Below are 115,343 nucleotides of genomic sequence, written 5' to 3' on the forward strand. Positions count from 1 at the left end.
CCCCGCCCCGCGATGCGGGGGCCAAACCCCCCGCCCGCGCGGAGGGCCACCCCCCCGGGGGGGGCCCACCCCCCGAGGTTCCGCAGCACCACCCCCACCGTCCGGAGCGGGCGGCGGACGTCCGGAGGAGGAACCCGTCATGGCGTGTCCGTCGTGCGGCTCGACGCAGCGGGATCCGATCGCGCCCGGCTTCTGGCAGTGCACCGGCCAGGTGCCGCGCACCGCGATGCAGATGGTCCCGGACGAGGGCGGGCCCCGCGGTCCGTACGGCGAGCCGCTGGCCATGCGGCCGCAGTACTCCCGGTGGTCGGAGCCCTGCGGCCACCGGTACGCCGAGGGTGCGCCGGGATCCCCGGGAGGTGCGCGGTGCTCCTGCGGCACCTACTCCATCGGCCGGTGCGCCGACTGCGGCCAGGACGTCTGCGGTGACGACAGCGTCCGCCGGGACGGTCGCCGGATCTGCCGGAGCTGCATCGAGGCGGCCGCGCGCCGGGCGGAAGCGGAAGAGGCGGCGCGGGCCGAAGCCGAGCGGACCGCCCGGGCACGCGAGACCGCCGAGCACGACGAGCGACGGGCGGCCCGGGAGGCGTCGTCCGAGGTGCTGGCGCAGCCGGACCTCGACGCCCGCCGGCGGCTGCTGGAGGAGCGGCTGCGCCGCATCCCGCGGAGCACCCCCTGGCCGGGAGCGGTCTTCCGGAGCACCGTGCTGTGGTTCGTCCCCGTCGCGCTGCTCGCCCACCTGGTGCCCCTGCCGTGGGACGCGGTCTTCCCCCGTGAGCTCTGGCGGCTGTGCCTGACGATCGTGCTGGCGGTGCTGGTCGTCCTCACCTGGGCCGTGCGCATGCGGCGGCTGGCGCGGCTGCGCGACTCCCGGCCGGACGTCGTCCGGCAGCTCGCCGCCCTCGACTACGAGCGGGGCTGCGGCGACCCGGCGTGTGGGCGCTGTTACACCGGCACCCTGCAGCCCGTGTGAGCGACGAGGATGGAGCCGTGAGCACCTCCACCGACGTCGGCTTCGACGCCGCGGTCACCGAGGCCGTCGCCCGGCTCGCCGGCGTCGCCGTCCGCACCCCGCTGCAGCGCAACGAGCGGCTCTCGGCCGCCACCGGCGCGCAGGTGTGGCTGAAGCGGGAGGACCTGCAGATCGGGCGGTCCTACAAGGTGCGCGGCGCCTACAACACCATCGCCGGGCTCGACGAGGCCGGCCGGGCCGCCGGCGTGGTCTGCGCCAGCGCCGGCAACCACGGCCAGGGCGTCGCGCACGCCTGCGCCGTCCTCGGGGTGCGCGGCTACGTGTTCGTCCCCGGCACCACGCCGCGGCAGAAGCGGCAGCGGATCCTCGCGCTGGGCGCCGGCATGGTGGAGCTGGTCATCTCCGGCGACACCTACGACGACGCCGCCACCGCCGCCGCCCGCCACGGGCAGGCCACCGGCGCCACGCTCGTGCCCGCCTTCGACGCGCTGTCCACCGTCGTCGGCCAGGCCACCGTCGCCGTCGAGATCCTGGAGCAGCTGCCCGAGCGGCCCGACGTCGTCGTCCTCCCGGTCGGCGGCGGCGGCCTGCTGGCCGGCGCCGGCACCTGGCTGCGGCAGCACTCCCCCGGCACCCGGCTGGTCGGCGTCGAGCCCGGCGGCGCGGCCAACATGTCCGCCGCGCTGGCCGCCGGGCACCCGGTCGAGCTGTCCGAGATCGACACCTTCGTCGACGGCGCGGCGGTCAAGCGCGCCGGCGACGTCACCTTTCCCCTGGTGCGCGACAGCGGCGCGGAGCTGGTCGCCGTCCCCGAGGGGCAGATCTGCACCGAGATGCTCGACCTCTACCAGGTGGACGGCGTCATCGCCGAGCCCGCCGGCGCCCTCGCCACGGCCGCGCTGACCGGCGGCCACGTCACCGTGGAGCCGGGGCAGACCGTCGTCTGCCTGCTGTCCGGCGGCAACAACGACGTCAGCCGCTACGCCGAGGTGGTCGAGCGGTCGCTGGTGCACCGCGGGCTCAAGCACTACTTCCTCGTCGAGTTCCCCCAGGAGCCCGGCGCGCTGCGCCGCTTCCTCGACGAGGTGCTCGGCCCCGACGACGACATCGTGCAGTTCGAGTACCTCAAGCGGGACAACCGCGAGACCGGCGCGGCGCTGGTCGGCCTGGAGCTCGGCAGCACCGGCGACCTCGCCCCGCTGCTCGGCCGGATCGAGTCCAGCCCGCTGCGCATCCAGCACCTCGCGCCCGGCACCACCGCCTACCGCTTCCTGGTCTGAGCCGGTCGTAGAACTACGCAGCACCCCTCCGTTGCGGGGTCCTCGGGCCTCTGCGGTGCGCTCCGGGCGGGCCTAGCGTCCGCTCGTCACGGGGAACCGGTTCTCGAGGGGGAGGTCGGGAGCGATGACCGGTGCTGAGCAGGTCCCGTCGGTCGGGCTGGTGCTGCCGCCCGCGGCGCCGCCGCAGCAGCTGTGGCCCGCGGTCGAGCTGGCCGAGCGCGGCGGCATCGGCTCCATCTGGGTGACCGACCGGACGGTGTCGGACATGCCCTGGCTGGAGGCTCAGGCCTTCCTCGCCGCGCTGGCCGCCCGCACCTCGACGGTCACCATCGGCACCTGCGTGCTCTGCGTGGCCCGCCGCAACCCGGTCTACACCGCGCACGCCCTGGCCACCGCGCAGTTCCTCTCCGGCGGCCGGGTGGTCGCCGGCATCGGCCTGGGCGGGCTGCGGCCCGAGGAGTTCACGCTGGCCGGCGTCCGCCTGGACCGCCGCGCGCCAGTGACCGACGTCTACATCGACCTGCTCCGGCGGATCTGGTCCACCGGGCAGCTGGACTACGACGGCCCGGACTACGCCTGCTCCGGGGTGACCATCGCCCCGCGGCCCGAGCCGATGATCCCGATCCTCGTCGGCGGCAACTCCCCCGGCGCCTACCGCCGCGCCGGCACCCTCGGCGACGGCTGGCTGTCGGTCTTCGCCGGCCCGGTCGAGTTCGCCGCCGCGTGGGAGCAGATCACCGCGCACGCCGTCGACGCCGGCCGCGATCCGGCGGCGCTGCTGCCGGCGGCCTACGTCTTCGCCGCCATCGGCCGGCGCGACGGGGAGGCGGAGGCGGTGCTCGACCCGGCGATGCGGGCCATCTTCGGCAGCCCGCTCGGGCACCTGGACTTCACCTGCATCCACGGCACGCCCGAGCAGTGGGTCGACCGGATCCGCGATTTCGGCGCCCACGGCGCGCGGCAGGTCAACACGCTGCTGTTCAGCACCGACCTCGTCCGCGACGTCGAGCTGGTCGTCTCCGAGGTGCTCCCCCGGCTGGGCGTCCCCGTCCCCGCGTGAGGCGGAGTGCCACGGCGCAGGAAACCTGCGCTGTGGCACTCCACCTCAGCCGGCGGTGCGGCCGATGCCGAGCACGGTCACGTCGTCGCTGTCGGACGGCGACAGCGCGGCCAGCACCGCGTCGAGCGCCGCCCGCACGTTGCCGGTGGCGCCGACCACCGCCGCGCGCAGCGCCGCCATGCCGTCTTCGAGGGAGCGGGTGCGCCGCTCGACCAGGCCGTCGCTGTAGAGGAACAGCCGGTCCGCCTGGCCCAGCCGCACGTGGATCTCCGGGTAGACGGCGACGTCGAGCAGCCCCAGCGCGGGGCCGCGGCCGTCGCGGAGGAACTCGCCGGCGCCACCCGAGACGTGCAGCACCGGCAGGTGCCCGGCGTTGGCGACGGCGACCTCCCCGGTGTCGGGGTCGAGCTGGGCGATGACGGCGGTGACCAGCTCGCCGGGCAGCAGCGAGGTGAGCAGCTGGTTGAGGTCGGCGAGCGCGACCCCCGGACCGAGGTCGCGCAGCAGGTGCGCCCGCAGCGCATGCCGCACCTGCGCGGTCACCGACGCCGCGGCCAGCCCGTGCCCGGCGACGTCGCCGAGCACGATCGACAGCCGGCCGCTGGGCAGCGGTACGAGGTCGTACCAGTCACCGCCGACGACGTCGTCCGCGCTGGGCAGGTAGCGGGCGGCGACGTCGACGCCGGGCACCTTGGGCAGCGCGTCGAGCAGCAGCGTGCGCTGCAGCGCCGCCGACAGCCGGTTCTCCTCGTCGGCGAGGGTGCGGGCGGTCTCGCGCAGGTGCCCGGCGAGCGTGCGCGCGGCGCCGACCTCGTGCTCGCGCCACGGGCGGGCGGTGCCCCGCACGGTCTCGGTCCAGGCGGTGAAGGAGCGGCGCGGGCTCAGCCGCAGCCCGGTCTCGCCGGCGGCGAGCTTGGGCGTGTGCGGGTTGCCGCCCCAGGTGACCTCGCGCGGGGTCTCCGGGCGGAACCAGGCGAGGAAGTCGCCGTCGGCCCCGCCGCCGACCGGCACCGCGAGCACGCCGCTGGCGACCTCGGCCAGGTCGGCGAACTCCGGCACCCGGCGCGGCAGCGCGTCGGTGACGCCGCCGTCGGCCAGCAGCGTGCTGACCAGCGGCACCACCCGGTCGGCCGGCGGGGTCCGCCCGAGCAGGGTGAGCCGGCCGCCCAGCCGCACCGCGGCGCCGGCGGCCGGCAGCATGTCGAGCACGGTCAGCTCGCCCTCGGTCAGCGCCGACAGCGGGCTGCGCGCCGACCGGCCCACCGCGGCGACCAGCTGGGTCTCCCGCTGGGCCACCTCGACCACGGCGGCCTGCTCGCCGGCCTCCACCTTCGTGTGCAGCAGCAGCGACGCGGTGCGGCCGAGGAACTCGGCGGCCACCCGGTCGGCGTAGCTGGGCCGGCGCGGACCGGCGTAGTGGTGGCAGCTGATCAGGCCCCAGAGCTTTCCGCGGTCGATCAGCGACACCGACATGGAGGCGACCACGCCCATGTTGGCCAGGTACTCCAGGTGCACCGGCGAGACGCTGCGCAGCATGGCGCCGGAGAGGTCCAGCGGCGCCCCGGTGGCGGGGTCCGTCGGCGGCTGCAGCGGCACCGGGCGGTAGGTGGCGTCGGGGATCAGCCGCATCCAGTTGGTCGTGTACAGCGCCCGGGCCTGGGCGGGGATGTCGCTGGCCGGGTAGCGCAGGTCGAGGAACGGCTCGAGGTCGGGACGGCGGTCCTCGGCGATGACCTCGCCGTTCCACTCGGCGTCGAAGCGGTAGACCATCACCCGGTCGAAGCCGGTCAGCGCCCGGACGTCGCGGGCCAGCACGTCGGTGAGCTCCTGCAGGTCCTCGGTGGCTGACAGCCGCTGCAGCACCGACGGCAGCCGGCGGTGCCAGGCGGCACCGGCCTGCTCCGCGCCGCGCAGCGGCTCCCACTCGGTGACCAGCAGCCGGCCGCTGCGGTGCAGCACCAGGTCGAACTCCTCGCCGCCCAGCCGCATGCGCAGCGGGTTGACGTCGGCGAGGTCGCCGGCCAGCCCGGCGCGCAGCCGGTCGAGGTCGGGGCCGTCGAGCAGGTCGCCGAGGGTGGCCCCGGCCGGATCGCGGCCGAGCAGCTCGGCGGCGTTCCCCGAGGCGACGACGACGGCGAGGTCGGGCTCGGTGACCGCGAGCAGCGCACCGTGCGGCTGGATGGCGCCCGGGATCGCGATGGGCTCGTCGGCGCAGCGCAGCAGCGCGTCCTCGAGGCCGGCCTCGGTGAGCGTGTCGTTCGGGTCGGCGGGCGGAGCCGGCGGCGTCGTCACCACCCGACCCTACGAGGCACCACCCCTAGGAGACGTTGTCCCCCGAGACGAAGGTCGCCGTCTCGACCACCGGCACCACCCGGTCGAGCTCGAGCATGTCGATCACCATGCGGACCGGCCGGTTGCCGCGGGGGCAGACGACCTGCAGCCGGACGTCGCCGGCGCCGGCCTGCCGGGCGGTCAGGGCCAGCTGCCGGGCGCCGGAGGAGTCGAGGAACGTGGTCTCGGCCAGGTCGAGGACCAGCGAGCGGGCGCCGGCGGCCAGTTCCGCGTCGACCGCCGCCGCCAGGTCGGGGGCGGTGGCGATGTCCAGCTCGCCGCGTACTCTCAGCCCCGGCTGCCCGTGCACCGTCATGCGTTCCACCTCGAACTGCACGATCGGCTCCCTCGTTCGGCCACACTGGCTCGTACGCAGGGTAATCGCGAGGCGATGAGGAGGGCGGGGTGGCATGGACATCACCTTCACCGTCACCCTCCCGGTCGACACCAACAGCGTGCCGTTCGTGCGCGGGCTGTGCCGGCAGGCACTGGAGCACCTCGGCGTGCCCGAGGAGACCGTCGAGGAGATCGCACTCGCGCTGACCGAGGCGTGCGCCAACGTCGTCCAGCACAGCGGCGGGGACGCCGGCTACCAGGTGTCGGTCGCGATCGACGACGGGCTGTGCCGCATCACCGTCTGGGACGACGGCGAGGGCTTCGACACCGACGCGCGCCCCACCACCGCGGCCGGCCGCGCGCGGGTGGACGACGGCAGCGGCCTGCTGCTGATGCAGGCGCTGGTCGACCGGCTGGACTTCCGGCACGAGGCCGACGGCCGGCACCGGGTGACGCTGGAGAAGCGGCTGACCACCCGCCCGCAGCTGCGCCTGCTCGGCCGCGACTAGGTCTTCTCTCCCCCGGGTGGCGCGGCCGCCGCCGGGTAATCCGGGTGCGCGCACGGCGAATCCGGCGTCTCCTGTGCGTCCGGACCGGACACCGGAGTCCGGGCCACGGAGAGACGAAAGGGACATGGAGAGAATCAGCGACCGCCTGCTCAACTGGGCGTCGATCCTGGAGGACACCACCCGCGCGCAGGCCGAGCGCACCGCCGCGATGCCGTTCATCCACCCGCACCTGGCCCTCATGCCGGACGCGCACCTCGGCAAGGGCGCGACCGTCGGCTCGGTCATCCCCACCGACGGCGCCATCATCCCGGCGGCGGTCGGGGTGGACATCGGCTGCGGGATGATGGCGGTGCGCACCCAGTTCGCCGCCGGCGACCTCGCCGGCACGAAGCTGGACGTGCTGCACGAGCAGATCTCGCGGGCGATCCCGCTGTCGGCCGGCCGGTACAACAAGAAGGTGCGCGACACCGCGGCGCCGCGGGTCGAGGAGCTGCGCGCGCTGCCCGGCGCCGGGCAGGCCGACGCCGCCGCGCCGAACTGGCCCCTGCAGCTGGGCTCGCTGGGCTCGGGCAACCACTTCATCGAGGTGTCGCTGGACGAGGCCGACCGGATGTGGCTGTTCCTGCACTCGGGCTCGCGTGGCGTGGGCAACAAGCTGGCGAGCAAGCACATCGCGATCGCCCAGCAGCGCTGCCGCGACCGGGGCATCGAGCTCGCCGACCGCGACCTCGCCTACCTGGAGGAGGGCGAGCCGAGCTTCGACGCCTACATCGAGGCGCTGCGCTGGGCGCAGCGGTTCGCGTTCCTCAACCGCGAGGAGATGATGGACCGCGTCGTCGACCAGCTCGGGCGGTTCCTGCACCGGGACGTCGAGCGGCTCGAGACGGTCAACTGCCACCACAACTACACCGAGCGCGAGACGCACTACGGCCGCGAGGTGTGGTTGTCCCGCAAGGGCGCGATCTCCGCGCGGGAGGGGCAGTGGGGACTGATCCCCGGATCGATGGGGACGGCGTCCTACGTCGTCGTCGGCAAGGGCAACCCCGAGTCGCTGACCTCCTCGCCGCACGGCGCGGGGCGCAACCACTCGCGCTCGGCGGCGCGGCGGCTGTTCAACCGGCGCGACCTCGAGGCGCGGATGGCGGGGATCGCGTGGGGGCACTCCGACGCGTTCCTCGATGAGCACCCCGACGCCTACAAGGACATCGACGTGGTCATGGCCGACGCCGCCGACCTCGTCGAGATCCGGCACACGCTGCGCCAGATCGTGAACGTCAAGGGCGACTGACCCCCGGGCTCTGCCCAGCCGACCTCGTGCTCTGCCCACACCCGTGGGCAGAGCACGAGGTCACGCCGGGTCGGGGAACGGCACCCCGACCGACCGGCCGAGCGCGGTGCAGTTCTCGATGACGGCGGCGTCCAGGGGGACGCCGTCGCTCCGCCGCTCCGCGCGCAGGGCCGCCGACCGCTCGCCGGGCAGCAGCACCCCGGCCGAGCCCTCCGCCGGCGGGATCGCGTGCAGCCCGTCGGCCAGCTCCCGCATGCCGCGGTCGTACTCCGCCCGGTCGACGAACGCGTCGATCCGCCAGGCGGCCAGCCAGTAGCCGATCCGCCAGTCCGGGCCGAAGGTGGCGAACAGGCCGGAGCCGGTGCCCGACAGCACGCCGCTGACGATGTCGACGACCATCCCGAGGCCGAAGCCCTTGTGCCCGCCGCTGCCGTCGGGCTGGGCGCCGAGCAGCAGGTAGCCCGCGGCCGCGGTGGGGTCGGTGGTGGGGCGGCCGTCGGCGTCGACGATCCAGCCCAGCGGCACCGACCGGCCCTCCCGGGCGGCCACCTGAACCTTGGTGCCGGCCGCGGCGGTCACCGCCATGTCGAACACGAAGGGCGGGCGGTCGGCCACCGGCGCCCCGACGGCCAGCGGGTTGGTGCCCACGGCCGGCCGGGTGCCGCCGGGCGGCGCCACCGCGGCGGCGGTGTGCGACATGACCATGCCGATCAGCCCGCGCTCGGCGGCCATCCGGGCGTAGTGGCCGGCGGCGCCGAGGTGGCAGCCGTCCCGCACGGTCACCATGCCGACGCCGTGCTCCTCGGCCTTGTCCATGGCTGCCTGCATCGCCCGGGCGGCGACCACCGGGCCGAAGCCGCGGTCAGCGTCCCAGGCGGCGGTGACCGACGACTCCCGGAGCACCGCCGGCCGCGCCGTGGGGTTCACCGAGCCGTCGGCCAGGCCGGGCGCGTAGTGCCAGTGGGTGCAGAAGTTCGACAGCCCGTGCGTCTCGGTGCCGGACAGGTCGGCGTCCACCACGACGCGGGCGCCGAGCGCGGCGTCGTCCTCGCTCATGCCGTGGGCGCGCAGGACGCCGGCGGTCCACCGCTCGAGGGCGTCGACGGCGAACCTGCGGCGGGCGTCGGGCACGGGCTGGAACGTAGCTCAGCCCCGGTCGAGCGGGTTGGCCCGCGCTCGGGCGGCGAAGCCGGAGGCGACGAACCGGCCGGCCAGGGAGCCGGGCTTGCGGCGGGCCTGGCTCTCGAAGCAGCCGACGAACTCCTCGATCAGGCCGAGCCGCGGATACCGGTCGAGCACCTCGGCGCGGAAGGCCGGCGCCCAGCCGTCGGGGTCGCGGCCGCTGATGTCCAGGCCGGTGGAGAGCTCGAGCAGGTGGCCCTCGGGGTCGGCGGCGACGTCGACCTCGTCGTGCATGTGCCGCACGATCACCTCCCCCACCCGGCGCCGCCGCTCGACCGGCCAGCCGGCGCCGGCGGCGAACACCCAGCCGAGGGCGGCACCGGCGTCCTCGAACGGCAGCGTCGCGTTGTCGAAGGCGGGCACCAGGCCGAGGTCGTGCAGCATCGCGGCGACGTAGAGCAGTTCGGCGTCGAAGGCGATGCCGTGCCGGCGGGCGTGGTCGGCGGCGAACAGGTAGGCGCGGACGCTGTGGTTGACCAGCGCCGGGGAGGCGAACTCCTCGACCACCTCGCGGGCGGTGCGGGCAGCGGCGGTGTCGGGCAGCGGGAGGTCGTCGAGGCGCACGGCTCCGGAGTCTCGCCGGGCTGGCGTGCCCCGGACAGGTGCCGGGGCCGGGTTGGCAGGGACGCTGCGGTTCCCGGCAGCCCTCGTGAGTGACGCCGGTCACGCACCGCTTAGGGTCCGCGACATGGCGAAGCAGCAGCTGACGACGGTCCTGACGGGTGGCGGGTTCTTCGAGGGCCCGCGGTGGCACGACGGCACGTGGTGGATCTCGGACTTCTACCGGCACACGGTGAGCCGGCTGGCCGCGGACGGCACCGAGACGGTGGTCGCCGAGGTCGAGGCGCAGCCGTCGGGGCTGGGCTGGCTGCCGGACGGCTCGATGGTCGTCGTCTCGATGAAGGATCACCGGGTGCTCCGGTACGCCGACGGCGAGGTGTCGACGCTGGCCGACCTCACCCCACACTGCGGCGGGCACCTCAACGACCTGGTGGTCGGACCGAACGGGCACGTGTTCGTGGGTGACTTCGGCTTCGACCTGATGGCCGGCGGGGACGCCGCGACGGCGACGCTCAAGCGGATCGACCTGGACGGCACGGTCACCGAGGTGGCCGACGGGCTGCAGTTCCCGAACGGCTCGGTGATCACCCCGGACGGCGGCACGCTGATCGTCGGCGAGACGCTCGGCAACCGGTACACCGCGTTCGACCTGGGCGTCGACGGCACGCTGTCCAACCGGCGGGTGTGGGCCGAGCTCGGGCCGGAGGTGACCGGCCGGACCACCGAGGAGGTGCTCGGCCAGCTGACCGTCGCGCCGGACGGCTGCACGCTGGACGCCGAGGGGCTGGTCTGGGCGGCCGACGCAACCGGCGGCCGGGTGGTGCGGGTCGCCGAGGGCAAGGGCGTGGTGGACGAGATCGCCGCACCGGAGGGGCTCGGCGTCTACGCCTGCATGCTGGGCGGGGACGACGGCCGGACGCTGCTGATGTGCTGCGCGCCGGACTTCTACGAGCACAACCGCGCGCCGGTGCGCGAGGCGGTGCTGGTGAGCACGCGGGTCGAGGTGCCGCACGCCGGACGCCCCTGATCGCCGGCGGCCCGGCTCCCCTGCCCGGGTGAGCCGGTCCGCCGCACGTCTGGATCACGGTGCCGGCCTGCCGCAGGGTCGGGGCGTGGCGAAGCGGAGATCGGCGACCGGCGCGGTGCTCGCGCTGCTGGTGGGCATCGGGCTGGTGGTGACCGGGCTCGTCGTCGGGCTGGCGCCGCAGCAGGCCGGCACGACCAGCTGCGGCTCGGCGTTCCTCCCCGATCCGTCGGACTCGACCGAGTACTGGAGCAGCACGCTGGGCTACCGGTCCAACGGCACCTTCTCCGACCTGGCCGAGGAGATCTGCGCCGACCGGACGAGCGAGGAGCTGCTCGGCGGGCTGGTCGCGCTGGGCGCCGGGATCCCGCTGACGGTGCTGGGTGCGGTGGTGCTGCGCCGGCGGGCGCCCCGCCCCGCTCCCGTTCCCGTCCCCTCCCCCGCCGGCCCGACCGTCGACGACCTCGGGAAGCTGGCGGATCTGTACCGGTCGGGGCTGCTGACCGACGAGGAGTTCCGCGCGGCGAAGCGGCGGCTGCTCGCCGTGGACGGAGGGTGAGCCCATGGCCTACACGCTGCCGAGCTGCCTGGACGACGAGGCGACTGCGCTCGGGTACCTGCAGGAGTACTACGGCCCGGACGGCGGCGACGCCTACACCGGCGCCCACTTCGACACCTGGGGCGGCAACGACCCCGACCGGTTCACCGCCGAGGACCTGGTCGCCGTCACGTTCCTGTCCGTGGCCGTCCCGCCGATGACGGCCCGCCGGCTGATCCGCACGGAGGCCGCGCGCTTCGCCGACCTGCTGCACGCCGTCGGCCCGGACCGTGACCTCGTCACCGAGGACGTCGCGATCGACAAGGCCTGGCCGGCCCGCCGGCTGAACAAGGCGCTCGACGACCTGCCGGGCATCGGGCCGACGATCGCCAGCAAGCTCCTCGCCCGCAAGCGGCCGCACCTGGTGCCGATCTACGACTCCGTGGTGGCGAAGGTGACCGACGCCTACGACACGCAGTGGGAGCCGCTGCGCAGCGAGCTGCGCCGCAACGACGGAGCACTGCACCAGACCCTGCTGCGTCTTCGGGAGCAGGCCGGCATCGGACCGCACGTCTCGGCCATCCGCGTCTACGACGTCATCACGTGGATGGAGGGCAAGAAGAAGGGCTACGCGCCCGCGACGCCCGCCGAGGCGATCGGCGCCGCACTGGCCGACGTCCCCGAGGACGAGTAGCCCGGACGCACGCGACCCCCGCCCGGAGGCCCGGACGGGGGTCGCTGCGTCGGTGCGGCCCGGTCAGGGGCAGCGCTCCTCGCGCTTCACGACGCCGAAGTCGATCTGCCCCTCGACGTCGCCGGTGACCTGCTGGCCGGCGGGGACGTTCTGCGTGCAGACGATCCAGTTCGAGTCGACGACCTGGTTCCGGCTGCCCAGGAGGTCGTGGGAGACGCTGTAGAAGACGCCGAACTGCTGCACCGTGTTCTGGGCGGTCTGCAGGTCCACGCCGACCAGGTTCGGCATGACGAAGTCGACGACCGGCTCGGCGGCGGTCGTGGGCGCGGGCGCCGTGGAGCTGGCCGGGGGCGGCGCGACGGGCTGGGTGCTGGGCGACGCCGTCACCGTCTCGGTGACGACCGAGGGCGTGCTCTCGGCGTCGGCCGACGCGTCGTCCCCTCCCCCGCACGCCGAGACGGCGACGCCGGCGGCGAGGAGCACGGCGAGCGCGGGAAACCGCGGGCGCCGGCGGAGCGGCGTCGATGGCAGGGACCGGAGGTGGTGCGACTGGTGCATGGGAGTGACCGTCGCACCCGCGGGAGCGGTCGTCGGGCATTTACGGTCCGACGCCGTCCCGGATGACTCCGCCGTCCCACCGATCCCGCCCGGAACGCCGACGACCCCCGCCCGGAGGTCCGGGGGGGGGTCGTCTGCGGTGGGATCAGGACGTCACTGGAGCGCGACGGTGACGCCGCCGGAGAAGGCGGAGTCGTGCAGCTCGAGCGAGGCCGGCGTCGTGCCGACCGGCACGTCGAAGATGACCTTGCTGTTCAGCGTGTTGCCGGGGTTGATCTCCTCGTACAGCGAGGCCGAGTTCGGCAGGTAGAACGAGGCCTCGGTGTCGGCGCTGAACTCCTGGCCCTCGGCGTTGCGCAGGGTGGCGTTCTCGCCGAAGAAGCTCTGCGCCTCGTTGCCGATGTTGCTGATGGTCAGGTCGACGATGCAGAAGGTGCCCTGCGCGGTGATGCTCACGTACTGGTCGCCGAGGCTGGTCGCGCTGCAGTCGACGCCGTTGACGACGAACTGGAACTTGCCGTCCAGCGCCGGCTGCCCGATGCCGACGGACGACGACTCGCTGGAGCCGCCGGAGGCCGAGCCGGCGGAGGAGTCGTCGGACCCGCCCTTGCCGGTCTGCGTCGCGATGATGGCGATGACGACGATCGCGACCAGGGCGAGGAACCACGCCTTCTTGTAGAAGGGCTTGCTCGTGGGCTGCGGGGGCGCGGGCTGCTCGGCGGGCGCCTGGAGGTTCTGGACCATGGGATTCCTCGGTGCGTCGGTGGATCGGAGCGCGGACCGGGGGCCCGCTCGACGTCGTCATCGGCGGACCAGTACCGAGACGACTCGGAACGGCCCCATTTCGGATCCCTGTGGTCACAGCACTCCCTGTCGCCTCACAGGGACGTCGGCTCCCGACGCACGCGACCCCCGCCCGGAAGGCCCGGGCGGGGGTCGCGTGGTGTGTTCGGCTGCGGGTCAGCGCACCGGGCCGCGGCCGCGGCCGGCGCCGCCGCCGCGCTTCTTGTTCTGCTCGCCCATCTGCGCGATCAGCTGCTTGATCTTGGCCTGGTTCTCCGGCTTGCGGGCCAGGTCGTAGGCCTTCTTGGCGATACCGGCGACCGCCAGGTTGCGGAGCATGCCCATGGTCGGAACCTCCCTCGGTTGGTTGCCAGGGAGTCTGCCCGCACACCGGGACGGCGAATCATCGCGCACGGGTGATCATGCGTGGCTACGGGCTGTCACGCAGCGCCGGTACGCGGCGATCTCGGAAGGGTCGGGGCCGCAGCCGTCGCCGTCCTCCGCGAAAGGGCAGGTGGGCGCGCGCACTCCGGCTCCGCAACGCCCGGATCCGCTCCCGGTCGGGCAGGCGTGTCGGCGCCGTCGGCCGGGTGGAGACCTCGGCGGGCGGTACCTAGCGTCGTCGCGGTCCGGACGAGACCCGCACCCGCTGCCGCACCCTGGCCGCACTCGCCGGACACCGCCGAACCGGGCATCCGCCCGGGCCGGGGACCCACCGATCCACTGGGGTGAAGCGCTGTCCGGGAACGGACGGCGCCGGGCGACTTCCGCGCCCGAACCCGTCAGCTGACCCGGTAGGCGGTGCACGGAACAGAGGAGAACCGTCGTCCATGACGACCATGCGCACGTCCCTGCCCCGCCGGTCCAGCCGCTCGCTGCGCGGCGCCGTCATCGCCCTGGCGGCCGGTGCCGGGGTGGCCCTCACCCCGGCGGTGGCCTCCGCCAGCGCCGAGGCCCCTGCGGCCGCGGCTCCCGCTGCTGCCGCGCCGGTCGCGGCACCCAACGCCGCGGCGCAGACCGCGGTCGACGCCGCGCTCAGCCAGCAGGGCAAGCCCTACGCCTGGGGTGGCTCGGGGCCGTCGAGCTACGACTGCTCGGGGCTGGTGCAGTACGCCTACCGGGCGGCGGGCATCGAGCTCCCGCACTCGTCGCGCATGCAGTCGACGATGGGCGCGCCGGTCGACCGGGCGAGCCTGCAGCCGGGTGACCTGGTCTTCTACTACTCCCCGGTGAGCCACGTGGGCATCTACATCGGCAACGGGCAGATGGTGCACTCCTCGACCTACGGCAAGCCGGTCGCCGTGGTCGACGTGGACGACATGCCGGGCTACAACTCCGCGCGGCGGATCGCCTGACCCTCGGGTCCGACGCCCGGAGCCCCGGCCGCCGCGCGCGGCCGGGGCTCCGGCGCGGTCAGGACCGGCAGCCGGCGTAGGGCCGGTGCGCCGGCTGCAGCGAGAAGACCGCCTCCGCGTCGCGCGGCCAGGTGCTCAGGAACAGCAGGTTGAACCGCAGGTTGTAGAAGCCGTGCGCCCCGGCGTCGCGGACGGCGGCGGCCACCGCGTCGGCGTCGTGGTGGGCGAAGCGCTCGAGCTCCCCGAAGACGGCGAGGGTGACGGCCTCATCGGCGGCGTCCATGACGACGACGGGCAGCCAGTCCTCGGCCGGCGCGGTCTGGCTGAGCAGGATGTGCACCCGGTTCGGCGCATGGCCGACGCCCGTGCGGCCGCAGGTCAGCGGAGCGGTGCGGACGGCCTCGCCGCCGTTCGGCTCGTACATCTCGGACACCGTCGTCCTCCCCCGTGTCGTGCTGGTGCTGTACCGCGCGGTGCCCAGCCCACCACCGCGCATGCACGCGGGACCGTTCCGACCATCGGTGTGGGTGAGGGCGGCGGCGGATCGGGTGAACCGGCGGGCCTCCGGTGACGGAGCGCGACGGATCAGGGCTGCGCGAACACGCCCAGCTCGGAGACCACCGTGTTGAGCAGCACGCCGCCCTCGTCGGCCACCTCCCGCAGGTAGATGGTCTGTTCGGGGGTCTGCCCGTTGAAGGTCCACGGGCCGCGGGGGCTGTCGTCGACCTCGCCGAGGTCCTGCAGCGCGGCGGTCAACGCCTCGCCGGACACGTCACCGGCCGCTTCCAGGGCCCGGGTGAGGACGTTGGCGGCGTCGTAGGCCTGCATGGCGTACACCGTCGGGAGGACCCCGTAGGCCTCTTCGTAGGCCTGGACGAAGGCCTGGTTGGCCTCGTTGTCGATCTCCGTCGAGTAGTGCAGCGAGGTGCGCACCCCGATCGCGGACGCACCCTGGCCCTCCAGCACGCTGCCCTCCGTGAGGAACCCGGAGCCGTAGAGCGGGATGGTGTCCTTGAGCCCGAAGTCGGTGTACTGCTTGACGAAGGCGACCGCCTCACCGCCGGCATAGAAGCAGAACACCGCGGCTGCGCCCGAGGACTGCGCGCCCGAGAGGAACGGCTGGAAGTCCTGCGTCGTGCCGAAGGGGGTGAGCGCCTGCCCGGCCACGGTTCCGCCGCCGGCCTCGTAGGCCTGGATGAAGCCCGCCACCACCTCCTGCCCAGCGGCGTAGTCGGGTGCCATGACGAACACCGGCCCGATGCCCTCGGCGGCCAGGTGGTCACCCATCGCGGCCGCCACCTGCGCGTTCGTGAACGACACCCGCCAGACGTAGGGGTTGGTCGCCTCGCCGGTGATCGGCCCGGCACCGGCGTTGCCGATCAACAGCACTTTCTGCGCCTCGTTGAACTGCTCGGCCACCCCGAGGGCGGTCGCCGAGTTGACCACGCCGACGACGACGTCCACATCGGAGAGCAGGCCCTGGATGGCGGGCACGCCCGTGTCGGGCCCCTCCCCCTCGTCCGCGGTGACGGTCTCCACCTCGTACTCGCCGAGCCGGCCGTCGTTCTGGTCGAGCCACAACTGCCAGCCGTTCTGCATGTCCACGCCGATCGGCGTGTAGACGCCGGCCTGCGGGATGACGAGCCCGACGGTGATCGAGCCGCCGCCACCGCCGCCGCCACCGCCGCCGCCGTCGCCGCCGTCGTCGCCACCGAGGCTTCCGCCGGAGCACGCGGTGAGGGCCAGACCGCCGATGCCCACCCCCGCGGCACCCAGGAACTGACGGCGAGAGAGGTCGGGGACTGCCATGGATGCCTCCGGGTGTCCGGACGTGCTCCGTCGCACGTCGTCCGCTACGGGAGTTGATCGAACAGGTGCCACCGCCCCCGACCGGCCCGCCAGGGGAGATCTCGACCAACCGAGCCGGACAATATTTCTCCCGACCGGTCGGTTGACCGAATTGTCGGCAGAACCTACTCTGCGATGCAGGTCACGACAAGGGAGGTAGCCGTCATGAGCGTCGCGACGACAGGGGAACGCCGGATCTACCGCGAGGGCGACGAGGACATGCCGGAGGAGTTCCGCACGCTCCTGGTGCGGATGCTGACCCACCACCTCGAGAACTCGACCAATCCCCACTACACCGACCTGCTCAACAAGCTCTGGGTGGCCGGGATGACGCACATCCCGGACGAGAAGCTCAAGGTCACCTACGCGAAGCTCATGCAGCAGGAGGTGGAGCACGGGGTGATCACCTCCCGCATCCTGCGCAGCCTCGGCCACGGGCCGGTCGACGGCGAGATCCAGCAGTACCTGTTCCACCTCCCCATCGAGAGCTTCTGCGACCTCGCCTTCTTCAACGGCCTGGGCGACCGGGTGGGCTGCTACATCGGCGAGACCTGGGAGGGCGTGCCCTACGAGCCCCTGCTCACCGTGGCGGAGCGGCTGCACAAGGACGAGGTCTTCCACGCCACCTTCGGCATGAACAACCTGCGGCGGATCTGCTCGACCCCCGAGGGGCTGGCCGAGGCCAACGAGAAGATCAGGATCTGGTGGCCGGCCGCCCTGGACATGTTCGGCCGGTCGGACTCCGGCTTCTCGGAGAAGTACGTCACCTGGGGACTGCGCCAGAAGAGCAACGAGGAACTGCGCCAGCAGTACATCGCCGACACCCGGCCGATGCTCGAGGACCTCGGCATCGAGGTGCCCGACGACCGCGCGAACCGCCGGTATCTGTGAGCGCGGCCCGGAGGTGCCCGGCGTGACCGAGCAGGAGGCGCTGCCGGCCGCGCTGCGCACCCGTCCCCGCGCCGGCGCCTGGAAGGTCGAGCTCACCCGACCGGACCGGCGGGTGATGCTGTTCGACGTGCGTCTGTCGGAGTACCGGGAGTTCTTCCTGGTCGCCGTCGGGGACAAGTCGGTGGCCATCACCAGCCTCGACCCGAGCGACGAGACGCACCTGGAACCGCAGTGCTTCGTCTTCGCCAAGCCCTACGGCTGGGACGACGACCTCGACGGTGACGAGGCGCTGCTGCAGGTCTGGCAGGCCGTCGGGGTCCAGCGGTGAGTGCGGCGCGCATGGCCGACCCGTCCGGCGCACGGCGGTCCACCCGCCGGCCCCGTCAGCAGGTCACCTCGACCACCACCCGGTTCACCGTCCGGGGCAGCCGTAACGGCAGCCTGGTGCAGGTGACGTGGGCTGCCGGCGGGGTGCTCACCGGCGACTTCCCGACGTGCGACCTGATCGAGGTCCAGGCCGCCATGGCCCGGACGGCGCAGGGCGACCCGGCCTACGGCCGCGAGGTCGGCGATCTCTACGGCCCGCTTCCCGACGACCCGCTGGCCGAGCCCGAGGCGGCCTACCGCGTCGTGCAGCAGGTGCTCGACGCCATCCGCGAGGTGGACGTCGTCGATCCGGGAACGGCCTGACAGCCGTTCCCGCCCGGACCAGGGCCCGCCCCGATACAGCCGGGGCGGGCCCTGCCGCGTCCGGTGGTCCGGGCCGCCGCGCGGGCGTCCGCGCTCAGTCCTCCTCGGGGAAGAGCCGGTCGGAGTAGCCGAAGTAGCCCAGACCGAGGAACAGTTGCTGCTCGGCCATCTCCAGAGCACGGGCGACCGCCGGGGTGGCAGCGAGCCGGCGTTCCTCGGCCAGCCGCGACCGGAGTTCGACCAGCCTCTGCAGCTGGCCGGCGTCGCCCACGACGGGCGCGGCGGTCAGCGGGTCCCCGCCGAGTCCACGGTCGATGGTCTCCACGTCATCGCCTCCCCAGCGTGATCGACGGGCGCTCCTCGGCAGCGCGGTGGTCGAAGACGTGCTTGGTCTTCAGCTCGTACCGGGGCAGTGTCCCCGGGGCGAGCACCTGCGTCTCGAGCCGGACGCCGATCCGCTGCCGCAGGTGGTCGGCCAGGGCATGGGCGAGCGCCGGGGCATCCCGCGTGGCGTCCGGTGCCGCCTCGACCTGGACCTGCATCCGGTCGAAGCCGTCCTGCCGGGAGATGTGCAGCTCGTAGTGGCAGGTCAGGCCCGGCACGTCGCCGATCAGCTGCTCCACCGCGGTCGGGTACACGTTCACGCCGCGGATGGTGACCATGAAGTCGGCGCGGCCCAGCACCGAGCCGGGCATGTGTCCCCAGGTCCAGCCGCAGCCGTGGTCGTGCTGCTGGTCCAGCCGCACCAGGTCGTGGGTGCGGTACTTGATGAACGGCTGGCTGAAGTGGGTGTAGCTGGTGACGACGTGCTCGCCGACGTCGTCGGGACCGGTCAGCGGCGCGCCGGTCTCGGGGTCGACCACGTAGGAGTGGGCGACGTCCTCGATGACGTGCACCCCACCGCCCCACTCGCGGCAGGACTGGCCGATGAACAGCGCCTCGCCGATGCCGTAGGCGTCGAGGACGCGGTCACCGACGCCCCAGAGCTCGCCGAGCTGGCGCCGGGTGGCGGGGATGGACAGCCCCGCCTCGCCGCCGCCACCCAGCAGCCGGACGCCCGCCTCGCGCAGGTCCAGCCCCTCGGACCTGGCCGCCTCGGCGAGGTGGATGAGGTAGGTCGGCGTGCCCACGACCGCGGTCGGCCGCAGCTCGAGGATGTCCTTGATCCGCTCGGCGGTTCCGGCGCCACCGCCGGACATGATCTGGAGGTTCAGGTTGCGGGCGCCCCAGTAGAAGGTCCACAGCCCGATCCAGGGACCCCAGTTGAAGCAGAAGTACATCGAGTCGCCGGGGCGCAGGCCCTGGTCCCACATCGAGTAGCAGTACTGCGAGCCGGCCTTCTGCATCTCGTAGGGCGTGAACACCTCGTTGAGGAAGCGGCCGGTCGTGCCCGTGGTGTGGAAGTACTGCTGCCAGTGCTCCCGACCCAGGGCCACCCCTCCGAAGCCGGACGCCTGGCTGTCCTGGTCGGCCACGTAGTCGGGCTTGTCCGTGAACGGCAGCCGGTGGTGGTAGTCATCCCACGTGCGGATGTCGGCCGGCTTGATCCCGGCGTCGTCGTAGATGCGCCGGTGCAGCGGGGAGTGCTCGTAGGCCCAGCCCACCAGGTGCCGGATCTTCTCCAGGTGCAGCGCGTCCAGCACCTCGCGCGGCGCGGTCTGCGTCGGCTTGTTCCAGTACCGCTCGTCGCCCTGTGGCTCGATCACGGGTGCGGTTCCTCCTCGTCCGGGTGGTCAGCGACCCGTCCACTGCGGCGGGCGCTTGGCACCGAAGGCCGCGGCACCCTCCGCATGGTCCTGGGTGGTCTTGAGCACGCTCTGGCCGAGCCGCTCCAGGCGGCGGCCGGTCTCGGCATCGACGTCGGTACAGGTGTTGAGCACGAGCTTGGCCATCCCGAGCGCCAGCGGGGCGAAGGCGCTGAGCCGCTCGGCCAGCTCGCGGGCGCCGTCGACCGCACCGCCGTCGGGGACGACGGTGGTGGCCAGGCCGGCGTCCTTGGCCTCCTGGGCCCGCAGCGACGCCCCGAGCATGACCAGTTCCTTGGCCTTGCCCAGACCGACGTGCCGGACCAGCCGGGAGCACCCGCCGGAGCCGGGGATGAGGCCGACCTTGACCTCCGGCATGACCAGCCGCGAGCGCTCGGTGAGGACCCGGAAGTCGCAGGACAGCGCGAGCTCGAGACCGCCGCCGGCGGCGACGCCGTCGATGGCGGCGATGACCGGGATCTCCATCGCCTCGACGGTGTCGAAGACGTCGTGCACCCGGCGCACCTCGGCGCGGAAGCCGCGGGTGCCGATCTCGGTCAGCTCCGCCATGCCTCCGACGTCCTCGCCGGCGGAGAAGGCGCGGCCGCCGGCGCCGGTGATGATCAGGACGCGCAGCGAGCGGTCGAAGGCGGCGTCCTCGATGGCCTGGCGCATCTCCTGGCGCATCTGGCCGTTCCAGGAGTTGAACTTCTCCGGGCGGTTGAGGGTCAGCACCCGCACCCCGCCGGGCTCGTCGTCGACGAGCAGGTACTCGTACGTCACGACGACCGGCCGAGGACGAACGTGGCCACGACGGTGCCGTCCTGCTTCTCGACCTGGACGCCGTCCTCGGTGGGGACCAGAGCGAGCCGGTCGCCGGGGAAGACCGGAGCCGTCAGCCGGGCCTCGAGCCCGGTCAGCGCCTCGGCCCCCAGCTGGGCGACGACCAGGTCGAGGGCGAGGGCGACGGTGAGCGGCCCGTGAGCGATGACCGACGGCATGCCGGAGGCCCGGGCGAACTCCTCGTCGACGTGGATGGGGTTGAAGTCGTCCACGGCCCCGGCGTACCGGGCGATCTGGACGCGGGTGAGCTGCTCGGTCTCGGCACGCTGGAGCGTCTCGGGCGGGTGCACGCTCATCAGGCGGCCTGCCTCTCGACGAAGGTGGTCGACTGGCGCTGGATGAGCTCCGTGCCGCCGTCCCCCAGGAACTCGGTCACCACGATGCCGAACTGGTTGCGCCCGCGGCTGAAGACGTCGCCGACGCTCACCCGGACGGTCACGGTCTCCTCGCTCCGGAAGGGGCGCCGCCATTCGTAGGTCAGCCCGCCCAGCAGGGCGCGGGAGAGGTCGAGGCCGAGACCCTCGACGATCGTCCCCTCACCACCGATCGTGGGACCGAAGAAGCACACGAGGGACGCGGTCTGCTCCGCGGTCGGCGTCCCGATGGCGCGGGCCAGCGCCCGGAGGCGGGCGGAGGAGACGACCTCCTGACCCTCGTGGATCACGGTTCCTGCGGCGTGTTCGTGCACCCGTCCTCCTCCGACCTCATTCTTCCGACTCATCGGTAGAATGATGTAGGCCACAGCCGCCGTCAAGGGCGTGGGGAGTGTGGCCCGGCGGCTACCTAGGATCCCGTGAGGCCCGACGACGGGCCCGGCGCGACGACCGGAGGACGGATGGCCGGACAGGAACAGCCGCCCGCGGAATCGACCGGGGAGCGGCGCCCGCGGGGCCGCCCCCGGCTCACCGAACCGTCCGCCGAGTACCTCCGGCGGATGGACGAGATCGTGACCACCGCTGCGGAGGTGTTCCGCCGGGACGGCTACGACAACGGCTCGCTGGACGCCGTCGCCGAGCAGATGGGTCTGCGCAAGGCCAGCCACTACCACTACGTGGGATCCAAGGCCGAGCTGCTGTACCGGGTGTTCGACCGTGCGATCACCACCGCGCTGGAACAGCTCGAGGAACTGACCGGCATCGCCGACCCCGAGCAGCGGCTGCGTGCGCTGATCACCCACCAGGTCACGATCATCACCGGGGAACCGGGCATGTTCACCGTGTTCTTCGACAGCCGGCCCCGCCTCGCCGCGGACTACGAGCGGGCCATCCGCGCGAAGGAGCGGCGCTACGTCCGCATCTACGCCGAGGCACTGGAGGCCGCAGGAGCGGCCGGGGTCGTACCCGCGGTCGATCCCCGCCACGGCGCCCAGGGCCTCCTGGGCATGCTCATCTGGGTCTACAAGTGGTTCGACCCGGAGCGGGACGATCCGGCAGCCGTTGCCCGAGCCTTCGCCGAGATGCTGATCCGCACCCCGCCGCGCGCGTAGATCAGAGGACGATCCCCCGCTCCTGCACCTGGTGCGTGTCGTACGGCGGGAGCGCGACGTCGACGACGAGCTCGCCGACGTTGTAGTACGAGCCGCGGCGGTCGCGGGCGGCGACGATCGCGTCGGCCTGCGCCCGGTCGATGCGGCAGACCTCGGCGATGACCTCGGCGGGCGCGGTGTTGACGTCGACCAGTCCCCCGTCGTCGTAGCCGCGGCCGAGGTCGGGCCGGCCGATGCCGAGTTTGCGGGCGAGGACCGGGTCGCGGGTGGCGAGTTCGCGGGCTGCCTCGCGCCGCTCCCGGCCCTGCATCGCCAGGGCGAGGACCTCGTCGGAGCGGCTCGGCAGCTCGCCCGGCCGGCCGTAGACCTCGCGGCGCAGCGGCCGCAGCTGGACGCAGGCGGCGGCGATGACGGCGAGGGCGAACACGCCGGTGACCGAGCTGAGCGTCTGGTCCGACGCGATGGCCTCACCCCGGGCGTCGCGCGTGATGAAGCTGGACAGCACGCCGACCGCCGCCCCGGCGAGCGCGTACAGGACCGCCGTGCCGCGCAGCCGCGGCCGCTGGAGCCGCGTGGCGGCGTGCCAGAACGGCACCGTGGAGAACAGCCCGGCGGTGCCGATGGTGACGACGAAATACCAGCCGCCGCGGGTGAAGCGCTGCCAGAGGCTGGGGCGCGGTGCGACGTCGGTCATCGCCGGTCCCCCTCCGCCGCTGACCCCGTCAACCGCCGCACCACGGCCTCGCCACCCACCCGCCGGATCAGCTCCAGGTCGCCGCAGACGATCAGCAGGTCGCGCGCCCGGGACAGGCCGACGTAGAGCATCTCCCGCGCGCGGGCCTCGTCGCGGAAGCCGTTGATCGCGAGCACGACGGCCGGGCGCTCGAGCCCCTTGAACCCGAGCACGTGGCCGTAGAACAGGTCCTCGTCGTCCCAGTAGGTCGCCCAGTAGGCGTCCGGACCGGCCTCCTGGCGCTCGGCCTGCACCGGGTGCCGGTGGTAGGTGGTCAGCAGCGCGACCGACTCCGGCGGCCAGCCGTCGTGCAGCAAGGCGTCGGCGGCGTCGTCCGCGGCCCCGATGGCGTCCTCGCTGGCGCACGGCACGAATCGCACCGGTACGCCGTTGCCGCCGCGGTTCTTCATCTGTGTGGTGGTGAGGCTGCCGAAGGTGCCGGCGATCTGCTTGGTGTTGCGCAGGTTCTCGGTCAGGTTGATCGGCGTCAGCGCGACCGTCGGCCGGCCCTGCCGGGCGAAGACCCGCTGGCCCTCGTCGGCGAAGACGTAGAGCGAGCCGTGCTCCGGGGAGCGCAGCGCGGCCTCGACGGCGGGCCACCAGCTCTGCGCGAAGTCCTGGGCCTCGTCGATGACGATCGCGTCGAACCGCTCGTCCTCGGGCAGCTCGCCGGCGAGCTCGACCATCCGGGCGGGGAGGAACTCCTCCCAGTACGGGCTGTCGTCGTCGGAGCCGGCCGGCACGCCCCAGCCGATGCCGAGGTAGTGGAAGGTGCCGACGTAGGCCGGCCGTTCCTTCGGCTTCCAGGTCTCGACCCGGCGCTTGAGGAACTCGGCCAGGCCGCGGGAGTAGCACATGACGGCGACCCGCTGGCCGGCCATCGTGAGCCGGCGGGCCTTCTCCAGCGCCAGCCAGGTCTTGCCCGCCCCGGCTCCGCCGCGGATCTCCACCCGCGGATTGCCCTCCAGCATGTCGAGCACCCGGGCCTGGTCGCGGGTGAGCAGGTCGCACTCGGCCTCGCGCTCGGAGAGCTGGGCGAGCAGGTCCTGCTGGGGGATGCCGACGCCGGCCAGGCAGTCGACGAACGCCTCGACGTCGTCGGCGGTGGGCGGCTCGAGATCGGTCTCGCACTGGCGCAGCGCGGCGGCGACGAGCGCGGCCGCCCGCGGCAGGTCGGTGCGGTCGAGCACCGACCAGCGGGGCGCCTCGGGGCTGGCGAAGTCGTCGGGCAGCGTGGTCGCCGGCAGGGCCACCAGGTGCACCATCCGCGGGTCGCCGGCCCGCCAGCGGCCGTGCCGCCGCAGGTAGTCGCGCAGCGCGTACTTGCAGGCGACGGCCTGGTCGACGGGGTAGATGCGCTTGTCGAAGCCGTCGCCGGAGCGCTGCCGCCACTCGGCGCCGGACAGCGAGACGCTGCCGCCCTTGACCTCGATGACGGCGATGCCGAAGCCGGGCCAGGCGACGATGACGTCGGCCTCGCGGTCCTCGCGGCGGGTGGTGAACCGCTGCCCGCACACCATGACGGCGTCGTCGGGGAGCTGGTCGCGCAGGGCGTCGGCGAACTGCCGCTCGGCGTGCGACTCGAAGACCGGTTCGGCCGGGAAGACGCGCGCCGTCATCCGCGGACCGTGGACGTCGTCATGGCGTTGCCCCCGTGGCTCGCTGGAGTGGTGTCGCGGAGCATCGCAGCCGGGACCGACGGGAGCGGGGATCCGGGATCCACCCGGCGCTCACCGCAGCGTGCCGAGCGGCTGGGTGTCGTCCTCGAGCGCGTGCGGCCAGACCCATCCGGCCGGCGGGGACGCCACCTCGGAGGCGGGCATCCAGCCCTGCGCCCGCCAGGCCGCCTCGTCCTCGAACCGCCGGCGGCGTCGGGCCATCACCACACGCCCCGCCACGACGAGCAGGCCGATGATGCCGAGGCCGGTGACGAGGAGAGCTGCGGCCCGGTCGTCGTCCAGGAACATCTCGCAGTAGCCGGCGAGCACGTGCGGCGGGTCGGAGAGGCGCCCGTTGTTCTGGTAGCCGAGGACGTCGGCCCAGACCTGCGTCGTGTCGGTGCCGCTCGGCGACCCATCGGGGGCGAACGGGGAACCGCACTGCACGCCCACGGTGCTCGTGCCCGCCCGATCGAGGGTCCGCGGCTGGAAGCCCATGACCAGGCCGATGACGGCCACGACCGCGGCGATGCCGCCGACGATCCACTGCTTCACGCTCACCGGCACTCCCCGTGTCCTACGCCGACGACCCGCGGGACGTTACGGGCGCGGCACGGTCACGGGACGCTGCGGCACGAGGCGATCAGCCCCACGCACACCGTCGTCCCCCCGGCTGTCAGCGCGCCCCAGCAGCCTCCGGCGCCCGCTCCTGCGCCGCCGGCGGACCGCCCTGCTGCACGAAGTCCTTCTGCCGAATGAGCACCAGGCAGAACGCCGCGGCGGCGAACGCGATCACCATCGCGATGAGCGTGACGTGGTTCAGCGCGTCGACGACGGCCTGCGTGCCGACCGAGTCGATCAGCCCGTAGGCGGCCGCGCCGGCCTGCTCGCCGCCCTGCTGGGCGGCGTTGGCCTGTGCCGCCTCGGCCGCCGCCCGCACCTGCCCGTTGGACAGGGCCGCCGTCAGGCCGCCGAGCGCCTCGCTCGGCACCTGGCCGGAGAGCCCGGCACGGACGGCATCGGCGACCTGGTGGCTGAAGATCGAGCCGAGCGCGGCGATGCCGGTGGCGACGCCGACCTGGCGGAACGTCGAGTTGACGCCCGACGCCATGCCGGAGCGCCGCGGCTCGACGACGCCCACGGCGGTCGAGGCCAGCGGCGTGTTGATCAGCCCGACTCCGATCCCGCAGACGATCAGGCCGGGGACGAGGTGGGTCCAGGCGGAGTCGACCTCGATGCCGTGGAGCAGGAGCAGCCCCACGCCGAGCACGAGGAAGCCCGGGCCGATCAGCCAGCGGGCGGGCACCGTGTTGGTGAGCCGGCCGGCGATCGCGGCGGCGATGAACGAGGCGCCGGAGAGGAACAGGAACCGGACGCCGGTGCCGACGGCGCTGTACCCGAGCACGTTCTGCACGTAGATGACCAGGTAGGTCAGCAGCGAGAACACCGACGCCGAGACGCCGAAGGCGGCGATCAGCCCGCCGGTGAAGGTCGGCTTGCGGAGCAGGCCCAGGTCGAACATCGGCTGCTTCTGCACCAGCTGGCTGACGACGAAGGCGACAAGCAGCACCGCGGCGGCGATCAGCGACGCGACCACCCAGGTGTCGCCCCAGCTCTTCTGCCCGGCCTCGATGAGGCCGTAGACCAGTGCGGCGAGCGCGGCGCTGAAGGTGACGAAGCCGATCCAGTCGGGCCGGCCGGCACGCGGGTCGCGGGACTCGCGGACCTTGAGCAGCGTCACGACGACGGCGACGACGCAGATCGGGATGTTGACGAAGAAGATCCAGCGCCACGACAGCCCGCTGGTGAGCACGCCGCCGAGCACCGGACCGATGGCGACCGCGGCGCCCGTCGTCGCACCGAAGGCGCCGAAGGCGACGCCACGCTCCCGGCCGACGAACGCCGCCGACAGCAGCGCGAGGGCGGTGGCGAACATGGCGGCGCCGCCGATGCCCTGGAAGGCGCGGGCGAGGCAGAGGAAGAGCGTGTCCTGCGCGAGGCCACAGGCCAGCGAGCCGATGGTGAACAGCACCAGGCCGATGACGAAGACCCGCTTGCGCCCGAACAGGTCGGCCAGCGACCCGGCGGTGAGCAGCAGTGCGGCCAGGGACAGCGCGTAGGCGTCGATGACCCACTGCAGGCCCGACAGCGACGCGTCGAGCTGGGTGGCGATGTCGGGAAGCGCGACGTTCACAATCGTGACGTCGAGCAGGAGCATGAAGACGCCGAGGCAGACGGCGGCGAGCGTCCACCACCGGCCGGGGTCGGACCCCGCCTGCTCGCAGGGGCCGGCCGCGGACTTGGTTGCGTCGTGCACCTGGTGATTGTGGGCGCGGGGGGTGACGGTCGGCTCGTCCATGGAGGGTGCCGTCCGCCACGTCGGACCGACGCGAGACGGTCGGGTCTCGCAATCAGCGGTCCCCCGTGCCAAAATGCTCGCCGCGCCTTGGTCCACGGGGGAAGTGGCGCGATCGGGGGGCCCCACGTGCGTTCACTTCTGCCTGCCTTCGCTCTACTCGCTGCCGGGCTCCTCGTGGGCTGCGACAGCACTACAGCGCCCGGCGCTCCACAGTCCGAGCTGGGCTACGCCAGCGCGCTACAGCGCGAGCTCGAGGTGCCGCAGGCCGTGGAAGGCCTCGCCTCGGGTGCGGCCGCGCGTGCCGCCGCTGAGGCTGCGGCCGTTGCAGCAGCAGACGTTCAACAGAGCGCGGAGGATGCGGCCTTGACCCGGCAGGCTGCGGCGGCGGCGGAGGCAGCTGCTGCACAGCAGGCGGCCGAGGAGGCCGCTGCCGCTCAAGCAGTCATCGATGCCGAAGGCGGCTGCCCTGGTGGTTGGTATTTCGACGACGACCTCGGATGCGTCAACCCGGAGGACGACGGCTACGTCTCCTCCGACCTCGAAGTGCGGTGCTCCGAGGGAACCGCGACCGTCGAGGAGTGTTTCGGGCCGGGTTCCGACCTGAACGGCAACGGGATAGCGGACATCAACGAGTGACCGCTCCGGGTCGGCGACCAATGTGAAGCTCCTCAGCCCAACGAGAGCTGAACGACCGATCTAGAAGACGACATTCGAGCAGTCCATGCACACACCCTCGTCGCGCAGAAAGCGCTCGGGCGGCTCGAGGTGACGGCATGTTAGGCACCACCGGAACGCCTTCCGGCGGCGACGGGCGATGTCATCGGCCACCGCATTGATGGCCTCCGGTCGATCGAGGAGGTCGGTCGGATCGAACGGTCGTCGCTCCTCGACGCGCCAGACCAAATCAGCGTGCCCTGACCACCGCCACCCCGGCTTGGCGAGCCACCATTCGCGCCCGTCGGTGCCCACGGCGACTTGCGCCGGTTCGCCCTGCACGAACCAGCGCTCCGCTCCCTCGTCGGTCACCCCTGGCTCAGACCGCCATCGGGCGCCGAGCACGTCGCGCACGGTGTCCAGGTCGACAGCAAGCAGCCCCGCCAGACCTTTGTCTTCATGCGGCAACATGATCACGGCACGACCTCCGCCATCTCGACCAGCCGGCACAGCGCATTGACCTGCCGCAACTGCTGCGTCGTCCGAACCGGGGCGTCGAGCAACTCCGGGCTCATGACCACGACGGCGAGCGCCTTGGCGCGCGACACCGCCACGTTGAGCCGGTTCAGGTCGTAGAGGAACGAGACGCCGCGAGGCGCGTCCTCCGCGCTGGTGCTCGTCATCGAGTAGACGACGACCGGCGCTTCCTGCCCCTGGAACTTGTCGACCGTGCCGACGCGGGCGGAGGGCAACCGCTTCTTGATGGCGCCGACCTGGTTGTTGTACGGCGCGACGACGAGCACGTCCTCCACGCCGATCGGGCGTACGGCGCCGGTCTTGTCGACCCAACCGACGCCCTGCAACGACCGCCAGATGCGGGCCACCTCGTCGGCTTCCTCGGCGCTCTCCGCATCGGCTGCCTGCGTGTGCCGAACCAGCCGCACCGCCAGCCCGCTGCCGGCGACCGCTCCGCCGTCGAGGACGCGGATCCCGCTCATCCCGTCGGCTGACTGCAGCCTGTCCTCATATGCCAGGGCGGACACGAAGCGGGTCAGCTCGGGGTGCATCCGGTAGGTGCGGTCGAGGAAGACGCCACGGTCGGGCGGGATGGTGGCGTGCCCGTCGAGCAGGTACTCCAGGGCCGAGGCCCTGGACTCTCCCGGGTGCACGGCCTGCGTGGGCTGGGCCAGCTGCTGCGGGTCGCCGAGCAGGACGATCGCCTTCGCTGCCCTGGCCACCGCGACGGCGTTCGCCAGCGAGAACTGCCCTGCCTCGTCGACCACCAGCACGTCGACCTCGCTGGCGAGGTCGGGGCGGGTCCACAGCCACGCGGTGCCTCCGACGAGCTGCGCGGTGCCAGCGATCAGCTCAGCCGCCACGTCCGACGGCTTGCTCGACCAGCGGACGTCCGGCGCACCGCAGTGCTGGTCGGCGTCGCACTTCTGCAGCGCCGGACGGCCGACCGCCTTCAGCAGGTTGCCGATGACGGCGTGCGAGGTCGCGGTGACCCCGACCTTCTTTCCCGCGTCGAGCAGGCTGCGGATCAGCGCAGCCGCCGCGGTGGTCTTCCCGCTGCCGGGTGGGCCCTGGATGGCGAGCACCTCGCCGCGGAGGGTCGCGCCGATACGGAGGATCGCGTCGGTCGGGGTCTCGCCCGGCTGCAGCCGCGTGCCAGCTGGCACCGTTCGCTGCAGCAGCGCCTGCCCGAGGCACGGACGGCCGGCGAGCACGTCCTCGCCGGTGTCGCGGATCGCCGCGCGGAGGCTCTCGGTGTTGATGGGCCCGCCCGGACCGAGACCACGGGACACCGGCGGCGGGGCCGTGCTCTTGATGACGAGCGTTCCCCTGTCGGCGTCGAGCTCGAAGACGGTGCCCACCGACGCGTGGGAGTCGACGTCGAGCGCGTCCCCGCCCTCGCGGAGCTTGGTGTCCTGCGGCGGGAACGAGTAGCGGTAGAGCCGGCTTTTTTTCTCCGGCCCGGCGTCCACCGGCGCCGACAGCCCACCGAGCGCGCTGGCGTCCTCGAGCAGCTCGTCGTCCTCGAGGTCCTCGAACCGGAAGACGTCCCACCAGGCCGGTCGGTCCTCGCGCCGGTGCCACTGGACCAGGTCCCCGAGTAGCTCGTGACCGGCGGCGTGCAGCCGAGCCACGAGGTCGAGTTCGACGGCCTCCGCAGGAGTCACCGTGGCCGCCGGTGCGTCGGTCGCCACGACCGGTCGCGGCTGCGGACCGTGCAGCGCGACCAGTTCGGCGCGCTGCTGCTCGAGCCACTCGTGCAGCTCGCGGGTCGAGTCGACGTCGTCCTTGTTGTAGGCCTCGATGCCGGCGAGGATCGCCGGATCCTGCTCGGTGATCCACCGCTCGTAGGCGAGGACGCTGGACATGGCGTCGGCGACGTCCCCGGTGTGCGACCGGCCGTAGAAGGCCTCGACCTTCTTGATCGAGTAGGACTCCTTGCTGATCCGCATCGACTGACGGACGACGGGATAGAGGTCGACGAACCGCTCGGCTCGCAGCAGCTGGTCGAGCTCTGCCTCACGCAAGCCGTACTTGCCCGTGAGCCGCTTGAGCGCGGTGACCTCGTACGGCGCGTAGTGGTAGACGTGCATGGCGGGATCGCGACGCCACGCGTCGAGGAGCAGGTCGACGAGGTCGGCGACCATGCGCCTCTCCTCGTCGCGACTGTGCGCCCAGAGCGCGGTGAAGGCGCCGTTGGTGTCGCCGATGCCGGCGAGGTACTCGAGACTCTCGCCGTCGGCGAAGTACGGGTCGCCCTCGAAGTCCAGGTAGAGGTCGCCGGAGCTCGGATCGGGGAGCCGGAGCAGCCCCATCCCCGCGACCGGTGCCAGGAGGGTGCGCGAGGGTGTTCCGGTGAGGCGTTCGCGGAGCTGCTCGGCGGCCTGCTCGTGCAGCCGGGTGCGCGCGACGACGCCGATGCGCGACGCGGCCACCTGCTCAGGTGTCGCGGTGGCGAGCTCCTCGAGTGTCTTGATGCCGACGGCGCGCAGAGCGTCGCGGTGGTCGCGTCGCATGAAGGCCACGAGGCTGAGGTCATCGCCGCGGCGCAGCTCGTCGTCGCACCGCTGCACCCACCGGCACTGCGTGCAGTGGCCGATCGTCACCGGATCGGTGCGCGGCGGCGCCGCGACGAAGGTCTCCAGCCGGTGGCGGGCGCGCCGGGCATAGGCAGCGACGTCGGAGAGCCGCCACGGCCGGGAGACCTCGTCGCCCGTGACGACGTGGATGAGCTCCGGCGGGATCCCCTGCAGCTTCTCCAACCGCTCGGCGTAGGTGGCCATCTGCAGCAGCGCAGCGACCTTCATCTTGCGAGCGAGCTTCGTGTCGGCGATCTCGTAGGACCACCTGCCGAGAGCCGATGGCCGCTCCACACGCAGGAGGAAATCCGCCTGCCCGCCCCAGACCCCGTCGAAGAAGGTGCCCTGGAAGACGACGTGGAAGCCCTGCTGCATCGCCCGGACCGTCTCGGCCTCAGCCTGTCGACGCCCCGCGCCGTCGAATCGGGTGGCGACGGTGTGGACCGTCTTGCCTTCTTGCTGCAGGCGCGCCAGGTGCCGCTTCTCGTGTGCGTCGCCGAGCTGGAAGATCAGCTCGAGCTCCTCGCTCGGCCCGTCGGCGGGCGCGGCGAGCCTCGCCCGCGCCACCTGCAGGTCGAGCCAGGTGAGGTGGGTGCACTCCTGGTGGCGGGTCAGGTCGGTGGGGCTGAGGACGGGGTGACCGTCGATGAGCTGCATGCCGTCAGTCCTGGTCGCCCGCGAGCTGAGCCAGGAAGGCATCAGCCAGCCGTGTCAGCTCGGCAAGAGCCGGAACCAGCTCGGCCGGCGTGACGTCCTGGCTCACCGTTGAGTAGCGATAGATGAAGTTCGGGGCGAAGTGGTTGTAGGTCTTCTTCCCTGAGTAGGGCGTGATCCTGCCGGGGAGCACCCGGTCGAGGTGCTCAGGCGCCAGCCAAGCGGTGAGGTAGGCGTCCGCTGCCGCTTCTCTCGCCTTGACCAGAGCGGCACCGGGGCCGGAGAGCTCGGCTGCTTGCAGCAACGCAACTAGACGCAAGGAGCGCCCCTGCATCTGCCAACCCAGACGTACCGGCCCCAGGCCGGGGACCTCCTGCACCGCCGAGTAGTACGAGGCCGTGGGCTCCTGACGCGACCAGTAGGTCTCGAAGTCACCGGATGGCGCCTCCTCGACCCGCTTGCGGATCGACTGGACGAGATCGACGTTGCGGAGCTTGAGCAACAGGTCTCGAAACCCGACGGCGCGCAGCCGCTGATCGGTCGCCCCGTCGAGGAAGTAAGGCTCGCTCGGGTGCACGCTGGACGAGACGGCCTCCCCCAGGGCTGCCAGCGACCGTGTGAGGCCGGTGTACTGGGTCGTGAAGCTGGCGTCGAAGCCGGCCGGCAGGCGCGCGGCCACCTCACCCATCGCACGGGACACCGTGTCGTAGCCGATCCGGCGCCACGGCGCCGGCAGCTCCTCGACCGGCGGCATGAGGCTCAGCAGAACGAAGGAGGCGTTCTCCGCGATCGCCGGTGCGTGCTCCGTGAGGTCCTCGTGGTAGCCGCGCAGCTGCGTGGTGTCGGGAAGCGAACCGACCTTGTTCTCCAGCACGACGCCGGAGCCGTCGTCCAGCACGGCCGCGAAGTCCAGCTTCCGCCACTCCCGCCGGACGTCGTACGCCTCGGCGTGCGGCGCGCCCAACTCGTCGGCGAGAGGACCGGCCGCCTCGGGGTAGGACCGGAACACCCATCCGAGCACGTTGCTGTGCCACAGCTCCATGCCCGCCTGCGACGTGCGGTACAGCGGGCTGTCGTTGAGCTGGGTGACCAGCGGCTCGACGCGCGCCCAGAGTGAATCGGTCATGACACCCCCGTGTCGGTTCGGCGTGGAGCGGGGACGTTCTCACAGCCTGCCGACAAGACCGCGGTTCCGACACCGGCTCACTCCGGAAGGGGGATCAGTCGGCTCGTCGTCGCCGGTACAGCTGGGCCGGCTTGCCGACCCGTCCGGCTGATCGCTCCGACGTCTTGACGACCTCGTTCTTCATCACCCGGCGGAAGGTGTCGACGGAGTAGTCGAGACCGGCGACGGCCTCGTGCAGCCGGAACAGGTCACGCATCGTGAACGGCTCGTCGATCAGCCCGAAGGGGTCCGGACGCTCTGCGTACGCCGTCCGCATCCACTGCGCCGCCCGCCGCACGATGTCGTCGTGGCCGAACGGCAGGCCACGCACCTCGTCGACCGGGCGCAGGCAGACGTCGTCAGGCCGCGCGACCATGACCGGCTCGACCACCCGCCACGGCAGGCCGACGACATGAGCCACCGACATGACCCATCCCCGTCGGTCGCGGTCAGGATCGTCGAAGACGTGGAGTTGCTCCGTCGGCACGTCGTCCGGCAACCCCACCTTGTCCCGGAGCGAGCGGCCGACGGCGGCGGCCAACCGCTCGCGGTAGTGGACGAAGGTGCCGGGCAGCGCCCACTCCCCCGCCTCTTCATCGCCCTGACGCCGAACGAGCAGGACCTCCAAGCCGCGAGAACTCGGGCCGACGGTCAGGACGGCGGTGTCCACGGCGACGGACGGCTGCGGGTACTGGTCCAGCGTCTTGCCGGACGAGTCGCGGTACATGAGCTTGACGTTAGCGCAGCCATGCGTTATCCCTTGTTTGCGCATCGGTGCGCTAACTCGACAGGGGTGGTCCTCATGAACGGTCTCGACGTACGACTCCACATAGGGCAGGGCACGCACCGCGGCCCGCTGACGGTCTTCCCGGTCTGGACCGACGCCCCGTCGTCCTCGCGGAACTACGTCACCGGGGCGGCCGCGCCCGTCGACGTCGCCGAGCGTGCCGGGTTCCCCGTGGTCGAGGAGCTGGTCGTCACCGTCCGCGGCGACCGCCCGGTCCTCCTCCTCGCCGGCGAGCTGCTCGAGGGCGGTTGGCAGACCCGGGCGCTGGCCGCCACGACACTGCTGGCCCCGAACCGGCCGAGCGTGCAGCCGGTGTTCTGCGTGGAGGAGGGCCGCTGGGGCGGATCGGCGGAGCACGTCCGCCGGGCGCGGCGCGTGCCGCACGCCGTCCTCCCGGCGATGGACGGCGGCGAGCGCGCGCAGTCCGCCGTGTGGGAGCGGGTGCGCGGCTACGACGCCGTCGCCGGCTCCTCCCCCACCGGCTCGCTGGCCGACCGCCTCGACCGCACCGAGACGACGGCACGCGACCTCACCCGCAGCCTGCGCCCGCTGGCCGGGCAGCGCGGCCTGCTCGTCGGCATCGCCGGGAAGCCGGCCTGGCTGGAGCTGTTCGACAGCTCCCGGTCACTGGCCGCACACTGGCCGGCGCTGCTGCACGCCGCCACGATGGACGCGCTCGGCCGCCCCGCCGTCCGCACGCCGGCCGCGCTGGCCCGTGGCTTCGCCGAGCGGGTCGAGCGCACCCGGCTGGCTGCCGCCGGACCCGCCGGGCTCGGCTCCCGGCACCGCAGCGGCACCCACACCAGAGTGGACGCCGTCCGCTGGTCCGACCGCACCGTCCACCTGACCGCCGTTGCCCAGGAGGCCTGAGGTGAACACCGTTCGCCGAGCACTCACGCTGGCCAGCCGCGTAGTGCCAGGCTGGCGAGCTCAGCCAGCCGAGGTGCATGCACCCCCGACGCCGGTGTTGCACACGCAGCGCTCGTGGCTGTGGGTCGTCTCCGAGCCCGAGGACGCGGCGGTGCGAGAGCCCGGGGATCGCGGATGGTGGACCTGCGACCGGAACACGCGAGCAGGCGATTTCGCCCTCGTCTACCGAGCTGCGCCACACAAGCACATCGCCTATCTCGTAGGAGCCGTCTCAGACGCTCGACCGCTCGAGCCGGACGACGACCTGCCCAAGGCTCGCGGCTTCGCGTGCGAATACGAGCTCCTATCGCGTTTCCCCCGTCCGCTGGGACTCCCGGCGCTCCGCGCCGACGCTGCCCTCAACGATTGGACAGCTCTTCGAATCGACCTCCGTGGAGCCGTCCACCCGATTCCCTCGGAGACCTGGCAACACCTCGTCGCAACGGCTGGCCTTCAGCCGGAGCGCCTACGAGAGCTGATGCGGGCGGGCATTCTCGAATATCGGATTGAGAAGGAGATCGAGCGGTATCTCATCCGCGAACCGGACCGGTTCGCGCGCGTCGGCTACCGGGGCTTGAGATTGGTCCAGCAGCAGAGACACCTGCCTAGCGGCCGCATCCCCGATCTCATCTACCGGACGACTTCGGGCCGGCTGCTGGTCGTCGAGCTCAAGCGTGGACCTGTGCGCCAGCAGGCTGTCGACCAGCTGCGGGGTTATCTCCAAGAGGTGTGGGCGCTGGACTCACGCAGGAAGCGACCACTGGGCATGCTGGTCGGCTCCGAAATCCGACCCGATGCCGCCGCGGCGCTCCGCCGACTCGCAGGAACCGAGTTCGTCCGCCTTGACGACCTCGGCCTGCGACCGACTCTCGACCCCACCCCACGTCTCACACCATCTAAGGACCGTCGATGACCCTGCGCATGCACCGCTCCTCCCGCGTCGCCGGCGCGCTCGTCGGCTCGGCCGTCGGCGACGCGCTCGGCGCTCCGTTCGAGTTCGGCCCGGCCGGGCAGTTCACCGCCCGCTTTCCGGCGCCGGCGCGCGGCGCGAAGACCGAGATGTGCGGCGGCGGCGCGCTGGGCTGGGAGCCGGGCGAGTTCACCGACGACACCCAGATGGCACTGCTCGTCGCGACGTCGCTGGTCGACCGCGGCGGCCTCGACGAGGCCGACGTCTTCGACCGGTTCCGCACCTGGGCACAGGCCAACCCGCCCGACATCGGCAACCAGACCCGCGCCGTCCTCGGCTCAGGCCGCCCGTGGGACGTCGCCGCTGCCGAGCACTTCGCCCGTTCCGGGCACGCTGCCGGCAACGGCTCCCTGATGCGGACGACGCCCGCTGCCATCCACTTCGCCCAGCACGGCACCGCGGCCACCGTCGACGCCGCCCGCCGCATCTCGGCACTCACCCACGGCGACCCGTCGGCCGGCGAGGGCTGCGCCGTCTTCCACGAGCTGATGCGGGTGGCGCTGGATGGCGGCGACCCGCTGGCCGCGATCCCGGCCGCGCTCGAACTCGTGGCCGACGAGCACCGCGACCGCTGGGCCACCGTGCTGGCGCCCGACTGGACGCCCGAGCAGGCGACCGAACGCAACGGTGCGGTCTGGCCGACGCTGGGCCAGGCGGTGTGGGCGCTGCGGAACGGCCGGGACTTCGCCGAGGTGCTGCGCTTGGTCATCGACCTGGGCGGCGACACCGACACCGTCGCCTGCGTCGCCGGTGGGCTGGCCGGCGCGGTGTACGGGATGGGCGGCATCCCGAGCCGGTGGGCGTCGGTGGTGCACGGCCGGGTGCCCGGGCACGGCGACCGGGTCTGGCGGCTGGCCGATCTGCAGCAGCTGGCGGCCGCGCTCGACTCCGGCGTGCAGCAGAACTACGACCCGGGGGTCATCCCGCGGATCGGACCGACCGAGGTACTGCCCGGCATCTGGGCGGGCAACCTGGACGGCGCCCGCTACAGCGATGAGGACTTCGCCGTCATCTCGCTGTGCAGGCTCGGCGAGCCGTTCCCGCACGGCGTGCACCGCATGGCCTACATCGCCGACAACGAGCACAACGCCGACCTCGACGGCATGCTCGCCGACGTCCTCGACGACATGGCCGCGCTGCACGCCGAGGGGCACCGCATCCTCGTGCACTGCCACGGCGGCGCGTCGCGCACCGGGCTGGTGCTGCGCGGCTGGCTGGTGCGCGAGAAGGGGATGTCGGTCGAGGAGGCGACGGCGCACGTCGCCGAGCGCTGGCCGCACCTCGGCCTGTGGAACGACAGCTTCACCGCCGCCCTGCGGCGGCTGGCCTCAGCGGGGAGTTGACGCCCCGGGGACGGGCGGGGTCGGCCGGGACTCGCGAAACCCGGGGTCGAACCGCTGGGTGGGCTCGAGGGGCTGGTCGTCCTCGGCCGCGTGCCGGGCGGGGCGGGGCATGACGAACTCCGCCGTCTCGTCGAGCAGGTGCTTGGGCACGGTGCCGTCCTTCCGTGGTCGGTTTCCACCACGGTACGGACTGGTTCGGCTCGACGTCCGCCCATCGGGGACAGGCGGTGGCGGTGGGCTGCCTGTGACCACTGATGCGCACACATGCTGAACGAAGGAGAGCTCCATGCCCGTGTTCACCTGTCCCGTCTGCGCAGCAAGGACCTGGACGGCGTCGAGAAGCTGCCGACGGGAGTCCGAGGGCGCGTAGCTGACATCTTGCAGGCCTGCTCGGACGGGGTCGATGGGGCCGGCAAACCGCAGCGGGACATGGCGGGAGCGGAAAGAGGCGTACGTCGCCGAGCTGGTGACCAAGCCGCTCCATGCACTGCTGGTGACGGCGACGGACAAGACGCGCAACGGGTTGTGCATCGCGGCAGACATACGGCGGTACGGGCTGATTTCTCTGGTCCGTGTTCAACGCGTCGCGTGGGGAGCTGCTCTGGTACTACGGGAGCGTCGCGGCGGTGGCGGTTGAGCAGCTGCCCCGCGCGTCGATCACCGAGGCTTGCGGCGAACGGTCGAGGAGCTGCGCGCGGCCGCTCGACCAAGACTTGAACGGAGCTGCAATGAGCACTAATGCTATTGAGCGCGATCCCATCTCGTCGGAGCTGATCGGCGACAGTGGCCCCTGGACATGGGCGCTGCCGACGCTGGTGCGGGCGCTGAACGATCCCCGTGGTCCCTGGTCACCTCCCCCCGCCCCGTGGTCTCGACACACGGCGGATGTCTCTGCTGCGGACCCAATCGCCTACTGGGCGCCGTTGACGACGCTCACGTGGGGAGTGCTCGGTTGGGTAAGACCTGACCTCGGGGTGCAGCGGTGGCTGGCCGCCGGGCGGCCGACCGACACCGCACCGCTGATGGTTCTGGACCGGTGGTGGGGGGAGGATGCGCTGGCACTGACGGCGTGGATGGAAGCTTCCACCTATCCGCACAACGTCAACGTGCAAATTCATGCGATCACCGGGGACAAGCTCTCCAGCAGGCCGATTGGTTCGCCAGTCAGACGTCGGCCTGAGTGGGGCACCATGCCCGCTGCCGGCGATTCGCACCATCTCGGACACGTTCTGGACCATCTACTGGGAAGCGGGTTCATTGAGCACAGGCCCCAACTCGATCGGCTCGTACACGACTCCCCCACAGGGGCGCAGCGGGACGCCCATCTGGTGCTCGACACCTACTGCGGTTGGTACGCAACGTTGGCGCGGCTCGGCGCCGAGTTGCCGATACGAACGGACGGACGCTCGTGGCGAGTGCACGTCACGGTGAAGCCGGTGGGGTTCCTCGGGATCTACCGACGATCCACGAAGACGGGACGGTGGTTCAGCGGCCGGCATGCGCACCACATGTTCGGCGCTTCGAATGACAGCTGAGGTGACCGGAGGCACTGAGGATCCGTGCCCTCGTTGTCAGGCGGCCCCAACCCCCGCCCGCAAGCTGCAGCGGGAACTCCCCAAGGCGCTCAATCACGTACGCCGGCTCGGCGTTGTCGTCGCAGCCAACGTCGGTCACGCACCTCGGAGTTCCGTCAGAACAGCTTCCAGCAGTCCCGTGACATGCCCACCGCCGAGGACGAGCTGTCGGTCGAGCAAGCGGTTCGACGTCTCGCACGAAGTTTCGCTGATAAGGGTGCAGCCGTGGCAGGCGGACAGGTTGAGCTGGCCGCTGCCTTGCCGATCACTTTCGATGCAGACGGGGTCGTTGGAGCAGACGTCAGCATCGGCGAGGGCAGCTGCAAGCAACGGAATCAAGGCCGCGGGGGTACCGAGCCTCACGAGGCCGCCGAGAGTGCCCTGAGCGTCGCCCGCCGCGGTGTAGATGAGAATGCCGGCCGTGCGGTCGGGACGGTCCGTCTGCGCGTAAATCCGCTCCTGTAGTGACGCGGACGAGTATCCGCTGGCGAAGGCGAGCCGTCGGATCAGCAGATGTGCGATGGTGTGCAGGGCGATGAAGCGCGGCTCGGGCGTGTCGAGCCGCTGGGCCCACGGCGACGCCTCTCGACGCCGGCGGAGGATGTCGGCGCGGGCGACGACGGCATCCTGCTGCTCCCAGTCCTGCAGCCGCGTCTCGTCGAAACGCAGAAAGATTCCTTCCCCGAACATCTCCACCGCCGGGTAGACCGGTCGGCGCCGGCGATTCATCCCCAGATCGGGTCCGATGAAGTCGGCATCCGTGTTCCACCGTTGGAAGCGACGCAGGGCGCGCACCTCGCGCACGCGTCGCACCTGACCGATCGACAACAGGTTGTCGGTGACGCCGACCGGCCACTCTTGACGAGGCTCAACGGGGACCCCATCCACTACGAAGTCGCCGTTGCTCCGGTCTCGTCCAGCGTCCAGCTTCTTCAAGAAGGCCGCCCACTCCCCGTCCTTGAGCTCAAGGAGAGGAGCGTCCTTCGACACCTGCTCTCCGCCGGCGGCGAGGTCGAGGACGACCTCCCTCGTCGTGGCCAGCTCGTCGGCAATCCAACCCGCGACCATCTCGGACTGCGGGCCCCCGTTGTCGGCGACGACCTTCTCGAAGTACACGTGCGCCTTGACCTTGTCGAGCAGTTCCAGCGATGCCGGTCGCTCCTCCGGGATGTCCAATGCGGACAGGCGCTCGGCGATGTAATTGCTGGTCGCACCGCGTTGCGCCGCCGCCAGCTTGTGATCGCACGGCGCTGCTTGACCGGAGTCTTCCCAGGGCTGCGTACCCGTACAGCGGATGCCGTCCCGTGACAGCGCGTCCTTCAGGACGAGTTCCGACAGCGGGCGGGAGCGCTTGCAGGCAGCGCAGGAGACGCGGAGCGCGGCGAGGCCCTCACCCTGCTTGGCAGAACGAACGAAGCTCAACTCCTTGAAGGCACGGCAATGCCGAACAGCGTCGGTAACACCGCGGTCCGCCCCCCGGTGCGCCCACATGAACCACGGGATGTCCTGGATGTGGCTGCCCTTGGTGCAGACGGCCACGTAGCGCATGGGAACGAGCGCGCCGCCACAGCCGCAGGTGTTGCTCCAGCGACCCTTGCTCTTCCCTGTCAGTTGCGACAACTTCTGGCAGCGCTCGCAAAAGCGCCAAGCCGGAAAGCGCCAGTAGGTCAGCCCTCTGGTGTCCTTGCCCGACCGTCCCGCATGGGCCGGCGGCTGCCGCAGCTCACCGCCGCCCAGACGCAAGGACAACCGCTCGCAGTGGATCTCCGGCGCATGCTGGCGGTGCCACCAGGACGTGTCCGGTGCCATCAGAGACTCGCCTCGGATATCGACGATGGCGCCCACACCGAAGGGCGCGATCACCTCCGACAGGCGCAGGTCATGCTTGATCGGTTCCACTGGACCTCTCCTCGAAAGGCTCCTGCACCTCGATGGCGACGTTCGGGTCCACCGAACGCATGGAGTCCGCTACCAGCCAGCCTTCGCCTGTCTGGCCGAACCTCTTCAGCAGACCCCGGTCGTCGCCCGGGCGGCGGTCGTAGACCAAGTCCACGTCGGATTCCCGCGCTTGTGCTGCCCGACGATCCCAGTCCCGCATGAGCTGCCAGGCATGCTCCTCGGTCTCCTCGTACTCGTCCCGATCCGCAGCGTCGACCCGCTGCAGCAGGCCGTCCAGCAACTTCACCACTGTTGCCTTGAGATGGTCATCCTCGAGGTCGAATCGAGCAGCAGCAGCATTGGGCGCCAGCTCGGTGATGGATTGCCGAAGCAGCGCCACCAAGGCGCCTGCCAGCGAGCGGTCCCGAGACGCCAGCGACCATGGAGTGACGCTGGTCGGTTCCACCCCGCGGTACAGGGCGTCGTGATAACCGCGGAAGGTCTCGAAGTGCGACCTGTCGCGGGCACGGTTGGACCTGAAGAGCGTTGCGACCACACCGCGTGTGTCGCCCCGACCGACACGGCTCGTCGCCTGGATGTACTCGGCTGTCGTCTTCGGCTGACCCACCATGAGCATCAGTGCCAGTCGAGGCACGTCGATGCCGACCGACAGCATGTTCGACGACAGCACGACGTCGACCGCCTGATCCGTCTCATCCACACTGCGGCCGAGTTCCCGCAAGTCGTTGGGCAGCTCCTCAGGTCCACGACGACTGGTCAGCTCGAGAACACGGTCAGCTCGGACACGGCGGAGGTCCAGTGAGAGGCGTTCGGAACGAGGCTCGAGCCTCCCGTTCACGTCGTCCACGACCAGCGTCCCCGTGCGGCCGAGCTCACGCAGACTGTTGTGGTACATCACCGCAGTCCAATAGGCGTCGCGCGGCGTTTCCGGCGATGCCACCTTCAGGACCTGGGGAACCTCGAGCAAGGGCGTAGCCGCTGCCACGACGGCCGAAGCCTGTGAGACTGACTGCGGCATCAGACCCACGTAGAGGCGTCCCTCGCCACTCTCTACCGGTCGGGAGAAGAACGTACGGTCCTCGTCCAACCCGGCAGGCGGATAGAGCGCGACCTGTCGTCCGTACAGCCCGCGCACTTGTTCGGCGGCTGCGCGGATGGTGGCGGTGGAGGCGACGATCTTGGGGCGACCACCGGATCGCCCGAGCAGAACCTGTATGACCGCGTCGAAGACGGCGACCGTCGTGCCGAGTGGCCCCGACAGAAGATGGAGCTCGTCCTGGATGACGAGCGAGGGCTGCCTGAAGGTCGTGCCGATGCCCAGCAGCCGGCCCGCTTCGGGTTTGAACTGCAGACGCGCGAACTTGTCAACGGTCGCGAGGAGGATGGTGGGCGGCTGCTCGTAGAGCACCTCATCGACGACTTGGACCGGCAGCTCCTCGTGGAACTCGCAGTGCACGTTGGTGCAGTGGATCACCAGGTCCTTTCCGTCGAGTCGGAAGCCGTACGCCCGCGGGTCGAGGGACTTCTGCCGCGGCACCTGCGCGGTTCCGCACCACGGGCACGCCTCGACCTGGAACTGGTTCGCCTGCTCCGGATGTGCCGCCTTGCGCAGTCGGTCGAGCGCGCCTTTGGCCGCGCTCCTGGTCCCGGGGGTGACGTCGTTACCGACCCACAACCCGATGGAGAAAGGGCTCATGCCTCGAACACGGTCGTCGCCGTGCTGGCCCTGCCGTCTCATCAGCTCCATGGCACACACGAGCGAGGAGGCTCGCTGGAACTGCTGCGCAGTGAGGAGCCGAAGGGTGTACCTCGTCAGTACAGCTGTACCGCCGCCCTTGGCGCCGTCCGCCAGGCGACGGCGGAAGATTTCGACCGCGGCCAAGGCGAGGTAAGCCTCTGTCTTTCCGCCACCCGTCGGAAACCAGATGAGGTCGACGAGCTCGCGATCGACGTGCCGCTCGTCGAGCGTCGAGGCCAGCGCGACGAGCAGGAACCCGAGTTGGAAAGGGCGCCATTGTGGCTCCGTCCCCGGCTTCTGCCGATCTCCGCGTGCGACGGGGGCCTGGCGCATTTGCAGCCGCATGGCAGTCATGCCGAGTGCGAAGGCTGTGCGGACTTCCGGCTCTTCACGCAGGAGGTCGACGCCCGCCCGCATGCGCTCAGCAGACGTGCGACAACGCTCGACGATCGCGTGTGCGGTGGCGGCCGATCGCTCGAAGCCCGCGACGCGACCCTCCTGTTGCCGCACCCAGATCTCGAAGGCCCCAACGAAGGCTTCCAGGCTCGGCAGTACCTGTTCCGGCCGGCAATCGATCATCGCCAGGTGCGCCAGTTCCAGTGCTTGCGCCTCCGCAGTGCCGGCCCGGAATCCGGTGGTCTCGACCGCCGGGACGATGAAGGAGGGCACGGGATCCAATGAGACGCCGGAACAGACGCCGTCCTGCACCAGCCAGTCGGCCGCCATGCCATGTCCGACGGCGAACACCTTGCGCGCCCGGTACCGGAGGCGGATCTCACGCGCCTCGGCGTCCAGATCCAGACCCCGCAGAGTGTCGTACTCGTGGATCCGTCCGCCATCTGCCGGCCTGACCGCAAGGGCCACCTGGAACACCATCGAAGGGATGTCGAGGCGATCGTCGCCCGTCGACTTCGCCAGTACACGAGCGTGCACGGTCACCAGATATCTGCCGCCGGCGAAGTTCCGCCAGCGGGAACCTACTTCCACGGGCACGTCACCCGCCATGACGTCGCGCTTGGGTGCTGCACGCGACACCGTCAGGCTTTCGAAGGCGAAGGGCCGCCGCTGCCACCGCCGAGGCCCGTCGTCGTCAAGCAAGGCGTAGGTGCCACCGGAGAAGCTGACCTGAACCGAGGCCGTGTCCGTCAGGAAAGAGACGGCAACCGACGAGGGCCTCCAATCCTCCGCCAGCGGCACGCCTGCGTCTGGCTCCTCCAGCTCGCCCGGGAGGACATCGGCCAGCACGTCGGGGTCTGCGCCACCAGCGGTGGCGTCTGCCTCGGCCGTCGCATCAGCCGGGAAGAGCATGCCCACCGCGTACTGCCTGTTGGGCAGGTTCGTCACGCACTCCGTCGGGCCACCGTCCGGGCCGATCCAGCTGGCTCGCAGGTGCTCGAGGACTTTGTGCTGAGCCGGGGTGAGCGTCACTTGAGTCCCTTCAGCAGGCGCTTGAGTCGCTCCTTGTCCGCCGGCGAGCAGACGAGGTGAAGTGAGACGCGGGCGCGTGTCACGGCCACGTAGAAGCCGGCCGTACCGATGTCGTCGAACTTGCCCGGGAGGTCGCAGACCACCACGTGGTCGGCTTCCAGGCCTTTCACAAAGCGGGGCGAAGTTGTGGCGAAGCCGCGCGGGCTACGGGTAGGTGTCTCATCAGACGCCACCCGGATGATCAGCACGTTGCCGCGGCGAGCACCGTCGCTGACGAGTTGCTCGGCCAGGGCCTCGGCATCGGTGAAGTTCGTGTCGCCGGGCACTTCGTGCCAGACGACTCGCTCTCCGTGGACGATGCCCGGGTCGCCGACGTCGGCCCCTAGGTAGGTCTGCACCACGTGCACCATGGCGCGCGTGTTCCGTACGTTCGTGTCGAGGTCGACAGGAACGGCCTCTGCGCCCACGAGTGCGTGGACGTCACGGTCGAACGTGCCATCCACATGGGCCTGGTTGTTGTGATCGAGGAACATGCGCCAGCGGCCACCGGCGCGACCACCCTCCAGCACGGTGTCGAGGCGGTCCACGTCCGGCGCGTTCATCAGATCTTGCGCCTCGTCCACCAGGACCACGTCCCATCGCCTGTCGCTCGGCAGCGCCTCGAACGGGACGACGTCGACGCGTCGGTCACTCAGGTGCGTCTCGAAGAACTGACTCAAGTGGGGTGAGCGGAAGGTCACGAGTACCCGGCGACCCTGATCCGCCTCCTGCTTCGCGGCCTCCGCGAGGACCAAGGATTTTCCGGTGCCCGCGCCTCCCTGAACAAGCAGCCGTGGACTACGGGCGAGGGCTGCCAAGACCTTGCACTGCCCCTCGGTCGCACGGCTCTGCTCCTCGAGGACGGCGCCGCGCTGCGCGTCGAGCACCGGCAGGCGAGTGAACTCGCCGAAGAGCCGCACGCGGAGGTCGGAGATCCTTGCGGCCCGGGTCGAGTGCGACGGCTTCCGAGCTGCCTCCGCGACGGCATCGAGGCATGCGCGGACGCCCGCGACCGTCATCTCGTCCTTGGCCCACCAGTGCGTGGAGGACCACTCGACCGAGTTCTGCGGCCGTTCGATGTCCGGCGTCACAACGACTGCTTCGTGCGGGAACCACCCGACACCCTCCTCCTTGAGGATGTCCCGCAACGCGAAGGCGGCAGTGCGGGCCTGGTCCATCGGGGAGCTCCGTAACCGGTGCCAGTCGCCCCGCCTGTCCACCGAATACCAGACACCCTCGTGCTTACGGACGCCGCCGCCCTTGACCTCGACGACGATGACCACACCCCGCCACAGGAGGACGAAGTCGGCTTCCGCCTGCTGCTTGTACTCGTGGGAACGAAGTTTCACCGAGTGGAAGGCGACGGCGTCGTTGTCACCGTCCACGTCTCGAAGTAGCCGGGCCAGGCGCCGTTCAGCATCACTGGTAGCCGTCTTCTCGATCGTGGCCAGGTCCGGGACGAGGATCACTCGCCGCCCTCACGCCACTCGTGCTCGTACTCGCGATATCCGAGCAAGTCATCGACCTCACCGAACTTGTCCGCCATATCGACGATGAGGCACTCGGGCTTGCCGCCGTTCTCAGGGCCTCGAAGGCCACGGCCGGCCATCTGGATGTATGCGCTGGGACTGAATGTGGGACGCGCGATGTACAAAGCCCGTACACCGGGTGCATCGAAGCCCTGGATGAGCAGGTCGCAGTTGGTCAGAACCCGCACCTTTCCCTGCTTGAAGTTCTCGATGTGGTCGCGCCGCTCCTGGCGACCGGTCTGCCCGCTGACGGCCGCTGCCGCCCGCCCCCGATAGCGCAATGTCGCTGCCAGCACCTGAGCCGAGAGCACGCTGGGTGTGAAGACCAAAATGGGCCAGGACTCGTCTTGGCTCATGATGTGATCCACCAGGACGGCCATACGCTGCTGGTCCTGCCCGATCCGGTCGAGCACCGTGGAGCTGACGCGACGCTGGCTCCGCGCCTCACGAAGTTCATCCGGTTCGAGCGTCACCTGCACACCGTCGAGCACCTGATGCTCGACGCGGGCCAGGATTCCCAGGCTGGCCAGCTGTGGGTAAGGGTTGCCGTCGAAGGCAGTCAACCTCTTGTTGCCGAAGCGAGCGACGAGCGATTTGGTCCCGCTCGAGCCGCTCTTGAACGGCGTAGCCGAAAGACCCACCAACGGGCGCTCCCACTGGCGACCGGCGACCCCGAGCCACTCGAACAGCCGCGTGTACATCCGCGACTCCCCCGCGCGGTGCCCCTCGTCCACGATCACAGCGGCGGGACTTTGGAGCCACGCGTACTCAGGGTTCTCGAGGACCTGGAGCAACTGTGCGTCCGTGGCGACGATGACACTGAATTCGGTGTCCGGCTCGTGGACCACCCTCGAGTCCCAGAGCCGCCCGACGGTCAGCGGACGCTCATCACCGAGTCCGCGCCAGATGTAACTCCAGGTCTGCACGGCCTGCTCGCACAGTTCCTGTGACTGAGCGATCCAGAGGACCGGCCCCCTGAGCTCGCCGCTGATGAAGAGGCGCAAGACCGTCTCGCAGGCCACACGCGTCTTGCCGGCGCCGGTGGGCAACTCCACCATCGCCTTGCCCCGCCTACCGGTTGCGTCCAGGCTCGTGAGGACCTCGCCCAGCTGTCGGCGGATGTCCTCCTGGAACCTGTGAAGCGGGTTTAGCCGCACTGCTCCCGGCACGACAAACTCGTCCTCCTGCCGCTCGTTGCGTCGTCCGGCAAACTCGCCGCCGAAACCCATCTTCCGGAGCCAGGAGATCGTCGTGGCGCTACCCGCCCACTGTGTCGGGACGTCGGAGAAGCCCTCCTGTCGGAACTGGTCCGCGAGCTGCTTTACGGCGTCGGACCCGTAGACGGTCAGGAAAAGCTCCGATACCGAGGTCCTGTCGTCGACGAGACCCTGCAGCTCGAGCGCCTGCCACAGGCCCTTGGGCAGCGCATCCCGGAGGTCGTCAGGCCCGAAGTAGACGTCCAGGCGGTCCGCATCGGTCGGCGCGGCCTTCGCTTCCTCGCGCAGTTCTGCATGGTGCCTGTCCAGGCCCGCCTGGAGGACACTGGAGATATCGGCCTGGTTGAGGCCCAGGTCGAATGCCTGCGACGCAATCTCCAGCAGTCTCCTATCGTCCATCCGCCGGTCGACCACGAGCTCGACGCCGTCCAGAAACCAATGCAGGGATTGGTCCTCGACGCCCTCCTCGGTCGTCACCCGCTTCGCTATGCGACTGGCGCGGGACAGTGTGCTGTTGAACAGCCGGTCCTCGTAGCGGGTGTTGCGCAGGCCGGTGAACACGTCGAGCAGGGGTTCCGGGGCGAGCTGACCCTCGATCTGCATGGAGAACGCAAAGCTGTCTTCGAAGCGACGACAACCGACCTCGGCGACGAGCCGGTCGGCGTCCTCCTCGGAAGCCTGGAGATGCGGACGATCCTTCGACGTCAGGTAGGCAGCCTGCTCCTCGGACACAGCCACGAAGACCGTGTTGGGCGGCCTGGACTCCACGGTCCTTCTGATGCGGGCCGGGATCCGCGGCGGCTTGCGGCCGGCGAAGGCGACCTCCGCCGCAGCGAGTGCGAACTCGACCAGAACCGCATCGGAAAGGGTAGGCGGAAACAGGTCCGCCTCGATTGCTTGCTCGAATACGTGCGCGGGCACGGCGTCGAGGTCACGCGGCAGATCGAGCCGCTCCGCCAGAGCCAAAGACCCCTTGAACAGCGGGAGCAGGCCGTCGTAGCGCACCATCGAGGGCGCCACGGCGTCTGCTGGTGGCTTACGCCCTCGCGAGGTCGGGACGAGACCCGCGCGATCGATGGCCCATTGGACGGGCGAGGGGACCTCGTGGTCGCGATTGGTCGCGAGATCCTCGCAGATCCACTGGTGATCACGGAGCGCGAGGAGGCCGACTGTCCAACTCTCGCGCAGGGCCTCGGCGGCTCCAGCCTGCTCCAGCATGAGCAACATCGAGAACGGGCCCGGGCCCGATGTCCGCGAGAACTCGACGTTCTCTAAGGCCCGCTCCCCCGGCCCCAGTTGACGATTCAGCGTGTCGAGCACCCAGGCGCGGTACTGCTCGAACGCCGGTTCGTCGTCGAGTCGGTAGTCGCTCTGGGGCTCGCGCACGACCCCCAGTTCGTTGGCGACGTCGGGCTGGCAACGGCTGCGGTCGAGCATCCGTGCGTCGAACTGAGACCCGACGAGCCCTTCCACGTCGAAAACAAGGGAAGGTGCCGCCCAGCCGCCGTTCCTGGTCGGCACGCGCACCTTCGCGGCCTGCGCCCGCAGGGTCTCGACAGCCGCACGGGTCGGCAGATCCAGCGTCGCGTCCCACATCTTCGTGAGCGCCTCGTCGTCGTCCTCGTCCGATAGTCGGGCGAGCCTCGCGTTGAGGATCGCTTGGGCATCGAGCCCGCGGAAGCCTGCACGAGTCAGCTGAGCACGCACGCCGGCCTGCGCCAAGAACCCAGGATCGACGAAGACGGCCCCCTCGACCTCGAGGTCATCTTCATTGGCCAGGAAGACGACGTCCTTCTCAGCGAGCGAGCGCAGGCCGTCAGAGGTGGGAATGACACGGGCCTTGTCAGCCTCGAACTTGCCGTGCAGATCGAACGCGACCCTGAACGCGTTGGCCGCGGACACCGGGTCGCTGCCCTGGGCCCACTCCCTCAGCCAACTGAGAAGTCCGCGCTTGGGCGCCGTCTCGAGCGCCTTCCGCAGGTCACGGTCACCGGCGTCGAATTTCTCGTCCAGGTTGGCCAGGGTGACGAGATCGCGCAGACGGGCGATGCGGGTCGGCGTGGCGTAGCAGCGAAAGTGAGGGACGTCCGATCCGGTGTTCGGCGACTGGCACCAGGCCCGGTGTACGTCCTCGCGCACGGTCATCTCGAAGTCGAGGGGGCGCAGGTCACGCGGATGCGTCAGTGTTCCGTTGGCGTCAGGCACCAAGGCCCGTTCCGCTGCCAGGCGAGGGATGTTGTGGGTGAGGTGCTCGTCGCCGAAGCCCCGGAGCTCGCGGCCACGAGCCGGCATGTAGTCCAGATGTCCTGCCGGGTCCTCCGGCGTGGACAGCCGCGGCAGCAGGTCTACGAAGATCTCCGACAGCGTCCTGAGAATCTCCTGGTTGTAGCCGTTCGACAGCATGGTCGTCCGGTCGTCGTTGACGCTCCAGGGCGCGTTGAAGAGACCGGAGGCAGTCGTTTGGTCCTGCAGCGGGAAGTACGACCAGAATTGACCGACCGTCCGGTTGCCGAGGCTTCGCGGCAGCGCGACGGTCACCTTCACCTGCTGTCGGGAGACGGCCTCCCCGACCTGCTTGCGGGCCTCAGCCGACGGAGAATGCATCCGACCCTCGACCAGCCATTCGTCGCCCGAGCCGTCGGGTCGCTCGATCTTGAAGTTCCCCGCTCCGAGGTCCCTCGAGACGTGGCTCGTGGTGAAGCCCCCTTCACCGAGGACGCGCAGTCGCACCTCTCGCACTGCACCGACGAAGAGCAGGAATTCGGAACGGAACTCCTGGATCTCCTTCTGGAGCCGCTGGATGTCGGTCACCTGCGGGAGCTTGACGACCGTCGACGCCCATGTAGCGAGGTCAGCGAGCACCGGGTCGCGATCGAACTCTGCGACAGCATCGATGAGAGTCGCCGTCCGCAGTACGGGCAGACGGCGAGCCGCCGGGGCGATGCGACGCAGGGCAGCCTTGGCCTCCGCTGAGTTGAACTCGAAGGAGACCGAGCGACTGAAGACCTGAGGGGCGTCGGTGACGGCGAGGACGGACTTGAAGCCAAGGCCGAACCTGCCGATCTCATCACCCCGTTTACCACTGAGGTAGGCCATCGTGACGGCGGTGATGCCCGACTTCGAGAAGGGCCGCCCTGAGTTCGCGCAGTACAACGTCGAGTTACGCGCGTCGAGGACAATTTCGACCCGAGCCTCATCAGCGAGGTCAGCAGCGCCTGCAAGAGCGTCGGCCGCGTTCTGCACCAGCTCGAGCAGGGTTCGGTGAGCGTAACCGCCGGTCCTGATCGACTCCTCGTGATTGGCCTGCTCGTCAATCAGCCGCGGCTGTTGCTCGCATGCAGCGATCTGAGCCGCGAACTGGTTCTGCACCGCCTGCACCAGCTCCGGATCGGGCTGCCACAGCTTGCCATTCACAGACATCCCCACCTCAGCACCCAGTCGTCCTTGACACAGCTAGCCTGGCCATGGCCGCACCACGACCGGCGACACTCCCGACTGCGCTCTTCCTCACATCCGCACGTTAACCTGGATTTGCGCCCAAAACATCGCTCAGAGGAGGTCAGCGAGTCGACGGGAGCAAGCGCAAGAAGTGACAGGTGGTGTGGATGGCTCGTGTGAGCCGGGGTCACCACGCGTGCGATCACGCCCTGGGCGAGGGTGTCAGGAGTCGACAGCAACTGCACAAAGTAGCGTGCCGATTGAGCTCGAGAAGAGGCTCGTCGCTGGGTCAACCAAGCTTGCGAAGTCCGCGCTTTCGCCAACAGCACCGCTGCGGATATTTCGATGCCGTGATTCGCGGGCGACTCGGACGTACGGGCCGACCGAAGTCCCGTTCTTCAGCTCAAGGTGAGTCGTTGAGCCACCACATCAGCGATGGCTCGTGCAAGCGGCGGAGGGACGGCGTTGCCGATCTGTCGCGCGATCTCCGCCTTGCTGCCGCACCAAACGTGACGGTCGTCGAATCCCTGGACAACCGCGGCCTCCGCATGTGTGAGGGCTCGGTTGACCTGTTCTCCCCCGTTCTCCCACTGTGGATGCAGGAAGCGACCCTTCTCGGGGCGGAAGAACTCGGTGCGGATCGTCACCGCGGGCTCGTCCCAAGTCAGCCGGCCGAGGACGTCGCTTGCACCCCTCGTGTGCCGCTTCCAGCAGGGATATTGGAGTTCCTCCGGCAAGTCGAAGCGCCCCTTGCCAGGCCGGATGTGGGCATACCGGGTCTCGGACGTCAGGTCGTACTTCCGCGTGACGTGCAGGTCCCCAAGTTTGAAGCTCCCCGGGACCTCGTGTCCCTGAAATACGAGACTGCTCTCCGGCAGCCATGTCTTCCGGACGCCAGGCTCCAAAAGGACCGCCCCCCCGAGGAACGCTTCCCTCAGGCCAATCCACGGTCGCAGGCTCCCCACCGGCGTCTTGGCGTGCGTTTGCCTCGGACGGCTGACTGGACCGATGCGCGATCCCACCACGATGGTGCGAACGCGCCTCTGTGGCGTGCCGAAGTCCGCCGCATTGAGTCGGAAAACCTGCGTGTCGAAGCCGGCGAGCTCACCGACCTCGCTGGCCGATTCGCGGAGCAACTGGAACTCCGGGGTCTTGGCGAACCGATCGACGTTCTCGAACACGAACATGCGCGCGCCGGACTCGCGGACGACCCTCACGAACTCCCGCCACAGCTGATTGCGAGCATCCGCCGGGTCGCGCCTGCCCAGCGCAGAGAAGCCCTGGCAGGGCGGCCCACCGATCACGACGTCGCTCTGAGGAACGTCGGTGTAGCCAGCGATGTCGCCGGCGTACGTGTGCTGTGCCGTTGCGTCGAAGTTCGCGGCGTAGGTGGCGGCTGCCGCCCGGTCGAACTCCACAGCCCCGACGCTCGTGAAGGTCCCCTGGTCCAGGAAGCCTCGGGTCAGCCCTCCGCAGCCGGCGAACAGATCCAGCAGTGTGTAGCCATCCCCCCGCACCACCTCACGTTAGCCGGCGGCGGTGACAGAGGCGGCCAGCGACTCACCGCGCTACGGCCCAGAGGCGGCGGGCCTCGACGTCACAGGCGAACCCTCGAACACTCCAGCCTCCCGCGGCTCCTGACTGACGCTCGCGACGCCGGCGCTCCGACCCGAGTGCCTAACCTCGACAGGACACCAATGGGGAGGGGGCTAGGTGAGAACCAGCACCACGGAGCAGGTCGACCAGCTCTACAAGGTCTTCCAACAGTTCACGCAGTCAATGACGCCGCACGATGCCGTCAAGAACCTCCAGCTGTTCGGCGCTGACGAATCGATCATCCGCGCGGTCCGCGAGCGTCACGAGGCGGAGAGCCTCCGCATCCGGAACCTCGACGAGCCCACCTCCGTGTTCCTCGACGGCCGCCAAACCTGGTACACGGGCCCCGACATGGAGAACGACCGGAACTGGCCAGCGCTGGTCGCATCAATGCGGCACAAGGACTTCGGCGACGACAACATCGCCTCCATCGACCAGTCCTCGACGAAGATCGTTTCACTCCTCGATCACCCGAAACAGAACGAGTTCCGCACACGCGGGCTCGTCGTCGGCTACGTCCAGTCGGGTAAGACGACGAACTTCACTGCTGTCATGGCGAAGGCGGCCGACAAGGGCTACAAGCTCTTCATCGTGCTCTCGGGCATCCACAACACACTGCGGCGGCAGACCCAGGTCCGGCTCGTGAAGGACCTGGTCGACGCCAACCCCGGCCAGTGGCACCAGGTCACCAGCGACACACACGACTTCGTTCCGCAGCCGAATCCCAAGGCCTTCTTCGCCGCCACGGATCAGTGCGTACTGCTCGTCGTGAAGAAGAACGCAGCCGTGCTTCGGAAGCTCCGAACCTGGCTCGGCAAGGCCGGCGAGTACCTCGAGAACTGCCCCACACTAATCATCGACGATGAGGCCGATCAGTCGACGGTTGCCACCGCGAAGATCAACCCGCTGCTCTACGACGTGCTGGACAAGTTCCCCAAGGTCGGGTACGTCGGGTACACGGCGACCCCGTTCGCGAATCTCCTCATCGACCCAGCAGCCGATGAGGATTTCTACCCTCGCGACTTCATCGTCAACCTGCCCCGGCCGAACGGCTACCACGGGACGGAGGTCCTCTTCGGCCGCGACCTCCTCGACGGCGAGGACCCGGCGGACCTTCCCGGCGGCTACGACATGGTCAGGCTCGTCCCCGACGACGAGGTCGACGACCTGAAGCCTCGGAGCAAGAAGGAGGCCGCCGACTTCCAGCCTGCTCTGACGCATTCCCTACAGGCGGCCGTCGAATGGTTCTGGCTCGCGACAGCGGCCCGCCGCGCCCGGGGTGGGGGCAACCCGCACTCGACGATGCTGGTCCACACGACGACTGAGACCCTCGTGCACGAGGCCTTCAAGGAACCTCTCCTCCGTCTCCGCACATCCATGCTCGACCGATTGGGGGCTGCCGACGGCCGGACCGTCGAGCAGCTCCGGGAGACCTGGGAACGAGAAACGACTCTCGTCCCCGCCGCCGACTTCGGGGAGGAAAAGGTCGACTTCCCGACCGTGCTGGAACACCTTCCCGAAGTCGTGCGCCAGACCCGTGTGGTGATCGACAACTACCGGAGCAGTGACAGGCTCAACTACGAATCCGGGCCGGTCACCGCAATCGCCGTCGGCGGGAACACACTGTCCCGAGGCCTGACCCTGGAGGGACTGGTCTCGAGTCTCTTCGTCCGGGCCGTGTCCGCCTACGACACCCTCCTGCAGATGGGCCGTTGGTTCGGCTACCGCAACAGGTACGCCGACCTTCCGAGGATCTGGATGACCGACGAGCTGCGGATGTGGTTCAGCCACCTCGCGACCGTCGAGGCCGACATGCGTCGCGACATCGACCGGTACATGCACAACCCCGCCGAGACGCCGCTGACGTTCGCCGTACGACTCCGCTCTCACCCCAAGATGAGCATCACGTCAAGGGCGAGGATGAAGTCCGCCGTGCTTGCACACGCGGCCTACGGCGGGACCCTGGTCGAGTCCCGGTTCTTCGACGTGAGCGCGAACGGCCGAGACGTACTTGCCGAGAACGCCGCAGCTGCCCGAGACCTCGTCGGCGCCGCCCGGCAGCACGGGACCGATGAGACGACGCGTCCGGAGACTGCGCTCTTCACACAGGTGCCGCACGAGGACGTCCTTGCCTTCCTCGAGCGCTATACCTTCCACGAGCGGTCGGAGGACGGCGACCGCCGGCGCCTGACCGACTACATCGGCAAGCGGGCTCGACAGGGCGCGCTGCAGCGCTGGAGCGTGGCCGTCGTCGGGAACTCCCAGCCGAACTCGACGACTGACCGGTGCGACCTCGGGCACGGGATCGAGATCCGGATGGTCAAGCGCGCTCGGCTGGGGCAGGACTCCGACACCACGCTCAACCCCGTCGCGGACATCAAGACGCTGTCCAGCCGCAGGGACGAGACCATCGACCTCGATACGGACGGGAAGGATCTGGGCTCCCGCCAGCAGGTCCTCGAGCTCCGGCGGGCCCAGCGACCGGACGAGGGGCTCCTGCTCGTCTACCCGATCGAGCCCGAGTCCGACACCGGGAAGGGCGGTCGCCGGCCGCTCGATGCGCCGACCGACGACGTCGTCATCGGCGTGGCCCTCCTCTTCCCCACTCCCCGTCCAGGTAGCTCGGACTCCGAGGTCGAGTACTACAGCGCGGACCTGTCCGGTGTGCGCGTGGAGGAGGAGGACATCTCCGTCCTCGACTACGACGACGAGGCCGCGTGACCGTCCTGCCACGCGATCTCGATCTGCTCTGGAACGCCGCGGCGGATCGTCCCGTCGTCACTGCCTTCAGGAGCGCATCCGTCGGAGTGGAGACGCCGCAGGGGCCGGTCCTGGCAGGAATCGACGCCCGGGGACACCGACACCTGCTCGTGCCTCTCGCGGCCAGGCACACGCTGAAGGACATCGTGGACGGCGATGCCGTCGTCCTTCGACGACGGGCACTCGAGGATGAGAACAGCTTCCAGTCGTACGCCTCGCTCGAGCTGGTCGACGACAGCCTTTCCGAGCTTTTCAAGGCGCTCTGCGTGGAGGTGGTCGAACGGATAGCCGCCACCCCTGACCGGGCTGTCGCTGCGCTCCGTGCGGTGCTCAAGGAGTGGCGCGCGCTCCTCGCAGGCAATGCGCGCCCCCTCAGCGTCTCGGCGCTGGCCGGCCTGTTCGGGGAACTGCATCTCCTCCGCTCCGCGCTTCGCCGAGACCCCGGGGCCGTGGCCTTCTGGACCGGTCCCAACGGCTCTGCGCAGGACTTCCACCACGGTCTCCGTGCCGTGGAGGCGAAGACGACGACAGCTCCCGAGGGGCGATCCGTCCGGATCCACGGCGCCGACCAGCTCGATGCCCAGCCACCGGGCCGCCTGCTGCTGCGCTGGCTCCGCGTCAGAACCGATCAGGGCGCGTCCGTACCAGAGTTGGTGACGGAGATCCTCGGGCTCACCGACGACGGCGCCGCGTTCCGGCTGCTGCTCCACAAGGTGGGATACCGCGAGGTGGACCGCGTGATCTACGACAGAACCAGGTTCGATGTGCTGGAGGAGCACGTGTACGAGGTGGGCCCAGGTTTTCCTCGCATCACCTCGTCAGGGCTGACCGGCGATGCGACGCTCGGGGGCCTCGGGGCCGTCGACTACACCCTCGACCTGGACGTTCCGGCAGCTCAGGCCAAGCGGGTAAATATCGACCCCGCTGACTTCCTCGTGGGCGCACCGTGATCACGCCACACTGGTGGTCCCAGCCGTTCCCGCCGACCGGTGCAATCGCCTCCGAGGGCATCCGCAACCAGCTGGGCCGGCCGCCGGTCGATCCCCTCACGGTCTTCGTGCGCGAGACGGCCCAGAACTCCTGGGACGCTCGACTGCCGGACGTGGAGACCGTGTATCGCTTGGAGCTGACCACGGTCGCGCCCACGCACCGCCCCACCTGGGAGCGACTTCTCACGCCCCCGGCAGGCGTGCAGGAGCACCTCGGGGTCGGACGTGCAGTACGGACGCCGAACCTGCGCCTGCTCTCGGTGGTCGACCGGGGCACGAAGGGTCTCGGTGGCCCCACCCGTGCCGACCAACTCGCGGAAGGGCGGCGCGACTGGATCTCCTTCGTGCTCAACGTCGGCGAGAAGAGGGACACCGCCCAGGGCGGCGGCACGTACGGCTACGGCAAGGCAGTCCTGTACCGCCTGTCCCGCGTGGGCACCATTCTCGTCTACACACGGACGGCGGACGAGCATGGAGCACTCTCCTCCCGTCTCATCGGCATCGCCCTCGGCAGCTCCTTCGACAACCGAGGTCGTGTGGACGCCGAGAGCAGGCCCTTCACCGGTCGGCACTGGTGGGGCGATGTCCGTGACGACCATGTGGAACCCCTTCTCGGCGAGGACGCGGACGACGTCGCCCGGGCGCTCGGGCTCACTTCGTTCGGCCCAGGGGAATCCGGGACGAGCCTCGTCGTCATCGACCCCGACCTCGACGAGTTCGATGACATGGACCAGGCCGCACGCCACCTGGCGGACACCATCGCCTGGCAGCTCTGGCCGATCATGCTCCCCGAGCGAGGCTCCCAACGCCTTGTCCCGGAGGTCGTGTCCGCAGGGCTGTTACACCCGGTCCCGGACCCGTCCCGGGTGTACCCGCTGCGCATGTTCGTCTCGGCGTACCGCCGCCTCCACGCCGAAAGCGCAACGACCCTGGAGAGCGGCAACCCGAAGAAGCGTCTCGGCCGCTTCGCGCTCGAGCGCGCGGTCGTCGTCCCCATGTCCCCGGGTGCCGCCTCTTTGGCCGCCGGGTTCGCCGGGGTCGAAGGGGATCCGCACCACGTCTGTCTGATGCGTTCCCCCGAACTCGTCGTCCGGTACTACGAGGGCCCGAGCACCAGCTCGGTGCACAGCGTCTACGCGGGCGTCTTCCGTGCCGACGACGAACTGGACGAGGTGTATGCCGCGTCCGAGCCCCCCACGCACGACAACTGGGTATACGAGCAGTTGACGGGTCCGGCCCGGACGTTCGTCAGGGTCACTTTTGCCCGGCTCCGGGAGCAACTCGCCGTCTTCCGGGCGCCGGTGCACGCCGCCGTCGCCACCAGATCACGCACGGCCCTGGGAGCTGCGAGCAACTACCTAGGTGGACTCGTAGCGGCGGCATTCACCGACGTGGCGGAGAGCCCCTCCCCTCGAGCCGCACGTCGATCCCCGGGCGCGCCCGGCGTCGCAACCTCAGAGCCCGGTTCCTCCGTCACAGGCGCCGGTCGACGGCCGGCCCCTTCGAGCCGGACCAAGGTGACGACACTGGTCGAGCCGCACCTCGAGGAGATGGACGGCGCACTCGTGGTCGTCGCTCGGTACGGGATCGATGCCGTCGGCCCCCTTCTGTTGGAGGCTCGTCTGGCCGTCGCCACATGGGAGGGCCGCGAGGACGATCCCCCTGCCGGCGCGGAGCGGCCGCGCGTCTGGCAGTGGCATACCACCGATGGCGCCGTCAGGACCGCCACCTGCACGGTCGTCGGCCCGACGGAGGTCGGCCTCGTGGTGACTCCCGTGCCAGACACCGCGACCGAGGTCGGCCTCGTCGCGACGCCCTGGACCGACCCCAGTCCTGCGAGCGCAAGATGACCCGCGTCTTTCCGTTCCTTCGCCCACCGGGCGACGTCGTCGTCGTCGGCCCCTGGTCCCGTCTCACGCCTGATGGAGGGGAGCCCCTTCCCGACACGCTCACCGACTGGGACTACAGCACCACGCTCGTCCTGCACCGCCCGCTGACGGTCGACGGTCTGCGTCTCCGCCGCCTCAGCGGTCTTCCGGAGGATGCGGCCGTCGACCTCAGCGTCCAGTGGTTGGCCACCAGTTCCGCCTTGCGCGGCCGGGCCTGGCGCTCAGGACTTCCCACCGATGACGGCGCTGGGGTCACCATCGATTTCGAGCTACCGAGTGATGACCTCGGAGGAACGCTCGAGCTGGTCACCAGCGTCACGCTCCGGCGGTCGGCTCCGGGAGCCTCGCGGGCGGCGGCGACCCGCCCCGGGAGCGTGCTCTGGTCGGACCGGCAGCGCGTGCTCCTTGAGGGAGAGAACACCCTCTTCCCCATTGCGACCGCCGACTTCCACGACCTCCCGTATCCCACTGGCGCCGGCTGGTACCTCCACATCGAGGAGGACCTCGAGGCCGCTGCCCTCGGCTCGATCCTTCTGGTCGTGAACGAGCGTCACGCCGTCGTGATGGGTGCGGTCGAGGCAGCGTCGTCTCCCACGGAGGCCGACATGCGGGTGCTGTCGACACTTCGTACCGACCTGCTGCGGGTCCTCATCGAACGGGCCCTCACGAGCGAAGATCTGACGGAGGAGAGCGACTATCCCGTGGGCTCACTGGGCGCGCTGCTCCTCACCGTCGTCCGGAACGCGTTCCCGGCCTTCTCGATGGAAGCGCTGCGGCGCGAGCGGCAGACGGCGCCTGCCCTCTTCAGCAGCCGAATCCAGGAGACCTCACAGCTGTTGGTGGCCCCATGAGCGTCCTCTATCCCCGACTGCTGGGAGACACCGCCAAGCGACTCCACCAAGGACACCTGCAATCGTCGATCAGCGAGCTGAGCGCCCGGCACGGTCTCCGGCACCCCGCGGCCGTCTTCGCAGCAACGGGTGGTCGACGCATCACACCGGACGAGCTGCAGCGGCTGCGCGATGACGTGCTTGAGATCGCCCGGCGTGCCGGCTTCCCCGACGAGGGGCGGCGGCAGGACAGGGTCTCGTTCGACCTGGAGGTCGCCCGACTGCTCCACGAGAGATGCGGCCTCGTGGCCGGCGAGGCAGCCGTGCGACCGATCTGGGCTTTCTTGGCCCTCGTCCTCCTGCCTGACGTCTCGTATTGGCGCTACCCACGGCCTCCGGGGGATCGCGTCCTCGGGACGGACATCACGCGCCACGTCTGGGGACGACTGTGGTGGCGAGCGCACCTTCTGGCCCTGCCCCAGGAGGAGTACGGGAGGTACCGCTTGCTGGACACGTTCGGTGAGGCCGCCTTCGACCAGATCTTCGCCCGCCGGCGATCCATCGGCGGCAGCAGAGCGCTCGTTCGCACCATTGCGGAGATCTGGCCATCCGTGGACCACGGGCGAGTCCCGGAGCGCGAGGTCCTCATCGACGTGCTCAAGCGACTGTCCCGGTGGGGAGCCGTCGTGGAGTTCGAGGCACTGGACGACGACGAGCTACGACACCAGGTGCGAGATGCCGCGATCGAGTCGGCCGAGCGCTTGCGCCTCCAGGCACCGATCGACGGACCGCGGCACGCGCGCGTCTGAACCGGGCGTCAGGGCGGCCGCACCACGCGCTCGATGACGTCCACGGCGGCAGAAGGGTCCTCGTGCTCCCAGAAGCGCAACACGGTCCACCCGAGCCCCCTTAGGTGGTCGTCGGTGTGCCGGTCACGTTCCTCATTGCGCTGCAGCTTGGCGACCCACCACTCCCGGTTGGCCGTCGGCGTAGTGGCATGTACAGGGCAGGAGTGCCAGAAACAGCCGTCGATGAACACGGCGATCCTCCGGCGCACGAAGACCATGTCGGCCCGCCGACGAGGAAGACCAGGCAGGCTCGCGTCGACGCGGTACCGCAGGCCCCTGCGGTAGGCCTCGCGGCGGACGGCGACCTCCGGGGCCGTATCCCGTCGGCGCGCCCGACTCATCCGGGCTGCCACCTCCGGAGTGGACGCCGGCGGCCTGTCGATCATGCGACTGTCTCACCGTCTCCGACCACATCCGCATCCTGCGCCCGCCTGCTGGAACGACGCACCCTGGGCCCCTGGCCCCACGCGGAAACCGTCAGCCGGCGCGCTTACCGTCACCCCTGAGCTGCGATCGATAGGGTCGAGCGAAGGAACGCGGGCGCCAGCTCCACGGCGGCCGCGCCGGCTAAACGGTGGGGGCTACCTCGGTGCACGAAGCTGACCGTGAGGCACGAGCGAACGGCATCAACACCCGTCCGCTTCGGGTGATCGACCTCTTCGCCGGTTGCGGCGGTTTGACGGCCGGCTTCGCAGCGACGGGTCGGTACACACCTGTCGCTGCGGTCGAACACGACCTTGCGGCAGCCGCCACGTACGCCGCCAACTTCGGCGAGGACCACGTCCACTGGGGCAAGATCGAGGACTGGGTCAATGGCGATCTGCCGGACGCAGACGTCGTCGTCGGCGGGCCACCGTGCCAAGGCTTTTCCAACCTGGGGAAGCGGAGCCCTTCGGATCCGCGAAACGAGCTGTGGCGTCACTACATGGAGACCCTCATCGCCGTACGCCCCAAGGCGTTCCTCATCGAGAACGTCGACCGCTTCGGGAGCAGCGACCAGTTCCAAATGCTGCAGCGGGAAACGCTCAAGGGCGGGCTGCTCGAGGACTACCAGATCGACGCGAAGGTCGTCAGGGCCACTGACTTCGGAGCGGCCCAGCTACGGCGACGGTTCATAGTCATTGGCACTCACCGCGAGCTCCCGGCGATCAGGATCCCCACCGGTTCCGTGCCCAGGGAGGAGTGGAAGACGGTCCGACAGGCGCTGGAAGGGCTGGCGCCCGACGTGGACCCTCGGGAGCAGGCACTGCCGTCGGCGACCTCACAGTTCTTCGGGAGAGTTGTGCCCGGCGTTTTCAAGTCGCCAGATCTGCACATCACCCGGCACTACACGGACACGTCGCTGGAGCGTTTCGGGTACATCCGACCGGGCGGTAACCGACTCGACCTTCCCGATCACCTCAAGGCGCCGTGCTGGATAGGTCATGATAAGGGCTCGTTGGACGTCATGGGTCGAATGCACTGGGACCGCCCTTCCGTCACGATTCGCACGGAGTTCTTCAAGCCTGAGAAGGGCCGCTACCTGCACCCCGATCGACACCGCGCCATCACGCATCACGAGGCAGCACGCCTCCAAGGGTTTCCGGACGAGTTCCAGTGGTGCGGCAGCAAGCTTGACATCGCCAAACAGATCGGTAACGCCGTACCCGTCGCCTTAGCCACCGGACTGGCGGGCCATATAGCGGCAGAACTTGAGAGCTGAATGTGGCATCGACTAAGGAGGCCGAGCGAGCACCTGTAGTGCTCGCGGTCACTCCATCGCCTCGCGGACTACTTATTGCCGAACTCGACCGTGCTGGTTATTGTGACCTTGCAAATCAATCTGGAAGGTGGCCGGGATACTGGTGGAGCTGAAGAACCTGGCCGTCGCCGACTTAGAGCTGGACGCAGACAACCCCCGCTTACCTGAAGATCAGCAAGGGGCCCCCCCGGAGGAGATACTCGCCTATCTCGAGCAACACGACGTCCTGACCGAGCTTGCAGCGAGCTTCGTCGGCAACGGATACTTTGAAAACGAACCGCTAGTCGTAACTCGCTCCCAGGCGAGCGGAAAATACACAGTTATCGAAGGCAACCGCCGGCTGGCTACGCTCTTCATTCTTCTGCAACATGAAGTGGCCAAGCGGGCTGGCGTGGTGTTCGATTTGGAGCCACCTCCCAGCGAGGAACTCCTGGGCGAACTCAGCACAGTCCCGTGCTATGTCACGTCAGACCGAGGGGAGGTCGCGGCCTTCCTCGGATACAGACACATCAGCGGTCTGCGGCGATGGAGTGCCGAAGCAAAGGCGCGCTACATCTGGCGCCAAGTTAATGAAGCGCGCAACACCAGCCCCGAAGAGAATCCCTTCTACACAGTTGGACGACTCGTGGGCTCCAATGCTCGAGGCGTCCGAAATGCCTATCTGTCCTTTGAGTTGTTGCGCAGCGCCAAGGCCGACCATGGCATCGATACGAACTTTGTACTCAGGGAGCGCTTCGGAGTTTGGACTCGACTCCTGGGTACAGCCAACGTACTCGACCACCTGGGGGTGCCCGACAACATACGCACGTATGAAGACGTACGGAACGGCATGACAGATGTCTCAGGGCCACGCTTGCGCGAGGTGGTTGGCGACCTCACGCCACAGAATGATCGCGAAGCGGTACTAAACGACTCTCGCGATGTAACTATCTACAGTCGGGTCATCGCTAATGAGGAAGCTCGCGCAACTTTGCGCGCGCATGGAGACCTGGCCACCGCTCGCCTGCTTGTAGAGCAGTCCAATCTGGCCGAAAGAGTGCGCCGATTAACACGCGCCTGCGATGCGCTTGCTCTCGACGCGCGTCGAATGACCATCGACGATTCTGCCCTCGAAGCGGCGGAGGAGCTCACTGGCGCCTGCGAAGCCCTTGAACTGGCATTCCGGCGCTCTAACGGGCGGGCGAAGCGAGCTCCTGTCGCATGACTACCCCGTTGGAACCCGACATCGAAGCGTATGGAACGTACGCCCGCGCATGCGCCCTAGCCGACTGGGTTGAGTTGGCAGCACTCAAGGGTATTCGCATAACTCGAGACGACTTGGCCGACATTGTCGCTGACAATAACTGGTCGCGCAAACCCGTTCGCCATTACTTCACTCGCGATGACTTTGACGACGAGGAGTCAACCCAATCATGGCATGAAGACGAGCTGGACGACCTAGACGATTCGGACGATCCAGAGACACATGCTCGAGCAGCATTTCGAATGCTACGCGAGCGACGGATCACCCTCGGAGTGAACTACCCCTTCGCACTGACCAAGGGCGCCTGGCGAAGCGATGGAGCAAGTTACACCCCATACCTTTCACTCCTGGCCATCAGCGTTGCCCACGCTTGGCCTCAATTTAACCTAACAGGGCCACAGTCCCCCGAGAATGTGCTCGAGCACCTCGTCGCGGACCGCCTTCAGCACCTGGGCCTACTGGTAGCGCGAATGGGGGCACTCGATCGCTCCAGCCACGACTTCCTGAGCACCTTAGCCACTGGTGGTGCGCAAGTAGGGCTACAACCGGCGAGGCCAGCGACTTATCCTTTGCGGGCGAAGGATGACGGTGTCGATACCCTTTCCGCATTGCCGTGGCGAGATCGCCGACGCGGGCGCTGGTCGTTCATCGGCCAAGCCACCTGTGCTAAGTCTGACGAGTGGGAAGCCAAGCTAGCTCGACCAAAGCCTCATATCTGGAAGAAGTACCTTCTTGTAGATGTGCCTCCTCTAGTTTTTTTAGCTGTGCCTCACCATATAGATCAGCCTCACCTACTTCGACTACTCGACGCAGAGCAAGGCATCCTTATCGATCGACTCCGATTGGCCGATCATCCACACGGGGTGACCAAGGAAGAGCGGGACATCATTGACATGGTCTTAGCCGCTCCAGTCAGTACCGGGGCTGCCGCAAGAGTCAAAGTGGCCTAACTTCCACAATATCGAGAGATCATGAGTTTGCGTCCACGAATGCCGTCCATGCTTTCCCTCTTCTCCGGGGCTGGCGGCCTCGATCTCGGTGCCGAGGCGGCGGGCTTCACAGTCATTGGCTGCGTCGAGAAGGACACCAAGTGCATCGCCACGCTGCGCCGAAACAGAGTGGCGAGCGATATTGAGATGAGCGACGTAACGGTCGCAGTTTCACACTTGACACCTGCCCGATTTGGCATAGGTGTTGGGGATCTCGACCTCATCGCCGGGGGCCCCCCTTGCCAACCATTCTCGACGGCCGCCCAATGGCACGTCCAGGGGAAACGTGGAATGAGAGACCGGCGCGCTGAGACGATTATATCAATGCTCGATCTTGTGGAGCGGTTTCTTCCTCGCGCGCTGCTGATTGAGAATGTCGCAGGCTTCCTTCACGGATCGGTTTCTGCCAAACCTTTCATCGCGGACCGTCTGGACCAAATCAACGCGCGACACGGAACAAGTTATGATCTCAAGGCGGATGTGGTCAACGCTGCGGACTATGGCGTGCCCCAGAATCGCAGGCGCGTGATCGGAATCGCCTTGAGAGACGGCGCCACGATCACACTGCCTCAGAAAACTCACGACGCCAATCCGACCTCGAGCTGGGATGCGATCTGGGATCTAGCCAAGGAACCAGGTCCATTGCCTTCATTGGGCCGTTGGGGCGCTCTGCTGCCCAGCATTCCCGAAGGCGAAAACTATCAGTACCTCACCAACAGGGGTGGCGGCCAGGAAGTTTTCGGTTACAGAACAAGGTATTGGTCCTTCTTGCTCAAGCTGGCCAAAGATCGGCCAAGTTGGACTCTTCCCGCGTCGCCAGGGCCATCTACTGGTCCATTCCATTGGGATAACAGGGCCCTGAGCGTTCGCGAGCGGATGAGACTTCAGACCTTCCCAGACACGTGGGAGCTGGTCGGCACCTTGAGCGATCAAATCAGGCAGGTTGGCAACGCTACGCCGCCCTTGCTCGCAGAGGTGGTATGCCAGAGTATCGCGGACACGCTTGGCATTCAGAGGGACGACCGCGAACTCACTTTTGCCATTGCTCGGGCTGCGACGCCTCCTTCGCCACCGGAATGCCCATCACCTATTCCTTCAGAATTCTCCCGATGGATCGGTCCTAAGTCCGCACACCCGGGCACAGGGAAGGGGCCAGGGCGACTACTGGTAGACGAGGGATCGACTGACCACGAAGTTGCCCGCCGTTGACCACCAGCGCCTACTTCGACCGACGCCCTTTGAGCAGACAGTGGGAGGAGAAGAGTTGGGAAGTGGATGGCGCCTACGTGATATGGGATAAGTTCGTCCCACCTCGCATCGCGACGCACAAGATCGACAAACGGTCAAATGTGCGGATCAACGATTCTAAATGGAGGCGTATGCGCTCAACTTTCTCAGTTGGCGGTCGTCTACTCGCTGGGCGCTGATGTCGAAGGGCCCCGGGTAGTACCACAAGGCCTTCTGCTTCTACGTGTCGGCCGGCCTCACCACGTGCACCACCCCCCTCCCCCGCGCCTTCGCCGAGTACATCGCTCGGTCCGCGTGGGAGAGCACCTCGTCGAGGGAGGACCCCGCGACAGCGAGAGCCAGCCCGATCGACGCCGACACCCGCACCGTCCGCCGTCCCACCTCGACCTCGTCCACCAGCACGGCCGTCAGCCCGTTCCCGATGGCCGAAGCGGTCGAGAGGTCCACGCCCGGCAGCACCGCCACGAACTCGTCCCCGCCGTACCGGCCGACCACCGCCCCCGGCAGCTCCTTCTCCACGTGCCGGCGCAGCCGGTCGGCCAGCCGCACCAGCAGCTGGTCGCCCACCGCGTGCCCGCCGCGGTCGTTGACCTCCTTGAACCGGTCGACGTCGATGAACAGCACCGCGCCGCCGAGCGCCAGCGCGGACCGGCCGACGTCCAGCAGGTGGCTCCGGTTCGCCAGCCCGGTCAGCGCGTCCTGTCGGGCGCTGCGCAGCAGCGCCTGCCGCCACCCGTCGGCCTTGGTCGCCACCGCGGTCAGCCGGTCCACCGTCTCCTGCAGCCGCAGCGCCTGGTCGGCGTCGGCGTCCACGGCCAGCGCGGCGGAGGCCGCCCCGAGCAGGTCCAGCGTCGACTCCAGCGGCAGTCCCGCCACCACCGCCTCCAGCGTCCGCCCCTGCGCCGCCAGCAGCTCGCCGTCCCACCGGTGCGCGGCCACCTGCCGGCGCAGCGACAGCACGCTGCGCACCAGCCGCACCTGGATCTCCAGCACGTCCTGCTCGGCCCGCGTGAACTCGCGGACCTCGTCGTCGAACACGCCCAGCGACCCGAGCACGTAGCCGTCCTCGTCGATGAGCGGCACGCCGAGGTACGAGCGGATCGCCCCGGCCACCACCGCCGGGTTCTCCCGGAACACCGGATGGTCCAGCGCGTCGCTCACCTGCAGCGGCGCCCGCAGGGCCACCACGTACGCGCAGAACGACAGCTCGTCGGGCACCTGCGAGTACGGCGCGCCGGCCCCGCGCTCGGCGGGGAAGCACTGCTCGTCCGGGCCGACCAGGTTGATGATCGCGATGGGCGCGTCCACGGTCCTCGCCATGTACGCCACCACAGCGTCGAGGTCGTTGATCCCGGCGTGGCCCGGTATCCGGTAGCTGGCGATCGCGGCCAGCCGGGCCGGCTCGGCGACGGCGTTGCGCGGATTGGGCAGGACGGGCGTCGTGACGGCGGCGCTCACGCGTTCGGACGCTAGCCGCCGACCGTGGTGATCGGGGCACTCTCGGTCATGGGGCGGAGGCCACGGGCCCGATCAGGGTCCAGCCGAAAGGCGACGCGCCGCCGCTCCCGGTCAGCCGGATAACCGGTCGATCACACGCGGCAAGGCGAACCGAGCGACCGACGTCAGCCACGACTCACGGGCCACAACGGACACGCCCGTTCCGGCACGCCGCCGTGTCGCCGCCGGACAGCCGACCGGCGGACTGAGGATGCGACTCGGCATCCCCGGGTCCGGCGCACACTTCGTCGGCGCCTGGCATCACGTGGCGTCGAGGAGCACCTGCGTTGACCACTCTCCTGTACCGCAACACCACCTACTCGCTGATCCAGCTGATCGAGGACATCAAGTCCGGCCGAGTGGCACTGCCGGACATCCAGCGGCCCTACGTGTGGTCGTCGGCCAAGACTCGGGACCTGTTCGACTCGATGTACCGGGGCTACCCGATCGGCGCGCTGATGTTCTGGGAGACCGGCGCCGAGGTCGGCACCCGCCAGATCGGTCTGGGAGACACCGAACGGGCCGCGCAGCTGCTCATCGTCGACGGCCAGCAACGGCTGACGTCCCTGTTCGCCGTGCTCACTGGTCGCATGGTGTTGACGAAGTCCTACGAGGAGAAGCGGATCCGCATCGCGTTCCGGCCGGCCGACGAGATGTTCGAGGTGACCGATGCGGCGATCGAGCGCGATCCGGCCTTCATCCCCGACATCACCGCGCTGTGGTCCGACGGGTACCGCCCCACTTCGCGGCGGTTCCTCAACCGGCTCAGGGATGCCCGCGACGAGGACCTGACCGACGAGGAGGCCGACGAGCTGGACGCCCGCATCAACCGGGTGCACGACCTACGCGACTTCCCCTTCCAGGTGGTGGAACTCGGCGCCGCAGCGTTGGAGGACCAGGTCGCGGAGATCTTCGTCCGCATCAACTCCGAGGGCGTCAAGCTCAACCAGGCCGACTTCATCCTCACGCTGATGTCGGTGCACTGGGAGAAGGGTCGTCAGGAGCTGGAGGCGTTCAGCCGGGCGGCGGTCGACACTTCCCTGCGGGGACCGACGTCGCGGAACCCCTACATCGACCCGAGCCCCGACCAGATGCTGCGGGTCGCCGTGGCACTCGCGTTCAGTCGCGCGCGGCTGCAGCACGTGTACAACATCCTGCGCGGCAAGCAGCTGGACACGGGCGCCTTCAGCGAGGAACGGCGTCAGCAGCAGTTCGCCCGTCTGGCAGAGGCGCAGGAGAAGGTCCTCGACCTGACCAACTGGTTCGAGTTCCTCAAGTGCCTCGGTGTGGCCGGATTCCGCAGTCGCAAGATGATCACTTCGGACAACGCCTTGCTCTTCAGCTACGCCCTGTGGCTGATCGGCCGGTTCAAGTTCGGCCTGGACCTGCGGTCGCTGCGGCCGGTGATCGCCCGCTGGTTCTTCATGGCACACACCACCGGTCGCTACACCTCCTCGCCGGAGTCGCAGCTCGAGTCCGACCTGGGTCGCATTTCCGACCTCGACGGGGCCGACGGGTCCGCATTCATCGCCGAGCTGGACCGCATCGTCAACGCCAACTTCACCAACGACTACTGGGAGATCACGCTCCCCAACCGGCTGGACACCTCCTCGTCCCGGTCCCCGGCGCTGTTCGCGTACCTGGCCGCGCTGAACCTGCTCGACGCCGAGGTGCTGTTCAGCGATGTACGCATCCGCGAGCTGCTCGACCCCGGCGTCAACGCTCCGCGGTCGATGGAACGACACCACCTGTTCCCGAAGGCGCACCTGGCGCGTCAGAACGTCACCGGCACCCGACAGATCAACGCGATCGCGAACATGGCATTCCTCGACTGGGCGGAGAACGGCGCGATCAGTGACTCCGGACCGGCCGAGTACTGGCCGGTGATGTCCGCCCGCATGCCTGCCGACCGGATCAAGCGCCAGGCCGAGCTGCACGCCCTCCCGGTCGGTTGGGAGCAGCTGGACTACGCCACCTTCCTCGAGCGGCGGCGGCACCTCATCTCCCGCGTCGTGCGCAACGGTTTCGCGACGCTACGGGCGGACGGCTCCTCGCAGGCGGAGGCGACCGTCGAGGACATCATCGAGGCCGGTGAATCGCAGACCACCGAGTTCAAGTCGACCGCACGCTGGAACCTGCACACCCAGCAGGCCGACGCCAAGCTCGAGCACGTCATCGTCAAGACGGTGTGCGGCTTCCTCAACGCGGAGGGCGGAACTCTGCTCATCGGGGTCGACGATGCCGGCCGGGTACTGGGCCTGGCCGACGACTTCCGCACCCTGGGCAGCAAGCCGAACACCGACGGGTACGAGCTCACGCTGCGGCAGATCCTCGACAGCAACCTCTCTGCGCCGACCGCCGCCAACGTGCGCATCCGATTCCCCGTGGTCCGCGGCGAGCAGATCTGCCAGGTGGCGGTTGCCGCCGCCGGCCGCCCGGTGTTCGCCACCCCCGCGAAGGGCAGCGGCGCCGGCGGGTCGGAATTCTGGGTCCGCACCGGCAACGCCACCAAGCTGCTCCACGGTGAGGACATGGTCCGCTACCAGGAGGAGCACTGGGGCTGAACGACGACGGCGTCGAGGTCGTCGATCCCGGCATGCCCCGGTATCCGGTAGCTGGCGATCGCGGCCAGCCGGGCGGGTTCGGCGACGGCGTTGCGGGGGCTGGGCAGGACGGGCGTCGTGACGGCGGCGCTCACGCATTCGGACGCTAGCCGCCGACCGTGGTGATCGGGGCACTCTCGGTCATGGGACGGAGGTCCCCGTCCCCGCCGCGACCGAGGTAGAAAGCACCACCGTGCACCGCCGCGCCGCCGTCCTCGTCACGCTCACCGCCCTGCTCGCCGGCTGCACCGGCACCGAGGGCGCGCCGGAGCCGGAGGCCAAGAACAGCAGTCCCCCCGCACACCGACGTCCTCGGCGAGCTCGACCTCGACGCCGTCGTCGGCAACGAGTCGTTCGTCATCGACCTCGCGCCGCACCCCGACGGCGCGCTGCTCGCCCTCCTCGGCCCCGAGACGTTCGGCGGCAACGTCGCCGACACCTTCCTCGTCCCCCTCACCGCCGGGGACGGCGCACCGGTCGCCGGCGAGGTCACCGAGCTGCCCACCCTCGACTGGTCCAGCACGCTGCACGTCCGCGACGACGGCACCGCGGTCATCGCGGGCCTCCTCGACGAGGGCACCGAGGAGGGCCCGCGGATCCTCGTCGTTCCGCCGGGCGCAGCGCAGCCGCAGGTCGTCGTCCCCGCCGTCCCCGGCGATTCCATCACTGCCGGCTTCTCCCCCGACGGCGCCACCGCGTACCTCGACACGGGCACTGCCCAGCTGTACGCCGTCGACGTCGCCACCGGCCAGGTCACCGCCACCGCCCCGCTCCCGGCCGGCGCGGACGCCGTCGAGCTGGCCACCGCGCCCGACGGCACGCTCACCGCCCTGCTCTCCGTCGACGCCACCAGCCGCCTGGTCACCTACGACCCCGGCCTGCGCGAGCTGAGCAGCGTCGACCTCGGCGAGAGCACCCCCGCCGCACTCGAGCTCACCGCCGACGGCGCCCTCGTCAGCATCAACCTCGGCCCCTGGGAGACCCGCCAGCGCGTGCTGCTCGGCGTCGCGGACGGCCAGGTGCGGCAGGTCGCGAGCATCGAGAACGCGGAAGACGCCCCCTACGGCCTCGCCACCGGCGGCGGCTTCGCCTACCTCACCTACGAGACGCAGACGAACACGCACGAGCTGGCCGCCGTCGACCTGGCCACCGGCGAGGTCACCACCGAGTGGCTCTGCTCCGGCGAGGGGACGTTCGACGTGCTCGCCGTCGCCCCGGACGGCGGCTCCGTCATCGCGGCCGGCGGCTGCGACCTGCCCGACGACTTCACCCGGCTGGCCTACCTCGTGGGCTGAGCCTCCCCCGCCCGGGTCAGCCGCCCCCGCGGCACCCACCACCCGGCGACCGCGTCCGGGAATGATCAACCGGTGCCTCGCACCACCGCGCTCGTGCTGCTGCTCGCTCTCGCCGGCTGCACCGCGACCATGGACGGCACGCCCAGCACCGCGACGCCGGCCGGCCCACTCAGCGACCTCCTCGGCAGCGTCGCCCTCGACGTCGAGCCGGGCTTCGTCGGCTGGCACCTCGCCCCGCACCCCGACGGCTCCTTCGCCGCCCTGCTCGGCTCGACCGACGGCGCCGACCACCGGCACCTGGCGCGCGTGGTGCCCGGCGACGAGCCCGCCCTGCGCGACCTCGTCGAGGTCCCCGCCCTCGACTACGACACCCACGTGCTGGTCACCGCCGACGGCACGGTGCTCGTCGCCGGCAGCCGGCCGGCCGACGAGGAGGGCGTCGTCGTCCACGCGCTGCGCCCCGGCGCCGACGAGGTCGACCAGCTGTACGCCGCGCCCGAGCAGGGCGACCTGCAGATCCGCGACGCCGTCCTCTCCCCCGACAGCAGCACCCTCTTCCTCGGCTACCGGCACTCCGGAGCCCGCGTTCGGGCGATCGACGTCGCCACCGGCACGCTCGTCGCCGACGTGCCGCTGCGCCTCGACGCCGAGGTCCGTGCCATCGCCGCCCGCCCCGACGGCGGGCTGAGCGTGCTCCTCACCGGCGGCACCGACCGCCCGGCCACCTCGCTGATCGACCTGGACGCCGATCTCGGCCCGGTCGGCGAGCCGGTCGACCTCGCGCCGGGCGAGCCGACGGCCGTCGGCTGGTTCCTCGCCGCGACGCAGGACGGCGACGTCCTGGCCACGGTCGACACCGGGACGGCGTCCGCTCCGCGGTTCCGCCTGGTCACGGTGTCCGACGGCGACCTCGCCGGCAGCACCGAGCTCACGCTGCGCGACCCCAGCGGCGACCTCGCCGTCGATCCGATCGGCCGCTACGTCTACCTGCCCACCGGCCGGGACACCGCCCCGGCGTCGCTCCTGGTGCTCGACCGGGAGACCGGCGAGCTGGAGCTCGGACCCGCGCTGTGCGCGGGCCGCGGCACGCTCGGCACCGTCGTCGCGGCGGCCGACGGGCGGACGGTCGCCGTGAACGGCTCCTGCGAGGCCGGCGGCCACCAGCCGGTCGCCTTCGTGGTGGGCTGACCTCACCCTTCCGGGTCAACTCGTTACCGGAACGCTCAAGATCGTTGCGAGACTGCCGAGATGCGCAACAGGTCGGTGCTCGTGCTCACCGCGCTCGTCGTCGTCCTCCTGGCGGCCGGCGGGGTGCTCACCTACCTGCTGCTCGACGCTCGGAGCACCGCGCGGGACGTCGCCGCGGCCGAGTCCGCCGAGGACGCCGCGCACGCCGACGCCCTCGCCGCCGCGGAGGCCCGCCAGGCCGAGCTCGCCGCCGACATCGACGACGCCGAGGACGACACCGCCGACGCCGAGGAGCGGATCGCCGTCGCCGACCAGGCGCGCGCCGCCGCCGAGGCCCAGGCCGCCGCCGTCGAGACGGCGCAGGCCGAGGGAGCCGCGCACGACGAGGCCGCGTTCCTCGACTCCGTCCGCGGCTACGTCCCCGGCTCCGACGCCGAGCTGCTCACCGTCGGCTACGACCTCTGCGCGCATCTCGACACGCTGCCCTACGCGAGCGTCTACGACGCCTACGACCGCGCGCTGGAGACCTACGACTACGACCAGGCCCTGCTGCTGGCCACGGCCGCCGTCGTCATGTTCTGCCCCGAGTACGACTACTGATCCGGGAGTCCCCGATGACCACGCAGGAGCTCCCGCCCGTCACCTGGCACGTGCCCCAGCCCGCTCCGCCGACCCGGCGGCGCAGCCCGTGGGCCGTCGTCCTCGCCACCCTCACCGTGCTGCTGGTCGCCGGCGTCGGCGTGCTCGGCTGGCTGGTCCTCGACGCGCGCAGCAGCGCGCGCGACGCCGCCGCCGCCGAGGCCGTCGAGGACGGCGAGCAGGCCGCCGCGCTGGCCGCGGCCGAGGAGCGGATCGCCGGCACCGAGGCCGAGCTGGCCGACGCGGAGGCCGCCGCCGACGACGCCGAGGCCCGCGCCGACGAGGCCGAGGCCGCCGCCGGCGTCGCCGAGCAGGCCGCCGCACCCAGCGAGGACGCCATCGAGGAGTACCTGTGGCTGCTCCGCGACGGCGACACGGTGTTCTGGGGCGCCACCGACGACGAGCTCGTCGAGATCGGCCTGCAGAGCTGCCGCTACATGGACGTCCACGGCAACGGCGACGCCGCCGTGGCCGAGCTCGGCGAGATCGTCGTCGAGTTCGGGCTCACATCCTTCCAGAGCGCCCAGCTGACCTCCGCGGCCATCGTGATGTTCTGCCCCCAGCACTCGCTGGACTGATCGGTCAGCGGACGGCGACCGGCGCGAGGTCGGCGATCAGCTCCGCCACCGGCCGGGGCCGGCCGTAGAGCCAGCCCTGCGCCAGCCGGCAGCCCAGCTCGGTCAGCACCCGCGCCTGCTCCTCGGTCTCCACGCCCTCGGCGATGAGCGTCAGGTCCAGCGCGTCCGCCAGCGCCACCACGCTGCGCAGCAGCCGCGCCCGCCGGCTGGACGTCGTGATCGAGGCGACGAAGGAGTTGTCCAGCTTCAGGTAGTCGGTGGGCAGGGTGTCCAGCCGCGCCAGCGCCGAGTAGCCGGTGCCGAAGTCGTCGATGGCGACCTTCATGCCGTGGGCGCGCAGCCGCTCGAGCGCCTGCAGCGACCGGGTGGTGTCGGCCTCCACCAGGCTCTCGGTCACCTCGATGACGGCCCGCGACGCCGGCCAGCCGTTCTCCAGCAGCGTGTCGAGCACCAGGTCGGGAAAGCCCGGGTCGTCCAGCTCCAGGCCCGAGACGTTGACGCTGAGGAAGAGGTCCAGTCCGGTCGCGTCCACCAGCTCGCGGGCCTCCCGGACGGCCGTCGTCCCCACGAACGTGCCGAGCGGGCGGATCAGGCCCTCCCGCTCGGCCACCGGCACGAACTCGCACGGCGGCACGGCGCCGCGCTCGGGATGCGTCCAGCGCACCAGCGCCTCGAGCCCCTGGATCTCGCCGTTCCGCGGATCGACGACCGGCTGGTAGTGCACGGCCAGGCCGGTGCCCGGGTTGGCCAGCGCGGCGGCGAGGTCGCGCGCCAGCGGGCTCAGCCCGCCGCCGTCGAGCTCGCTGCGCCCGCGGCCCACCGACTTCACCCGGTACAGCGCGGCGTCGGCCCGGCGCATCATGTCCGCCGGCGAGTCGCCGGCGGCGAACGCGGCCACGCCCACCGAGGTGCCGATGCCGGGCAGCGCGGCGCGGAGTCCGTCGGCGCAGCGCAGGGCGGCGTCCCCGTCGTGGCCGGGCAGCAGCAGGGCGAACTCGTCCCCGCCGTGCCGGGCGAGGACGGCGCCGCACGGCAGCAGCCGCGTCCACGCGTCGGCGACCCGGCGCAGCAGCTCGTCGCCGGCCGCGTGGCCCTGCGAGTCGTTGACCGCCTTGAAGTGGTCGAGGTCGAACAGCGCCGCCGACAGCGGCTCGCCCGTGCGCACCGCCGTCCGGACGGCGCAGTCGAGCGCCTCGTCGAAGCCGCGCCGGTTGGCCAGGCCGGTCAGCGCGTCCACCCCGGCGTGCGCCGCGCGCTGCGCCAGCACGCCGATCGCGCCGGCCGAGCCGAGCACCAGCAGGCCGATGACGAGCGCGGGGCCGGTTCCGACGTCGCCCCGCACCAGGACGACGACCGCACCGACGACGAGCAGCTCACCGAGGAAGCCGAGCGCCCACCACAGCGGGAAGAAGAGGAAGGCGTCCATCGATGCGAACGCCATGAGCGAGAGGACGGCGACCGCCCCGCTGACCGTCGGTGCGGCGGAGGCGAAGACGCCGATGCCGACGACGCCGACGACGAGCAGCACCTGGAAGAACAGCAGGCGCACGCGGTGACCCCACTGCATGACCGCGAGCCCGATGAGCGTGGTCGCCGGGCCGAGGGCGGTCACCGCCGGGTGGACGGCGGCCAGGCCGCCCGGCGTGCCGAGCACCAGCGCCACGGCGGCCAGCCCGCCGACCGCGGAGAGCAGCCCGGCGGTGCGGGCGACCACGCGCGGGGTCGCCACCTCGGGCGCCGTCCGGCCCTTCCGCTCCATGACTGAGAAATCGACCGAACGGTGCGGAACTGGAGCGGACACGGTGATATCCCCAATCAGAGGGCATTCGAGGGGACGATCGCCGTCCCCGTGGCCCGGTAGCGTCCGGCGGCGATGCCGAAGAGCAGGAAGCGCCGGAAGACCGCACGCCCGCCGGCCCGCCGGACGTCGCCCGAGTGGGACCTCGTCGACGCGCTCCGCGACGGCGTCGACTCCCCCACGCCAGGGCCGCTGCTGGGCACCGTCGGCCTCCTGCTCGGCGTGGCAGCGAGCGACGACGACCCGACCGCCACGCTCCGGGACCTGATCGACTCCTTCTCCGCCGCGGACCGGGTGGAGACCTCGGCCGCGGCGCTCGCCATCGCCACCCTGACCGCCGATGCCGAGCTGCGCCGGCGGGTGCGCCGCGAGATCGGCGAGCGCGGGCACGTGGTTCCGCGCTGGCTGGTCGAGCTGGACCGCACCCAGCCGGTCGGCCGGGCCGTGGAGATCAGCACCGTGTTCCGGGACGTCGACGACCTCGTCATCGGCGCCGTCGCCCCCGGCGGCCATCCACTGACCGTCGTCATCACCGTCGACAACGAGCTGGGCGCCGTCGCGACCGACGGCTACGTCGCCCAGGCCCCACTGGAGGAGGTGGTGGAGTTGCTGACCGGCGAGGACGACCCGGACGTCCGCATACGCGACCTCCCGCTCGCCGACGCCGCCGCCCGCATCCGCGCGGCCCTGGCCGAGATCGACGCCGGCCCGGCATTCGTCTCGTCGGAGCGGCTGGTCGAGTCGCGAGCCCTGATCGAGTGGCTGGTATCGCTGCTGCCCGAGGGCGGCGACGGCTCGGTGCTGCAGGAGCTGTCGGACGCCGAGCTCGACGCCATCGCCGAGCGCTTCCTGGCCAGCCCGTTCGGTGCCGTGTGGACCGATCCCGGCCTGCGACCGCTGGTGGACGAGATGCTGGCGGGCAGCAGCTCCAACGGCATCGGTGATCCGCTCGTCTGGAGCCCGCGCAACGTCGCCGCCGTCCTCGATCCGGGTGGGTTCCGCCTCGGACGCCGGACGCCGCACCTCGACCGCGCGCCGGACCTGCTCCGCGACCTCATCCGATTCGGTCACGCCGAACGCGGGCTGCGGTCGTTGCTGACCGAGGAGGCGCTGGAAGCGATCGACGCGGCCGAGGACGCGTTCCGCGCCGCGCTGCGCGACTGACCTCACCCCTCCGGAGCAGGTGAGCGCCGGCGAGCGACAACTCGTAGCCGCGCGCGCCGATGGAGCGGTGTCGCCGTTCCCCGAGGTCAGGACACCGCCGTGCCCGTCCGTTCCCGCACCGCCGCCCTCCTGCTGGCCACCGCCACCCTCACCGCCGGGTGCACGGCGAGCATGGACGGGTCGGCCTCGATGGCCGCGGGCCCGGCGCCGGAGGCCGGCCCGCCGACCGACGTCCTCGGCACCAGCGCGCTGGACATCGAACCCGACTTCTCCACCTGGGACCTCGCCGCGCACCCCGAGGGGCACTTCGTCGTCCTGCTCGGCGCGGACTACGCCAGCGACCACTCGCTGGTCACCGAGCTGGTGCCCGGCGACGACGGCCCGACGCTCCGCAACACCCTGCCGATCCCGCCGTTCGACGACGACGGCTTCCTCTCCGTCACCCCCGACGGCACCGTCCTCGCGACCGGGACGACGTGGTTCGACGGCCGCGAGGGCATCGGCGTCTACGCCCTGGGTCCCGGCGCCGACGAGGCCGAGGAGCTGTACGGGTTCGGCGAGGAGGACGAGGTCGACGTCTCCGCCGTCGCCCTCTCCCCCGACGGGTCGACCCTCTACGTCGGCTACCTCTGGTACGACGGCTGGGAGACCCTGCTGCCGCGGGTGCGCGTCATCGACGTCGAGACCGGCGAGATGGTCACCGACCAGGAGGTCAGCGCCGACGCGCCCGGCGGGGCGGACCTCACCGCGCTCGCCGTGCGCCCCGACGGCGGGGTGAGCGTGCTGCTCACCGCCGGGCGGACGATCAGCAATCAGGAGACCGGCGCCTTCCTCGTCGAGTACGACGACCGGCTGCGCCCGCTGGCCAAGCCGATCGACCTCGTCCGTGACACGCATGCGACCGGGGGCAGGTCGCTCGTGGTGACCGAGGACGGCGACGTCCTGGTCAGGGTGTACGTCGGCCCGATGCCCGGCCCGCAGGCCCACCTGCTCACCGTGCGGGACGGCGCGGTCAGCGAGACCCTGCCGCCCGCGGCCGGATCGGGTGCGTTCGCCCTCGGTGCGGACGGCGACCAGGTCCACGTGCTCGCCCCGAACTCCGAGGGCCCCGGCGCGCTCACCACCCTCGACCGCGCCACCGGCGAGACCGCCGCGGAAGCACCGATGTGCACGACGGGCGGCTCCTTCGCGCACCTGGCGGTCGCCGCCGACGGGCGGTCGGTTGCCGTCCTGGGGAGCTGCGCGGAGGACGGCGACGTGGCGACGGCGTTCCTCGTCGGCTGAGGCGGCTGGTTCTGTCGGTGGGCGGTCCTAGCGTCCGCCGGCATGACGACGACGATGTCGCCCGACCTCGACGAGATCCTCGGGCGCATGCGCGTGGGCATCGACTCGCCGAGCCCCGGTCCCCTCCTGACCATCGCCGCTTCGGTGCTCGCCACGCCTGAACCCTCAGGGAGCCTGTCCGACCTCGTCACCCGCTTGGCCGCGGACGACCACGTCGAGCTGTCCGCGACCGCCCTGGCCGTGGCGACGTTGAGTCTCGACACGGGGTTGCGACGCCAGGTGCGCCGGCAGATCGCCGAGCGCGGACACGTACTACCCCGGTGGCTCGTGCAGCTCGACCGCGCCGAGCCCTGCGACCGGGCCGTCGAGTTCAGCACGGTCTTCAGAGAGGTGGACGAGCTCGTGGTCGGCGTCGTCGTGCCGGGCGGTCATCCGCTCACCGCCGTCGTACGCATCGACAACGAGCCCTTCGAACGGGCGGACGACGGTCACGTCTTCTGGGGGCCCCTGGAGTCGATCACGGGTGCTGACGCCCCGGGTGCACGCTCGCGGGAGGTCTCGCCGGCGGACGCGCGGGCCCGCATCGCGGCCGCGCTGCATGCGAAGGACGCGCTGGACCGGCGTCTGCCGAGCCAGAGATCGGAGCAGATGGCCGCCGCGCGGCCGCTGATCGACTGGCTGCTCTCACGACTGCCGGAAGGCGGTCACCCGTCCTCCCGGTCGATCTCGGAGGCGGATCACGACGAGATCGCACGACAGTTCCTCGCAAGCCCGTTCGGCCCGTCCTGGCGCCGCTCGAGATCCCTGGTCGCGGACATGCTGGACGCGGGCGGCTGCAACGGGATCGGTGATCCGTTGATGTGGAGCCCGCGGCACGTCCGTCGGGTCCTGGACAGCAGCACCGTGTTCGACGACCGGACGGACGCGGAGCGGGCGCCGGACCTCCTCCGCGACCTCATCCGCTACGGACACACCGAGCGCGGCGTCCCGCCGGAGCTGACCGAGAAGTCCTTGGCGCAGGTCGAGGCACTCGCCGACCAGTTCCGCGAGGAGGTGCGGGAGTACTACGGCTGACGAGGCCGGCCGTTAGCGTCGGGCCATGGCCATCGACCCCCGCGGCACCGACCTCAAGCGCTTCCTCCAGGAGGACCCGGGTGGTCCCGTCGTGATGCTCAACCTGCTGCGCTTCGCCGAGGGCGGCCGCGAGTCCTACGACCGGTACGCCGCGGCCCTGCGCGACACCTTCCTCCCCCGCTACGGCGGCGAGGTGCTCTACGCCGGCAGCGGCCACACCCCGCTGGTCGCCGAGCAGGGCCAGGACTGGGACGCCGTCCTGCTCGTCCGCTACCCGTCGCGCGAGGCGTTCAGCCGGATGGTCGCCGACCCGGAGTACCAGCAGGTGACCCGGCTGCGCACCCAGGCGCTCACCGAGGCGGTGCTGCAGCCGACGTCCGCCTGGTAGCCCGAAAACTGTCATACCCGCAGGTCAGACTGTGGGTGTGTTCGACACCCAGCCGCCGCGACCGCCCGTGGAGGGTGTGCCGTGGCCGGTGTCGCCGGATGAGGTGGTGCCGCGGTGGTCGACCGAGTCGGACCTGGTGTGCGACATCTGGTCCACCGATGCGCGGATGACCCGGGAGCACGCCCGGCAGGCCGCGGCGATCGCCGAGCTGGCCCGCCGCCGGGCCGCTGAACGGGGGGCCGATCCGTGCCGGATGGGCCCGGATGCGGCGGCGGTGCGGCCGCTGGCGTTGGCGCACCTGTCCGATGACTTCGTCTCCGAGCTGGCGGTGATCCGGGGCTGCTCGGATGCCGAGGCCGAGTCGCTGGCCGCCGAGGCGGTGCTGCTGACCGGCAAGCTGGCGCCGACGTGGGCGGAGCTGTTCGCCGGTCGGCTGACCGTCCGCAAGGCCCGCATCCTGCTCGATCTGCTGGGTGACGCCGATGACGAGGTGGCCGCCGGGGTGCAGGCCCGGGTGCTGCCCGGCGCCGAGCACCGCCCGCCCTCGCGGCTGGCCGACCGGGCCCGCTACCACCTGTACCGGCTGGACGCCGACGCCCGCGACCGCCGCCGGCGGGCGGCCGAGCGGACGGCGGACGTGTCGGTGCAGCGCACCGCCGACGACCTGGGCCGGCTGGTCATCGAAGGCCCCCTGCCGCAGGTGCACGCCGCCCGGGCCGCGGTGGACTCCTACGCCCGGTGGCTGCGCGCCGACGGCGACCCGCGCCCCATCGGCCGGCTGCGCTCGGCCGCGGCGCTGGATCTGATCCTGCGGCCCTGGGACACCACCCGCCCACCGGTCACCGCGCAGCTCACCGTGCACGTCGGGATCTCCACCCTGCGCGGCGGGGACGAGCCCGGGGAGCTGGACGGGCAGGTCGTCTCGGCCGCCCAGTGCCGGGAGGTTCTGGACCAACTGGACGTGCTCGACCTGCAGAACCCGCCTGCAGGTGGGTCGCTCACCCTGTCCCTCGACGACGCGGCCACCGGCCAGACGGTGGCGGTCGTGACCCGGGCCGAGCTGGCCCGCGCCGCCGGCACCGGCCGCCGCCGCACCCGCCGCGGGACGGGCAGCGAGTCCGGTGAGGGCCCCGGTCTCCGGCGCCCGGCCGGCACGAGGGGCTACGGGCCGCGGGCGGCGCAGCGGCGTTACGTCGAGGCCCGCGACCGGTCCTGCCGGATGCCCGGCTGCCGCCGCCGACCCGGCCGCTGCGACATCGACCACGTCATCGCCTACGACGCCGGCGGCCCCACCGAGTGCCAGAACCTGTGCTGCCTGTGCCGCCGCCACCACCGGATCAAGACCCACGCCCGCGGCTGGTCCTTCACCCTCCTCCCCGACGGCCGGCTCATCGTCCGCACACCCTCCGGGGTCACCCGCACCACCCACCCACCCGGCTGGGCCACCGACCCCGAACCCGACCCACCCTGGCTCGACGACCTCGCACCACCCGACCCCCTCCGCATGTGAGGGGCGAAGGGTTCCGACTCCGGCTGCTGATCGGCGGGGCCCTCCGAACCGGTCTACCGTCCGCCCCATGCCCCGCCGCACCGTCGCGGCCCTGGTCCTCGTCCCGGCCATCGCGCTGAGCGCAGCCGGCTGCACCGCGACCGACGGCGACGGCGAGCCCGCGCCCGACGGTTCCGTCCCCCGGGTCGTCGCCACCGTCGACCTCGACGCCGCGGCCGGCACCGAGGTGCGCCCGTCCGACCTCGCCGCCCTCCCCGGCGGCACCGCCCTCGTGCTGCTCACCGCGCCCGATGACGCAGCGAGCTACCTGCTCGAGATCGGCCCCGACGGCGCCGGCCCGCCCCGCACCGTCCCCGCCGTGCGCGACGGCGCCGACCTGCTCGTCGCGCCCGACGGCACCGTGCACGTCGTCGGCCGCGACGCCACCACCGGGGAGCTGCAGATCAGCACCGGCGAGCGGGTCACACCGCTGGGCCGCCTCCCCGACACCACGGCCGGCGCCCTCTCCCCCGACGGCCGCACCGCCTACCTCGCCGTCACCTACGCCGACGGCCGCCCCCCCGAACTGCTCGCCGTCGACCTCGCCAGCGGGACCACCACGGCGGCGGAGCCGGCCGACCCCGTCACCCACCTCGCCGCCACCACCGGCGGCGGCCTGACGGCGCTGGAGGTCACCGGCTCCGGCGCGGCGCTGACCACCTACGGCGCCGACCTCCGGCCGACCGGCGACCCGACGGTCCTGAGCGCCACCGACCGGCCCGCCGGCCTGGCGGTCACCCCCGACGGCACCGCCGTCCTCACCCTCGACGGCGGCGACAGCGGCCAGCTGCTCACCGTCTCCGGCGGCGAGGTGGGGCAGCGCATCGACCTGGCCGACACCGAGGACTCCGGCCTCGACCTCGCCGTCTCCCCCGACGGCCGCTCCGCCGTCGTCCCCCTGTCCGCCTACCAGGCTCCCCCGGCCCTGGTCACCTACGACCTGGGCTCCGGCGAGCCCACCGGCGAGGTCGTCCTCTGCCCCGGCGGCAACGGCGCCCTGGGCGCCACCGCACTCTCCCCCGACGGCGGCACCCTCACCGCCATCGGCGTCTGCCGCGACGAGAACCGGGTCTCGACGGCGTTCCTGGTCCGCTGAGGCGGGGTCAGACCGGCATGCGTTCGGTCGGGCGCCGGCGCGCGGTGCGCACCGTCCGCGCCGCCGTGCGGGCCAGCCGGATCGGGCCGGTGTCCCACAGCGGCCGCCCACCCTCGTCGACCGGCGCGGCCGGCGCGGGCACGACCGGCGCGGTCGCCGGGCCGGCCTCGGCCGCGGCCATGGCGGCCAGCGCCGCCCGCTGCCGCGCCCGGATGACCTCCTTCTGCCGGTCCACCCGTTCCATCTCGGCCATCACGAGCAGCTCCTCGCGGGCCTGGGCGACCTCCAGCCGCGACTGCTTCTGCAGCTCCTCGACCTCGACGTCCCCGGAGTCGCGCAACTCGGCCAGCTTGTCGTAGGCCGACGGCGGGCCGAAGTTCAGCAGCAGCTTCATCAGCACCGGCAGCAGCTCCACGGCCATGAACAGCATCGCGAGCATCGTCTTGGCCAGCCAGAGCGTGGTGTTGCGGTCGCTGAGCCGGTCCAGCGCCTCCAGCCGCAGCAGGATCCCGCCCGAGCCCTCGTTGGTGGCGTCGAACTGCGCCTGCAGCCGGTCCTGCTCGGCGGTCAGCCGGGCCAGCTCGTCGGAGTCGGTGGCCAGCGCCGACTGCGCGGCCGAGAAGCTGCGCGCCTCCGCGGCGGTCGCCGTGGAGACGGCGTCGTCGTAGGCGGCCTGCGCCGCGGTCACCGCCAGCGCCGCGGCGTCGGCGGCCGCGCGGGCCTCCTGGTACGCCGTCCCCGTGCCGGCCTCGCCGGTGCCGCAGGTGCCGTCCAGCTCGCACTGCGCCCGCGCCTGCAGCTCCCGGTGCGAGGTCACCGCGGCGTCCAGCGCGGCCTGCCGCGTGGCGACCTCGGCGTGCACGGCGGCCAGCGCCGGGTCGGCGACACCGCCGGTCGAGACGATCTCCTGCTCGGTGGCCACCCGCTCCTGCAGCTCGGGCAGGCCGGCGAAGCGCGCGTCGGACTCCAGCGACGTCCGGTAGGCGTCGGCGGCCTCCGCCTGCATCGTGACGATCTCGGTGTCGATCTCCTTGTGGAACACCTGCAGCGTCAGCGGCGTCGCCACGACCGCGCCGAGGATCAGCGCCAGCCCCACCCGCGGGACGGCGAGCAGCAGGTTCCGCTTCACCGAGGTGTCGTGCGCCATGCCGACCAGCAGCATCCGGTCGAGGTTGACCACGACGAAGCCCCAGCCGATGCCGACCAGCAGCGCCACCGGCCACCAGACGCCCAGCGCCATCGCGACGGCGAACGCCATCGACAGCACCGCGAGCCCGCCGGTGCTCAGCAGCACCCCGCCCAGGGCCACGAACCGCGGCCGCGCGCCCGGCGCCGCGGCGAGCAGCTCCGGCCGCGCACCGCCGAGCACCGCCAGACCGTCGCCGATCCGTCGTCGAGCCGACATGTGCACGCACTCCCCGGCGACGGGGGTTGGAGCAGTCCGCCGCCTTCGGAGTCCGTCATCGGCAGTCCGCGGCCGGGCCCTGACCAGCGACGCAGGTCACCCGCGGCCGGCGAGCAGCCGTTCGGTCTCCCGGCCGGTGTTCGGGTTGCGGACGCCGGCCCGCGACCCGGCCAGCTTCGCCGCCAGGTGCTCGCCGATCGTGACCGGCAGGTAGCGGTCCTCGTGCTCGGCGTCCACGCAGCCGGGCAGCGTCTCGACGACGGCGTCCACGTTGCCGTCGCAGAAGAACGCCGCCGACCGGCGCCGCTGGATCGAGCCGTCCACGATCGGCGGCTTCACCCGGTGCAGCGTCGACATCCACGCGTCGTTGGTCCAGCGGGCCATGAGGTCGCCGAGGTTGACCAGCAGCGCGCCGTCCGCCGGCTGCACGTCGTGCCACACGAGATCGCCGCCGAGCACCTGCAGGCCGGGCACCTGGTCGGCCCACAGCACGGTCAGGATGCCGTAGTCGGTGTGCGCGCCCATGCCGGTGAGGTCGCCGTCGAGGTCGACGCTGCCCGGCGGCAGCGCGTAGTTGACCATCCGCAGGACGTCGATCGAGTGGGTCAGGTAGGCGTCGAAGAAGTCCGCCGGCAGGCGCAGCGCGTCGGCCGCCACCCGCGTCAGCACCCGCGACACCCGCTTCGCCTCGGCGAAGTAGGCCTCGACCCGCGCGCGGAAGCCCGGCATGCCCTCGGGCCAGACGTTCTCCGCGTACATGTCCGCCGGCAGCTCGACCCCGGGATGGTCGCTGACCGCCGCGCCCACGTTGAACGCCTCGAAGAAGTCGTTCATCCGCCCGGCCGACTCCACGCCCAGCGACAGCGACAGCGACTCCGCCCTGGGCGGGGTGTAGCCGCGGTCGATCTGCGGCGGCGTCCGGTAGGCCAGCTTCGCGTCGAGGTCGTGCGCGAAGAACTCGTCGATGGCCGCGGCCAGCCCGTCGGTGACCGGCGTCGGCACGCCGTGCCCGACCACCTGCACGAAGCCGACCTCGCGGCAGGCGCGGTCGAAGGCGGCGGCCACCGCCGCGCGCTGCCCGGCGTCGCCGCCGGAGACGTAGGGAGCGATGTCGACGACGGGCACGCGGAAGGTCATGGCCCGCGACGCTAGGAGCGGGCCGTTACACCCCCGTGTCGGCCGTGGGAACTACCGCGCCGACCGGCGCATCGACCACATCTGCGCGGGCCGCTCGAACTGCGTGGCGATCTCCCACGACACCGCCGTCGCCGTCTCCTTGCGGAAGTTGCCGACGGTCACCCGGGCCAGCTCCGGGTCGGCCGCCACCCGCCCGGCCAGCTCGAGCGCGCGGTCCTCGACGGCGTCGGCGTCCACGGCCTCCCAGGCCAGGCCGAGCTCGACGGCCTTCTCCCCGTGGATCTCCTCCCCGAACAGCACCATCGCCGCCGCGGCCTCGCGGCCGATGAGCCGGGAGAGCAGCACGAAGTGCCCGCCGCCGGGGTGCATGCCCCGCTTGAGGAAGCCGGCCAGCAGCCGGGCGTCGCGGGCGACGATCCGCAGGTCGGTGGCGAGCAGCATGTTCATGCCCGCGCCCACCGAGGAGCCGCGCACCGCCGCGATCGTGGGCACCTTCACCTGGCCCAGCCGGTAGAAGGAGTCGTAGATCGACGACATCTGCTCGTAGGCCTCCGGGGCGGCCGGGTCCTCGCCGGCCGCGGCGAGCACCGCGACGTCCGCCCCCGCGCAGAACGACTTCCCCACCCCGCGCACGACCAGCGCGCCGACCTCGGGCCGGGCGTCGACCTCGTCGAAGGTCGCCATCAGCGCCGCGGCCATCGCCGGCGTGAGCGCGTTGCGCCGGTCGGGCGCGTTCAGCGTCACCACCGCGACGCCGCCGTCGACCTCGAGCTGGACCTCGTCGTTCGCCACGGGGGACATGACACCACGGGCGCGGCGGCGCGGCTCACCCACCCGAGTCACTCGCCGTAGCGGAACGGTGACAGCGCGGAATGGACGGCGATAGAACGACGGGGTGTCCCGCACCCGCCGCTGCCTCGCCGTCACCGTCGCCCTCCTCGCCGCCGGCTGCTCCGCCTCGGTCGACGGCACCGCCCAGCGCGCGGGCACCGCGGACACCGCGCCCGCCGAGGCCGGCCCGCTGACGGAGTTCGGCGACCGGCTCGACCTCTCCGGCGCCCTGGGCAAGGACGGCTGGGTCGAGGCCTCGGCCGTCCGCCCCGACGGCGCGCTGGTCGCGCTGGTCGCGCTCACGACCTCCCACTACGACGACGAGGGCGCCAGCCTCGTCGAGGTGCTGCCCGGCCCGGAGGTCGGGTTCGTCGTCGAGCTGCGCCCCACCCTCCCGTCGGGCTTCCTGTTCGCCCGCGCGGACGGGTCGGTCGTGCTGGCCGGCGCGGGCGAGGGCGGCTTCGCCATGGCGATCGTCGACGAGGACGGCGGGATCGGGGACGTCCACGGCGCCGACTTCGACGGCGAGTTCGGCGAGTTCGAGTACGCGGCCTCACCCGACGGCGGCATCCTCTACGTCGGCTACGACGACGGGGACGCGCAGGGCCTCGTCGCGATCGACGTCGACAGCGGCGAGGTGCTGGCCGAGGCGCCGTGGCAGGTGCCCGGCGCGGACGGCATCGCGGCGCTCTCGGCCGGCGCCGACGGCTCCGTCACCGCGCTCTTCCGGAACGCCGACGGCAGCGTGCTCGCCACCTACGGCAGCGACCTGATCCGCAGCGGCGAGCTGCTCGACCCGATGGCCGGCCGGTTCAGCGTGCCGGTACAGCTGCGCACCGCCCCGGACGGCGCGCAGCTGCTCTCCCTGATCACCACGGACGACGCGCAGGTGTCCTGGATCGTGGTCGTCCGCGACGGCGTGGTCGAGCAGTCGATCGCCCTGTCCACCGTCTACGAGACCGACGACCTCGCCGTCGACCCGGCCGGCCACTGGCTGTACGTCTCGACCAGCCAGGAGAACGGATCGCCCTGGCTCACGACCGTCGACCTGCGCACCGGCGACGTCCTGGGTGACGTCGGCATCTGCGCGGAGCACGGCTACAGCACGGGGCTCGGCCTGGCCGCCGACGGCTCGTCGCTGACCGTCGTCGCCGGCTGCTCGGGCGCCAACGGCGCCGGCCACGTGGAGGCCGTCGCCGTCGGCTGAGGTCGCCAGCATCCCCACGCCCGGCTCCCGGCTGGTACGACAGGCGCCGCGGCCCGCTGCAAGTGCGGCACCAGCCCCGTCCCAGCGGCCCGCTCCACGCTGCCCCGGTGACCTGGAGTTCCCGCATGCCCCGCCCCCTGCTGGCGCTCGCCGCCGCCGGCCTGCTGTTCCTGGCCGCCTGCGGCGGCGACGCCGGCGAACCGCCCGCACCGGCCGCCGGCCCCCAGCTCACCGAGGTCGCCGGGGCCGCCGACCTCGAGGCCGCCGTGGGCTCCGGCGACGTGCTGGTGCTCGGCGTCGTCCCCGCCCCCGACGGGTCCTGGCTGGTGCACGTCACCGGCGACCGGGCCGGCGACCCGGGGTGGCTGGTGCCCGTCGAGCCCGGGGACGGCGGACCGGTCGCCGGCGACGCCGTCGAGCTCCCGCCCCTGGACGCCACCCCGGAGCTGCACGTCGCCCCCGACGGCTCGGCGGTCCTGCTGGAGAAGCTGCCCGACGACACCCTCGCCGTCCTCACCCTCGCGCCCGGCGAGGACGAGCCCGCGGCGCAGCCGGTCACGCCGCCGCTCGACCGCAGCCAGGCCACGCTGACCAGCGCGCTCTCCCCCGACGGCGCCACCCTCTACCTCGTCGCCGGGGCTCCGGGCGGCTCCGGTCCGGTGCGGCTGCTGTCGATCGACGTCGCCACCGGCGAGGTGGGCGCCGACGTCGCCCTGGACCTCGCCGCGGACGGTGAGCTGTTCGTGCCCGCGCGGCTCGCCGCCGGCCCCGACGGACCGGTGCTCGCCGGCACCGTGCACGGCGAGGACACCCAGCGCCTCGTCCTCGCCCGCTTCGACACCGGCCTGCGGCCCGACGGCGACCCGGTCGTGCTCGCCGAGGACGCGGCCGCGGCGGCCTCCGCGCTCGCCGTCACCCCCGACGGCACGGCGGTCGTCGCCGGCGGCTCCGGCGAGACCTCCGACGACGCCGTGGCGCTGTTCGTCGTGACCGGCGACGAGGCGACCGCCCTCCCGCTCGACGACGCCGAGGCGCCCCCGCTGGGCCTGGCCCCCACCGCCGACGGCAGCGCCGTCCACGTGCCCGTCCGTCTCGCGGCCGGCGGCACGGTCCTGCTGACCGCCGACCTCGCCGATGGCACCGTCGGGACGACCACCCCGCTCTGCGCCGACGACAGCGCACTGGTCGGCCGCGCCGCGCTGGCCGGGAACGCGCTGCTGGTCGCCGGCTCCTGCCCCGACCTCGCCGGGGGCGCGCTGGCCGCGGTGCTGGTCCGATGAGGGCCGCCCTCGTCGCCGGCGCCGTCCTGCTGCTGGCCGGCTGCACCGCCACGGTCGACGGCACCCCGTCCGCGAGCGCGCCGGCACCTCCGTCGCAGCTCCCCCCGCCCACCGGGGTGGCCGGCGCGCTCGACCTCGAGGAGCTCGTGGGGCACGACGCGCTCGTCGTCCTCGGCGTCGTGCCCACGCCCGACGGCGGCTGGCTGGTGCACGTCGTCTCCTCCGACGACGACCACCCGGGCTGGCTGGTGCCCGTCGCCCCCGGCGACGACGGCCCGGTCGCCGGCGAGGCCGCCGACCTGCCCGAGCTGGCCGGCAGCCCCGAGGTGCTGGTCGCACCCGACGGGACCGTGGTGCTCGCGGAGTTCCTCCCCGACGGCTCCTTCGCGCTGCTCACCCGCGAGCCCGGCGCCGGCGGCTTCGACGTCCGCGAGATCGACCCCTTCCCTGCGAGCGAGGAGAGCAGCATCCGCACCGCCCTGTCCCCCGACGGCGGCACCGTCTACCTGCTGGCCGGCGGCCGCGGCGACGAGGGGCCGGCCCGGCTGCTCGCCGTCGACGTCGCCAGTGGCGCGGTCACCGCCGAGACCGACGCCGGCCTGCAGTCCGACGAGGAGACGCTGATCGGCGCGCGCCTGGCCGCCGACGCCGGCGGGCCGGCCGTGCTCGCCACCCTGCGCGGCGGCGAGCTGTCCCGGGTGACCCTCACCCGCTTCGGCCCCGACCTGCGTCCCGACGGCGACCCGGTGCCGCTCACCGACGGCGAGCAGCCCGACGGCACCGCGCTCGCCCTGACCGCCGACGGCACCGCCGTCGTGGCCGCGGGCGTCGGTGACACCGGCAGCGTGTCGGTGTTCGTGGTCGCCGGCGGCGAGGTGCGCGACGAGATCCCGCTGGACGACGCCGAGGAGGCGCCACTCGGGCTGGCCGTGACCGCCGACGGCACCACCGCCCTGGTGCCGGTGCGCGCCGGCACCGCCACCGTCGTGACCACCGTCGACCTCGGCAGCGGAGCGCTCGACGACATCCCGCTGTGCGACGCGATCGGCGACGTCGGCCGCGCCGCGCTCTCGGCCGACGGCGGCGCGCTGCTGCTCACCGGCTCGTGCACCGACGACGCCGACGGCGCCCTCTCCGCGGTGGTGCTCCGGTGAGGGCCGCCCTCGCCGCCGTCGCGGTGCTGCTCCTCGCCGGGTGCGGCGCGGACCCCGAGCCGGTCCCGCCCGCCGCCCCCACCGGCTCCGCCGCCCCGAGCACCTCCGCCCAACCGACCCCGGAGCTGGACCTGCTCGCCCCCGGCGACGCGGCAGCCATCACGGCCGCCGCCGGATCCGAGGCGGAGATCCTCGGGCTGACCGGCTCCTACGACCGGGCCGTCGCCCTCGTCGCACCGGAGGACGGCCCGCTGCTGCTCGTGACGCTGTCCGAGGACACCGGCGGCGTCTCGAGCGACACCCTGACCGCCGTGGAGCCCGGCCATCCCGAGCTCACCGTCCTGCTGCCGGGCGTCACCGACCGCGTTCCGCTGATCGGCGTGGCCGGCGGCCGGCTGGTGAGCGTGCTGGTCGAGGACGGCGAGGTCCTGCGGCTCACGCCCCTGGGCGACCTGGCCGCGGCCGACGTGACCAGCCTGCGGGCGACCGCGTACGGCTACAACGAGTTCGGCTACCTCACCGTCACCGCCCCCGACGGCAGCGCCCGGCTGCTGAAGGTCAACCTGATCACCGGTGAGCTGCTGGCCGAGGTGCCCCTCGGCGAGGGCCCGGTGCGCCCGGCCGCGGTCGACACCACGGAGGACGGCGCCGTCGTCGCCGTTCCCGCCGACGTGGGCCCGGAGGGCTCCGCCACCCCGGTGCTCCTGCAGTTCGACGCCGGCCTCGCGCCCCTGGCCACCGTGCCGCTCGGCGACGCCGGGGAGACCGCGGGTCCGGTCGACAGCGGCGCCTGGGACTTCGCGACCGCGGTCTCCGACGGCGAGGTCACCCGGCTGGTCTCGGTGGAGCACGGGGAGGCCGAGGCGGAGGAGCTCGCCGAGCTCGACCGGCCGCTGCCCGCCGTCCTGGCCAACGACACCGACGTCGTCTACGTCGCCGGGGAGACGCACGACGCGGTGCTCACCTGGGTCGCGGTCGACCCCGGGAGCGGGGAGGCCGCCGGGGAGGACGAGCTGTGCTCGGCGGGGTCGCTCGACGCCGCCGACGTCGTCTCGCCCGCGTCCGGCGGCTGGCTGGCCGCCCGCTGCGCCGACGGGGAGCAGCAGGAGCTCCTGGTCTGGGCGGTCACCTACTGAGTGGAGCGGAGTGCCACGGCGCGGAGAACGCGTCCGTGGCACTCCACTGCAAGGCGGGCGCCAGTGCCGCCCAAGGACGGCGGGCGACGGTGGAGCCGCCCCGTCCGCCGTCCTCCAGGAGCGCCCCGTGTCCCTCCGCCGGCTCGCCCTCGCCGCCGCCGTCCTCGTGCTGGCCGGGTGCACCGTTCCCAGCCCCGACCAGCCCCCGTCCCCCGACGTCGTCCCCGCGGCCGACGGCGGCGCGCTGGACACGGTGACCGGCCGGGAGCTGCTGCCCGGCACCGAGGAGTACGCCCCGGTCTGGCGGCTGGCCGCCGGCCCGGACGGGCAGCCGATCGCCCTGGTGCTGCCGGTCACCGGGGCGGGCGGCCCGCTGACCGTCGTCCGCCCCGGCGCGGCGGGCTGGCAGGAGGTGACCCTGACCGAGCACGACGACCACCGGTACGCGGCCTCGCTGCACGCCGCGCCGGACGGCACCGTGCTCGTGGCCGGGTTCGCCGGCGGCCGCTACGCGGTCAGCCGCATCGCCCCCGACGGCAGCGTGGTCACCGTGCCGGTGGCCACCGACCTGCCCGCCGCCGACGGGGTCGGCATCGGCGAGGGCGCGCTCTCCCCCGACGGCGCCACGCTCTACGTGCCGGTCGTCCTCGGTGGCGCCACCCGGCTGCTGGCGATCGACCCGCTCACCGGCGCGGTCCGCGCCGAGGCGCCGCTGGCCGAGATGCCGGCCAACCTGGACGGCGTGGCGGTGGCTCCCGACGGCACGGTCGTCGTCGCCCTCGACCGGCACGACCGCGCCGACGGCGGGCAGACGCCGACCCTGGCCCGGTTCGACGCGGCGCTGGCGCCGCTCGGCACCGTCGTGCTCGCCGACGGCCCGGCCGACGTCCGCCACCTGGGCGTGACCGGCGACGGCACCGTCGTCGCCGTCGTCCACGTCGGGCTCATCGGCGCGGGGACCAGCCACCTGCGGGTGGTGACCCTGGCGCCGGGGGCCGCGGTGCCCGAGACGGTCACCGAGTTCCCGGAGCACGCGCACTCCTACGGCTTCGCCGTCGACCCCGCCGGCGGGTGGGCCTACCTCGCCGGGCTGGAGAACGGGGCCAGCCCGCTGGACCAGACGGTGACCCCGGTCGACCTGGCCACCGGCGCGCAGGGCGACCCGGTCTCGCTGTGCACGTCGCTGGCGCCGGACGGCTTCACCGTCACCCCCGACGGCGGCCGGCTGCTGGCCGCTGTCGGCTGCGACGGCGGCCGGGGGCAGACGACGCTCGTCACGGTCGCGTGAGGGCCGCCCGCCACGAGGGGTCCCGGCCGGTCATGGCCAGCAGCCGGTCGAACGGCGCGCCGTCGTCGCCGACCGGCACGGACGGGCCGAACAGCCCGGGCACCGGCCCGGCCGCGACGAGCCCGCGGACCAGGCCGGTGGCGATCTCGACCGCCGCCGGATCGGGCCGGTACCGCTGCCCCGTGGCGACGGCGAGGTCCCAGCCGTGCACCAGGACCTCGTCGACGCCGACCGCGGCGATCTCCGGCGCGGGCATCGTCACCCCGCCGACCTCGGTGCTGCCCTCCCACGCCGCGTCGTCGGTCCAGGCCGCGACCAGGGCCTCCAGCTGGGCCGGGATGCGGGTGCGCCAGTCGGGCGCCAGGGCATCGGCCGAGGCCACCGGCGCGCTCCCCTGCGCGCGCTTGCGCGCCGCGTCGCGGAAGGCCAGGGTCAGGCCGACGAGATGGTCGAGCAGCCCGGCCACCGGCAGATCCGTGCACGGCGTGGGTGTACTCAGCTGGTCGTCGCGGATGCCCGCGACCACCCGGGCGGTCTCCCCGGAGGCGGCAGCCAGGGCGGCGGTCGTCGTTCGCATGGAGGACAGACCGGCCCGCGCGGCCGGACTCATCGGACGTCGTCGGAGGGGGAACCGATGGATGCCGCACTGACCCTGCCCAGCGCCGGGCCCGAGCCGATCCCGGGCGACGACGCGCTGGCCGCCGTCGTCGGCTACGCCCGTGGCCGGCGGCCGCTGCGCTTCCGCGCGCCCAACGCCCGGGAGGGCCGCTGGGTGCACGTGCTCGCGTTCGCCTTCGAGCGCTTCGACCGCCAGGCCGCCGAGACCGGTTCCCGCATGACCGACCGCGACGTGCTGCTCGCCGAGGGGCTGCACGGCCGGCTCGGGCCCGACCGCTGGTACGCCGTCCGGGCCGCCCTCGACGCCGCCCGGCCGCGCGCCGACGACGTCGTGCGCCGGGCGGCCGGGCGGGCGTTCTGGGAGCTGCCGGAGGAGGAGATGTCGGTGCTCGCCGAGCCCGGCACCGTCGGCGCCGCGCTCCGCGACCTGACCGGTGGGGACGACGCCGAGCACGTCACCGCCGCGCTGCACCACCGCCGGCCGGAGCTGTTCCCGCTGCTCGACGGCGTGACCCGCCGCCAGCTGTGGCCGCACACCCGGGAGAGCGACAGCGGCGTGCACGCCGTCGTCCACCGCGAGCTGCAGGCCAACGCCGAGGCCTTCGCCGAGCTGGAGTCCGCCGCCACGGCGCTGCTCGGGGTGCGGCTGACCCGGCTGCGGCTGCACGACCTGCTGCTCTGGCTGGCCGGCAGCCTGCGCATGGCCACCGCGGTGGCGCTGGGCCGGGCCACGCCCGAGTGGGTGGCCGCCGGTCAGCTCGGCCCGGTGGCGCTGCGCGGCTGATCCGCCCGTCCGCGGCGCACCTGGTCCGGTGTCACGCCGAAGGCGGTGCGGAAGCCGCGGGCGAAGGTCGCCTGGTCGCCGAAACCCCAGCGGGCGGCGACGTCGGCCACCCGCACGGCGGTGCCCGACCGGAGCAGCTCCCGCCGGGCCGCCTCCAGCCGGCGGCGGCGCACGTAGGCCGCCGGGGTGTGGCCGCGGGCGGCGAACAGCGCGTACAGCGAGCGGAGCGAGATCCACGCCGCCGCGGCCAGCGCCTCCGGGGTGAGCGCCGGATCGCCGAGGTGCGCCTCGACGTGCGCGGTCACCCGCCGCCAGGTGACGTCGTCGGGCGGGCCGCCTCCGGCCAGCGCGGCGGCCAGCAGGTCGACCGCGGCATCGGCGACCGGTGTGCCCAGCCGGCCGTCCAGCTGCCCGGCGGCGCCGACCGCGGCCCCGAGCAGGCCGGTCACCAGCCCCGTGGCCGCCGGCTCCAGCAGCCGCCGCCCGCCGGGCACGGGCAACCGGGTGCGCGGCACCAGCAGCGTCCACTTGTGCAGCCGACCCGGCACCCGGAAGCGCACCGGCTCGTCGCCGCGCCACACCAGCGCCGCGCCGGCCGGTACCCGCAGCTGCTGCCCGGCCAGCTCCACCTCCTCGGCGCCGGACCGGACGAACAGCACGCCGACGACGTCGTCGGTCGTGGCGGCCAGCTGGCTGCGGCCGCGGGCGCCGGAACACGGGCCGCAGCGGCAGTCGACGAGGGTGAGGTCACCGATGCGGTAGCGGGCCAGTGAGGCGTCGGCCCCGGCGTCCGGTCCCGGCGTCAGCGACCAGGGCAGGTGGGTGGCGCTGACCAGCTCACGGAACGCGTCGACCCGGTCGGCGGCGGGCAGCGCCGCCGGGCTCCACCGTTCCGCCACGAGCGCCATCGGCGTCGTCCTCCCTCGGCCGCGCTGCCGCCGCCAGCCAACCGGCCGGGCGCAAGGTGTGCAGGGATCGTCACCGGGCTCGCAGGGATCGTCGCGACCGCACCGCGCCTGCCGAGCAGGGTCGGGCCATGCGAGAGGACATCGAGTTCGGCACCGAGGACGGCGTCACCCTGCGCGGGTGGCACTACTCCCCCGAGGGGGTCGACGGCCCGGCACCGCTGGTCGTCATGGCGCACGGCTTCTCCGCCGTGAAGGAACACCTGCTGGACGACTTCGCCGAGGCCTTCGCCGCCGGCGGGCTGGGCGTGCTCGTCTACGACAACCGCAACCTCGGGGCCAGCGACGGCACCCCGCGCGGCGAGATCGATCCCTGGCAGCAGATCCGCGACTACCGGACGGCGATCACCTGGGCGACCACCCAGCCGTGGACCGACCCCGACCGCATCGGCATCTGGGGGTCGAGCTACAGCGGCGCGCACATGCTCGTCGTCGCCGCCCTCGACAAGCGGGTCAAGGCCGTCGTCTCCCAGGTGCCCCTGGTCAGCGGGCTGGCCAACGCCCGCCGGCTGATCCGCAGCGACGCCTTCGCCGGGCTGCGCGGCATGTTCGACGCCGACCGCGCGGCCCGCTACGCCGGCCAGCCGCCCGCGATGATCCAGGTGGCGTGGGAGAAGGACCCGTCCGAGGTCGCCGCGCTGCCCACCGAGGACACCCACGCCTTCTTCTTCGGGCCGATCCAGGACCGCGCGCCGAACTGGCGGAACGAGGTCACCCTGCGCTCGGTCGAGATGTTCGTCGAGTACGAGCCCGGCGCCTACATCGCCGACATCTCGCCCACGCCGCTGATGATTGTCGTGGCGAGGGACGACCACCTGACCGTCGCCGACCTCTCCCTCGAGTACTACGAGCGGGCGCGCGAGCCCAAGGAACTGGTGCTGCTGCCGGTCGGCCACTTCGACGCCTACACCGGCGAGGCGTTCGCGACGTCCGCACCGGCCCAGCTCCGCTGGTTCCGCACGCACCTCGCCTGACCCCGGGCGGTTCGCCGGGTGCCGTCGCGGTCATGGGCAGGGCGTGACCGCCCCCTTCGCCCTCTCCCGCTTCGTCGACGCGCAGGACCGCGACGGCACCTACGACCAGGCACTGCGCGAGCTGCGCGCCGGCGCCAAGCGCAGCCACTGGATGTGGTTCGTGTTCCCGCAGGTCGCCGGCCTCGGCCGCAGCGCGACCGCCCAGCACTACGCGATCTCCGGCCTGGAGGAGGCCCGGGCCTACCTGGCCCATCCGGTGCTCGGGCCTCGGTTGGTCGAGTGCTGCCGCGCCCTGCTGGAGCTCTCCGGCCGGACGGCGGAGCAGGTGCTCGGCTCCACCGACGCCATGAAGCTGCGCTCGTCCATGACGCTGTTCGCGCGCGCCGCGCCCGAGGAGCCGGTGTTCCAGGAGGTGCTGTACCGCTACTTCGGCGGCGGACTCGACGAGGCGACGACGGCGCGGCTCTGAGCCGCCGGCAGCGGCTCCGGGCGGCCGAACAGCCAGCCCTGGCCGTAGCGGCAGCCCATGCCGATCAGCTGCTCCCGCTGCGCCTCGGTCTCCACGCCCTCGGCGGTGACCGCCAGCCCGGTGCTGTCGGCGAAGTCGACGAGCAGCTGGACGAGGGCGCGGTCGCGGTCGTCGTCGGCCATGGCCTGCACGTAGGACCGGTCGATCTTCAGGCCGTCCGCGCGGACCTCGCGCAGGTGCCGCAGCGACGTGCCCCCGGCGCCGACGTCGTCGAAGGTCACCCCGAACCCGGCGGCGCGCAGCTCGGTGAGCGGGCCGGTCGCCGCCTCGATCTGGTCGACGAGCAGGTGCTCGGGCACCTCCACGCGGACCCGGTGCGGCGGCAGCCCGGCCGACGCCGCCGCCGCGGTGAGCACGGCGCACAGCCCCGGGGTGAGCAGCCGGTCGGTGCTGACGTTGACGTTGAGCGCCGGGGAGGACCCCGGCCGGTCCCGGCACCAGGCGGCGAACTCGGCGGTCGCCGTCCGCAGCACCCAGTCGTCGAGGTCGAGCAGCTGCCCGGCGCGGGCGGCGGCCGGGAGGAAGGCGTCGGGGGTGAGCAGGCCCAGCCGCGGGTGCTGCCAGCGGACGAGCGCCTCGAGGCTGACCGGCCGCCCGGTGCGCAGGTCCACGATCGGCTGGTAGCGCAGCACCAGCTCACCGCGCGCGGCGGCCGCGGGGATGCTCGTGCCGAGCAGCGGATCGGCGTCGACCGACCGGGCGACCCGCACCGGGCCGGTGACCCGGTCGCCGCCCGCCCGCTTGCCGGTGTACATCGCCAGGTCGGCCGCGCGCACGAGCTCGTCGGGATCGACGCCCCCGGCCCCGCCGACGGCCACCCCCGCGCTCACCCGCACCCGCTGACCGGCGCCGCCGGAGCGGCCCAGGGCGGCCACCGCGTCGTGCAGCCGCACCGCGACGGCGTGCACGGCCGGATCGCCGGCGTCCGGACCGCCCGCCTCGGCCTCGATGTCGAGACAGACGGCGAACTCGTCGCCGCCGAGCCGGGCGACGAGGTCACCCGGCCGCGCCACGGAGCCCAGCGCGGCGGCCACGTCGCGGAGCAGGGCGTCCCCGACGTCGTGGCCGAGGTCGTCGTTGACCGCCTTGAACCCGTCGAGGTCCAGGTACACGACCGCGGTGCGGTGCCCGGGCTGGGTCGCGCTGCGGCGGCAGGACTCCTCGACCCGCCCGAAGAAGGCGCTGCGGTTGGCCAGGCCGGTGAGCGGGTCGCAGAGGGCCCGCCGGGCCAGCGTCCGGGCGACCGCGGCCAGCAGCACCGGCATCGGGACCGCACGGACCCCCGCCGGCCCGGTGACCAGCACGTGGTCCTGCACCTGCTCGGGAGCGCGGGTGATGGCCCGGCTGGCCGCCTCCACGACCGTCGTGCCGGAGGAGACGGTGAGGGCGTCCCACTGCGTGACGTCGGCCAGCGACCGCCGGCCGTGCAGCGACCGGCCGTAGCCGTAGGGGCCGCTCATCACCGACTCGAAGCGGCTGCGCTCGACCAGCCCCACCAGGCCGGCCACATCGGGGTGCGTCACGATCGCGCAGCTCGCGTCGTGGTCCCGCCGGAAGGTCCGGTCGAGGTCCTGGCAGGTCGCCGTGCCGGGGAGGACGGGCGCCTCGTGCGCGAGGCCCTCCACCGTCCGGTCGGCCTGGAGGTCGGCGCCGAGGTCGATCCACTCGGTCCCGGTCCAGCTCAGGTCAGTGCTCACGGGTCTGCTGTCGACCGCTGCCCGCCCGCTGAGCAGGGCTTTCACCGGTTCCCCACCCCGTCGGGTGAGCCGCCGCGCCGCGGTCGTGGTGCAGGTCACGCGAGGGCCCGGGGAGGCGCCGCCGGGCGGCCGGCCGCGTCGTCGGCGAAGGTGGACCGCGTGAGCGACGACAACAGCGGCTCGGGCTACGTCAGCCAGGGCCAGGAGTACCAGCGCGACTCGAACTACATCACCGACCGGATCACCGCCGACGGCTCCAGCGGCTGGAAGGTGGAGCCCGGCCGGTACCGCCTGGTCGTCGCCCGCGCCTGCCCGTGGGCCAACCGGTCGACGATCGTGCGCCGGCTGCTCGGCCTGGAGCCGGTGCTGTCGATGGGCATCTGCGGACCCACCCACGACGAGCGCAGCTGGACCTTCGACCTCGACCCCGGCGGCCGCGATCCGGTGCTCGGCTACGAGCGGCTGCAGGAGGCCTTCCTCGCCCGCGACCCGGAGTACTCCCGGGGCATCACGGTGCCGGCGATGGTCGACGTCCCGACGAAGGCCGTCGTCACCAACGACTTCGCCCAGATCACCCTCGACCTCTCCACCGAGTGGACGGCGTACCACCGCGACGGCGCCCCCGACCTCTATCCCGAGCACCTCCGCGACGAGATGGGCGAGGTGATGCAGCGGATCTACACCGAGGTCAACAACGGCGTGTACCGCTGCGGGTTCGCCGGCTCCCAGCGCGCCTACGACCGGGCCTACCAGCGGCTGTTCACGGCGCTGGACTGGCTGAGCGACCGGCTGGGCGACCGCCGGTACCTGATGGGCGACACGATCACCGAGGCCGACGTCCGGCTGTTCACCACGCTGGCCCGCTTCGACGCCGTCTACCACGGCCACTTCAAGTGCAACCGGCAGAAGCTGTCGGAGATGCCGGTGCTGTGGGCCTACGCCCGCGACCTGTTCCAGACGCCGGGGTTCGGGGACACCACCGACTTCCCGCAGATAAAGGAGCACTACTACGTCGTCCACGCCGACATCAACCCGACCCAGATCATCCCGATGGGGCCGGACACGTCGAACTGGCTGACCCCGCACGGCCGCGAGGACCTCGGCGGCTCACCGTTCGGCGACGGCACCCCGCCCGGGCCGGTCGCCGAGGGCGAGCAGGTGCCGGCCGAGCACGGGCCGGGGGGCATCGGGCACCGCTGAGCCGGGCTCAGTCACCGCCGCCGCCACCACCGCCGCCGTCCCCACCACCGCCGCCGTCGGAGCCGCCGTCGTGGTGGTGGCCCGACCCGCCGTCACCGGACTCCCCTCCGCCGTCGCTCCCGTCGGAGCGACGCCGCCGAGCCGCCGGGCGCGGCGGTGCGGCGGCGAGCCGGCGCGCGACGACGACCGCGCCGACGAGGACGAGGAGCACGAGCAGGACCACCAGCCACTTCACGCCGGTCACTGTGCCGTGCCGGCCCGGACGCGCGCCGGCGGGGTGCGGGCCGTCTCCGGTCCGCACCCCGCCGGTCGATGCGTGGGCGGGGAGATCAGAGGTGACGCCCTCGCCGGGCACCGCTGCCACCCCCAACCCCGATATCCCCCCGCCCGGTGGCCGCCGACCCGCCCCGCAGGGCCGGCCGGGGGTCACCTGGACCGGGAGGGACCTCAGTCGGGTGAGGCGCTGGGGTCGTCGACGACCCCCCACGCCCCGCCGGCGACCGGCGCGACGGCCGGGACGGCGCCGGGCGGGGGCATCGTGGTCGCGGCGGCGAGCACCGCGTCCTGGAGCGGGCCGCCGGCCGACGACGACGTCGACGAGGCCGGCGTGAGGAGCGCGGGGGCTCCGGGAGCGGGCGCGAGCGGAGCCCGCGTGGGCGTGCTGGGCGCTGCGGCCGGAGCCGCCTGCCCGGACGGGCTGGACGCTGCAGCGGCCGGCGCCGCGACGGTGGTCGGCGCCTCCCCGACGGCCGTGGCCGTGCGCCGCGGCTGCCAGCCCTCCAGCACCGTCGCCATCGCTGACGCGCCCGGGCCGACCCGGTTCGCTGCCGGCGTCAGCAGGGTGACCGGCGCCCGGCCGGACGTCTCGCCGGCCTCGGTGCCGGTCGCGGGCAGGACCGCCTCCACCGCGGGGGCGACGACGGCGTCCAGCGCGGGCGCGACGACCTCGACGACCGGAAGCGCTCCTCCGGCCACCGGCGCCACGACCTCGACGACCGGAAGCGCTCCTCCGGCCACCGGCGCCACGACCTCGACGACCGGAAGCGCTACTCCGGCCACCGGCTCGGCGACCTCCTCGGCCACCGGGGTGACGACCTCGGCGACCGGGAGCACGACCTCGGCCACCGGCTCGGCGACCTCCTCGGCCACCGGCGCCACGACCTCGGCCACCGGGAGCACGACCTCGGCCACCGGCTCGGCGACCTCCTCGGCCACCGGGGCCACGACCTCCGCCACCGGTTTCACGACCTCGGCCACCGGCTCGGCGACCTCCTCGGCCACCGGCGCCACGACCTCGGCCACCGGTTTCACGACCTCGGCCACCGGCTCGGCGACCTCCTCGGCCACCGGGGTGACGACCTCGGCGACCGGGAGCACGACCTCGGCCACAGGCGGGGCGATCTCTGCGACCGGTTCCGCGACCGGAAGCGCTACTTCGGCCACCGGTTCAGCGACCTCCGCGACCGGCGGCGCCACGACCTCGGCGACCGGAAGCGCTACTTCGGCCACCGGTTCCGCGACCTCCGCGACCGGTTCCGCCACCGGCGCGACGGCGTCCGCCAGCGGGTCCGCGACCGGCGCGAGGGCCGCGGGAACCGCGCTGTCGGGCGGCGTCCCCTCCCCCGCCGAGGCCGGCGCGGAGAGGGCCACCGACAGCGCGTACAGGGCGGCGAGCAGCCCGCCGAGGAGGAGCGCACGGCGCAGCCACACCGGCATCGCCGCGACCTGCGCGGCGGGGCGGGCGGCTCCGCGGTGCACACGTCCACGGTAGGACCGATCGGCCGGATCGGCTGCCCGAGTCCGGACCCGGCCGGGCTCGGAACGGCGGTCGGCTCGCCGACATGCCGCCGGGGCGACATGTCGACGAGCCGACAGGGCGACCGGTCAGGCGGCCGGCACCGACTCCGCCTCGTGCACGACGGTGCCGCCGAAGTAGGTGCGCCGCACCTGGGTGCGGTGGACGTCGGCGACGTCGATCTCGAACAGGTTCCGGTCGAGCACGATGAAGTCCGCGGCGTAGCCCACGGCCAGCCGCCCGGCGATGTCGCCGACACCCATGGCCTCGGCCGGGTTCGTGGTGAACGCCGCGATCGCCTCCTCCAGGGTCAGCGCCTGGGCCTCGTTGAGCGCGCCGGGCACCGACGGGTCGGGGTTGCGGCGGGTGACCAGCGTCTGCAGGCCGGTCCACGGGTCGGGCGTCGGCGCCGCGCACGGCCAGTCCGAGCCGGCGGCGACCAGCGCGCCTGAGTCGACGAAGTCGCGCACCGGCCAGCTGGCCTCGACGATCTCCTCCGGCACCTGCGCGGCGATGCTCTCCTGGATCACGCTCGGGTACCAGATGTAGGGCGAGAGGTCCGCGACCACCGACAGCTCGGCGAAGCGCGGCAGGTCGTCGGGGTGGATGTACTCGGCGTGCGCGATCTGGAAGCGCGGCCCCGGGCCCCGCTCGGCGCGCACCGCGGCCACCGCGTCGAGCACCCGGCGCACCGAGGCGTCGCCGGTGGCGTGCAGCTTGGCGCCGAGCCCGAGGTCGTAGCAGCGGCGCAGCTGGTCGGTGAGGTCCTCCAGCGTCCAGTAGATCTCGCCGGTGGTCGGCTCCTCGCCGTGGTGGCACTTGTAGGGCGACAGCAGCGCCGTCGTCCGGGTCATCGGGACGCCGTCGAGCACGACCTTCACGAAGTCCGGGCGCACCAGCTCGCCGCGCAGCGGCGCGACCTCCTGGATCAGCTCCTCGCCGACGATGCCCTCCTCCAGGAAGGGCCGCGCCGGGGTGGAGAGCACCACGCGCGCGGTGAGCTGCCCGGCGGCGGCGAGGTCGGCCAGCGCCCGGGCGGGCCCGGCCATGGTGGCGGCCTCCTGGGCGCCGGTGACGCCGAAGCCGTTGAGGATGCGGATGGCGGTCTCGATCGAGGTGCGGATCCGCGCCTGCGGGTCGGGCACCGAGGAGAGGAACGCCTTCTCCGCCTCCGCCGAGGCCAGCTCGTGCAGCACGCCGGTCAGCCGGCCCTCCGCGTCGCGCACGTAGTGCCCGCCCTCGGGGTCGGCCGAGTCGGCGGTGACGCCCATGAGCTCCAGCGCCCGCGAGTTGACCCAGCGGTTGTGCATGGTGTCGTCGCGCAGCAGCACCGGGCGGCCGGAGGCCGCCTCGTCCAGCCGGGCCAGCACGTCGACGTCGGCGACGACGTCCATCACCGTGCTGCCGACGATGCCGCCGACCACCCACTCCTCCGGGCCGAGCCGGTCGGCCCACTCGCGCACCTTGCGCAGCACCTCGTCCACCCCGTCGGTGGGCAGCAGCGGCAGCTCGAAGGCCGCCTGCCCGCCGCCGAGGTTCAGGTGCACGTGCCCGTCGATGAGGCCCGGCATGACCATCTCGCCGGCCAGCTGGTGGACGACGGTGTCGGGCCCGACGTGCGCGCCGACCTCCTCGGCGGTGCCGACCGCGGCGATCCGGCCGTCCACCACGGCGAGGGCCTCGGCCCACGGCTGCTGCGGGTCCTGCGTGTAGATGCGGCCGCCGGTGACGACGAGGTCGGCGGGCTGGGGGTTCGAAGCGGTCACTGGCTCTCCTCGGGATGATGCGGTCACAGCCTCACCAGGCCGGACTGGGCCTCGGTCAGGTGGTCGGAGGGGTGGAGCACGGCGCGGGTCCGGGGACCACGGCCGTGGGTAGGAACGAGCCGGCGGCGTGGATGGGGCGGGCGTACTGGGCGACGATCCAGCCCAGACGGAGGACGCCGGCCGCCGCGATCAGCACGGCCAGGAGTGCCACGACCCCGGCGTCGCGGCTGCCGCCCAGCGGCTGCCGGGGCAGCGGCGACTCGGACATCCAGAACCTCCAGCGCGACGCCGGCAGTGGGTCGCGGTGAATGTATGGATCCGAACGACCTGTGGCAAGGGTCGCACCGGGGGCCTGCCGCTAGCCAGGGCCGGGAGGCGAAGCCGTGGTCGGGGTGGCAGCGTGGTTGAGTAGCCCTGTGGGCGGCCCTACCAGCGAGATCGGACGGCGGCTGGCCGAACTGCGGCGGGGCAAGCGCCTGTCACTCCGCACGGTGGCCGAGAGCGCGGGTGTCTCCGAGAGCTTCCTGTCACAGGTCGAGCGGGGCGTCGCCAACCCCTCCATCGCCTCGCTGCACCGGATCGCGGCGGCACTCGGTGAGCCGATGGCAGCGCTCTTCTCCGGCGAGGCGCTTCCCCCGCGACTGGTCCGCGTGGAGAACCGGCAGCGGATGGCACAGCCCTTCCTGGCGGAGGAGGACCTCCTGCTCACCCCGCGCGATGCCCGCCGGGTGCAGATGATGCTGTCCACCATCGCCGCCGGCCAGGACTCCGGGGCGGAGCTCTACACGCACGGCGGCGAGGAGGAGTGCGTCATGGTCCTCGAGGGGGAGCTGGAGATCCGGCTCAAGGACGACACGTTCCACCTCGGCACGGGCGACGTCCTGCTGCTCAACCCCCAGGAGCCACACGGGTTCCGCAATCCGGGCGGCGAGCAGGCCCGGGTGCTGTGGGTGACCGCACCCCCGCCCGACACGACGCACGGCAGCTGACCGGGCGCCCGCGGTACCGGACCGCGAGCGCCCGGCCAGAGCCGGTCAGGTGCGGCGCACCTCGCGCGCCGTCTCCCCGAGGACCGCCGCGATGAGGACCACCCCGAGGGCCAGCTCCTGCAGATAGCTGGGGATCCGCAGCAGATTCATGCCGTTGTTGAGGACGGCGATGAACAGGACGCCGAGGACGACGTAGCCGACCCGGCCCTCGCCACCGAACAGCGACGTCCCACCCAGCACCGCCGCGGCGATCGACAGCAGCACATACGTCGTGCCGAGCGACGCCTCACCCGACCCCACACGGGCAGCGAGGAGAACTCCGGCCAGCGCGCTCAGCACGCTACAGAGCACGAAGGCCGCGAGAGTCGTCCCGGACGTCCGGATGCCCGCAGCGCGTGCGGCTGCGGCGTTGCCGCCGACCGCGTACATGCTCCGGCCTGCCACCGTCCAGGACAGGAACACGTACAGCAGGAGCGCCACCAGGGCCGCGACGAGGATGGGGACGGGGATCCCGAAAAGGCGCCCCGTCCCCAGGGAGCCGGTGAAGGCCTCGGCGAGGCCGGACACCGGGACACCGTTGGTGAGGAGCAGCGCGCAGGCTCCCGCGATCGACGTCGTCCCTAGTGTCACCATGAACGCCGGCGCCCTCAGGACCGCGACGACGACACCGTTGAAGAGACCGACGGCCACCCCCGTGGCCAGGCCCGCCGCGACCGCCACGACGATGCTCGTGAGCGGCGAGGCGTCGGCCAGCGACTTCAGGGTCATGGCAGTGATGACGCTGGAGAGCGCCACCGTGGCGCCCACCGAGAGGTCCAACTGCCCGCAGAGCAGCACCACCATCTGCCCGAGCGCGACCAGCAGCAGGTACACCGACTGCCGGGACAGGTTGGTCAGGTTCGGGATGGTCAGGAACTTGTCGGTACTGACCGCGAAGGCGACCAACAGGAGCAGCAGGAGCCCCGGCAGCAGCAGCGCCCGGCCACGCAGGTGCGGCACCAGGTTCCCGACGGATCCGCGGGCCGTGCGCGCGTCCAATCCGGCACTAGTGGACATCGGTCGGGGCCTCCTGCTGTTGGTTCTCGATGCTGGGGAAGAAGTGCTCGAGGACGCCCTGCTCGGTGATCTCCGCGCCCGCCAGGTGAGCGGCCACCCGGCCCTCCTGCATGACGTAGACCCGGTGGGCCAGGTTGAGGACCTCCGGCAGGTCCGAGGAGATGAGCAGTACGGCGTCCCCGCGTTCGCAGAGGCCGCGGATGATCTCGTAGACCTCGGCCCGCGCGCCGACGTCCACACCGACGGTGGGGTCGTCGAAGACATGCAGCCGAGAGGGGCGCAGCGATGCCCGGGCCAGCATGACCTTCTGCTGGTTGCCGCCGGACAGGGCCCATGCGGGTGCACGCACGTTCCGTGGGCGGAGCGACAGGCTGTCGGCCGCTGCGGCCGCTCGCGCCTGCTCCTCACGCCGGCGGATGAACGGCCCCCGGGTCAGGCCGCCGAGGCGCAGGCCGCCCAGGGTCATGTTCTCGGTGATCGGCCGGCCGAGTGCCAGGCCCTCGACCTTCCGGTCCGCGGGGTAGTAGAGGACGCCGGACAGCAGGGCCTGTGCCGGGGACAACCGCCGGCGGCTGCGCCCGTCCGGGAGCACGACCTGGCCCTGCAGGGCTCGTTCCAGGCCGACGCAGGCCCGGCCGAGGTCGGACTTGCCCGAGGTGAGCAGTCCGGCGATCCCCACGACCTCGCCGGCGGCCACCGTGATGCTCACGTTCCGCAGCGTCCGCGTGGTCACCGCCTCGAGGGCCAGCGCCTGCGCGCCGGGCCGGTGGGCGATATCGGGGTAGAGGGCGGTCTGCGCCCGCCCCGTCATCGCCGAGATCAGCTGGTCCTCGGTCACCTCGGCGACGGACTGGGTGGTGATCGCCGTCCCGTCCCGAAGGACCGTGACCCGGTCCCCGATCTCCCGGATCTCGTGCATGCGGTGGGTGATGTACACGATGGCCCGGCCCTCCGCACGCAACCTGCGGATCACCTCGAACAGCCGCTCGGTCTCGGCGTCCGTGAGCGACGCCGTGGGTTCGTCGAAGATGACGACGCGGGCGTCGGCCTGCACCGCCTTGGCGATCTCGACCAGCTGCTGCAGGGACCGCGGCAGCCGCCGGACGGGCGTGCGCACGTCCACGTCGAGGCCGACGAGCGCCGACAACCGCTCGGCCTCGCGACGCATCCGCCGACGGTCCAGGAACGAGACCCGACGGGGCCAGCGCCCGAGGACGAGGTTCTCGGCCACCGACAGCTGCGGGACCAGGGACAGCTCCTGGTAGACCGTCGCCACCCCGTGCCCCAGCGCCTCCCGCGGGCTGCCGAGCCGGACCCGTGCCCCGCCGATGCGCAGCGTCCCGGCATCCGGTTGGTACACACCGGAGATGATCTTGATCAGCGTGGACTTGCCCGCGCCGTTCTCGCCGAACAGCACGTGCACCTCGCCCCCGGACAGGGTGAGCGAGAGGTCGTCGAGGACGCGCACCCCCGGGAAGGACTTCGAGATGCCGTCCAGCTGCACCAGTTCCCTGCCGGTCACAGGGGCCGGCAGGTTCTCGAGGGACGTCACGGACCGGTCACCGGTTCCAGTGCGGGGACCCCGCCGACCAGGACCTCGGTCACCCCGATGTCCCGCAGGGCCTTCACCGGGACACGGCGGGGATCGCTGTCGAGGACCACGAGGTCGGCACGCTTCCCGACCTCGATGGTCCCGACCTCGCCGTCGACCCCCAGCGCGCGGGCGGAGTCGACCGTGAGCAGTCGCAGCCCCTCCATGACCGAGATCGCCTCCTCCGGTTCCACCGGCTCCCCGTGGTAGCCGCGCCGCGCAACCAGGCACCACAGCATGTGCAGCGGATGGGTCTGCCCGTCCTCGGCCCCCAGCCCCGCGTCCGAGCCGGCGGCCAGCGGGACCCCCGCGTCGAGGAGTGACCGCAGGGGCATGCGCCCGGCCGCCCCGCTCGGACCCACGACCTCGGGGAAGAAGCTGCCGATGTAGCTGTGCAGGAACGACGGGTTGACGACCGCCGTGACCCCCGCGGCCGCCCAGGCGGCCGGACCGGCCCAGTCGCTCACCCAGTTGCCGGCGTGCTCCAGGCGCAGGCGTGCCTGCCCGCCGGATTCGAGCCAGGCTCGCACGGCGAGGTCCTGCGCCCGCTCACCGTTGACGTGGACGGCGACGGGGACGTCCTGCGCCGCCGCGGCCGTGAAGAGCTCGACGAGGGACTCCGGACTGGCGTTCAGCTCACCGCGCCACCCGGCCGGCGTCATCCTGTCGGGCGTGTAGGGCTCCCGGACAGCGGCGCCCCGTGACGAGTAACCGCCATCGGCGAAGACCTTGACCCCGCGGACGACGACGCGTCCACCTCCACCCACGGCGCCGTCGGCCGCCAGCCGGAAGGCCTCCTCGAGTGGGGCGGCCGACGGCATCAGGTGGGCCACGATCCGGGCCGCCACCCGGCCGTCGGCGGTCAGCTCCTCGAGGGTGGTCAGCGCGACGAGGTCGTCGACCATCTCCCCGATCGTGGTCACCCCGTGGCGCGTGAACTGTTCGGTCACCGTCTGGACCAGCGCGCTGCGGATCTCCTCCGCCGTGGGTCGCGGCAGGGGCAGCAGCGCGTCCACCTCGCTCACCACCCCGCTGGGGCTGCCGTCGTCACCGAGGACCACGTGCGCCTTGCCGGTCTTCCCGGCACCGGCCGCCCCGCTCATCAACCCGGCCAGCTCGAGAGCCGCCGTGTTGAGGACCGAGGCGTGCCCGCCGGCGCGCACGATGATCGGCCGCGTGGTGGACACGAGGTCGAGGTCGTACCGGGTGGGCAGGCGCCCGTCGGCGAGCTTGCGGTCGTAGAAGAGGTTGCCGTAGCCGACCAGGACCTCCCCGGCCGGCAGTACCGCATCCTCGCCGCGCAGGAGCTCGACGAGTCCGGCCACGTCCCGGATGCGGGGCACCCGGCAGTCGACGGCCCCGACGGCCCCGAGGGCCAGGTGGCCCAGGTGCGTGTGCGCGTCCACGAAGCCCGGGAGGACGACGCCGTCACCGGCGGGACGGACGTGCGCCCCCCGCCGCTGGGCTGCCTCGGCCACCTCCGGCCCACCGACGGCGGTGATGACCCCGCCCTCGACCTCGACGGCCTGGGCCTCGGCGTCGCCCACCATGGTGAGCACCCGGCCGGTGTAGACGACGTGCTGTGCGCTCTCTGTCACGGTCACCCCTCCTCAGGGGATCGGGGCCCCGGTCCCACCGGGGCCCCGATCGCGTCGACTCAGTAGCCGACCTCGGACACCGGGCTCCAGTCCTCCGGCGCGAACGCCGTCGACTGGTCGAACGAGTCGAAGTTGTCATCGGCCCCGGCCGCCGGCCCGCAGATCAGCACCGGCGCCGGCGCGGCACGGGTGACGTCACCCTCGTACGGGATCTCCTCCAGCGTGCGCACGGCCAGGTCCACCATGACCCGCGCGAGGTTGATCCCCTGGTCGTTCGGCGCGCAGGCGGCCCCGCCGCCCTCCAGGAGGTCGACGACCGACGGCGAGATGTAGGTGCTGTACGTCGAGATCCGGTCGGCCAGCCCCCGCTCCTCGAGGACGGTCGCAGCGACGTCCACGGTCACGCCGGTCCCGACGATGACGTCCACCTCGGGGGAGGCGGACAGGGTGTCCTCCACGAGCCCCGTCTGGACCTCCGCCACGGGATCGCCGTACTTGGTGGCGACCAACTCGACCGCGGAGCCCTCGATGGCGTCGGAGAAGCCCTCCACCGACCGCTCCGACCAGCCGACGCCCGCCGGCCCCGGGAACAGCGCCACCTGCACCGCCTCGCCCTTGGCCGCGAGGTACTCGCCGATGGTCCGGCCCATGTCGTAGTAGTCGAGGACGGCACGGGCGTCGACGTCGGGGGACGCGACGCCGTTGCCGCCGTCGATCACCGCGATCCCGGCGTCGCGGGCCATCTGCAGGGAGGGGTTCAGCGCGTCCGCGCTCACGGCGCCGACGATGATGGCGTCGACCCCCTGGGCCACGCAGTCCTCGATCTGGGAGTTCTGCTCGGCGATGTTCTCGTAGCCGCCCGCGTCGTGGAACTGCAGGGCGACACCAAGGCGCTCGGCCTCGGTCACGACGCCGTAGTTGATGCCCACCCAGACGGGGTCCTGCAGGTGCGGCACGGTCGCGCAGATCTCCCAGTCGCCGCTGACCTGCGACGGGCTCAGCGAGGTGTACTCGCCCTCCGTGCCCTCTCCCTGGCAGGTGCTCTCGTCGGTGTCCGGTGCCGAGCAGTCGACGAAGACGGCGGGCACCGTCCACGTCGACGTGTCGGTGGACCGGGCCTGGTCGTCGCCCTCGCTGCCCCCGCCGCATGCGGCGACGAGCAGGGCGGTGGTCAGGGACAACCCCAGGACGGCGCCCCGGCGGTGCGGGGGGCGGATCCGGATGGGCTCGGTGCGGTGCAGGGCCATGTCGGAGCTCCTACTCGAGCGGCTCGGGTGGTCAGTGGGTGGAACGGGGACCGATGGAGGGGAAGTGCGTGGCGGCGCGGTTGATCCGGTGCTGCAGGGCAGGACTGCGCAGGACGGTCCGCAGCAGGACCGACCGGAAGCCCTCGAGGGCGCGCGGCCAGCGCGTGCCGATCCGCCCGTAGAGGTGCGCGTAGCGCTGGGTGTCCTCCGCGATGCCGCGCTCGCTGCGCTCCCAGGCCTGGAGCGCGTCGGGCACGTCCGGCACCGCGTCGAGCGCCTGGCCGAGGGCCACCGCGTTCGTCATGCTGACGCAGGCGGCCTGCCCGAGGTTCGGCGCCATGCTGTGCGCCGCATCGCCCAGGAGCGCCACGCGGCCGTCCACCCAACTGCGGCAGACCACCTCGTAGAACGGCGCCCAGCGGCCGTCCGGGTGCTCCGGGATGCGGTCGATCAGGTCGCGGTAGTGCGGATAGCTCTGCACCCACGGGCCGGGGTCGAAGGGCGTCTGGCGGGTCGCCTCATCGCCCTCGGGAGCGCAGAGGAAGAGGTAGACGTCGTCCCGCCCCACCGGCGCGATGCCCAGCCGGCGCCCGCCGTTCCAGGACTCGATGGTCGTGTTGACCGGGTCCTCCGGCCGGCGAGGCACGAGGTAGCGCCCGCAGCCGTCCCGCAGGTTCACCTTGCGCAGCGACAGGTCGAGGGAGTCACGCACCCGCGAGTTGACCCCGTCGGCACCCACGACCAGGTCGGCGCGGAGTTCCTTGCCGCTGTCGAGCACCAGCGTGCCGTCGGGCCGGGCCGCGGCCACGCCGGAGCCCGTGACGATCTCAGCTCCGGCGTCGACCGCCGCCTTCGCCAGGCTGCGGTGCAGGTGGGTGCGCTTGACCGTGTAGAGACGGGTCTGTCGCAGCCAGTTGTCCTGGAGCAGCCGGTGCTTGTGGTCGCGCAACTGGTGGCTATCGACCCGCTCCCAGTCCTTAGACAGTTCCTCGAGCGCGCCGATCTCCTCCAGGGACTTGAGCGCGTTCTCCCAGATGAAGATCCCCGCGCCGATCTCACGGAGCTCATCGGCCCGCTCGTGCACGCGGACGCTCCAGCCGCGCTTCCCCAGCACCGCGGCTGCGGTGAGGCCGGCGATGCCGCCGCCGGCGATCTCGGCATGTCGCTGTGGAGCCATGACGTCCTTTCGAGAGCATGAAGCAGCGACCCCCGCTGGGATGAACCGTCGCTGCACGTTCTGAAGTGTCACTTCAGGAGTGCGGAGAAGATGCCACAGCGGTGACCGCGGACACAAGCCATTGGTCACAGGTCGTCTCGATCGGCCGCACGGGCCGCTCGGCACGCGGCCGGGCTCAGCGCAGCAGCTGCAGGGCCAGCCAGAGCTCGGCGCGGACGCCGGCGGAGTCCAGGTCGCGGCCCAGCAGCTGCTCGGCGCGGGCCATCCGCCGGCGCAGGGTGTGCCGGTGCACGCCGAGGTCGGCGGCGGCGGGCTCCCACTGGCCGTGGTGGGCCAGCCAGGTGCGCAGCGACCGCAGCAGCTCCCCGCCGTCCTCGTCGGCGGCCGACAGCGGTGCCAGCAGCGACGCGGCGAACGCCTCGGCCGCGCCGGGGTCGAGCAACGCGGTCACCCCCTCGGCGGCGAGGTCGGCGAAGCCCACCGCGCGCCGGCTCCCCCGCGCCGCCCGCGCGGCCGCCTGCCGCGCCTGCTCCAGCCCCTCGGCCAGCCGCGACTCCGGCAGCGCCGCCGAGCTGCCGACGGCGAGGCCCGGCACCCGCGCCGCGAGCTCCGCCCCCATCCCGGTGCCGGCGAGCACGACCAGGACGCCGTCGCGCTCAGCGGCGAACGCCCCGGGCGTCAGCTCGCCCGCGACCTCCACCGCCGCCGCGCGCTGCGCCGGCGTGCCCTGCGCGACGTGCACGACCACGGGCTCCCGCGGCAGCTGCTCGCCGATCCGGCCGAGCGCGGTCCGCGCGGCCGCGGCGTCCCCGGCCAGCAGCAGCTCCAGCAGCGCCGAGCGCAGCGCGGCCCGCGCGTCGTCGAGGGCCCGGGACTGCTCGCCGCGCAGCGTCAGCAGCAGCGCCGCGGTGTTCACCAGCAGCCGCTCGGCCGGCGGCACCGGGCCCTCCCGGCCGACGACGAGGAAGCCGCGCGGCCGGGTGCCCGTGCCCAGCGACTGCAGCAGCACGGTGGCCTCCGGCCCGCTCACCGCGGCGCTGGCCGGCGGCCGCGCCCGGCGCAGCTGCGCGAGCTCGCCACTCAGCTCGGCCGCCCGCGCGGCGGCGGCCGCCGGCACGGCCTCGACCGGCTGGCCGGCGCCGTCGAGCAGCAGTACCCAGCCCCCGACCGACCGCGCCAGCCGGGTCAGCAGCGCGGGACCCTCCCCCGCGCGCAGCGCCGCCCGCGCGAGGTCCTGCTGCGCCGACGCCGACCGGGCCACCGTCGCGTACTCCTCCGCGGCCAGCGCCGCGGCGACGCTGCGGGAGATCGCGATGAACGGCGTCCGCCGGGGCACCTCGAGCACGGTCAGCCCGCCGGCCTCGGCCGCCGACACCAGCGCCGGCGGGACGGCATCGTGCGCCACGCCCGTGCCGAACCCCAGCGCCGCCACCCCCGCGTCGACCAGCCGCGCCACGTAGCCGGCGACGTCGTCGCCCAGCGTCAGCCCGGTGGTCAGCAGCAGCTCCCCGCCGTCGAGGAACGGGGTCGGGTCGGCGAGCTCGCTGACGTGCACCCACGAGACGGGGCGGTCGGCCGCATCCGCCGGAGTGCAGCGGCGCAGCGACAGGGACGGGTCGCGCAGCAGCGACCCCACGGTGACCGGCACGCGCGGACGGTGCCATCCGCGCGGACGGTCTGTCCACCCGCCACCCCCCGACGCGACGATCCGTACACACGCGGGGGACGCCCGCGGGGTCGAGACTGCGGGGGGAGCCGCGCGAGCGGCTCCGGACCGTCGACGCCCGAGGAGACCCTGTGACCGCCCTCTCCGACCCCGCCACGTCACTCGCGCAGGAGCGCCGGCTCGTCACCGAGATCCCCGGGCCGCGCTCCCGCGACCTGATGGCCCGGCGCAGCGCCGTCGTCTCCGCCGGCGTCGGCACCACCCTGCCGGTCTTCGTCGAGCAGGCCGGCGGCGGCGTGATCGTCGACGTCGACGGCAACTCGCTGATCGACCTCGGCGCCGGCATCGCGGTGGTCAACGTCGGCAACGCCGCGCCGAAGGTCGTCTCCGCGGTGCAGGAGCAGGTCGCGGCGTTCACCCACACCTGCTTCATGGTCACGCCGTACGAGGGCTACGTCGCCGTCTGCGAGGAGCTCGCGCGGGTCACCCCCGGCGACCACGAGAAGCGCTCGGCGCTGTTCAACTCCGGCTCCGAGGCCGTCGAGAACGCGGTCAAGATCGCCCGGCACGCCACCGGCCGGCAGGCCGTCGTCGTCTTCGACCACGCCTACCACGGCCGCACGAACCTCACGATGGCGCTGACCGCCAAGAACATGCCCTACAAGCACCGCTTCGGGCCGTTCGCCTCGGAAATCTACCGGGTGCCGATGTCCTACCCGTTCCGCGACCCCGAGGGCCTCACCGGCGCCGAGGCCGCGGCCCGCGCGATCCGCCAGATCGAGACCCAGGTCGGCGCGGCCAACGTCGCCGCGGTGCTCATCGAGCCGATCCAGGGCGAGGGCGGGTTCGTGGTCCCGGCCCAGGGCTTCCTGCCGGCGATCGCCGACTGGTGCAAGGAGGCCGGCGCGGTCTTCATCGCCGACGAGGTGCAGACCGGCTTCTGCCGCACCGGCGACTGGTTCGCCTGCGACGCCGAGGGCGTCGTCCCCGACCTGATCACCCTGGCCAAGGGCATGGCCGGCGGGCTGCCGCTGGCCGCGGTCACCGGGCGCGCGGAGATCATGGACGCGATCCACACCGGCGGGCTCGGCGGCACCTACGGCGGCAACCCGATCGCCTGCGCCGCGGCCCTGGCCTCCATCGAGACCATGCGCGAGCTCGACCTGGTCACCGCCGCGCGCCGCATCGGCGACACGATGATCCCGCGGCTGCGCGCGCTGGCCGAGCGGATCCCGGCGATCGGGGACGTCCGCGGCCGCGGCGCCATGATCGCCGTGGAGCTGGTGAAGCCCGGCACCGACGAGCCCGACGCCGCGCTGGCCGGCAAGGTCGCGAAGCTGTGCCACGCCGAGGGCGTCGTCGTCCTCACCGCCGGCTCCTACGGCAACGTGCTGCGCTTCCTGCCGCCGCTGGTCATCGGCCAGGACCTGCTCTCCGAGGCGCTCGACGTGCTGGAGGCGGCCTTCACCGAGGCGACCGCCGGCGCCACCCCGGCGACCGGCGGCACCACCGTGGCCACGCCGGCCTGATCGTCCCGGCGCCCGCACTCCGGCGCCGGGAACCCGACCGGGCGGGGCGCGGCAGGTGATCCCTGCCGCGCCCCGCCCGTGTCACGTCCGCCGCCTCACACCTCGATGCCGGTGAGGACGAGCACCCGCTCCTCGGTGAGGTCCTCCATGGCCGCGTGCACGCCCTCGCGGCCCGCGCCGGAGTCCTTGAGCCCGCCGTAGGGCATCTGGTCGGCCCGGTAGCTCGGCACGTCGCCGACCACCACGCCGCCGACCTCCAGCTCCCGCGCCGCCCGGAAGGCCAGCTGCAGGTCGCGGGTGAACACCCCGGCCTGCAGGCCGAACCGGCTGTCGTTCACGCGGGCGAAGGCCTCGTCCACCGAGTCGACGGTGTCCAGGACGACGACCGGCCCGAACACCTCCTCGCACGACACCTTGGCCGTCGCCGCGGCGTCGGCGAGGACGGTCGGCGCGTACGCCGCGCCGTCGCGGGTGCCGCCGGTGAGCAGCCGCGCGCCCCCGGCGACGGCCTCGGCGACCCAGCTCTCCACCCGGCGGGCGGCGCCCTCGTCGATCAGCGGGCCGACGTCGGTCGCGGCGTCGGTCGGGTCGCCGGTGACCAGCTTCTCCACGGCCGCCACCACGCGGTCGGTCAGCGCCGCGGCGACGTCGCGGTGCGCGAACACCCGCTGCACCGAGACGCAGGACTGCCCCGCCTGGTACATGGCGAAGGTGGCGATCCGCTGCGCCGCCCAGTCCAGCGCGGCGTCGTCCTGGTCCGGGGCGACGACGACGGCGGCGTTCCCGCCCAGCTCGAGCGTGACGTGCTTGCGCGGCACCGCGTCGCGGATCGACCAGCCGACCGGCACCGAGCCGGTGAACGACACCACCGGCAGCCGCGGGTCGCGGACCAGCTCGGCGGCCACCTCGTTGGGCACCGGCAGCACCGACCAGGAACCGGCCGGCAGGGCGGTCTCGGCCAGGATCTCGCCGAGGAGCAGCGCCGACAGCGGGGTCGCCGGGGCGGGCTTGAGCACGATCGGGGCGCCGACGGCGATCGCGGGAGCGACCTTGTGCGCCACCAGGTTGAGCGGGAAGTTGAACGGCGCGATGCCCAGGACCGGCCCGCGCGGCGCCCGGCGGACCAGCGCCATGCGGCCGGTGGCCGCCGGGTCGGTGTCCAGCCGCTGCAGGGTGCCCGACCACCGGCGGGCCTCCTCGGCACCCCAGCGGAACGTCGACACCGCCCGGGAGACCTCCAGCCGCGACCACTTCAGCGGCTTGCCCGACTCGGCGGTGATCAGGTCGGCCACCTCGTCGGCCCGCTCGGCCAGCCGGCGGGAGACGGTGTCCAGCGCGGCGGCGCGCACGTGCGCCGGCAGCGCCGCCGTCTCCGCGGCCACGGCGGACGCCGCGGCGACGGCGGCCTCGACCTGCTCGGCGGTCGCCGTCGTGGTGACCCCGGCGACCGCGCCGTCGTGCGGCGAGACGACCTCCAGCCGCTCGGTGCCGGTGGCCGGCGATCCGGCGATCCAGAAGGGGCGGGGGGACTCGGTCATGCGGGGCTCCTCGGGTCCGGGGGCACGGCTCGGGGGACGGGCGTGGTCCCCCGAGCCTGGAGCCCGGCCGGTTCCGGTGGAGGGTGCCGGATCGGCACCCAGCGGCCGGCGGGTGCCGGAACGGCGCGCCCGCCGGCCGGGGTCAGTGGGCCAGCCGCTCGCGGATCCGCCGGGCGGCCTCGTGCAGCGGCTCGAGGAGGAACGCGACGTGGTCCTGGCGGCCGTGCCGGTGGGTGACCGGACCGGCCCAGGTCGTCCGCGCCCGCTCGGTGACGTGCTCCTCGACGCCCTGGATCAGCGCGAGCATCTCGGTGAGCACCGACGCGTCCGTGCGGTCGTAGACCTCCCCCGCCGCCAGGTACACCGGCGAGGTGTGCGCCATGATCGGCCGCTCCCAGACGTCCCGGTGACGGGCGACGCCCTCGCCCGGCCCGTAGCAGCGGGCGGCCACCCAGGAGCTCTCGGCCACGGTCACGTCGAGGGCCAGCTCGCCGGAGAGGACGGGCTCCGGCCACTCCTGCTGGGCCGCGACCCGGCCGTTGACGACGATCTCCAGCCGCTCGACCGGGAAGATCGACTCGAACCGCGCCAGGGCCCGCGCCGAGCGTCCCCGCGCGCCGCCGAGGACGGTGCCCGGCGGGCAGTCGTCGACGGCCAGCGTGAGCACCGGCCCGCTGGACACGACCGTGTCACCGGTCCGCACGCCGGCGCACCAGTCCCAGTAGGTCATCTCGTCCGGGTCGGGGACCTTGACGTAGGTGCGCACCAGCCCGATCGGCACCTCGCTGCTCATCTTGTCGGTGCCGCCCACCAGGGCCAGCCGGTACCCGGCGTCGAGGTACCGGTAGTACTGCCCGATGTTGTAGTCGTCGTAGGCGATCATCTCGACGCCGTCGAGCCGGCCGGTCGCGATGAGCGCGGCGGCCTCCCCGTTGGGCACCGGGAAGTGGGCCAGGACGACGGTGCCGCCCTGCGCGTGGCACTCGTCGGCCCACCGCGCCAGCGTCGTCTCCAGGCCGCCGCCGAGGTCGCTCTCCTCGGCACCGCCGGTGCACCAGGGCAGCACGGGCTCGCGGATGCCGAGCAGGTTGATGTGCCCGAGCATCGCCGTCCGGTTCTCCTGGCCGGCGAAGACGCTGGTCCGCCCGTCGGCCGACACGTGCGGCCGGCCGGTGAACTCCTCGCTGTTGGTGAACAGGTGCCCCCACTGGCTGAGCAGGAGGTTCACCACCCGCACGCCCTCGCCCCGCGCCTCCAGCTCCGCGCCGAGGGTGGAGACGAAGTGGACGTGCGTGTCGCCGCCCACGTAGCCCGCCGCCTCCGGGTCGACGGCGCGGCGCAGCCGGAGCTCCAGGGTCCGCTGCCCCGGGCTGATCTCCAGCTCCTCGCGCAGCGGCGTGTACTCGAACCCGCGGGCGACCTCGACGACCACCCGGCCGGTGGGCAGCCAGCCCTCGCAGCTGCCGTCGACGTAGGCGTAGGTGCGGGCGCCGAGCCGCACGTCGCCGCCGATGTCGAGGTTCCAGGTGTTGCCGTCGGAGTTGATGTGCGCGTGGTGGCCGTACGGCGCGACCGGGATGCCCTCGGCGGTGTGGAAGTGCACCCGGCAGGCGAGCGGCTCGCCGGTCCCGTCGTCCACCACGGTGGTCCGCACCCAGGTGCGACCGGCGCCCTGCAGTTCCCAGCGGGTGCCGTCGCCGGTCGTCACCGCGCCCTGCTCCAGCAGGTCGCCCCAGCGCAGCACGGCGACCGGGACGTCGTCCTGGAGCAGGGTCACGTCCGCCGACGGGACGGCGGCGATGCGCACGTACCCGCGCTGCTCGTCGGCCCCGCCGCCCCACCCCGGCGGCACGGTGCTGCTGCCGTCGGCGGTCCGGTAGGCGTAGGTGGCCGTCCCGCGGTCGACGGCGACGGCGACGCGCTCGTCGACGACTCCCTCGGCGCGGGCGAAGGTGACGTCCTGGGCGACGGTCCGGCCGAAGGGGTCCTCGTCGTCGCGGCCGACAGTGACCGCGCCGATGAGCACCGAGGGGCCGAGGCTGCGCACCTCGAGCGTGCGCACGGATACCGCCGGCCGCGGGTTGCGCCACGGCCACAGGTAGAAGCGGTAGGGCAGGACGTAGGGCGAGCGGGCCTGCGGATCGTCGATGTCGACGAACCGGGCCCCGGCGGCGTCGAACCGCCCGCAGGTGCGGTGCATCAGCCGGTGCTGGGCGTCGGGCACCGCCAGGAACGGCGTCTGCCCCCAGTCCAGCGGCAGCGGGCGTCCCGCCCAGGTCCGCGGCGTCGGCCCGATCTCGAACCGCTGCCGGACCGGCACTGCCACCCGCTGCCCGTCCTCGTACACCAGCGTGTACTCGGCCAGGGCGTCCCCGACCCGGCCGCCCTCGAACAGCTCGGGCTCCTCGACGGCGTGCGCGAGGACCAGCCAGGTGCAGGTCTCCCCCACCGGGATGCTCACGAGGGGGTGGTCCCCGCCGGCGCGGACCAGGCCCGGCTCGGTCACCGGCGCGGTGGTGAAGGCGAACGGGAGCCCGTACAGCGACCGGTTGCCGGTCAGCGACTCGTCGACGTCGTCGAGGAGGTCGAACGGCGCGTTCCAGGAGCCGGCGAGGTCGAGGGGCCGGTAGCCGCGGTCCCAGGTCATGCCGGCTGCGCGGGGGTGGCGACGTCGTCGTCCCGGCGGGTGCGCGGCTCGTCGTCGGGCAGCGCCTCCTCGATGTCGCCGTCGACGCGCAGCTCCGTCAGCCGGTCGTAGCGCGCCCGGTCGCGGCTGCGCAGCCACAGCGCCGCGGCCACGCCGCCGACCACCGCGACCACGCCCAGGCCGATGATCACGGTGTTGGTGGTCGTGCCGGCGCCGGTGAGCAGGTCCATGTTGGCGAAGGTGAGGGCCAGGACGACGCAGAGGCCGACGAAGCTGATGCCCGGGGCGATCAGGCTGCGCCACACGCCGGTCTCGGGTGCCCGCCGCCGCAGGTAGACGATGACCGCCAGGCAGCACAGCGCCCACAGCGTGATGATCCCGACGAAGCCCAGCCCGCTGCCCCACAGGAGCAGCCCGAGGTAGGGGTCCAGGTCGAAGACGGCCCACACCACCAGGACGGCGACCGCCAGGCCGCTCTGCACGAGGCCCGCGACGTACGGCGAGCGCCGGGTCGGGTGGGTGCGGCCCAGGGCGGCCGGCAGCAGCCGCTCCCGGCCCAGGGCGAAGAAGTACCGGTTGGCGGCGTTGTGCAGGGCGAGCAGGGCGGCGAAGGCGCTGCCGAGGAGCAGGACCTGCATGATCTCGCCGACGAAGCCGGGGGTGTAGTTGGTGAACACGGTGACGACGAGGTCGACGGGGTCGGCCACGGCGGCGTCGCCGACCGCGGAGGCGCCGTAGGCGGTGGTGACCACCCAGGTCATGAGGGCGTAGAAGACGGCGATGAAGGCCACCGCCACGTAGGTCGCGCGGCGCACCGTGCGGATCCCGCCGCGGGCCTCCTCGCTGAAGATCGCGGTGGACTCGAACCCCATGAAGGCACCGAAGACCAGCGCGAACAGCGGGCCGTTCTCGACGGACAGGACGTTGCCGGGGTCGAACGAGGTCGCCGAGAAGCCCTCCGGACCGCCCTGCACCAGGACGGCCACCGCCAGCACCACGAGGACGGCGACCTCGAGGCACAGCAGGACGGCGAGCACCCGCGCGCTGGTGTGGATGCCGCGGATGCCCAGCGCCGCCACCAGCACGACC

General features: G+C 72.1%; 99 protein-coding genes and 1 riboswitch (1 of these 100 running past the window's edge). Of the genes, 48 read left to right on the forward strand and 51 right to left on the reverse strand.

Annotation, left to right across the window (positions count from 1 at the left end):
- The first annotated feature begins 139 nt into the window (after positions 1-139).
- The 3 genes from ACI79R_RS10670 (at position 140) to ACI79R_RS10680 (ending at position 3,313) form a co-directional block, all read left to right on the forward strand.
- A complete protein-coding gene (locus ACI79R_RS10670; RefSeq protein ID WP_456573589.1) occupies positions 140-973 on the forward strand; it encodes a hypothetical protein in 834 nt (277 codons plus the stop codon).
- A 17-nt stretch (positions 974-990) separates the two neighbouring features.
- The gene (gene ilvA / locus ACI79R_RS10675; RefSeq protein ID WP_456573590.1) at positions 991-2,253 is read left to right on the forward strand and encodes a threonine ammonia-lyase IlvA; all 1,263 of its coding nucleotides are present in this window, start codon (positions 991-993) and stop codon (positions 2,251-2,253) included.
- Positions 2,254-2,377: 124 nt separating this feature from the next.
- Entirely contained in the window at positions 2,378-3,313 is a 936-nt protein-coding gene (locus ACI79R_RS10680; protein WP_456573591.1) for an LLM class flavin-dependent oxidoreductase, read from the forward strand.
- A 45-nt stretch (positions 3,314-3,358) separates the two neighbouring features.
- Here ACI79R_RS10680 and ACI79R_RS10685 read toward each other — a convergent pair whose 3' ends face one another.
- Both ACI79R_RS10685 and ACI79R_RS10690 read right to left on the reverse strand, forming a co-directional pair.
- Positions 3,359-5,605 (reverse strand): SpoIIE family protein phosphatase, encoded by a 2,247-nt coding sequence (locus tag ACI79R_RS10685; protein WP_456573592.1) that lies wholly within the window; start codon positions 5,603-5,605, stop codon positions 3,359-3,361.
- Positions 5,606-5,630: 25 nt separating this feature from the next.
- Positions 5,631-5,981, reverse strand: a complete 351-nt coding sequence (locus ACI79R_RS10690; protein ID WP_456573593.1) for an STAS domain-containing protein — start codon at positions 5,979-5,981, stop codon at positions 5,631-5,633.
- Positions 5,982-6,054: 73 nt separating this feature from the next.
- On the opposite strand from ACI79R_RS10690, the gene ACI79R_RS10695 reads away from it, so the two are divergent.
- Together ACI79R_RS10695 and ACI79R_RS10700 are read left to right on the forward strand one after the other, a co-directional pair.
- Complete coding sequence (locus ACI79R_RS10695; RefSeq protein ID WP_456573594.1) at positions 6,055-6,489, forward strand: ATP-binding protein; 435 nt, start codon at positions 6,055-6,057, stop codon at positions 6,487-6,489.
- A gap of 124 nt (positions 6,490-6,613) precedes the next feature.
- On the forward strand, positions 6,614-7,777 hold the full coding sequence (locus ACI79R_RS10700; protein WP_456573595.1) for an RtcB family protein: 1,164 nt from the start codon (positions 6,614-6,616) through the stop codon (positions 7,775-7,777).
- A 60-nt stretch (positions 7,778-7,837) separates the two neighbouring features.
- Here ACI79R_RS10700 and ACI79R_RS10705 read toward each other — a convergent pair whose 3' ends face one another.
- On the reverse strand, positions 7,838-8,908 hold the full coding sequence (locus tag ACI79R_RS10705; RefSeq protein WP_456573596.1) for an Ldh family oxidoreductase: 1,071 nt from the start codon (positions 8,906-8,908) through the stop codon (positions 7,838-7,840).
- A 15-nt stretch (positions 8,909-8,923) separates the two neighbouring features.
- Entirely contained in the window at positions 8,924-9,523 is a 600-nt protein-coding gene (locus ACI79R_RS10710; RefSeq protein ID WP_456573597.1) for an HD domain-containing protein, read from the reverse strand.
- Between the two features lie 124 nt (positions 9,524-9,647).
- Here ACI79R_RS10710 and ACI79R_RS10715 point away from each other — a divergent pair, with 124 nt between their 5' ends.
- From ACI79R_RS10715 to ACI79R_RS10725, 3 genes are all read left to right on the forward strand, one after another.
- Complete coding sequence (locus tag ACI79R_RS10715; protein WP_456573598.1) at positions 9,648-10,547, forward strand: SMP-30/gluconolactonase/LRE family protein; 900 nt, start codon at positions 9,648-9,650, stop codon at positions 10,545-10,547.
- Positions 10,548-10,632: 85 nt separating this feature from the next.
- Positions 10,633-11,103, forward strand: coding sequence for an SHOCT domain-containing protein (locus tag ACI79R_RS10720; protein ID WP_456573599.1), 471 nt, complete (start codon positions 10,633-10,635; stop codon positions 11,101-11,103).
- A gap of 4 nt (positions 11,104-11,107) precedes the next feature.
- The gene (locus ACI79R_RS10725; protein ID WP_456573600.1) at positions 11,108-11,776 is read left to right on the forward strand and encodes a DUF6308 family protein; all 669 of its coding nucleotides are present in this window, start codon (positions 11,108-11,110) and stop codon (positions 11,774-11,776) included.
- Positions 11,777-11,839: 63 nt separating this feature from the next.
- Here the strand turns inward: ACI79R_RS10725 and ACI79R_RS10730 are convergent, their stop codons facing one another.
- The 3 genes from ACI79R_RS10730 to ACI79R_RS10740 form a co-directional block, all read right to left on the reverse strand.
- On the reverse strand, positions 11,840-12,259 hold the full coding sequence (locus ACI79R_RS10730) for a hypothetical protein (protein WP_456573601.1): 420 nt from the start codon (positions 12,257-12,259) through the stop codon (positions 11,840-11,842).
- A 228-nt stretch (positions 12,260-12,487) separates the two neighbouring features.
- The gene (locus tag ACI79R_RS10735) at positions 12,488-13,078 is read right to left on the reverse strand and encodes a DUF4352 domain-containing protein (RefSeq protein ID WP_456573602.1); all 591 of its coding nucleotides are present in this window, start codon (positions 13,076-13,078) and stop codon (positions 12,488-12,490) included.
- 216 nt (positions 13,079-13,294) lie between these two features.
- A complete protein-coding gene (locus tag ACI79R_RS10740) occupies positions 13,295-13,462 on the reverse strand; it encodes a hypothetical protein (protein WP_456573603.1) in 168 nt (55 codons plus the stop codon).
- Between the two features lie 325 nt (positions 13,463-13,787).
- Positions 13,788-13,933: riboswitch (cyclic di-AMP (ydaO/yuaA leader) on the forward strand.
- A gap of 14 nt (positions 13,934-13,947) precedes the next feature.
- On the opposite strand from ACI79R_RS10740, the gene ACI79R_RS10745 reads away from it, so the two are divergent.
- Positions 13,948-14,472, forward strand: coding sequence for an NlpC/P60 family protein (locus ACI79R_RS10745; protein WP_456573604.1), 525 nt, complete (start codon positions 13,948-13,950; stop codon positions 14,470-14,472).
- Positions 14,473-14,530: 58 nt separating this feature from the next.
- Here the strand turns inward: ACI79R_RS10745 and ACI79R_RS10750 are convergent, their stop codons facing one another.
- Both ACI79R_RS10750 and ACI79R_RS10755 read right to left on the reverse strand, forming a co-directional pair.
- Entirely contained in the window at positions 14,531-14,905 is a 375-nt protein-coding gene (locus tag ACI79R_RS10750) for a hypothetical protein (protein ID WP_456573605.1), read from the reverse strand.
- Between the two features lie 152 nt (positions 14,906-15,057).
- A complete protein-coding gene (locus tag ACI79R_RS10755; protein WP_456573606.1) occupies positions 15,058-16,281 on the reverse strand; it encodes an ABC transporter substrate-binding protein in 1,224 nt (407 codons plus the stop codon).
- A 204-nt stretch (positions 16,282-16,485) separates the two neighbouring features.
- On the opposite strand from ACI79R_RS10755, the gene ACI79R_RS10760 reads away from it, so the two are divergent.
- Genes ACI79R_RS10760 through ACI79R_RS10770 form a run of 3 tightly spaced genes read left to right on the forward strand, consistent with a single transcriptional unit; the run spans position 16,486 to position 17,901 of the window.
- On the forward strand, positions 16,486-17,211 hold the full coding sequence (locus ACI79R_RS10760; RefSeq protein WP_456573607.1) for a Phenylacetic acid catabolic protein: 726 nt from the start codon (positions 16,486-16,488) through the stop codon (positions 17,209-17,211).
- 22 nt (positions 17,212-17,233) lie between these two features.
- Positions 17,234-17,539 carry a hypothetical protein gene (locus ACI79R_RS10765; protein WP_456573608.1) on the forward strand — a complete coding sequence of 102 codons (306 nt, stop codon included), beginning with the start codon at positions 17,234-17,236 and terminating at the stop codon, positions 17,537-17,539.
- A gap of 11 nt (positions 17,540-17,550) precedes the next feature.
- Positions 17,551-17,901: a hypothetical protein gene (locus ACI79R_RS10770; RefSeq protein ID WP_456573609.1), complete on the forward strand. Its 351-nt coding sequence runs from the start codon at positions 17,551-17,553 to the stop codon at positions 17,899-17,901.
- 94 nt (positions 17,902-17,995) lie between these two features.
- Here the strand turns inward: ACI79R_RS10770 and ACI79R_RS10775 are convergent, their stop codons facing one another.
- Genes ACI79R_RS10775 through ACI79R_RS10795 form a run of 5 tightly spaced genes read right to left on the reverse strand, consistent with a single transcriptional unit; the run spans position 17,996 to position 21,177 of the window.
- On the reverse strand, positions 17,996-18,226 hold the full coding sequence (locus tag ACI79R_RS10775; protein ID WP_456573610.1) for a hypothetical protein: 231 nt from the start codon (positions 18,224-18,226) through the stop codon (positions 17,996-17,998).
- 1 nt (position 18,227) lies between these two features.
- The gene (locus ACI79R_RS10780; protein ID WP_456573611.1) at positions 18,228-19,607 is read right to left on the reverse strand and encodes a phenylacetate--CoA ligase family protein; all 1,380 of its coding nucleotides are present in this window, start codon (positions 19,605-19,607) and stop codon (positions 18,228-18,230) included.
- Between the two features lie 27 nt (positions 19,608-19,634).
- Positions 19,635-20,429: an enoyl-CoA hydratase/isomerase family protein gene (locus ACI79R_RS10785; protein WP_456573612.1), complete on the reverse strand. Its 795-nt coding sequence runs from the start codon at positions 20,427-20,429 to the stop codon at positions 19,635-19,637.
- The gene (locus tag ACI79R_RS10790; RefSeq protein WP_456573613.1) at positions 20,426-20,785 is read right to left on the reverse strand and encodes a MaoC family dehydratase; all 360 of its coding nucleotides are present in this window, start codon (positions 20,783-20,785) and stop codon (positions 20,426-20,428) included. Before ACI79R_RS10790 ends, ACI79R_RS10785 begins: the two co-directional genes overlap by 4 nt.
- Positions 20,785-21,177, reverse strand: a complete 393-nt coding sequence (locus ACI79R_RS10795; protein WP_456573614.1) for a hypothetical protein — start codon at positions 21,175-21,177, stop codon at positions 20,785-20,787. Before ACI79R_RS10795 ends, ACI79R_RS10790 begins: the two co-directional genes overlap by 1 nt.
- Positions 21,178-21,423: 246 nt before the next feature.
- Between ACI79R_RS10795 and ACI79R_RS10800 the strand changes: the two genes are divergently transcribed.
- A complete protein-coding gene (locus ACI79R_RS10800; RefSeq protein ID WP_456573615.1) occupies positions 21,424-21,975 on the forward strand; it encodes a TetR/AcrR family transcriptional regulator in 552 nt (183 codons plus the stop codon).
- A 1-nt stretch (position 21,976) separates the two neighbouring features.
- Here the strand turns inward: ACI79R_RS10800 and ACI79R_RS10805 are convergent, their stop codons facing one another.
- The 4 genes from ACI79R_RS10805 to ACI79R_RS10820 form a co-directional block, all read right to left on the reverse strand.
- On the reverse strand, positions 21,977-22,669 hold the full coding sequence (locus tag ACI79R_RS10805; RefSeq protein ID WP_456573616.1) for a ComEA family DNA-binding protein: 693 nt from the start codon (positions 22,667-22,669) through the stop codon (positions 21,977-21,979).
- A complete protein-coding gene (locus tag ACI79R_RS10810; RefSeq protein ID WP_456573617.1) occupies positions 22,666-24,327 on the reverse strand; it encodes an NERD domain-containing protein in 1,662 nt (553 codons plus the stop codon). The genes ACI79R_RS10805 and ACI79R_RS10810 overlap by 4 nt, the downstream gene beginning before the upstream one ends.
- A 111-nt stretch (positions 24,328-24,438) precedes the next feature.
- Positions 24,439-24,927, reverse strand: a complete 489-nt coding sequence (locus ACI79R_RS10815; RefSeq protein WP_456573618.1) for a hypothetical protein — start codon at positions 24,925-24,927, stop codon at positions 24,439-24,441.
- Between the two features lie 115 nt (positions 24,928-25,042).
- Positions 25,043-26,683 carry an MFS transporter gene (locus ACI79R_RS10820; protein WP_456573619.1) on the reverse strand — a complete coding sequence of 547 codons (1,641 nt, stop codon included), beginning with the start codon at positions 26,681-26,683 and terminating at the stop codon, positions 25,043-25,045.
- 309 nt (positions 26,684-26,992) lie between these two features.
- Here ACI79R_RS10820 and ACI79R_RS10825 point away from each other — a divergent pair, with 309 nt between their 5' ends.
- Positions 26,993-27,361, forward strand: coding sequence for a hypothetical protein (locus tag ACI79R_RS10825; protein ID WP_456573620.1), 369 nt, complete (start codon positions 26,993-26,995; stop codon positions 27,359-27,361).
- 60 nt (positions 27,362-27,421) lie between these two features.
- Here the strand turns inward: ACI79R_RS10825 and ACI79R_RS10830 are convergent, their stop codons facing one another.
- From ACI79R_RS10830 to ACI79R_RS10845, 4 genes are all read right to left on the reverse strand, one after another.
- A complete protein-coding gene (locus ACI79R_RS10830) occupies positions 27,422-27,856 on the reverse strand; it encodes a hypothetical protein (protein WP_456573621.1) in 435 nt (144 codons plus the stop codon).
- Positions 27,853-31,131, reverse strand: a complete 3,279-nt coding sequence (locus ACI79R_RS10835; protein ID WP_456573622.1) for a TM0106 family RecB-like putative nuclease — start codon at positions 31,129-31,131, stop codon at positions 27,853-27,855. Before ACI79R_RS10835 ends, ACI79R_RS10830 begins: the two co-directional genes overlap by 4 nt.
- Positions 31,132-31,135: 4 nt before the next feature.
- Positions 31,136-32,254: a PD-(D/E)XK nuclease family protein gene (locus tag ACI79R_RS10840; RefSeq protein WP_456573623.1), complete on the reverse strand. Its 1,119-nt coding sequence runs from the start codon at positions 32,252-32,254 to the stop codon at positions 31,136-31,138.
- A gap of 94 nt (positions 32,255-32,348) precedes the next feature.
- On the reverse strand, positions 32,349-33,020 hold the full coding sequence (locus ACI79R_RS10845) for an NUDIX hydrolase (RefSeq protein ID WP_456573624.1): 672 nt from the start codon (positions 33,018-33,020) through the stop codon (positions 32,349-32,351).
- Positions 33,021-33,095: 75 nt separating this feature from the next.
- Between ACI79R_RS10845 and ACI79R_RS10850 the strand changes: the two genes are divergently transcribed.
- Genes ACI79R_RS10850 through ACI79R_RS10860 form a run of 3 tightly spaced genes read left to right on the forward strand, consistent with a single transcriptional unit; the run spans position 33,096 to position 36,302 of the window.
- Positions 33,096-33,950 carry an ARPP-1 family domain-containing protein gene (locus ACI79R_RS10850; RefSeq protein ID WP_456573625.1) on the forward strand — a complete coding sequence of 285 codons (855 nt, stop codon included), beginning with the start codon at positions 33,096-33,098 and terminating at the stop codon, positions 33,948-33,950.
- A 1-nt stretch (position 33,951) separates the two neighbouring features.
- Positions 33,952-34,902, forward strand: coding sequence for an endonuclease NucS domain-containing protein (locus tag ACI79R_RS10855; protein WP_456573626.1), 951 nt, complete (start codon positions 33,952-33,954; stop codon positions 34,900-34,902).
- Complete coding sequence (locus ACI79R_RS10860) at positions 34,899-36,302, forward strand: ADP-ribosylglycohydrolase family protein (RefSeq protein ID WP_456573627.1); 1,404 nt, start codon at positions 34,899-34,901, stop codon at positions 36,300-36,302. Before ACI79R_RS10855 ends, ACI79R_RS10860 begins: the two co-directional genes overlap by 4 nt.
- Here the strand turns inward: ACI79R_RS10860 and ACI79R_RS10865 are convergent.
- Complete coding sequence (locus ACI79R_RS10865; protein ID WP_456573628.1) at positions 36,288-36,452, reverse strand: hypothetical protein; 165 nt, start codon at positions 36,450-36,452, stop codon at positions 36,288-36,290. The genes ACI79R_RS10860 and ACI79R_RS10865 overlap by 15 nt on opposite strands.
- A 422-nt stretch (positions 36,453-36,874) precedes the next feature.
- Here ACI79R_RS10865 and ACI79R_RS10870 point away from each other — a divergent pair, with 422 nt between their 5' ends.
- The gene (locus tag ACI79R_RS10870; protein WP_456573629.1) at positions 36,875-37,837 is read left to right on the forward strand and encodes a hypothetical protein; all 963 of its coding nucleotides are present in this window, start codon (positions 36,875-36,877) and stop codon (positions 37,835-37,837) included.
- 135 nt (positions 37,838-37,972) lie between these two features.
- Here ACI79R_RS10870 and drmB read toward each other — a convergent pair whose 3' ends face one another.
- The 5 genes from drmB to ACI79R_RS10895 all read right to left on the reverse strand — a co-directional run bounded on the left by drmB (position 37,973) and on the right by ACI79R_RS10895 (position 50,684).
- Positions 37,973-39,775, reverse strand: coding sequence for a DrmB family protein (gene drmB / locus ACI79R_RS10875; protein WP_456573630.1), 1,803 nt, complete (start codon positions 39,773-39,775; stop codon positions 37,973-37,975).
- Complete coding sequence (locus ACI79R_RS10880) at positions 39,756-42,941, reverse strand: helicase-related protein (RefSeq protein WP_456573631.1); 3,186 nt, start codon at positions 42,939-42,941, stop codon at positions 39,756-39,758. The genes drmB and ACI79R_RS10880 overlap by 20 nt, the downstream gene beginning before the upstream one ends.
- Positions 42,938-44,449 (reverse strand): NERD domain-containing protein, encoded by a 1,512-nt coding sequence (locus ACI79R_RS10885; RefSeq protein ID WP_456573632.1) that lies wholly within the window; start codon positions 44,447-44,449, stop codon positions 42,938-42,940. Before ACI79R_RS10885 ends, ACI79R_RS10880 begins: the two co-directional genes overlap by 4 nt.
- On the reverse strand, positions 44,446-49,146 hold the full coding sequence (locus tag ACI79R_RS10890) for a sacsin N-terminal ATP-binding-like domain-containing protein (protein WP_456573743.1): 4,701 nt from the start codon (positions 49,144-49,146) through the stop codon (positions 44,446-44,448). Before ACI79R_RS10890 ends, ACI79R_RS10885 begins: the two co-directional genes overlap by 4 nt.
- Positions 49,147-49,562: 416 nt before the next feature.
- Entirely contained in the window at positions 49,563-50,684 is a 1,122-nt protein-coding gene (locus tag ACI79R_RS10895) for a DNA cytosine methyltransferase (RefSeq protein ID WP_456573633.1), read from the reverse strand.
- Positions 50,685-50,877: 193 nt separating this feature from the next.
- On the opposite strand from ACI79R_RS10895, the gene ACI79R_RS10900 reads away from it, so the two are divergent.
- Genes ACI79R_RS10900 through ACI79R_RS10920 form a run of 5 tightly spaced genes read left to right on the forward strand, consistent with a single transcriptional unit; the run spans position 50,878 to position 58,037 of the window.
- A complete protein-coding gene (locus tag ACI79R_RS10900; protein ID WP_456573634.1) occupies positions 50,878-53,481 on the forward strand; it encodes a Z1 domain-containing protein in 2,604 nt (867 codons plus the stop codon).
- On the forward strand, positions 53,478-54,470 hold the full coding sequence (locus ACI79R_RS10905) for a PD-(D/E)XK motif protein (RefSeq protein WP_456573635.1): 993 nt from the start codon (positions 53,478-53,480) through the stop codon (positions 54,468-54,470). Before ACI79R_RS10900 ends, ACI79R_RS10905 begins: the two co-directional genes overlap by 4 nt.
- Positions 54,467-56,359, forward strand: a complete 1,893-nt coding sequence (locus tag ACI79R_RS10910) for a hypothetical protein (RefSeq protein ID WP_456573636.1) — start codon at positions 54,467-54,469, stop codon at positions 56,357-56,359. The genes ACI79R_RS10905 and ACI79R_RS10910 overlap by 4 nt, the downstream gene beginning before the upstream one ends.
- A complete protein-coding gene (locus ACI79R_RS10915) occupies positions 56,356-57,249 on the forward strand; it encodes a hypothetical protein (protein ID WP_456573637.1) in 894 nt (297 codons plus the stop codon). Before ACI79R_RS10910 ends, ACI79R_RS10915 begins: the two co-directional genes overlap by 4 nt.
- Complete coding sequence (locus tag ACI79R_RS10920) at positions 57,246-58,037, forward strand: DUF6339 family protein (protein WP_456573638.1); 792 nt, start codon at positions 57,246-57,248, stop codon at positions 58,035-58,037. Before ACI79R_RS10915 ends, ACI79R_RS10920 begins: the two co-directional genes overlap by 4 nt.
- Before the next feature lie 8 nt (positions 58,038-58,045).
- Here ACI79R_RS10920 and ACI79R_RS10925 read toward each other — a convergent pair whose 3' ends face one another.
- Positions 58,046-58,462, reverse strand: coding sequence for a very short patch repair endonuclease (locus tag ACI79R_RS10925; RefSeq protein WP_456573639.1), 417 nt, complete (start codon positions 58,460-58,462; stop codon positions 58,046-58,048).
- Positions 58,463-58,722: 260 nt separating this feature from the next.
- On the opposite strand from ACI79R_RS10925, the gene ACI79R_RS10930 reads away from it, so the two are divergent.
- The 3 genes from ACI79R_RS10930 (at position 58,723) to ACI79R_RS10940 (ending at position 63,258) form a co-directional block, all read left to right on the forward strand.
- Complete coding sequence (locus ACI79R_RS10930; RefSeq protein ID WP_456573640.1) at positions 58,723-59,778, forward strand: DNA cytosine methyltransferase; 1,056 nt, start codon at positions 58,723-58,725, stop codon at positions 59,776-59,778.
- 142 nt (positions 59,779-59,920) lie between these two features.
- Entirely contained in the window at positions 59,921-61,021 is a 1,101-nt protein-coding gene (locus tag ACI79R_RS10935) for a hypothetical protein (RefSeq protein ID WP_456573641.1), read from the forward strand.
- 1,037 nt (positions 61,022-62,058) lie between these two features.
- Positions 62,059-63,258: a DNA cytosine methyltransferase gene (locus tag ACI79R_RS10940; protein ID WP_456573642.1), complete on the forward strand. Its 1,200-nt coding sequence runs from the start codon at positions 62,059-62,061 to the stop codon at positions 63,256-63,258.
- A gap of 258 nt (positions 63,259-63,516) precedes the next feature.
- On the opposite strand, the gene ACI79R_RS10945 is transcribed toward ACI79R_RS10940, so the two are convergent.
- Positions 63,517-64,755: a diguanylate cyclase domain-containing protein gene (locus ACI79R_RS10945; protein ID WP_456573643.1), complete on the reverse strand. Its 1,239-nt coding sequence runs from the start codon at positions 64,753-64,755 to the stop codon at positions 63,517-63,519.
- Positions 64,756-65,081: 326 nt separating this feature from the next.
- Here ACI79R_RS10945 and ACI79R_RS10950 point away from each other — a divergent pair, with 326 nt between their 5' ends.
- Positions 65,082-67,358 carry a GmrSD restriction endonuclease domain-containing protein gene (locus tag ACI79R_RS10950; RefSeq protein WP_456573644.1) on the forward strand — a complete coding sequence of 759 codons (2,277 nt, stop codon included), beginning with the start codon at positions 65,082-65,084 and terminating at the stop codon, positions 67,356-67,358.
- Here ACI79R_RS10950 and ACI79R_RS10955 read toward each other — a convergent pair.
- A complete protein-coding gene (locus ACI79R_RS10955; protein WP_456573645.1) occupies positions 67,334-67,492 on the reverse strand; it encodes a hypothetical protein in 159 nt (52 codons plus the stop codon). The genes ACI79R_RS10950 and ACI79R_RS10955 overlap by 25 nt on opposite strands.
- An 897-nt stretch (positions 67,493-68,389) precedes the next feature.
- Between ACI79R_RS10955 and ACI79R_RS10960 the strand changes: the two genes are divergently transcribed.
- From ACI79R_RS10960 to ACI79R_RS10975, 4 genes are all read left to right on the forward strand, one after another.
- Positions 68,390-68,692, forward strand: coding sequence for a hypothetical protein (locus ACI79R_RS10960; RefSeq protein ID WP_456573646.1), 303 nt, complete (start codon positions 68,390-68,392; stop codon positions 68,690-68,692).
- A gap of 72 nt (positions 68,693-68,764) precedes the next feature.
- Positions 68,765-69,880 (forward strand): hypothetical protein, encoded by a 1,116-nt coding sequence (locus tag ACI79R_RS10965; protein ID WP_456573647.1) that lies wholly within the window; start codon positions 68,765-68,767, stop codon positions 69,878-69,880.
- Positions 69,881-69,940: 60 nt separating this feature from the next.
- The gene (locus ACI79R_RS10970) at positions 69,941-70,480 is read left to right on the forward strand and encodes a DUF732 domain-containing protein (protein WP_456573648.1); all 540 of its coding nucleotides are present in this window, start codon (positions 69,941-69,943) and stop codon (positions 70,478-70,480) included.
- Between the two features lie 14 nt (positions 70,481-70,494).
- Positions 70,495-71,097 (forward strand): DUF732 domain-containing protein, encoded by a 603-nt coding sequence (locus ACI79R_RS10975; RefSeq protein ID WP_456573649.1) that lies wholly within the window; start codon positions 70,495-70,497, stop codon positions 71,095-71,097.
- Between the two features lie 4 nt (positions 71,098-71,101).
- Here the strand turns inward: ACI79R_RS10975 and ACI79R_RS10980 are convergent, their stop codons facing one another.
- Positions 71,102-72,856 (reverse strand): putative bifunctional diguanylate cyclase/phosphodiesterase, encoded by a 1,755-nt coding sequence (locus tag ACI79R_RS10980; RefSeq protein ID WP_456573650.1) that lies wholly within the window; start codon positions 72,854-72,856, stop codon positions 71,102-71,104.
- 114 nt (positions 72,857-72,970) lie between these two features.
- Here ACI79R_RS10980 and ACI79R_RS10985 point away from each other — a divergent pair, with 114 nt between their 5' ends.
- The 6 genes from ACI79R_RS10985 (at position 72,971) to ACI79R_RS11010 (ending at position 79,450) form a co-directional block, all read left to right on the forward strand.
- On the forward strand, positions 72,971-74,059 hold the full coding sequence (locus ACI79R_RS10985) for a hypothetical protein (RefSeq protein ID WP_456573651.1): 1,089 nt from the start codon (positions 72,971-72,973) through the stop codon (positions 74,057-74,059).
- 99 nt (positions 74,060-74,158) lie between these two features.
- Positions 74,159-75,343 carry a hypothetical protein gene (locus ACI79R_RS10990; protein WP_456573652.1) on the forward strand — a complete coding sequence of 395 codons (1,185 nt, stop codon included), beginning with the start codon at positions 74,159-74,161 and terminating at the stop codon, positions 75,341-75,343.
- A gap of 42 nt (positions 75,344-75,385) precedes the next feature.
- Positions 75,386-76,417 carry a hypothetical protein gene (locus ACI79R_RS10995; RefSeq protein ID WP_456573653.1) on the forward strand — a complete coding sequence of 344 codons (1,032 nt, stop codon included), beginning with the start codon at positions 75,386-75,388 and terminating at the stop codon, positions 76,415-76,417.
- A 25-nt stretch (positions 76,418-76,442) separates the two neighbouring features.
- The gene (locus ACI79R_RS11000) at positions 76,443-76,805 is read left to right on the forward strand and encodes a DUF1330 domain-containing protein (RefSeq protein ID WP_456573654.1); all 363 of its coding nucleotides are present in this window, start codon (positions 76,443-76,445) and stop codon (positions 76,803-76,805) included.
- 37 nt (positions 76,806-76,842) lie between these two features.
- A complete protein-coding gene (locus ACI79R_RS11005) occupies positions 76,843-78,315 on the forward strand; it encodes an HNH endonuclease signature motif containing protein (RefSeq protein WP_456573655.1) in 1,473 nt (490 codons plus the stop codon).
- Between the two features lie 67 nt (positions 78,316-78,382).
- Positions 78,383-79,450, forward strand: coding sequence for a hypothetical protein (locus ACI79R_RS11010; RefSeq protein ID WP_456573656.1), 1,068 nt, complete (start codon positions 78,383-78,385; stop codon positions 79,448-79,450).
- 7 nt (positions 79,451-79,457) lie between these two features.
- Here the strand turns inward: ACI79R_RS11010 and ACI79R_RS11015 are convergent, their stop codons facing one another.
- The 3 genes from ACI79R_RS11015 to ACI79R_RS11025 form a co-directional block, all read right to left on the reverse strand.
- Positions 79,458-80,855: a DUF4407 domain-containing protein gene (locus tag ACI79R_RS11015; RefSeq protein ID WP_456573657.1), complete on the reverse strand. Its 1,398-nt coding sequence runs from the start codon at positions 80,853-80,855 to the stop codon at positions 79,458-79,460.
- A gap of 96 nt (positions 80,856-80,951) precedes the next feature.
- Entirely contained in the window at positions 80,952-81,992 is a 1,041-nt protein-coding gene (locus ACI79R_RS11020; protein ID WP_456573658.1) for an isopenicillin N synthase family dioxygenase, read from the reverse strand.
- A gap of 51 nt (positions 81,993-82,043) precedes the next feature.
- The gene (locus tag ACI79R_RS11025; protein WP_456573659.1) at positions 82,044-82,784 is read right to left on the reverse strand and encodes an enoyl-CoA hydratase-related protein; all 741 of its coding nucleotides are present in this window, start codon (positions 82,782-82,784) and stop codon (positions 82,044-82,046) included.
- 103 nt (positions 82,785-82,887) lie between these two features.
- Between ACI79R_RS11025 and ACI79R_RS11030 the strand changes: the two genes are divergently transcribed.
- From ACI79R_RS11030 to ACI79R_RS11050, 5 genes are all read left to right on the forward strand, one after another.
- Entirely contained in the window at positions 82,888-84,030 is a 1,143-nt protein-coding gene (locus tag ACI79R_RS11030) for a hypothetical protein (RefSeq protein WP_456573660.1), read from the forward strand.
- A 125-nt stretch (positions 84,031-84,155) separates the two neighbouring features.
- Positions 84,156-85,310 (forward strand): hypothetical protein, encoded by a 1,155-nt coding sequence (locus ACI79R_RS11035; RefSeq protein ID WP_456573661.1) that lies wholly within the window; start codon positions 84,156-84,158, stop codon positions 85,308-85,310.
- Positions 85,307-86,464: a hypothetical protein gene (locus tag ACI79R_RS11040; RefSeq protein ID WP_456573662.1), complete on the forward strand. Its 1,158-nt coding sequence runs from the start codon at positions 85,307-85,309 to the stop codon at positions 86,462-86,464. Before ACI79R_RS11035 ends, ACI79R_RS11040 begins: the two co-directional genes overlap by 4 nt.
- Positions 86,461-87,600, forward strand: a complete 1,140-nt coding sequence (locus ACI79R_RS11045) for a hypothetical protein (RefSeq protein WP_456573663.1) — start codon at positions 86,461-86,463, stop codon at positions 87,598-87,600. The genes ACI79R_RS11040 and ACI79R_RS11045 overlap by 4 nt, the downstream gene beginning before the upstream one ends.
- Before the next feature lie 127 nt (positions 87,601-87,727).
- A complete protein-coding gene (locus tag ACI79R_RS11050) occupies positions 87,728-88,888 on the forward strand; it encodes a YncE family protein (protein ID WP_456573664.1) in 1,161 nt (386 codons plus the stop codon).
- Here ACI79R_RS11050 and ACI79R_RS11055 read toward each other — a convergent pair.
- Positions 88,875-89,465 carry a TIGR03086 family metal-binding protein gene (locus tag ACI79R_RS11055; RefSeq protein ID WP_456573665.1) on the reverse strand — a complete coding sequence of 197 codons (591 nt, stop codon included), beginning with the start codon at positions 89,463-89,465 and terminating at the stop codon, positions 88,875-88,877. The genes ACI79R_RS11050 and ACI79R_RS11055 overlap by 14 nt on opposite strands.
- A gap of 57 nt (positions 89,466-89,522) precedes the next feature.
- On the opposite strand from ACI79R_RS11055, the gene ACI79R_RS11060 reads away from it, so the two are divergent.
- On the forward strand, positions 89,523-90,290 hold the full coding sequence (locus ACI79R_RS11060; protein WP_456573666.1) for a DUF6308 family protein: 768 nt from the start codon (positions 89,523-89,525) through the stop codon (positions 90,288-90,290).
- Here ACI79R_RS11060 and ACI79R_RS11065 read toward each other — a convergent pair.
- Complete coding sequence (locus ACI79R_RS11065) at positions 90,260-91,198, reverse strand: helix-turn-helix domain-containing protein (protein ID WP_456573667.1); 939 nt, start codon at positions 91,196-91,198, stop codon at positions 90,260-90,262. The genes ACI79R_RS11060 and ACI79R_RS11065 overlap by 31 nt on opposite strands.
- Before the next feature lie 128 nt (positions 91,199-91,326).
- Between ACI79R_RS11065 and ACI79R_RS11070 the strand changes: the two genes are divergently transcribed.
- Both ACI79R_RS11070 and ACI79R_RS11075 read left to right on the forward strand, forming a co-directional pair.
- Positions 91,327-92,229, forward strand: coding sequence for an alpha/beta hydrolase (locus tag ACI79R_RS11070; protein ID WP_456573668.1), 903 nt, complete (start codon positions 91,327-91,329; stop codon positions 92,227-92,229).
- Positions 92,230-92,272: 43 nt separating this feature from the next.
- Positions 92,273-92,698 (forward strand): DUF1810 domain-containing protein, encoded by a 426-nt coding sequence (locus ACI79R_RS11075; protein WP_456573669.1) that lies wholly within the window; start codon positions 92,273-92,275, stop codon positions 92,696-92,698.
- Here the strand turns inward: ACI79R_RS11075 and ACI79R_RS11080 are convergent.
- Entirely contained in the window at positions 92,653-94,455 is a 1,803-nt protein-coding gene (locus ACI79R_RS11080) for a putative bifunctional diguanylate cyclase/phosphodiesterase (RefSeq protein WP_456573670.1), read from the reverse strand. The genes ACI79R_RS11075 and ACI79R_RS11080 overlap by 46 nt on opposite strands.
- A 159-nt stretch (positions 94,456-94,614) precedes the next feature.
- On the opposite strand from ACI79R_RS11080, the gene ACI79R_RS11085 reads away from it, so the two are divergent.
- Complete coding sequence (locus ACI79R_RS11085) at positions 94,615-95,655, forward strand: glutathione S-transferase family protein (protein WP_456573671.1); 1,041 nt, start codon at positions 94,615-94,617, stop codon at positions 95,653-95,655.
- A gap of 7 nt (positions 95,656-95,662) precedes the next feature.
- On the opposite strand, the gene ACI79R_RS11090 is transcribed toward ACI79R_RS11085, so the two are convergent.
- The 4 genes from ACI79R_RS11090 to ACI79R_RS11105 form a co-directional block, all read right to left on the reverse strand.
- A complete protein-coding gene (locus ACI79R_RS11090) occupies positions 95,663-95,890 on the reverse strand; it encodes a hypothetical protein (RefSeq protein ID WP_456573672.1) in 228 nt (75 codons plus the stop codon).
- 212 nt (positions 95,891-96,102) lie between these two features.
- Positions 96,103-97,413: a hypothetical protein gene (locus ACI79R_RS11095; RefSeq protein ID WP_456573673.1), complete on the reverse strand. Its 1,311-nt coding sequence runs from the start codon at positions 97,411-97,413 to the stop codon at positions 96,103-96,105.
- A gap of 126 nt (positions 97,414-97,539) precedes the next feature.
- Complete coding sequence (locus ACI79R_RS11100) at positions 97,540-99,216, reverse strand: amidohydrolase (RefSeq protein WP_456573674.1); 1,677 nt, start codon at positions 99,214-99,216, stop codon at positions 97,540-97,542.
- Between the two features lie 55 nt (positions 99,217-99,271).
- Positions 99,272-99,484, reverse strand: a complete 213-nt coding sequence (locus ACI79R_RS11105) for a hypothetical protein (RefSeq protein WP_456573675.1) — start codon at positions 99,482-99,484, stop codon at positions 99,272-99,274.
- A 148-nt stretch (positions 99,485-99,632) separates the two neighbouring features.
- Here ACI79R_RS11105 and ACI79R_RS11110 point away from each other — a divergent pair, with 148 nt between their 5' ends.
- Entirely contained in the window at positions 99,633-100,205 is a 573-nt protein-coding gene (locus ACI79R_RS11110) for a cupin domain-containing protein (RefSeq protein ID WP_456573676.1), read from the forward strand.
- A 45-nt stretch (positions 100,206-100,250) separates the two neighbouring features.
- Here the strand turns inward: ACI79R_RS11110 and ACI79R_RS11115 are convergent, their stop codons facing one another.
- The 6 genes from ACI79R_RS11115 to ACI79R_RS11140 all read right to left on the reverse strand — a co-directional run bounded on the left by ACI79R_RS11115 (position 100,251) and on the right by ACI79R_RS11140 (position 108,522).
- Positions 100,251-101,204, reverse strand: coding sequence for an ABC transporter permease (locus tag ACI79R_RS11115; protein ID WP_456573677.1), 954 nt, complete (start codon positions 101,202-101,204; stop codon positions 100,251-100,253).
- Between the two features lie 46 nt (positions 101,205-101,250).
- On the reverse strand, positions 101,251-102,813 hold the full coding sequence (locus ACI79R_RS11120) for a sugar ABC transporter ATP-binding protein (protein WP_456573678.1): 1,563 nt from the start codon (positions 102,811-102,813) through the stop codon (positions 101,251-101,253).
- Positions 102,810-104,450: an amidohydrolase gene (locus ACI79R_RS11125; protein WP_456573679.1), complete on the reverse strand. Its 1,641-nt coding sequence runs from the start codon at positions 104,448-104,450 to the stop codon at positions 102,810-102,812. Before ACI79R_RS11125 ends, ACI79R_RS11120 begins: the two co-directional genes overlap by 4 nt.
- 59 nt (positions 104,451-104,509) lie before the next feature.
- The gene (gene torT / locus ACI79R_RS11130) at positions 104,510-105,697 is read right to left on the reverse strand and encodes a TMAO reductase system periplasmic protein TorT (RefSeq protein WP_456573680.1); all 1,188 of its coding nucleotides are present in this window, start codon (positions 105,695-105,697) and stop codon (positions 104,510-104,512) included.
- A 31-nt stretch (positions 105,698-105,728) separates the two neighbouring features.
- Complete coding sequence (locus tag ACI79R_RS11135) at positions 105,729-106,874, reverse strand: FAD-dependent oxidoreductase (protein ID WP_456573681.1); 1,146 nt, start codon at positions 106,872-106,874, stop codon at positions 105,729-105,731.
- A gap of 175 nt (positions 106,875-107,049) precedes the next feature.
- On the reverse strand, positions 107,050-108,522 hold the full coding sequence (locus ACI79R_RS11140; RefSeq protein WP_456573682.1) for a PucR family transcriptional regulator: 1,473 nt from the start codon (positions 108,520-108,522) through the stop codon (positions 107,050-107,052).
- Between the two features lie 149 nt (positions 108,523-108,671).
- On the opposite strand from ACI79R_RS11140, the gene gabT reads away from it, so the two are divergent.
- A complete protein-coding gene (gabT, locus tag ACI79R_RS11145) occupies positions 108,672-110,069 on the forward strand; it encodes a 4-aminobutyrate--2-oxoglutarate transaminase (RefSeq protein WP_456573683.1) in 1,398 nt (465 codons plus the stop codon).
- A 95-nt stretch (positions 110,070-110,164) separates the two neighbouring features.
- Here gabT and ACI79R_RS11150 read toward each other — a convergent pair whose 3' ends face one another.
- The 3 genes from ACI79R_RS11150 to ACI79R_RS11160 all read right to left on the reverse strand — a co-directional run.
- Positions 110,165-111,607, reverse strand: a complete 1,443-nt coding sequence (locus ACI79R_RS11150; RefSeq protein WP_456573684.1) for an aldehyde dehydrogenase family protein — start codon at positions 111,605-111,607, stop codon at positions 110,165-110,167.
- Positions 111,608-111,749: 142 nt separating this feature from the next.
- On the reverse strand, positions 111,750-114,254 hold the full coding sequence (locus ACI79R_RS11155) for a CehA/McbA family metallohydrolase (RefSeq protein WP_456573685.1): 2,505 nt from the start codon (positions 114,252-114,254) through the stop codon (positions 111,750-111,752).
- Positions 114,251-115,343, reverse strand: the 3' portion of a protein-coding gene (locus ACI79R_RS11160) for an APC family permease (RefSeq protein WP_456573686.1). It continues 428 nt past the right edge of the window; the window shows 1,093 of its 1,521 coding nt (coding positions 429-1,521); the start codon falls outside the window, past its right edge; its stop codon occupies positions 114,251-114,253. Before ACI79R_RS11160 ends, ACI79R_RS11155 begins: the two co-directional genes overlap by 4 nt.

Source organism: Blastococcus sp. SYSU D00820, from assembly GCF_054050695.1.

What these genes read in the sequence shown, in the direction of transcription:
- ACI79R_RS10715 (WP_456573598.1), top strand. Translation starts at nt 9,648, where the DNA reads ATGGCGAAGCAGCAGCTGACGACGGTCCTGACGGGTGGCGGGTTCTTC.
- ACI79R_RS10805 (WP_456573616.1), bottom strand. Translation starts at nt 22,669, where the DNA reads ATGACCGACGTCGCACCGCGCCCCAGCCTCTGGCAGCGCTTCACCCGC.
- ACI79R_RS10680 (WP_456573591.1), top strand. Translation starts at nt 2,378, where the DNA reads ATGACCGGTGCTGAGCAGGTCCCGTCGGTCGGGCTGGTGCTGCCGCCC.
- ACI79R_RS10755 (WP_456573606.1), bottom strand. Translation starts at nt 16,281, where the DNA reads ATGGCAGTCCCCGACCTCTCTCGCCGTCAGTTCCTGGGTGCCGCGGGG.
- ACI79R_RS10735 (WP_456573602.1), bottom strand. Translation starts at nt 13,078, where the DNA reads ATGGTCCAGAACCTCCAGGCGCCCGCCGAGCAGCCCGCGCCCCCGCAG.
- ACI79R_RS10925 (WP_456573639.1), bottom strand. Translation starts at nt 58,462, where the DNA reads ATGATCGACAGGCCGCCGGCGTCCACTCCGGAGGTGGCAGCCCGGATG.
- ACI79R_RS10845 (WP_456573624.1), bottom strand. Translation starts at nt 33,020, where the DNA reads ATGTACCGCGACTCGTCCGGCAAGACGCTGGACCAGTACCCGCAGCCG.
- ACI79R_RS10700 (WP_456573595.1), top strand. Translation starts at nt 6,614, where the DNA reads ATGGAGAGAATCAGCGACCGCCTGCTCAACTGGGCGTCGATCCTGGAG.
- ACI79R_RS11105 (WP_456573675.1), bottom strand. Translation starts at nt 99,484, where the DNA reads ATGTCCGAGTCGCCGCTGCCCCGGCAGCCGCTGGGCGGCAGCCGCGAC.
- ACI79R_RS10745 (WP_456573604.1), top strand. Translation starts at nt 13,948, where the DNA reads ATGACGACCATGCGCACGTCCCTGCCCCGCCGGTCCAGCCGCTCGCTG.
- ACI79R_RS11015 (WP_456573657.1), bottom strand. Translation starts at nt 80,855, where the DNA reads ATGTCGGCTCGACGACGGATCGGCGACGGTCTGGCGGTGCTCGGCGGT.
- ACI79R_RS10790 (WP_456573613.1), bottom strand. Translation starts at nt 20,785, where the DNA reads ATGAGCGTGCACCCGCCCGAGACGCTCCAGCGTGCCGAGACCGAGCAG.
- ACI79R_RS10975 (WP_456573649.1), top strand. Translation starts at nt 70,495, where the DNA reads ATGACCACGCAGGAGCTCCCGCCCGTCACCTGGCACGTGCCCCAGCCC.
- ACI79R_RS11070 (WP_456573668.1), top strand. Translation starts at nt 91,327, where the DNA reads ATGCGAGAGGACATCGAGTTCGGCACCGAGGACGGCGTCACCCTGCGC.
- ACI79R_RS10860 (WP_456573627.1), top strand. Translation starts at nt 34,899, where the DNA reads ATGACCCTGCGCATGCACCGCTCCTCCCGCGTCGCCGGCGCGCTCGTC.
- torT (WP_456573680.1), bottom strand. Translation starts at nt 105,697, where the DNA reads ATGGCCCTGCACCGCACCGAGCCCATCCGGATCCGCCCCCCGCACCGC.
- ACI79R_RS10725 (WP_456573600.1), top strand. Translation starts at nt 11,108, where the DNA reads ATGGCCTACACGCTGCCGAGCTGCCTGGACGACGAGGCGACTGCGCTC.
- ACI79R_RS10810 (WP_456573617.1), bottom strand. Translation starts at nt 24,327, where the DNA reads ATGACGGCGCGCGTCTTCCCGGCCGAACCGGTCTTCGAGTCGCACGCC.
- ACI79R_RS11150 (WP_456573684.1), bottom strand. Translation starts at nt 111,607, where the DNA reads ATGACCGAGTCCCCCCGCCCCTTCTGGATCGCCGGATCGCCGGCCACC.
- ACI79R_RS10760 (WP_456573607.1), top strand. Translation starts at nt 16,486, where the DNA reads ATGAGCGTCGCGACGACAGGGGAACGCCGGATCTACCGCGAGGGCGAC.
- ACI79R_RS11035 (WP_456573661.1), top strand. Translation starts at nt 84,156, where the DNA reads ATGCCCCGCCCCCTGCTGGCGCTCGCCGCCGCCGGCCTGCTGTTCCTG.
- ACI79R_RS11060 (WP_456573666.1), top strand. Translation starts at nt 89,523, where the DNA reads ATGGATGCCGCACTGACCCTGCCCAGCGCCGGGCCCGAGCCGATCCCG.
- ACI79R_RS11155 (WP_456573685.1), bottom strand. Translation starts at nt 114,254, where the DNA reads ATGACCTGGGACCGCGGCTACCGGCCCCTCGACCTCGCCGGCTCCTGG.
- ACI79R_RS10915 (WP_456573637.1), top strand. Translation starts at nt 56,356, where the DNA reads ATGACCCGCGTCTTTCCGTTCCTTCGCCCACCGGGCGACGTCGTCGTC.
- ACI79R_RS11055 (WP_456573665.1), bottom strand. Translation starts at nt 89,465, where the DNA reads ATGCGAACGACGACCGCCGCCCTGGCTGCCGCCTCCGGGGAGACCGCC.
- ACI79R_RS10940 (WP_456573642.1), top strand. Translation starts at nt 62,059, where the DNA reads ATGCTTTCCCTCTTCTCCGGGGCTGGCGGCCTCGATCTCGGTGCCGAG.
- ACI79R_RS10980 (WP_456573650.1), bottom strand. Translation starts at nt 72,856, where the DNA reads ATGGAGCGGAAGGGCCGGACGGCGCCCGAGGTGGCGACCCCGCGCGTG.
- ACI79R_RS11135 (WP_456573681.1), bottom strand. Translation starts at nt 106,874, where the DNA reads ATGGCTCCACAGCGACATGCCGAGATCGCCGGCGGCGGCATCGCCGGC.
- ACI79R_RS10850 (WP_456573625.1), top strand. Translation starts at nt 33,096, where the DNA reads ATGAACGGTCTCGACGTACGACTCCACATAGGGCAGGGCACGCACCGC.
- ACI79R_RS10890 (WP_456573743.1), bottom strand. Translation starts at nt 49,146, where the DNA reads ATGTCTGTGAATGGCAAGCTGTGGCAGCCCGATCCGGAGCTGGTGCAG.
- ACI79R_RS10835 (WP_456573622.1), bottom strand. Translation starts at nt 31,131, where the DNA reads ATGCAGCTCATCGACGGTCACCCCGTCCTCAGCCCCACCGACCTGACC.
- ACI79R_RS10920 (WP_456573638.1), top strand. Translation starts at nt 57,246, where the DNA reads ATGAGCGTCCTCTATCCCCGACTGCTGGGAGACACCGCCAAGCGACTC.
- ACI79R_RS11020 (WP_456573658.1), bottom strand. Translation starts at nt 81,992, where the DNA reads ATGACCTTCCGCGTGCCCGTCGTCGACATCGCTCCCTACGTCTCCGGC.
- ACI79R_RS11065 (WP_456573667.1), bottom strand. Translation starts at nt 91,198, where the DNA reads ATGGCGCTCGTGGCGGAACGGTGGAGCCCGGCGGCGCTGCCCGCCGCC.
- ACI79R_RS11040 (WP_456573662.1), top strand. Translation starts at nt 85,307, where the DNA reads ATGAGGGCCGCCCTCGTCGCCGGCGCCGTCCTGCTGCTGGCCGGCTGC.
- ACI79R_RS10740 (WP_456573603.1), bottom strand. Translation starts at nt 13,462, where the DNA reads ATGGGCATGCTCCGCAACCTGGCGGTCGCCGGTATCGCCAAGAAGGCC.
- ACI79R_RS10985 (WP_456573651.1), top strand. Translation starts at nt 72,971, where the DNA reads ATGCCGAAGAGCAGGAAGCGCCGGAAGACCGCACGCCCGCCGGCCCGC.
- ACI79R_RS10995 (WP_456573653.1), top strand. Translation starts at nt 75,386, where the DNA reads ATGACGACGACGATGTCGCCCGACCTCGACGAGATCCTCGGGCGCATG.
- ACI79R_RS10970 (WP_456573648.1), top strand. Translation starts at nt 69,941, where the DNA reads ATGCGCAACAGGTCGGTGCTCGTGCTCACCGCGCTCGTCGTCGTCCTC.
- ACI79R_RS10840 (WP_456573623.1), bottom strand. Translation starts at nt 32,254, where the DNA reads ATGACCGATTCACTCTGGGCGCGCGTCGAGCCGCTGGTCACCCAGCTC.
- ACI79R_RS10695 (WP_456573594.1), top strand. Translation starts at nt 6,055, where the DNA reads ATGGACATCACCTTCACCGTCACCCTCCCGGTCGACACCAACAGCGTG.
- ACI79R_RS11010 (WP_456573656.1), top strand. Translation starts at nt 78,383, where the DNA reads ATGCCCCGCCGCACCGTCGCGGCCCTGGTCCTCGTCCCGGCCATCGCG.
- ACI79R_RS10800 (WP_456573615.1), top strand. Translation starts at nt 21,424, where the DNA reads ATGGACGAGATCGTGACCACCGCTGCGGAGGTGTTCCGCCGGGACGGC.
- ACI79R_RS10670 (WP_456573589.1), top strand. Translation starts at nt 140, where the DNA reads ATGGCGTGTCCGTCGTGCGGCTCGACGCAGCGGGATCCGATCGCGCCC.
- ACI79R_RS11000 (WP_456573654.1), top strand. Translation starts at nt 76,443, where the DNA reads ATGGCCATCGACCCCCGCGGCACCGACCTCAAGCGCTTCCTCCAGGAG.
- ACI79R_RS10770 (WP_456573609.1), top strand. Translation starts at nt 17,551, where the DNA reads ATGGCCGACCCGTCCGGCGCACGGCGGTCCACCCGCCGGCCCCGTCAG.